The organism is Devosia sp. Leaf64, assembly GCF_001421945.1.
Classification (GTDB): domain Bacteria; phylum Pseudomonadota; class Alphaproteobacteria; order Rhizobiales; family Devosiaceae; genus Devosia.
This window is the reverse complement of record NZ_LMLO01000021.1, coordinates 117,450-232,792: the sequence shown is the minus strand read 5'-3', so window position 1 is coordinate 232,792 and position 115,343 is coordinate 117,450. Positions and strand designations below refer to the sequence as shown.

98 protein-coding genes, 1 pseudogene, 1 riboswitch and 1 other annotated feature (1 of these 101 only partly in view) are annotated in these 115,343 nt (G+C 60.7%); of the genes and pseudogenes, 39 read left to right on the top strand and 60 right to left on the bottom strand.

The window, feature by feature from the left end; genetic code table 11:
* The 21 genes from ASE94_RS14025 to ASE94_RS13925 form a co-directional block, all read right to left on the bottom strand.
* Positions 1–236: the start of an ABC transporter permease gene (locus ASE94_RS14025; RefSeq protein WP_244484046.1), read on the bottom strand. 727 nt of this gene lie to the left of the window's left edge; only the first 236 of its 963 coding nucleotides appear in the window; it begins with the start codon at positions 234–236; its stop codon lies off the left edge, out of view.
* A 75-nt stretch (positions 237–311) separates the two neighbouring features.
* A complete protein-coding gene (locus tag ASE94_RS14020) occupies positions 312–1,244 on the bottom strand; it encodes an isocitrate lyase/PEP mutase family protein (RefSeq protein ID WP_062630920.1) in 933 nt (310 codons plus the stop codon).
* A 125-nt stretch (positions 1,245–1,369) separates the two neighbouring features.
* Positions 1,370–2,989, bottom strand: a complete 1,620-nt coding sequence (locus ASE94_RS14015; protein WP_156352161.1) for an ABC transporter substrate-binding protein — start codon at positions 2,987–2,989, stop codon at positions 1,370–1,372.
* Between the two features lie 91 nt (positions 2,990–3,080).
* Positions 3,081–3,662 (bottom strand): UbiX family flavin prenyltransferase, encoded by a 582-nt coding sequence (locus ASE94_RS14010; RefSeq protein WP_062630919.1) that lies wholly within the window; start codon positions 3,660–3,662, stop codon positions 3,081–3,083.
* Positions 3,663–3,665: 3 nt separating this feature from the next.
* Positions 3,666–5,075: a UbiD family decarboxylase gene (locus ASE94_RS14005; RefSeq protein ID WP_062630918.1), complete on the bottom strand. Its 1,410-nt coding sequence runs from the start codon at positions 5,073–5,075 to the stop codon at positions 3,666–3,668.
* A gap of 297 nt (positions 5,076–5,372) precedes the next feature.
* Positions 5,373–6,374, bottom strand: a complete 1,002-nt coding sequence (locus tag ASE94_RS14000; RefSeq protein WP_062630917.1) for a bile acid:sodium symporter family protein — start codon at positions 6,372–6,374, stop codon at positions 5,373–5,375.
* Positions 6,375–6,483: 109 nt separating this feature from the next.
* Positions 6,484–6,984 (bottom strand): flavin reductase, encoded by a 501-nt coding sequence (locus tag ASE94_RS13995; RefSeq protein ID WP_062630916.1) that lies wholly within the window; start codon positions 6,982–6,984, stop codon positions 6,484–6,486.
* 117 nt (positions 6,985–7,101) lie between these two features.
* On the bottom strand, positions 7,102–8,130 hold the full coding sequence (locus ASE94_RS13990) for a methionine synthase (protein ID WP_062630915.1): 1,029 nt from the start codon (positions 8,128–8,130) through the stop codon (positions 7,102–7,104).
* 24 nt (positions 8,131–8,154) lie between these two features.
* On the bottom strand, positions 8,155–9,138 hold the full coding sequence (locus ASE94_RS13985; RefSeq protein ID WP_062630914.1) for a DUF1852 domain-containing protein: 984 nt from the start codon (positions 9,136–9,138) through the stop codon (positions 8,155–8,157).
* A gap of 254 nt (positions 9,139–9,392) precedes the next feature.
* A riboswitch (cobalamin riboswitch) is annotated at positions 9,393–9,607 on the bottom strand.
* A 212-nt stretch (positions 9,608–9,819) separates the two neighbouring features.
* Positions 9,820–11,496, bottom strand: a complete 1,677-nt coding sequence (locus ASE94_RS13980; RefSeq protein ID WP_062630913.1) for a gamma-glutamyltransferase — start codon at positions 11,494–11,496, stop codon at positions 9,820–9,822.
* Positions 11,497–11,526: 30 nt separating this feature from the next.
* Positions 11,527–12,408 (bottom strand): ABC transporter permease, encoded by an 882-nt coding sequence (locus tag ASE94_RS13975; RefSeq protein WP_082461221.1) that lies wholly within the window; start codon positions 12,406–12,408, stop codon positions 11,527–11,529.
* Positions 12,401–13,354 carry an ABC transporter permease gene (locus ASE94_RS13970; RefSeq protein WP_061907217.1) on the bottom strand — a complete coding sequence of 318 codons (954 nt, stop codon included), beginning with the start codon at positions 13,352–13,354 and terminating at the stop codon, positions 12,401–12,403. Before ASE94_RS13970 ends, ASE94_RS13975 begins: the two co-directional genes overlap by 8 nt.
* 71 nt (positions 13,355–13,425) lie before the next feature.
* Positions 13,426–15,036, bottom strand: coding sequence for a peptide ABC transporter substrate-binding protein (locus tag ASE94_RS13965; RefSeq protein WP_082461220.1), 1,611 nt, complete (start codon positions 15,034–15,036; stop codon positions 13,426–13,428).
* A gap of 67 nt (positions 15,037–15,103) precedes the next feature.
* Complete coding sequence (locus ASE94_RS13960; protein ID WP_162236095.1) at positions 15,104–16,033, bottom strand: glyoxylate/hydroxypyruvate reductase A; 930 nt, start codon at positions 16,031–16,033, stop codon at positions 15,104–15,106.
* Between the two features lie 191 nt (positions 16,034–16,224).
* The gene (locus ASE94_RS13955) at positions 16,225–17,208 is read right to left on the bottom strand and encodes an oligopeptide/dipeptide ABC transporter ATP-binding protein (protein ID WP_062630911.1); all 984 of its coding nucleotides are present in this window, start codon (positions 17,206–17,208) and stop codon (positions 16,225–16,227) included.
* Positions 17,201–18,223, bottom strand: coding sequence for an ABC transporter ATP-binding protein (locus ASE94_RS13950; RefSeq protein ID WP_062630910.1), 1,023 nt, complete (start codon positions 18,221–18,223; stop codon positions 17,201–17,203). Before ASE94_RS13950 ends, ASE94_RS13955 begins: the two co-directional genes overlap by 8 nt.
* Positions 18,220–19,839 (bottom strand): DUF885 family protein, encoded by a 1,620-nt coding sequence (locus ASE94_RS13945; protein ID WP_062630909.1) that lies wholly within the window; start codon positions 19,837–19,839, stop codon positions 18,220–18,222. Before ASE94_RS13945 ends, ASE94_RS13950 begins: the two co-directional genes overlap by 4 nt.
* Positions 19,836–20,951: a Gfo/Idh/MocA family oxidoreductase gene (locus ASE94_RS13940; RefSeq protein ID WP_062630908.1), complete on the bottom strand. Its 1,116-nt coding sequence runs from the start codon at positions 20,949–20,951 to the stop codon at positions 19,836–19,838. Before ASE94_RS13940 ends, ASE94_RS13945 begins: the two co-directional genes overlap by 4 nt.
* On the bottom strand, positions 20,948–22,030 hold the full coding sequence (locus ASE94_RS13935; protein WP_062630907.1) for a 2-dehydropantoate 2-reductase N-terminal domain-containing protein: 1,083 nt from the start codon (positions 22,028–22,030) through the stop codon (positions 20,948–20,950). Before ASE94_RS13935 ends, ASE94_RS13940 begins: the two co-directional genes overlap by 4 nt.
* Complete coding sequence (locus tag ASE94_RS13930) at positions 22,027–23,226, bottom strand: hypothetical protein (RefSeq protein WP_062630906.1); 1,200 nt, start codon at positions 23,224–23,226, stop codon at positions 22,027–22,029. Before ASE94_RS13930 ends, ASE94_RS13935 begins: the two co-directional genes overlap by 4 nt.
* Positions 23,227–23,258: 32 nt before the next feature.
* Positions 23,259–23,669: a VOC family protein gene (locus ASE94_RS13925; RefSeq protein ID WP_062630905.1), complete on the bottom strand. Its 411-nt coding sequence runs from the start codon at positions 23,667–23,669 to the stop codon at positions 23,259–23,261.
* Positions 23,670–23,806: 137 nt separating this feature from the next.
* On the opposite strand from ASE94_RS13925, the gene gcvA reads away from it, so the two are divergent.
* A complete protein-coding gene (gcvA, locus tag ASE94_RS13920) occupies positions 23,807–24,697 on the top strand; it encodes a transcriptional regulator GcvA (protein ID WP_061907296.1) in 891 nt (296 codons plus the stop codon).
* Between the two features lie 6 nt (positions 24,698–24,703).
* Here the strand turns inward: gcvA and ASE94_RS13915 are convergent, their stop codons facing one another.
* From ASE94_RS13915 to ASE94_RS13895, 5 genes are all read right to left on the bottom strand, one after another.
* Positions 24,704–25,195 (bottom strand): hypothetical protein, encoded by a 492-nt coding sequence (locus tag ASE94_RS13915; protein WP_062630904.1) that lies wholly within the window; start codon positions 25,193–25,195, stop codon positions 24,704–24,706.
* A gap of 174 nt (positions 25,196–25,369) precedes the next feature.
* Positions 25,370–27,454, bottom strand: coding sequence for a glycogen debranching protein GlgX (gene glgX / locus ASE94_RS13910; protein ID WP_062630903.1), 2,085 nt, complete (start codon positions 27,452–27,454; stop codon positions 25,370–25,372).
* Between the two features lie 179 nt (positions 27,455–27,633).
* On the bottom strand, positions 27,634–28,047 hold the full coding sequence (locus ASE94_RS13905) for a response regulator (RefSeq protein ID WP_061907228.1): 414 nt from the start codon (positions 28,045–28,047) through the stop codon (positions 27,634–27,636).
* 146 nt (positions 28,048–28,193) lie between these two features.
* Positions 28,194–28,922, bottom strand: a complete 729-nt coding sequence (locus ASE94_RS13900) for a PspA/IM30 family protein (RefSeq protein ID WP_062630902.1) — start codon at positions 28,920–28,922, stop codon at positions 28,194–28,196.
* Positions 28,919–29,365 (bottom strand): DUF2170 family protein, encoded by a 447-nt coding sequence (locus ASE94_RS13895; protein ID WP_062630901.1) that lies wholly within the window; start codon positions 29,363–29,365, stop codon positions 28,919–28,921. The genes ASE94_RS13900 and ASE94_RS13895 overlap by 4 nt, the downstream gene beginning before the upstream one ends.
* Positions 29,366–29,573: 208 nt before the next feature.
* Here ASE94_RS13895 and ASE94_RS13890 point away from each other — a divergent pair, with 208 nt between their 5' ends.
* The 5 genes from ASE94_RS13890 (at position 29,574) to ASE94_RS13870 (ending at position 33,381) form a co-directional block, all read left to right on the top strand.
* Positions 29,574–30,233, top strand: coding sequence for a DUF2491 family protein (locus ASE94_RS13890; RefSeq protein ID WP_062630900.1), 660 nt, complete (start codon positions 29,574–29,576; stop codon positions 30,231–30,233).
* A 32-nt stretch (positions 30,234–30,265) separates the two neighbouring features.
* A complete protein-coding gene (locus ASE94_RS13885; protein WP_061907232.1) occupies positions 30,266–30,667 on the top strand; it encodes a DUF350 domain-containing protein in 402 nt (133 codons plus the stop codon).
* A gap of 11 nt (positions 30,668–30,678) precedes the next feature.
* Positions 30,679–31,263 (top strand): DUF1190 domain-containing protein, encoded by a 585-nt coding sequence (locus tag ASE94_RS13880; RefSeq protein WP_062631347.1) that lies wholly within the window; start codon positions 30,679–30,681, stop codon positions 31,261–31,263.
* 3 nt (positions 31,264–31,266) lie between these two features.
* Positions 31,267–32,424 carry a glutathionylspermidine synthase family protein gene (locus tag ASE94_RS13875; RefSeq protein ID WP_062630899.1) on the top strand — a complete coding sequence of 386 codons (1,158 nt, stop codon included), beginning with the start codon at positions 31,267–31,269 and terminating at the stop codon, positions 32,422–32,424.
* A gap of 66 nt (positions 32,425–32,490) precedes the next feature.
* On the top strand, positions 32,491–33,381 hold the full coding sequence (locus ASE94_RS13870; RefSeq protein WP_062630898.1) for a lipid kinase: 891 nt from the start codon (positions 32,491–32,493) through the stop codon (positions 33,379–33,381).
* 3 nt (positions 33,382–33,384) lie between these two features.
* On the opposite strand, the gene ASE94_RS13865 is transcribed toward ASE94_RS13870, so the two are convergent.
* The 7 genes from ASE94_RS13865 to ASE94_RS13835 form a co-directional block, all read right to left on the bottom strand.
* A complete protein-coding gene (locus tag ASE94_RS13865) occupies positions 33,385–35,583 on the bottom strand; it encodes an AI-2E family transporter (RefSeq protein ID WP_062630897.1) in 2,199 nt (732 codons plus the stop codon).
* Between the two features lie 216 nt (positions 35,584–35,799).
* Positions 35,800–36,861 carry a sn-glycerol-3-phosphate ABC transporter ATP-binding protein UgpC gene (gene ugpC / locus ASE94_RS13860; protein WP_061907236.1) on the bottom strand — a complete coding sequence of 354 codons (1,062 nt, stop codon included), beginning with the start codon at positions 36,859–36,861 and terminating at the stop codon, positions 35,800–35,802.
* A gap of 11 nt (positions 36,862–36,872) precedes the next feature.
* The gene (locus ASE94_RS13855; RefSeq protein ID WP_062630896.1) at positions 36,873–39,074 is read right to left on the bottom strand and encodes a glycoside hydrolase family 2 TIM barrel-domain containing protein; all 2,202 of its coding nucleotides are present in this window, start codon (positions 39,072–39,074) and stop codon (positions 36,873–36,875) included.
* Positions 39,075–39,083: 9 nt separating this feature from the next.
* On the bottom strand, positions 39,084–39,896 hold the full coding sequence (locus tag ASE94_RS13850; protein WP_061907238.1) for a carbohydrate ABC transporter permease: 813 nt from the start codon (positions 39,894–39,896) through the stop codon (positions 39,084–39,086).
* Complete coding sequence (locus tag ASE94_RS13845; RefSeq protein ID WP_061907298.1) at positions 39,893–40,738, bottom strand: sugar ABC transporter permease; 846 nt, start codon at positions 40,736–40,738, stop codon at positions 39,893–39,895. Before ASE94_RS13845 ends, ASE94_RS13850 begins: the two co-directional genes overlap by 4 nt.
* A gap of 222 nt (positions 40,739–40,960) precedes the next feature.
* Positions 40,961–42,241 carry an extracellular solute-binding protein gene (locus ASE94_RS13840; protein ID WP_200913657.1) on the bottom strand — a complete coding sequence of 427 codons (1,281 nt, stop codon included), beginning with the start codon at positions 42,239–42,241 and terminating at the stop codon, positions 40,961–40,963.
* A 95-nt stretch (positions 42,242–42,336) separates the two neighbouring features.
* The gene (locus ASE94_RS13835; RefSeq protein WP_062630894.1) at positions 42,337–43,323 is read right to left on the bottom strand and encodes a LacI family DNA-binding transcriptional regulator; all 987 of its coding nucleotides are present in this window, start codon (positions 43,321–43,323) and stop codon (positions 42,337–42,339) included.
* Between the two features lie 144 nt (positions 43,324–43,467).
* On the opposite strand from ASE94_RS13835, the gene ASE94_RS13830 reads away from it, so the two are divergent.
* The 5 genes and pseudogenes from ASE94_RS13830 to cobA form a co-directional block, all read left to right on the top strand.
* Entirely contained in the window at positions 43,468–44,058 is a 591-nt protein-coding gene (locus ASE94_RS13830) for an ANTAR domain-containing response regulator (RefSeq protein ID WP_061907240.1), read from the top strand.
* A 6-nt stretch (positions 44,059–44,064) separates the two neighbouring features.
* Positions 44,065–45,231: a CmpA/NrtA family ABC transporter substrate-binding protein gene (locus ASE94_RS13825; RefSeq protein WP_062630893.1), complete on the top strand. Its 1,167-nt coding sequence runs from the start codon at positions 44,065–44,067 to the stop codon at positions 45,229–45,231.
* A gap of 557 nt (positions 45,232–45,788) precedes the next feature.
* Entirely contained in the window at positions 45,789–48,278 is a 2,490-nt protein-coding gene (gene nirB, locus ASE94_RS13820; protein WP_062630892.1) for a nitrite reductase large subunit NirB, read from the top strand.
* 5 nt (positions 48,279–48,283) lie between these two features.
* Complete coding sequence (gene nirD / locus ASE94_RS13815) at positions 48,284–48,619, top strand: nitrite reductase small subunit NirD (protein WP_156352160.1); 336 nt, start codon at positions 48,284–48,286, stop codon at positions 48,617–48,619.
* A gap of 81 nt (positions 48,620–48,700) precedes the next feature.
* Positions 48,701–49,471 (top strand): annotated as a pseudogene (gene cobA, locus ASE94_RS13810) (uroporphyrinogen-III C-methyltransferase); the annotation flags it as partial.
* 3 nt (positions 49,472–49,474) lie between these two features.
* On the opposite strand, the gene ASE94_RS13805 reads toward cobA, so the two are convergent.
* Positions 49,475–50,467, bottom strand: coding sequence for an MDR family oxidoreductase (locus ASE94_RS13805; protein ID WP_062630891.1), 993 nt, complete (start codon positions 50,465–50,467; stop codon positions 49,475–49,477).
* 207 nt (positions 50,468–50,674) lie between these two features.
* On the opposite strand from ASE94_RS13805, the gene ASE94_RS13800 reads away from it, so the two are divergent.
* From ASE94_RS13800 to ASE94_RS13760, 9 genes are all read left to right on the top strand, one after another.
* Entirely contained in the window at positions 50,675–51,604 is a 930-nt protein-coding gene (locus ASE94_RS13800) for a metalloregulator ArsR/SmtB family transcription factor (protein WP_062630890.1), read from the top strand.
* A gap of 267 nt (positions 51,605–51,871) precedes the next feature.
* On the top strand, positions 51,872–53,383 hold the full coding sequence (locus ASE94_RS13795) for an alpha-N-arabinofuranosidase (RefSeq protein ID WP_062630889.1): 1,512 nt from the start codon (positions 51,872–51,874) through the stop codon (positions 53,381–53,383).
* Between the two features lie 529 nt (positions 53,384–53,912).
* The gene (locus tag ASE94_RS13790) at positions 53,913–55,844 is read left to right on the top strand and encodes an ABC transporter substrate-binding protein (protein WP_200913655.1); all 1,932 of its coding nucleotides are present in this window, start codon (positions 53,913–53,915) and stop codon (positions 55,842–55,844) included.
* A 268-nt stretch (positions 55,845–56,112) separates the two neighbouring features.
* Positions 56,113–57,117 carry an ABC transporter permease gene (locus tag ASE94_RS13785; protein ID WP_061908054.1) on the top strand — a complete coding sequence of 335 codons (1,005 nt, stop codon included), beginning with the start codon at positions 56,113–56,115 and terminating at the stop codon, positions 57,115–57,117.
* A gap of 4 nt (positions 57,118–57,121) precedes the next feature.
* Positions 57,122–57,979, top strand: a complete 858-nt coding sequence (locus tag ASE94_RS13780) for an ABC transporter permease (RefSeq protein ID WP_062630887.1) — start codon at positions 57,122–57,124, stop codon at positions 57,977–57,979.
* A gap of 2 nt (positions 57,980–57,981) precedes the next feature.
* Positions 57,982–59,022 carry an ABC transporter ATP-binding protein gene (locus ASE94_RS13775; protein ID WP_061908052.1) on the top strand — a complete coding sequence of 347 codons (1,041 nt, stop codon included), beginning with the start codon at positions 57,982–57,984 and terminating at the stop codon, positions 59,020–59,022.
* The gene (locus tag ASE94_RS13770; protein WP_062630886.1) at positions 59,019–59,933 is read left to right on the top strand and encodes an ABC transporter ATP-binding protein; all 915 of its coding nucleotides are present in this window, start codon (positions 59,019–59,021) and stop codon (positions 59,931–59,933) included. Before ASE94_RS13775 ends, ASE94_RS13770 begins: the two co-directional genes overlap by 4 nt.
* Positions 59,934–60,171: 238 nt before the next feature.
* Positions 60,172–61,113: a family 43 glycosylhydrolase gene (locus ASE94_RS13765; protein ID WP_062630885.1), complete on the top strand. Its 942-nt coding sequence runs from the start codon at positions 60,172–60,174 to the stop codon at positions 61,111–61,113.
* 227 nt (positions 61,114–61,340) lie between these two features.
* Positions 61,341–62,147: an alpha/beta hydrolase gene (locus ASE94_RS13760; protein WP_062630884.1), complete on the top strand. Its 807-nt coding sequence runs from the start codon at positions 61,341–61,343 to the stop codon at positions 62,145–62,147.
* A 27-nt stretch (positions 62,148–62,174) separates the two neighbouring features.
* On the opposite strand, the gene ASE94_RS13755 is transcribed toward ASE94_RS13760, so the two are convergent.
* On the bottom strand, positions 62,175–63,101 hold the full coding sequence (locus tag ASE94_RS13755; protein ID WP_200913654.1) for an NAD(P)H-binding protein: 927 nt from the start codon (positions 63,099–63,101) through the stop codon (positions 62,175–62,177).
* A gap of 16 nt (positions 63,102–63,117) precedes the next feature.
* On the opposite strand from ASE94_RS13755, the gene ASE94_RS13750 reads away from it, so the two are divergent.
* From ASE94_RS13750 to ASE94_RS13735, 4 genes are all read left to right on the top strand, one after another.
* Positions 63,118–64,023, top strand: coding sequence for a LysR family transcriptional regulator (locus ASE94_RS13750; RefSeq protein ID WP_061908048.1), 906 nt, complete (start codon positions 63,118–63,120; stop codon positions 64,021–64,023).
* Positions 64,024–64,085: 62 nt separating this feature from the next.
* Positions 64,086–64,141, top strand: a sequence feature (sul1 is cis-regulatory element that is thought to sense ions involved in sulfur or methionine metabolism; They are found in Alphaproteobacteria).
* Between the two features lie 61 nt (positions 64,142–64,202).
* Complete coding sequence (locus ASE94_RS13745; protein ID WP_062630883.1) at positions 64,203–65,684, top strand: SulP family inorganic anion transporter; 1,482 nt, start codon at positions 64,203–64,205, stop codon at positions 65,682–65,684.
* A 157-nt stretch (positions 65,685–65,841) separates the two neighbouring features.
* A complete protein-coding gene (locus ASE94_RS13740) occupies positions 65,842–67,443 on the top strand; it encodes an FAD/NAD(P)-binding protein (protein WP_062630882.1) in 1,602 nt (533 codons plus the stop codon).
* Between the two features lie 88 nt (positions 67,444–67,531).
* Entirely contained in the window at positions 67,532–68,410 is an 879-nt protein-coding gene (locus tag ASE94_RS13735) for a Ku protein (RefSeq protein WP_061908045.1), read from the top strand.
* Here ASE94_RS13735 and ASE94_RS13730 read toward each other — a convergent pair.
* From ASE94_RS13730 to ASE94_RS13715, 4 genes are all read right to left on the bottom strand, one after another.
* Positions 68,407–69,240: a Ku protein gene (locus ASE94_RS13730; RefSeq protein ID WP_062630881.1), complete on the bottom strand. Its 834-nt coding sequence runs from the start codon at positions 69,238–69,240 to the stop codon at positions 68,407–68,409. The two genes, ASE94_RS13735 and ASE94_RS13730, sit on opposite strands and share 4 nt — an antisense overlap.
* A 97-nt stretch (positions 69,241–69,337) precedes the next feature.
* Positions 69,338–70,270, bottom strand: a complete 933-nt coding sequence (locus ASE94_RS13725) for a manganese catalase family protein (protein WP_061908043.1) — start codon at positions 70,268–70,270, stop codon at positions 69,338–69,340.
* Positions 70,271–70,416: 146 nt separating this feature from the next.
* Complete coding sequence (locus ASE94_RS13720; protein WP_062630880.1) at positions 70,417–70,905, bottom strand: group III truncated hemoglobin; 489 nt, start codon at positions 70,903–70,905, stop codon at positions 70,417–70,419.
* Positions 70,902–71,507, bottom strand: coding sequence for a metalloregulator ArsR/SmtB family transcription factor (locus ASE94_RS13715; protein ID WP_244484045.1), 606 nt, complete (start codon positions 71,505–71,507; stop codon positions 70,902–70,904). Before ASE94_RS13715 ends, ASE94_RS13720 begins: the two co-directional genes overlap by 4 nt.
* A 195-nt stretch (positions 71,508–71,702) precedes the next feature.
* Between ASE94_RS13715 and ASE94_RS13710 the strand changes: the two genes are divergently transcribed.
* The 11 genes from ASE94_RS13710 (at position 71,703) to ASE94_RS13660 (ending at position 88,205) form a co-directional block, all read left to right on the top strand.
* Positions 71,703–72,305: a superoxide dismutase gene (locus ASE94_RS13710; RefSeq protein ID WP_062630879.1), complete on the top strand. Its 603-nt coding sequence runs from the start codon at positions 71,703–71,705 to the stop codon at positions 72,303–72,305.
* A gap of 126 nt (positions 72,306–72,431) precedes the next feature.
* Positions 72,432–72,971 carry a flavin reductase family protein gene (locus ASE94_RS13705; protein ID WP_244484044.1) on the top strand — a complete coding sequence of 180 codons (540 nt, stop codon included), beginning with the start codon at positions 72,432–72,434 and terminating at the stop codon, positions 72,969–72,971.
* Positions 72,972–73,035: 64 nt separating this feature from the next.
* Complete coding sequence (locus ASE94_RS13700; protein ID WP_062630878.1) at positions 73,036–73,347, top strand: hypothetical protein; 312 nt, start codon at positions 73,036–73,038, stop codon at positions 73,345–73,347.
* Between the two features lie 374 nt (positions 73,348–73,721).
* On the top strand, positions 73,722–78,401 hold the full coding sequence (locus ASE94_RS13695) for an NAD-glutamate dehydrogenase (RefSeq protein WP_062630877.1): 4,680 nt from the start codon (positions 73,722–73,724) through the stop codon (positions 78,399–78,401).
* A 135-nt stretch (positions 78,402–78,536) separates the two neighbouring features.
* Positions 78,537–79,484, top strand: a complete 948-nt coding sequence (locus ASE94_RS13690) for a class 1 fructose-bisphosphatase (protein WP_062630876.1) — start codon at positions 78,537–78,539, stop codon at positions 79,482–79,484.
* A gap of 215 nt (positions 79,485–79,699) precedes the next feature.
* The gene (locus ASE94_RS13685; protein WP_062631343.1) at positions 79,700–80,974 is read left to right on the top strand and encodes an AGE family epimerase/isomerase; all 1,275 of its coding nucleotides are present in this window, start codon (positions 79,700–79,702) and stop codon (positions 80,972–80,974) included.
* A gap of 170 nt (positions 80,975–81,144) precedes the next feature.
* Positions 81,145–81,930 carry an SDR family NAD(P)-dependent oxidoreductase gene (locus ASE94_RS13680; RefSeq protein ID WP_062630875.1) on the top strand — a complete coding sequence of 262 codons (786 nt, stop codon included), beginning with the start codon at positions 81,145–81,147 and terminating at the stop codon, positions 81,928–81,930.
* 151 nt (positions 81,931–82,081) lie between these two features.
* The gene (cysQ, locus tag ASE94_RS13675; RefSeq protein WP_062630874.1) at positions 82,082–82,909 is read left to right on the top strand and encodes a 3'(2'),5'-bisphosphate nucleotidase CysQ; all 828 of its coding nucleotides are present in this window, start codon (positions 82,082–82,084) and stop codon (positions 82,907–82,909) included.
* Between the two features lie 175 nt (positions 82,910–83,084).
* A complete protein-coding gene (locus ASE94_RS13670) occupies positions 83,085–83,633 on the top strand; it encodes a PadR family transcriptional regulator (protein WP_062630873.1) in 549 nt (182 codons plus the stop codon).
* Positions 83,634–83,649: 16 nt separating this feature from the next.
* Positions 83,650–84,918, top strand: a complete 1,269-nt coding sequence (locus ASE94_RS13665) for an efflux RND transporter periplasmic adaptor subunit (protein ID WP_062630872.1) — start codon at positions 83,650–83,652, stop codon at positions 84,916–84,918.
* An 11-nt stretch (positions 84,919–84,929) separates the two neighbouring features.
* Positions 84,930–88,205, top strand: a complete 3,276-nt coding sequence (locus ASE94_RS13660; protein ID WP_062630871.1) for an efflux RND transporter permease subunit — start codon at positions 84,930–84,932, stop codon at positions 88,203–88,205.
* Positions 88,206–88,257: 52 nt separating this feature from the next.
* On the opposite strand, the gene ASE94_RS13655 is transcribed toward ASE94_RS13660, so the two are convergent.
* The 11 genes from ASE94_RS13655 to ASE94_RS13600 all read right to left on the bottom strand — a co-directional run bounded on the left by ASE94_RS13655 (position 88,258) and on the right by ASE94_RS13600 (position 100,170).
* On the bottom strand, positions 88,258–88,737 hold the full coding sequence (locus ASE94_RS13655; protein WP_062630870.1) for a GNAT family N-acetyltransferase: 480 nt from the start codon (positions 88,735–88,737) through the stop codon (positions 88,258–88,260).
* A gap of 270 nt (positions 88,738–89,007) precedes the next feature.
* A complete protein-coding gene (locus tag ASE94_RS13650; protein ID WP_062630869.1) occupies positions 89,008–90,903 on the bottom strand; it encodes an ABC transporter ATP-binding protein/permease in 1,896 nt (631 codons plus the stop codon).
* 110 nt (positions 90,904–91,013) lie between these two features.
* On the bottom strand, positions 91,014–91,328 hold the full coding sequence (locus ASE94_RS13645) for a metalloregulator ArsR/SmtB family transcription factor (protein ID WP_244484043.1): 315 nt from the start codon (positions 91,326–91,328) through the stop codon (positions 91,014–91,016).
* 278 nt (positions 91,329–91,606) lie between these two features.
* On the bottom strand, positions 91,607–93,403 hold the full coding sequence (locus ASE94_RS13640) for a LysM peptidoglycan-binding domain-containing protein (RefSeq protein ID WP_062630867.1): 1,797 nt from the start codon (positions 93,401–93,403) through the stop codon (positions 91,607–91,609).
* 146 nt (positions 93,404–93,549) lie between these two features.
* On the bottom strand, positions 93,550–95,193 hold the full coding sequence (gene cimA / locus ASE94_RS13635) for a citramalate synthase (RefSeq protein ID WP_062630866.1): 1,644 nt from the start codon (positions 95,191–95,193) through the stop codon (positions 93,550–93,552).
* Between the two features lie 17 nt (positions 95,194–95,210).
* Positions 95,211–95,711, bottom strand: a complete 501-nt coding sequence (locus ASE94_RS13630; protein WP_062630865.1) for a GFA family protein — start codon at positions 95,709–95,711, stop codon at positions 95,211–95,213.
* Positions 95,711–96,184, bottom strand: a complete 474-nt coding sequence (locus ASE94_RS13625; protein WP_062630864.1) for a GFA family protein — start codon at positions 96,182–96,184, stop codon at positions 95,711–95,713. The genes ASE94_RS13630 and ASE94_RS13625 overlap by 1 nt, the downstream gene beginning before the upstream one ends.
* Positions 96,171–96,554, bottom strand: coding sequence for a VOC family protein (locus tag ASE94_RS13620; RefSeq protein WP_062630863.1), 384 nt, complete (start codon positions 96,552–96,554; stop codon positions 96,171–96,173). Before ASE94_RS13620 ends, ASE94_RS13625 begins: the two co-directional genes overlap by 14 nt.
* Positions 96,555–96,869: 315 nt before the next feature.
* Positions 96,870–98,288 carry a cysteine--tRNA ligase gene (gene cysS, locus ASE94_RS13610; protein WP_062631342.1) on the bottom strand — a complete coding sequence of 473 codons (1,419 nt, stop codon included), beginning with the start codon at positions 98,286–98,288 and terminating at the stop codon, positions 96,870–96,872.
* Positions 98,289–98,568: 280 nt separating this feature from the next.
* The gene (locus tag ASE94_RS13605) at positions 98,569–99,018 is read right to left on the bottom strand and encodes a cytochrome c (RefSeq protein WP_062630861.1); all 450 of its coding nucleotides are present in this window, start codon (positions 99,016–99,018) and stop codon (positions 98,569–98,571) included.
* 138 nt (positions 99,019–99,156) lie between these two features.
* Complete coding sequence (locus ASE94_RS13600) at positions 99,157–100,170, bottom strand: fumarylacetoacetate hydrolase family protein (RefSeq protein WP_062630860.1); 1,014 nt, start codon at positions 100,168–100,170, stop codon at positions 99,157–99,159.
* Positions 100,171–100,310: 140 nt separating this feature from the next.
* Between ASE94_RS13600 and ASE94_RS13595 the strand changes: the two genes are divergently transcribed.
* Entirely contained in the window at positions 100,311–101,471 is a 1,161-nt protein-coding gene (locus tag ASE94_RS13595) for a DUF2865 domain-containing protein (RefSeq protein ID WP_062630859.1), read from the top strand.
* Here ASE94_RS13595 and gltX read toward each other — a convergent pair.
* The 3 genes from gltX to ASE94_RS13580 form a co-directional block, all read right to left on the bottom strand.
* Positions 101,416–102,741 carry a glutamate--tRNA ligase gene (gene gltX / locus ASE94_RS13590; RefSeq protein WP_061908019.1) on the bottom strand — a complete coding sequence of 442 codons (1,326 nt, stop codon included), beginning with the start codon at positions 102,739–102,741 and terminating at the stop codon, positions 101,416–101,418. The genes ASE94_RS13595 and gltX overlap by 56 nt on opposite strands.
* Entirely contained in the window at positions 102,738–104,405 is a 1,668-nt protein-coding gene (locus ASE94_RS13585) for an NAD+ synthase (RefSeq protein WP_062630858.1), read from the bottom strand. The genes gltX and ASE94_RS13585 overlap by 4 nt, the downstream gene beginning before the upstream one ends.
* Before the next feature lie 93 nt (positions 104,406–104,498).
* Positions 104,499–105,485, bottom strand: coding sequence for a hypothetical protein (locus ASE94_RS13580; RefSeq protein WP_062630857.1), 987 nt, complete (start codon positions 105,483–105,485; stop codon positions 104,499–104,501).
* A gap of 216 nt (positions 105,486–105,701) precedes the next feature.
* On the opposite strand from ASE94_RS13580, the gene ASE94_RS13575 reads away from it, so the two are divergent.
* Entirely contained in the window at positions 105,702–106,130 is a 429-nt protein-coding gene (locus ASE94_RS13575; protein ID WP_061908016.1) for a response regulator, read from the top strand.
* Positions 106,131–106,169: 39 nt separating this feature from the next.
* Here ASE94_RS13575 and ASE94_RS13570 read toward each other — a convergent pair whose 3' ends face one another.
* From ASE94_RS13570 to rpiA, 5 genes are all read right to left on the bottom strand, one after another.
* A complete protein-coding gene (locus ASE94_RS13570) occupies positions 106,170–108,092 on the bottom strand; it encodes a PAS domain-containing protein (protein WP_062630855.1) in 1,923 nt (640 codons plus the stop codon).
* Between the two features lie 111 nt (positions 108,093–108,203).
* Positions 108,204–109,580 carry a 3-deoxy-7-phosphoheptulonate synthase class II gene (locus tag ASE94_RS13565; RefSeq protein ID WP_061908108.1) on the bottom strand — a complete coding sequence of 459 codons (1,377 nt, stop codon included), beginning with the start codon at positions 109,578–109,580 and terminating at the stop codon, positions 108,204–108,206.
* 89 nt (positions 109,581–109,669) lie between these two features.
* A complete protein-coding gene (gene gor, locus ASE94_RS13560; protein ID WP_062631341.1) occupies positions 109,670–111,046 on the bottom strand; it encodes a glutathione-disulfide reductase in 1,377 nt (458 codons plus the stop codon).
* A 104-nt stretch (positions 111,047–111,150) separates the two neighbouring features.
* Positions 111,151–111,666, bottom strand: a complete 516-nt coding sequence (locus tag ASE94_RS13555; protein ID WP_061908014.1) for a DUF2059 domain-containing protein — start codon at positions 111,664–111,666, stop codon at positions 111,151–111,153.
* A gap of 34 nt (positions 111,667–111,700) precedes the next feature.
* The gene (gene rpiA, locus ASE94_RS13550) at positions 111,701–112,399 is read right to left on the bottom strand and encodes a ribose-5-phosphate isomerase RpiA (RefSeq protein ID WP_062630854.1); all 699 of its coding nucleotides are present in this window, start codon (positions 112,397–112,399) and stop codon (positions 111,701–111,703) included.
* Positions 112,400–112,647: 248 nt separating this feature from the next.
* Between rpiA and ASE94_RS13545 the strand changes: the two genes are divergently transcribed.
* Positions 112,648–113,238, top strand: coding sequence for a L,D-transpeptidase (locus ASE94_RS13545; protein ID WP_244484042.1), 591 nt, complete (start codon positions 112,648–112,650; stop codon positions 113,236–113,238).
* A gap of 116 nt (positions 113,239–113,354) precedes the next feature.
* On the top strand, positions 113,355–114,368 hold the full coding sequence (moaA, locus tag ASE94_RS13540) for a GTP 3',8-cyclase MoaA (protein ID WP_062631340.1): 1,014 nt from the start codon (positions 113,355–113,357) through the stop codon (positions 114,366–114,368).
* Between the two features lies 1 nt (position 114,369).
* Here the strand turns inward: moaA and ASE94_RS13535 are convergent, their stop codons facing one another.
* The gene (locus tag ASE94_RS13535) at positions 114,370–114,774 is read right to left on the bottom strand and encodes a VOC family protein (protein ID WP_062630853.1); all 405 of its coding nucleotides are present in this window, start codon (positions 114,772–114,774) and stop codon (positions 114,370–114,372) included.
* A 3-nt stretch (positions 114,775–114,777) separates the two neighbouring features.
* Positions 114,778–115,257: an Lrp/AsnC family transcriptional regulator gene (locus tag ASE94_RS13530; RefSeq protein WP_061908104.1), complete on the bottom strand. Its 480-nt coding sequence runs from the start codon at positions 115,255–115,257 to the stop codon at positions 114,778–114,780.
* Positions 115,258–115,343: the final 86 nt, after the last annotated feature.

Below are 115,343 nucleotides of genomic sequence, written 5' to 3'. Positions count from 1 at the left end.
AGATCGCCGAGCCAGCTGAGATAGCGCTGCCAGAGCGGCAGGTCATAGCCATATTGGGCATTGAGCGCCGCGATCTGCTCTGGCGTTGCGTAATCGCCAAGGATCAGCTGCGCAGCCGAGCCGGGCGCCAGGCTTGAAAGGGCAGTGGCGCTAAAAGTCACCAGCAGGAAGACGAGAACCCCGGTGATCAATCGCGTCGATATGGCCCGAAAATAGGGCATTGCGCTATTCAGCACGTCAGTTCCCTTTCCTGTTCCGGCGGCGAGTTTTGACACCCACCGCCACCTTTGCGTTCACCTTCAATGGCGCGCTCAGATGCGCTTCCACTCTTCTTCCGCGTCCATCCAGCCGATGTCGCGTTCGAGCAGGTTCCGCTGCTCTTCCTTGGTGTAGCCACCCATGTCGTGCTCATCGGAATAGCGGGTGCTCTGCTCGGCAAAGACGCGCTTGCCGAAATCCATCATTCCGTACATCGAGCCTTTTTCGAGGTAGTGCATGGTCACGAGGTTGAAGCCGAGGGCGCCGATATCTTCGAGTTCGACGAAGGGCTTGCCATTGACCCAGGCGATGTCGCCAAACATCTTCCAGCCCGGCAGCGCCGCGTTGACCTTCTTGCACTCTTCGAGGGTGCGCAGACCATGGACATAGGTCATTTCAGCGCCGAGATCCTCGGCCTTGACGCAGCGCTCGATGGCGTCGTCGAGGCCCTTTTCGAGCTTGGACTCGGTGCGGGCGATGACGACACAATCGGTGTCGGCGCAGGCGTCGAGTGCGGCCTTGATCTTGGCCAGCCAGAGTTCCTGGGAAATCACCGGATGCTCGATATTGCCATCGAGCTTGCCTTCGAGCGTCGCCTTTTCCATGGCGCGGCCGAAGCGGGCATAGCCGCGTTCGTTGGGCGTATCTTCGAGGAGAATCGCGGCAGCGCCGGCCTTGGCGAGGCGGCGGCAGGTGCGATAGGCCTGGGCCACGTCACCGAAGCAATCGTCGGCGTCGATGATCAGCGGCAGCGGGGAGTAATCGGAAATGCGGTCGGTGGCCCAGACCAGTTCTTCCTGATTATGCAGGCCCATATCCGGCACGCCCGACATCGAAAAGCCGAGCGAGGCGCCCGAGAGCAGAATGGCTTCGAAACCAGCCAACTCCGCTGCCTTGGCCGAGTAGCAATCCCACACGCAAGGGGTGAAGACCTGCTTCTCGCCAAAGAGCTGGCGGAAGGTTTTTCTGGGGCGTTTGTCGAACATGAGATGACCTTCAGGTGTCATTGGGGTGGACGCCGTCGGCATCCGTTTTGTGGGACGGTGCCGCGGGGAGGCGCGGCACCGTTTGCTCCGTCACGAGGGAAGAACGGAGCGGTGTGTGCTAGAGCTTATTTTGCAGCGCAGGCGTCTTCGCAGACGTAGAGATACTGCTTCTGCAAGATGCCGCCATTGGAGGGCACGATGCCGCCGGTATTGTCGCGGAGCAGCAGGTAGCGCGTTTCCGAACCAAAGATGTAGAGCGGCAGGTCTTCCGCGACGACCTTCTGCACGTCGAGATAGGCAACCTTGACCTGGGCCTGATCCATGGTCGCGTTGGCGGCATTGAGATAGCCGTCCATCGCTTCGCTGGAATACTGGCCCCAGTTGTCCACGCCACCGGTCTTGAGAAGGTTCGAGATGATCGGCTCGGCACCGTTAGCCACGAGCACGCCACCATCGACGCAGAGGTCGAAATTGACCTGGGTCTGGCACTGCGGCTTAAGCATGGCCTGGTCGACGAGTTCGAGCTCGACTTCGACGTTTTCGTAGGCCGACAGCACCTGCTGCAAGTACGAAGCGAGACGCTTGAGGTCCGAGTTCGAATAGGTGACGAGCTTCATCTTGAACGGCTTGCCGTCGGCAGCCAGTTCGTTGAAGAGCTCCTGCGCCTTATCCGGGTCGTAGGTCGGCAGAGTGTATTCGGTCTGATAGTAAGGCGAGGCTTCGGTGAAATAGTTGGTCGGGGTCACATAGCCATCGACCTGGGTATAGGCCTGCATCAGGCGGGCCGGATCGACCGCGTGGTAGAAGGCTTCACGCGCGCGGTGATCGGTGAAGCTGCCGGCGACCTGATTGAAATAGGCGCGATAAAGGCCCGGGATCGGGATTTCATGCGTCGTCACACCGGGTGCTTCGGCATTGGCGCCGAACTGGTAGGGATAGCCCGCCATCATCTGCGCGCCGCCCTGAACCACAGTCGAGATACGGCTGTTGGTTTCCGGGATGATCGCGAATTTCAGCGTGTCGAGATAGGGGCGCGGCTGGTCCCAATAGTCCGGATTGCGCTTGAACGAGAGCGAAATGCCCTGATCCCAGCTTTCAAGGAGGAAGGGGCCAGCGCCGACCGGCTTGATCGCGGCCTTATCCGAGCCGGCAGCTTCGAGCGCCGCGGGCGACGCAACGAAAGGCGCGGACTGGGCGACGGTCGAACCGAAATTGCGGTTCGGAGTCGGCAGGGTGATTTCGATGGTCAGGGGGTCGATGATCTTGACGCCGTCGATCCAGGACGAAACGAAGGGCTGGGCCGGTGCGAGCGTGTCGGGATTGGCGGCGCGCTTCCAGTTGTAGACCACGGCTTCGGCATCATAGGGATTGCCGTCGGTGAATTTCACGTTCGGACGCAGCTTGAGGGTCCAGACCTTGGCGTCGTCACTGGTCAGGCTCTCGGCCATGCCGCCCTGAACCTTGCCTTCGAGGTCGACATAGACCAGGAAGCCATAGACGGAATCGAGCTGATCCATTGGGCCGCCCGGGAAGGTGCCCGAGGTGATGGCCGGATCCCAGCTCTTGATATCGGAGCCGGCGATGATGGTCATTTCACCGCCGCTCACGGCCTGCTCGTCGGCCTGAGCAAAGGCGTTGCTGGTCATGCCGGTCAAAACCGAGGTGCCGAGCAGAGCGAGTGCAAGCGCAGCGGCTCGGCCCATGCGGGCGGCGCGCGACTTGCTGGTAGTCGTCAGATTGTTCATGTGTTTCTCCATTTTTTGCGGCCTCCTTTCTCCAGAGGAAGCCCGTTCCCTTATTCATGCTGGCTGAGGCGGCCAGCGGACGCGTCCCTGACTAGCTCAGACCTCCTTCTTTCCATCGGCGCACACTGGGGTGGTCGAGATCGAACAGGTCCAGAGCGCGACCCACTGTCTGGCTCACCAGATCGTCGAGCGTCTTCGGACGGGTATAGAAGCTGGGCACGGGCGGCATGATAATCGCCCCGCTGCGCGTTGCCGTGTCCATCAACGCGATGTGACCGGCGTGAAGCGGGGTCTCGCGCACCATCAGGACCAGTTTACGACGCTCCTTGAGGCAAACGTCGGCGGCCCGCGAAATGAGATCGTCGGAATAGCAATGGGCCACCGCGCTCAGCGTCTTGATCGAGCACGGCGCGACCAGCATGCCTTCGCATTTGAACGAGCCTGATGCGACGGCCGCACCGATATCCTTATGCGGATAGGTGACATCGGCCAGGGCGCGGATTTCCTCGGCAGAGCCAACGACGCCCTCTTCCATGGCCGTGCGCACACCGGCGCTCGACATGATGAGATGGGTCTCGATGCCTTCGATTTCGCGCAGCATCTTGAGCGCCTGCACGCCGTAGCAAGCGCCGGATGCTCCGGTAATCGCAACGATCATACGGCGCTTTTGCATGGTTCAGCGCCCCTTGGCCTGGGCGCGGGCCAGAACGGCGCGCATGCGGTCATAGGAGGCTTCCGGCGGGAGGGCTTTGTCGAAGCCTTCCTTGCGGTCCGACTGTCGGATGGTCGCGTCATAGCCGATCTTTGCGACCATGCCGCCCGCTTCCTGCGGCTCGGACCGATCGGCAGGCAGATCGGTGACGATCAGTACGTCGCGCTCGGCGCGCATACGGGTGGATTTGGCCAGTTCCACCGCCTCAGTGTCCCAGGGGTCGACATCGCCATCGACGATGGTGATGTTCTTGATGATGCTGACGGCACCCCAGCAGATTGCCATGGCGCGGCGGGCCTGGCCGGGACGCGGATTGTGGATTTGCACCACGACATTGTTGCGGCCCGAACCGGACGCCGTGACGGCGACTTCCCCGACATTGTGGATCGAGCGCGACAGCTGGGCCTTGAGGCTCGCGGCAATCGGGATAGCGCCGAGATAGATGTGCTCGGCATGGTAGCCGGGTTCGATGACCTGGAACATGGCATCTTCCCGCCGCGTCATGCGGTGGAAGCTGGCGAGGACACCAACGCCATAATCCTCGTACATGCCATGATATTCCGAGACATAGCCCTCTTCGATGGGCTTATCGGCATGAATAAAGCCCTCGAGCACGATCTCGGCATCGGCCGGCACGAGGATGTCATTGGTGAGGCATTTGGTGACGCGCACGGGTGCGCCGAGCAGTGCACCAGCACAATGCAGTTCATCGTCGCCAAGGCCAAGATAGAGGCAGGCGGCCAGCTGAATGGCGGGATGTGCACCGAGAACCACGGCGAAGGGCAAGGGCTTACCCATCGCCGCGGCCTTGCGCGCCATGATCGCGAGGTGATGGTTCGGCGCAATGCCGATCAACGCCTCGGTGGGGCTAAGGATCTTGAGGCGCGCATAGGAGGCATTGCCAAGGCCGGTTTCGGGATCAACCGCAACCATCATGCCGGCGCTGATATAGGGGCCAGTTTCCTTGGCAAAGAATGTTGGAACAGGGAGGCGGGCAAGAACGCCATCGTCAAAATCGACCTGCTGCACCGGAGCCTTTTCGACGGTAACTGGCGCAACCGGCTTCTTGACCGACGCAAGCAGCGTTTCCTGGATTTCATGAGGCTCGACACCCAGTGCCAGGGCAATGCGCTTGCGATCGGAGAGGAGATTGCCGAAAGCGGAGAGGTCCGAACCCCTAAGGTTGCTGGCAATGACAGCCTTGGTATCGTGGGTCAGCGACAGCAGTGCGGAGAGATCGAAATGCGGATCGACTTCTTCACTGACAACCAGCAGTTCGCCTTGGGCCTCGAGCTGGCGCAGGATCGGCCGGCAGGACTGGTCCTGCACATCGAGGCCGAACAGGCTCTCGGTTTGAGGCGAAAGATCTGCCACTGCTGAAACACTAGCCAAAACCACTACCCTCACCGCCCTCTGTCTATTTGATGAGCATGGAGCGATCGGAGGGACGTGAGTAGTCAGAGTTCCCTTAATTTAGATATCGGAAGTTTTTAATCGTTTTGCCCTCGGCCTCACAATCCCGGGGGCTGCAGATGCCAGTGACGCTCAAGCGTCTAATATCTCTGTGCCATGTGAGCAGTGCCGCTCAGCAATATCTCCCGACCCCAGAACATTCGGGAAGCAGGCCCTGATCACAGCCTTTCGGAAGGCCAAACGCGGCCTCGCCCCTAACTAAGTCGCCGCCGCTTCCAGTTCTTTTTCGCTGGCGAGGTAGCCTGCGCGTTGCGCGATGATGGCGCAGACGAAGAGTTGGATTTGATGGAAGAGCATGAGCGGCAAGATGATCATGCTGACGGCTTGGCCAGCGAACAGAATGTTGGCCATGGGGAGGCCGCTGGCGAGGCTTTTTTTGGAGCCGCAGAAGAGCAAGGTGATCCGATCGGCTGGAGTGAGCCCTGCTGCCCGTCCAGCCCACACCGTGGTTACCATGATGACCGCGAGCAGAATGACATCGGCCGCGATGATGATCGAAAGGCTCGCCAGACTCACTTCCTGCCAGATCCCGGCGATGACGCCGGCGCTGAAGGCTGAGTAGACGATGATAAGAATGGAGCCACGATCAACGACCTGCGTCAGAACGGAATGACGGCTGATGAAACCGCCGACCAAGGGGCGGAGTAGTTGGCCGAGGATAAAAGGCGCGAGGATTTGGAGACCGATATCGAGGATGGATTTGAGCGATATGCCATCGCCCGAAGAATGCAGCAGCACAGCCACGAGCGCTGGGGTGAGGAACACGCCGAGCACATTCGACATCGATGCCGCGCAAACAGCCGCAGGGACGTTGCCGCGTGCGATCGACGTGAACGCGATCGACGACTGTACCGTCGACGGCAGGATGGAAAGATAGATGATGCCGATTGCCAGCTCTTCCTCGATCCATGGCGACAGGACAGCCGCCAAGGCCAATCCGCAAAGCGGAAACAGCACATAGGTGAAGCCGAAGACTAGGCCTTGCAGGCGCCAGTTGGCGATGCCCGCCACGATGGCGCTGGTGTTGAGCTTGGCGCCATAGAGAAAAAACAGGAGCGCGACGGCGAAATAGGCGATCTGATCGACGATATCTGCCCCGACGCCCGACGCGGGAAAAATGGTCGCGAGCGCTACAGTCCCGATCAGAAGGAAGAGATAATAATCGAGGCCGAAGCGTTTCAGGCGGTTAGCAAGGGACATTGGGACGTGCCAGATCGAGGAGATGGGGTTTGGTATAATGGATCGGCGCAATGATCCACAGCGCTCGGGCAGTTTTAGTCACGGGCAACCTTAGCGCGCTTCAAGCAGCCTAGCCGCTGATGTAGCGCCGCATGCAGTACATGAGCGTCGCTTTCTCGTCATTCTCACGAACGCTGACGACACGTCCGAAGAGAACGCGGTGGGTTGCTTCGTCGACAAAACTGGTGAGTTCGCAGTCAAAGCTCACTGATGCGGTGGCGAGCACGGGGACTCCGGCAAAACCCTCGTGCCATTCGCCAAGGGCAAAGCGCTCCAAGCCCGGCATTCTGCCTCCAAAAAGTTCCGAGAGGTCTTCCTGGCCCGGCCTCAACGTGTTGACGCAGAAGTGGCGGGCATTCTCGAAGGCATGAAAACATGAGCTGGTACGGTTGATGCAAACGAGCAGTGTCGGGGGTGTATCGCTGACGCTGCAAACGGCCGAGGCTGTAAAGCCGTAACGTTTCTCAGCCAACGTCGTTGTGACGACATTGACGGACGTACCGAGGCGCGACATGCCGTTGCGATAGGTGGCTTTGTCCACAGAGTTGGGGCGATGGTCCAAGACGTCCATATCGGCCTCTCAAGCATATTTTAGGGCGGAAGAACCGGAGCGGCGTTTGTCGCTCCTTTTGATCGATTTAGCGGTGGCGAACCCAGCCGGCCACACGGGGTGACGACAGGTCGGCGCTTAAGCCGATAGCTCCTGACGGACGATTGCAGCACCGGCACTCAGGGCCTGCAATTTTTCTTTAGCGATCTTTCGGGAAAGGGGCGCCATGCCGCAATTGGTGCTGGGATAGAGCTTGTCAGCGTCAACGAACTGCAAGGCCTTCCGCAGGGTCGCGGCGACTTCTTCCGGAGTTTCGATGGTGTTGGATGCGACGTCGATCGCCCCAACCATGACCTTCTTGCCGCGAATAAGTTCGATCAGGTCCATGGGAACATGGGAATTATGGCACTCGAGCGAAATCAGATCGATGCTCGATTTCTGCAGCGTTGGCAGCGTCTTTTCATATTGCCGCCATTCGTCGCCGAGCGTTTTCTTCCAATCCGTGTTGGCCTTGATGCCATAGCCATAACAAATATGGACGGCGGTCTCGCACTTGAGGCCCTCGATCGCGCGCTCAAGCGTTGCTACGCCCCATTCGTTTACCTCGGCAAAGAAGACGTTGAAGGCCGGCTCGTCGAACTGGATGATATCGACGCCCGCAGCTTCAAGCTCCCTGGCTTCCTCGTTGAGGATTTTGGCGAACTCCCACGCGAGCTTTTCGCGGCTTTTGTAATGCGCATCGTAGAGCGTATCGATCATAGTCATTGGCCCCGGCAGGGCCCATTTGATCGGCTGCGTAGTCTGGCGACGCAGAAACTTGGCGTCTTCGACGAAAACCGGCTTCTGCCGCGAAACGGCGCCCACGACGGTGGGCACGCTCGCATCATAGCGATCGCGAATGCGCACGGTTTCGCGCTTTTCGAAATCGACGCCATCGAGATGCTCGATGAATGTCGTGACGAAATGCTGGCGCGTTTGTTCGCCGTCGCTGACGATATCGATGCCTGCCTGTTGTTGATCGGCGAGGGATAGGCGCAGCGCGTCCTGCTTACCCTCGATGAGTTCTTCGCCTTCCAGTTTCCAGGGCGACCAGAGCTTTTCAGGCTGGGCCAGCCAGGAGGGTTTGGGAAGGCTACCAGCCGTCGAGGTGGGGAGGAGTTTGTTCATGATGCTCGATCTTCTTTTTACTGTTCAGGACACGTAGCTGGCGGACCATTGGTCGAGCACGCTTTTATAGGGCTTGATGAAATGCTCTTCGGCGAACTTGCCCTGCTCGACGGCAAGCCGGCTGCGTTCGTCGCGGTCATAGACCACCCGCGTCACGGAATAGTCCTGATGCTTCAGGTCGGGCTGATAGAGAGCTCCGGCGGCCGAATTGGCGTTATAGATCTCGGGCCGGTAGATTTTCTGGAACGTCTCCATCGTGCTGATGGTGCTGATCAATTCCAGATTGGTGTAGTCACCCAAGAGATCGCCCACATGGTAGAACGCGAGCGGCGCCACGCTATCGGGCGGCATGAAGTAGCGAACCTTGAGCCCCATTTTGGCGAAGTACTGATCAGTCGACGAGAATTCGTCCTGGCAGTACTCGACGCCCATAACCGGGTGCTGATTTTCGGTGCGGTGATAGACTTTGCTGCTTGAGGCACTGATGCAGATGACCGGCGGCTTGCCGAAATTTGCGCGGTAGGTGTCCGAGTTCAGAAATGCCTTGAACAGCTTGCCATGCAGATCGCCAAAGCTCTCCGGAATGTTGAATTTGGCTTGCCCCTTATTGTGCTCGGGCAACACGACGCTGAAATCGTAGTCGCGAACATAGGACGAGAAATTATTGCCGACGATTCCGTCGAGGCGCTCATTCGTCCTCTTGTCCAGAATGGTGGACTTGAGGATTTCGATGAGGGGGAACGAGGCGCTCTTTCCATCGGCACCGATCGTCAACTCGACAGTGACGATGTCGAGGTCGACGGCGTAGCGGTCGGCTTTGGGGTTATCCCAGCGCGCCAAGGCGTTGAAGCGATTGTCGATCATCCTCAGCGCATTGCGCAGATTTTCCTGCCGGCGCTCGCCGCGAGCGAGATTGGCGAAGTTGGTGGTGACGCGCGTGTTTTCAGCGGGCTGATAGTCCTCGTTGAAAGCAACGGTCTTGATTGCGAAAGTCAGGTCTTTGGTCATGGAGCGGTCGCCGTCTCTTATCGGTCTTGATGTCAGTCAGCAGGGTTGAAAGTGGCGCATGACGCATCGCCAGCGCGCATCATCGGGACGTCGAGCAGACCTGGCATTCGTGGGTGGCACGCCAAACATGCCGGCGGATTTTGCATTTGAGACATGACAAGCCCCATTCTGTTGGGGGCAAGGCCAAGGCAAGCACATAGCGAAGCGGGCCGCGCTCGCGACCATCACTACGGCACACCAGGACACCCCGCCCGTGGACGTTATTTCGCCGAGGCAGGTCTCCTGGCTCGCGGGTCATCGCCGTTATCCGTCTTCCCAGGTCTGACCCCAGTGACATGTTGGACTTCGGCTCGCCGCTTACAGTTGCGGGGGCAGCGCCGGCATTCCCGACCTTTCGGGGCACCGGCTTCCCTCTTAGCTCCGGCACATCGCAAGCGGCGACCGGAGAACCTTGGCCTCTGCACTTTCCGGCAGAAGCCATCACGAGTCAATATCGTATAAAGATATCTTTATATCTTTAATTCATCAGGTGAGTGGTTTCAGGTTTGCAGAGCGTGGAGCAGCATGATGCGAGCCCCTTGCTCGCGTCTGGAGCTAAAGCTATCGCGCTAAAGAGATTTTGGTTGTGAAGTTAACAGCGACGGTCGCGCCGCTCGGTGCGCGACCAAGGCTAGTCTTCCGCTAGATCAAAGACGCCGCGGTGCCGGTGCGCCTGAAATCGGCCGATGCCATGAGACCGGCATCGCTGCGCCAGCACATCTGGAAGGAGCCCATATTCCAGTCCCATGCCGGCATGGGAGTGAGATGGAGGCCGAGGGCCGTGACGCCAAGGACGGCTTCCGGTGCCAATCGACTTTCGATCGTGAGCGCATAATTATCCTCGAGCGGCAGCATGCGCGGGGCATCAGACGCCGCATCGGGCGTCATGCCGAAGTCGAGAATATTGACGAGCATTTGTGCCACTGTCGCATAGACATTGCCCGGCGTGCCAAGCGCCAGCCAAGGCGCGCCATCCTTCATGACGAAGGTATTGCCCAAGATGTTGCGCATGCGGGCGCCCGGTGTCCGCCAATTAGAGAAGTGCGCGTTCATCGACGTCTGCTCGTGCGATCCCATCATGGCAACGCCGCCGACAGCCATGCCGGGGATGCCACCCGACTGCACCGTGTTCATCATCTGCAGCCAATTGCCTTCAGCATCGACGATCGAAATTTCACAGCTGCCGACCGGCGCCTTGGACTTGGCGCTGTTCCAACCGGACGCGGCAAAGGCGGCGGCGCCGGTGGTCAGCCGGACATGGTCGGTCAGATCGACCTTGGGCCGGCTGGCCTTGATCAGTTGGGCCAGGGAGCGGTGATAGGCCGGGTCCATGATGGCGGTGGCACCCTCGCCGAAATATTGAGGGTCGTGGAGGAAGCCGCAGGCCTGTTCGGCCAGACGGAGCGCGTGGCTCATATAGAAGAGATAGTCGGCGCCAAATGGCTCCATCTGGGCAATGCCCGCTTCCTCGAGCACGCCCAGCACCAGCGAGCAGAACACCGCCTGACGTTCGGGCGGGGCCAGACTGACAATCTCATTGCCGCGATGACTAAAACTCAATGGCTCCTGCCAGCGCGGCGGGTTGGCGGTCATATGGTCGAGCCGCGCCGGCCAGCCGAGGGCGTTGCCGACCGCCACGAAATCACGCGCCCATTGGCCTTCCGTAAAGTAGGTTGGGCCCTCTTCCGCCAAATCCCGCAGTGTCTTGGCCAAAGAGGGATTGCGCGTGATGCTGCCGACGGGTGGCAGATAGCCATCGGGCATGAAGACGGCGCGGCCTTCTTCGAAATAGGTCGAAAAGGGAGCAGCGAAGACGTTGACGCCATATTCGAAAGAGGAGACAGGATGCCCTTCCTCCGCCCAGCGAATGGCATCCTGGCACAATTCAGACCATGGTCGCGTGCCAAAGCGATCGTGCATGGCGCCAAGTCCGGGCATAAAACCAGGAATGGCTGCTTGCGGTCCCGGCGCGCCCTCCCGCGCCCAACCGCCGACGCCGTTGATCGGCCGGAATGGTGCCAGATCGTGCGGCAAGGTGCCGAGTGAATTCAACTGATAGGCGCGCTTGGTCTTGGCGTCCCAATAGAGAAACGAGACCATGCCCGCATGGCTCGTCAGGTGGGGTTCAACTGCCGCTTGCACCAAGGCTCCGGCGATGGCGGCGTCTGCAGCATTGCCACCACCGGCCAGGACTTTCATCACGGTTTCGGTGACGATCGGATTGCCGGTGCTCGCCACTGCCTTGCCGCGCGCCAGAGGCTTGGGGCCTTGGTCGACTATATAGCGGCTTTGCAGGTCAATCAGGCGTGCTTGATCCAACTGATGTCACCGTTTTCTTCGAGATAGAGATTATTCCTTCGGCTCCATGGCGTCGCGGAGACCATCGCCAAGGAAATTCACGGCCAGCACCGTGCAAAGGATCAACAGCCCCGGGGGAATGGCTAGCCAAGGCGCGACGCTGAGATAGGAACTGGCGCTGTTGAGCAGGTTCCCCCAGGTCGGCACCGGCGGCTGGATACCGAAGCCCAAAAAGCTCAGCGCCGATTCCAGCATGATGGCGCTGCCTACGGCCAGGGTGGCCGATACGGTGATAGGGCCGATGGCATTGGGCAGGATATGGCGGAACATGAGGCGCGCGCCCCCTGCCCCCAAGGCGCGGGCCGCCTCGACGAATTCGCGCTCACGAAGCGCCAGAAACTGGCTCCGCACCAAACGCGCCGTACCCATCCAGATCAGCATGCCGACGATGGCGACAAGGAGAGGCGGACTGGGACGAAAGAGCCCGGACAGCAGCAGCACAAGCGGCAAAGTCGGGATCGACAACATCACGTCGGTCAGCCGCATCAAGAGCGCGTCGGTCCAGCCACGGTAAAAACCTGAGAGCGCGCCCACCAAAGTCCCGGCTATCGTCGCAATGATTGCGCCCGCAAGACCGACAGCGAGCGATACGCGACCGCCATAGATCAGCCGCGTCAGGGAATCGCGACCAAGTTCGTCAGTCCCCAGCCAATGCTGCGCTGAAATCGGTCCGGGTGAACCAATCAGCATGAAATCCTGCCCATCGAAGGAATAGGGCGAAAAATAGGGTCCGATGATGATCGCGACGGCGAGAAGCAACAAGAACGTCAGACCAGCTACTGCCGGCTTGTGCTTGAAGAAGCGCTTGATGACGCGACGGCCATAGCTTTGCGGCGGCTGGACCTTGGCCAGCGGAATGGCAGTGTCAACCATAGCGGATCCTTGGGTCGAGCGATGCATAGGCGAGATCGGCGATGATGTTGGCGATGATGATGCCGAGCGAGCCCATCATCATCAGGCCCATGAGCATCGGATAGTCGCGGCCATCCATGCTTTCCATGAAAAGACGTCCAATACCGGGCCAGGCAAAGACGGTTTCAGTGATGACAGCACCGGAAATCACGGTGGCAAAATCCACCGCGATGACGGTGACTGCCGGGATCATGGCGTTACGCAGGGCGTGGAGAATAACCACCCCCCGCTCCGAGCGACCCTTGGCATAAGCGGTACGGATATAGTCCTGATTGAGCACGTCGATCATGCCGGACCGGATAAATCGGCTCCAACTGGCGACAGTGGCGAGCGACAATACTGCGGCAGGCATGACGATATGGCGCAGACGATCGAGAAAATCGCCGCCGCCGATGGATTTATAGCCAGCCGATGGCAGCCAACCCAGTTGCACGGAAAACAGCAATTGCAGCAGCAAGGCCAGCCAAAAGACGGGGATCGAGATACCCGCGAACGAGGCCAGCGTCAGGCTGCTATCGAGCTTCGAGCCACGACGCGAAGCGCTGATGATCCCGAGAGGAATCGCGATGATGAGGGAAATGATCAGCGCAAGGCCGCCAAGTTCCAAAGTTGGCCCGAGGCGCAAGACGATTTCGGTCAGCACCGGGCGACCAGTGCGGATGGAATAACCCCAATCGCCGACCACCATGGATTTCAGCCAGAGGAGGTATTGAATCGGCACCGGTTGATCCAAGCCATACGCGGCAGAGATCTGCGCCAGCGCTTCCTTACTGACGGCAGGGTTCTCGGTATACATATCGAGCGGACCGCCCGGCGCCAGATGGATAATGGCGAAGAGGATGACCGAAATACCCAGCAGCAGCGGGATGGCGCTCAATAGACGGCGCAAGACGTAACCAAAACTCATGCCGCCTCCAGGCTCGCAAAAAGAAAATGCCCCCGGCCCGTTGCGGCCGGGGGCGTTTGGTCTAGTGGAGATTACTCCATGTACCAGGCAGAGGTATCGACGAAGTTGGTCATGTTGGTTGGGTTCGGCACGAAGTTCTTGAGCTTGGTGGTCTTGGCGATCAAGGCCACGTTGTTGACCAGCGAGATGGTCGGCAGGTCTTCGGCCAGGATGGCTTGGAACTTCGAGGCTGCAACCTTGCGCTCGGCCGGGTCGAGCGTGTTCTCGAATTCAGCCATGGCTGCATCGAGCTCAGGGTTGGAATAGGACTGCCCATTGTTGGCGCCGCCCGTGCCCCAGAAGTCGTGATAGACCGGGTTAGCCGAGGTGATCCAGCGACCATAGATCAGGTCATAGCCACCCTTGTAGCGGGCTTCGCGATAGGCAACGCCGGTTTGGTTGTTGGCGGTGGCTTCGATGCCGATGGCCTTGAGCTGGGCAATGATGACTTGCTGGGCGAGTTCGTCATCGGCGCGACCGGACTGCACCATGAACGCATAGGAGAGACGTTCGCCGTCCTTTTCACGGATGCCATCGCTGCCGGCGACATAACCGGATTCATCGAGGAGCGCGTTGGCGGCGGCAACGTCATAGGCGAGGACCGGCGTGCTGTCGTCGTAGAAGTCGAACACCGGCACGACAGGCGACTTGATAGCCTTGGGGAAACCACCCTGAGCGCGAATGATCACTTCGCGATCGATGCCCATGGCAATGGCCTTGCGCACGTTGAGATCGGCGAGCGAGGGGCGCTTGAAATTGAAATCGAGGTGCTGCCAGCTCAGCTGCGGCCCCTGGACGATTTCGATGCCCTCGATGCCCTGAACCTGGCTTGCCTGGCTGTAGGGTGTCGAGACGACCATGGTCACTTCGCCCGACTTGAGCTGGGTGATTAAGGTATTGGTGTCGGGGATCATCTTGAAGATGATGGAGTCGAGGTAGGGCAGCTTGTCGCCATTTTCGGCGGTGCGCCAGTAGTCGTCATTGCGCACGGTCTCCACATATTGGCCGCGCACGAATTCCTTGACCTTGAACGGTCCGGTGCCGACCGGGGTCTCATTGTAGGACGAGGTGTTGAGATCGGTGCCTTCGAGCAGGTGCTTTGGCATGATGCCGAAGGTGAACAGCGTCGCAGCAAAGGTCGGCGTGATCGTGTTGTAGTTGACGATGACCGTATAGTCGTCGGGGATGTCGATGCTCTCGACTTCGGACGAACCATCCTTGGATTCGGCGATGAACGCCGGGTCCTTGACTGCCTCCCAGGTGTATTTCACGTCGGCAGAGGTGAAGGGTTCGCCATCATGCCACTTGACGCCTTCGCGCAGCTTGTAGGTGATCTGCATGGTCTTGCCGTCTTCCGAGACGACGATGCCGCCATTTTCGAGCGATGGCACTTCGGTGGCGAGGACCGGCACATAGACCGCGTCCTTATCGGGTGCGATCAGGCCTTCGATAACGGCAGCCTGCGCATCGCCGAGGAAGCCGGTCGAATAGGGGTTCATCGTATCGATCTCATAGGTGAGACCGACGATCAGCGTGCCGCCGGGCGCCTGGGCCCAGGCTGGGAAAGCCCGCATGGTGGTGAGTACGGCGGTACCGGCAAGCATGCCCTGAAGCGCTGCACGGCGGGTCAGTTTGATTGTCATTGTCACGTCCTTCTACCTGATGCCCATGCGGGCGTTTGCCTTAGCCAGCTTCGGCCGGTCTTGTCGTCTAGTAGCCCAGCGTTCGATCCACGAGATGCGGCAGCTTCTCGCCGCGCTCGAACCGCCGGATATTTTCAGCCATTTCCGCCACGGCCGTATGCGCATGCGTCGGCGCTGCTACGTGCGGGGAAAGCAAGACTTTTGGGTGGCTCCACAGCGGATCTGCCGCCGGGAGAGGCTCCGTCCGGAAGACATCGAGGGCGGCGCCGCTCACCTGTCCACGATCGAGCGCATCGATCAGATCGGCATCGACCACATGGCCACCGCGTGCCCCGTTGATGAAGAACGCGCCCTTGGCCAAGGCGTTCAGCACGGTCGCATCGACGACATTGGCCGTTTCGCTGGTCATGGGCAGGAGGTTGACGAGAATGTCGGCTCCGCTCACTGCATCCATGAGGGCCGGGCGGCCCGCAAAGCTGGTTGCGCCATCGATCGGGCGGCCAGATCGGCTCCAGACGCGCGTCTTGAAACCAAAGCGGACGAAATGGCCGGCGACCTGCGAGCCAAGGGCCCCTGCCCCGAGCACGGCGACGGTGCGCTCGCGCGCCAGCTTTTCCTGCTGCGGCGCCCATTCGCGCTTGGCCTGAAGGTCGGCATAGGTGGCGAGGTTGCGGTGCCAAGCGAGCGCGTGAGCCAGCACCCAGTCCGACATACCGTCGGCCAATCCATCATCGACCAGACGAACGATCGGCAAATGGTCCGGCACTTCGCCACTTGCAAGCAGGTGCTCGATGCCGGCATTGAGACTTAGCACTAGCTCTAGCCCCGGAACGGCCGCGATAACACCCGGCGTCGGGCGGCCAACGACGATATAGGGCACCGGCGCATCCCCGGGCTGGGGCTGCTGGGTGAACACTTCATGCGCTGGCAACTCGCTGCGAAACAGCTCGGCCATGTGCTCTGGATTGCTTCGTGCGGCAATAAATATACGTTTCATGACAAGCAGCATGGTGCGGCAGGAAGGCGTCATGCAATGCCCGAAAAAATCCGCTTTATGCGCACTTCAACTCATGCACCGGGCAAATTATCAAAATGCACAAAAATTGCCCGCAATCGCCGTTTTATGAGCAATTGCGGGCATGAGAGGTCATTGTCAGGAGACTGCGTCGGAACCGCGAAATGCTTGATCTATTCGCTCAGGTTAAGTTCGGCTGCTCTAATGCACGCCACGCGGTGACCGTTTTCGAGCGTTTCAAGTGGCGGGACCACTTCAGCGCAGGGCTCGATCGCGTAGGGGCAGCGGGTGCGGAAAACGCAGCCGGAGGGTGGATTGACCGGGCTTGGGAGATCACCCTTGAGCGTGATGCGCTCGCGGCGGATCGTCGGGTCCGGCACGGGCGCGGCGTCGAGCAGAGCGCGGGTATAGGGGTGGCGCGGATTCGAATAGAGATCGGCGGCAGTGCCCATCTCCATGACCCTACCAAGATAGAGGACGATGACGCGGTCGCAGAGGAATTCGATGACCGAAAGATCGTGGCCGATGAAGAGGAGCGAGAGGCCAAGTTCGCGGCGGAGATCCTGCAGCAGGTTGATGATCTGGGCCTGGATCGAGACGTCGAGGGCAGAGACCGGCTCGTCGGCGACGATGAATTCGGGATTGACCGCAAGAGCTCGGGCGATGCCGATGCGCTGGCGTTGCCCACCGGAAAACTCATGCGGGAAACGGGCGGCGGCGCTGCGCGGCAGGCCGACCTGTTCGAGGAGATCGCCGATGCGCTGATCGCGATCCTTTCTCGTGCCGATCTTGTGCAGCATCAAAGCCTCGCCCAGCGTCTGGCCGACGCTCATGCGCGGATTGAGGCTGGCATAGGGGTCCTGAAAGATGATCTGCATCTTGCTGCGGAGAGCTTTAAGGTCCGCCGGCGCGAGGGCGGTAACGTCTTTATCACCCAGTTGCACCTTGCCCGACGTCGGCTCGACGAGACGGAGGACCGCACGGCCGAGCGTGGTCTTGCCCGAGCCCGATTCCCCAACGAGGCCGACGACTTCACCCTTGCCGACGGTGAAGGAGACGCCATCGACGGCGCGCAGCGTGACGCCTTCCTTGAAGAGCGTCTTGCCAATTGGGTAGTGGACTTTGAGGTCTTCGACGACGAGGAGCGGCTCAGCCATGGACTTCGTTCCAGCGGATGCAGCGGGCCCGATGTTCGGGAACGACCGGCAGGAGGGCGGGCACCGCGGCGCGGCATTCGGGGATGACCCAGGCACAGCGCGGATTGAAGTCGCACCCTTGCGGCGGATTGCGCGGATCGACCACGCTGCCCGGAATGGCACGGAGCCGAAGCTCCTGACCGGAGGCGCGGGCGACATGATCGACGACCGGCAGGCTGTCGAGCAGGCCGCGCGTATAGGGATGGCTTGGATGGGCGAACAATTCGCGCACCGGCGCTGTCTCGACGATGCGGCCGCCATACATGACGGCGACGCGATCGGCTACTTCGGCGACAACACCGAGATTGTGGGTGATGAACAGGATGCCCATGCCGATCTCGCGCTGCAGGCGCCGCATGAGTTCGAGGATCTGGAGTTGCACCGTGACGTCGAGAGCCGTGGTCGGCTCGTCTGCGATGAGCAGCGCGGGATTACAAGCCAGAGCCATGGCGATCATCACGCGTTGGCGCATGCCGCCCGACATCTGATGGGGATAGACATCGGCACGGCGAGCTGGATCGGGAATTTCGACCAGGGCCAGCATTTCGACGGCGCGAGCCCAGGCCTGCTTGCGGGTGAGATTCTGGTGGAGCCGAGCGGCTTCGGCGATCTGGGCGCCGACCTTCTGGGTCGGATTGAGCGAGGTCATTGGCTCCTGAAAGATCATGCCGATTTCATTGCCACGAATGTCGCGCATGGCGTTTTCGGGCTGCTTGACGAGATCGACGATCTGGCCCGCGCGCGTGCGGAACAGCATTTCGCCGCCGGTGATGGCGCCGACGCCTTTTTGGATGAGGCGCATGACTGAAAGGCTGGTGACGGATTTGCCCGAGCCGCTTTCACCGACGAGGGCAACGGTCTCGCCCTGCCCGATGGTGAGGTCGACGCCTTTGACAGCGCGGACGACGCCGGTTTCGGTCGAGAACTCTGTGACGAGGCCGCGGATATCGAGCAGTGGAGTGGTCTGATCCGTCATGGGTTGAGGTGCCCTGCCCTTTCCATTTCCTCTGATATCCAGGCGAGCGGCATGTGGCCGTAGCTCAGGAGATGATCGTGGAAGCCGAGCGTGTCGCCCTTCCAGCGCTGGCGCAAGCTTTTGATGCCTTCAACGCCGAGCCAATACATGAGGCGGGAGCCCGGCAGCATGGAATTGCGCACGACTTCACCCTCGACGCGGGCGGCGGCAAAGCCGGCTTCGCGGTAAAAGGCCATGGCTTCTTCGAGGGACCAGTCGCCCAAGTGCAGCTTGATGTCGACGAGGACGCTCGCGGCATTGCGGCGCTCGAACTGCTTGAGGAGGAGGATTTCCTCGGGCGTGTAGAAGCCCGGCGCTTCCATCAGCAAATCCTCGACATAGCAGGCCCAGCCTTCGATGAGCGTGCCGGAACCGAGGAAGGCCAAGCCCAGAGCGCAATCGGTGCCGGCAATGCGGGCGAGGCGCGACTTCGCGGCGCGGGCGCGGGTATTCTGGGTGTGATGGCCGACGCTGCCGTGGTGGACCGAATGGATGGTCTTGACCATGGCGGTGTTGTTGCCACGCAGGAACGCCGCTTCATCCTCGCCCGGCGGGGTGACCCAATAAACACTGCCGGCACCGGGATTAAGGCAGGGCGGCGAGCGATAGAATAGAAAATAGAGCGGCTGGCTGATCTTGCGGAAGCATGGGGCCATCCAGCGATAGTCGAGATCGTATTCCTGCGCCGGGGTGACGAGCGCGGCGCCCTGGGCGACGGCCTGTACGTCCCAATCCATATAGCTGTCAAAGACGGCTTCGGGATCGGCAGGATGGATGTCAGCGAGACTGGCCAGGATCTGATCGGCACTGCGGCTCGGGTCGATGGCGTGGGCCATTTCGGCCATCTCGTCGCCCATGCGCTTGTAGGCGGCTTCGGCCATGTCGACGGCTTCGCGCGGCGACATGGGAAGGCCGTGGATCTCGACCATGAGCAGGCTGAGATAGTCTTCGCCACAGGCCGGATCAGCATCGGGCTGGGTATCGAGCGCGGCGGCGAAGGTTTCGAAGGCGTCGGCGGCCTGGCGGGCGGGTTCAGCCCAATCGTCGGCGAATTCTTCGTGGAGCTTTATGTCACTGCGGAGGAAACCGGCCATGGCCGTGGCTTCCTTTTGCGCGCGCTTGACCCAGCCCTGCGGAGCCGGGACGCCATCAAGGCGCTCGGCGGCTGAACGCAGAAAACCAGCGAGACCATTGAGCCGCGCGATCAGCGCCGCGTGCCGGATCGGTTGGGACTGTGGCAGCAAAAGCGAAATAATCGAAAACGCCGCCTCGCCCGAATACCAAGCCGGATTGTGGAGCCGTGGCCGCGTTTCAGCCGACAGACGCTGCATACGCAGTTCGGCCAACATCATGCGCCGATCAAGCCGATCGCCAAGATTTTCAGGCAGTTCGCTGGCTTCAAGGCGCGTGAGAAGATCGTCGATTTCGGCGATCTCTTCGCTCAGCGTCTCCGGTCCGGCCGGCGGCAGCACGGCATCATGGGCCTTATCGCCCATGAAGGTCGCGTCGACTGGACGGAAGCGCCAGTGATGGGCGAGGAAGTCGTCGACAACCGCCGGATTGTAAGAAACCTTCATGCGCTCTTGCCCGGCAGTTCGACCCAGCGGCGCTCGACATTTGCCTTGATGATCGCGTCGACAATTTCTTGGCTCTTGGCGCCATCGAAGAAGGTGCATTCCTGCGGCCGGTCTTCGAGGATTTCGTCGACGAAGTGGCGGACGAGATTGCGATAATAGAGCTCAGGCCAGGGCGTATTGAGCGTTGTGCCCGGCGGGAGGGCCTCTGCGCCGACATCATATGGGATGAATTCGACGGCTTCAGCCTTGGCGATTTTCAAAGTTTCGGCGGTGCCGAATTCCGAAATCAGCCGGGCAACCGCTGCGCCCTTCGAGCAATAGACGCGGATCTCGACGCCGGGATAATTGCCGACGGCGACATAGGAAGTCTGGAGCAGACCCTGTGCGCCATTGGCATATTCGACGAGCGCCACGGCGCCATCTTCGACCTTGATCTTTTGAAGGCCGACTTCGCCGCGCACGATGCGCTCGGGGATGAAATTCTTCATCGTCGAGGCGACCGAGCCGAACTCGCCGCCGAGCCAGCGCATCAGGTCGATGAGGTGAGAGCCGTAGCCGACGATAGAGGCAGGGATCAGCGCATTGCGATCGACGCCCGGCGTGATCTGGCGCAGCGGCTCCTGCGGATCAAGCCACTGGGAATTCTGCTCGAAACCGTGGATGTGGAAGACTTCGCCGAGCGTGCCGTCATCGATCCACTTCTTGATCTGACGGATGGCAGGCGAATAGCGGAAAGTGAAACCGAGCTTTGTGCGGACACCCTTGGCGTCGGCCTTGGCCGCTGCATCGAAGGCCGGGGCGGCTTCGGTGTGGAGCGGCTTTTCCGAGAGGACGTGCTTGCCACCTGCGATGGCGAGCAGGCTAAGCGGCAGGTGGGTATGCGTCGGGGTGCAGACGTCGACCATCTGCACGTCCGGATCGGCGATGAGCTTTTCAGGGTCGGTATAGACCTTTTTGGCCCCGTATTTTTCGCCCATGGCCTTGGCGCGATCGGGATCGACATCGCAGACGGCGATGAGGTCGACGCGTTCATGCGCCTTGTAGCCGGGAAGGTGTGCCTTGTCGGCCCAGGTATGCGCGCCAATGAGGCCAACGCCGAGTTTGCTGGTCATGGCAGGGTCTTTCCAATTTCGGCAGCATAGGCGGCCAGCTCATCAAAATTGTGGAAGCCGAGTTCGCGCTTGCCGTCTTCGATTTCATAAATCATCGAGGTCAGCTTTTCGTTGAGACGCGTATCGGCTCCCGCCTTCTTGCCGAATTCGATGAGCTTGCCGGCAAAGGCGCGGGTTTCGGAGGGGCGCTTGCGATAGACGATGTCCCACCAGATGCCCGAACCCTTTTTCTTGAAATTGTGGGTCGGCTTGTTGTCCTGGTCCTTCTTGAGAAGCCAGATGGCGTGGTCGATATTGGCGAGGAGCTTCTTGGTGTCCTCGGCGGTTTTCACGCGGTAATTGGCGGGATCGAAAAAGTCGAAAGCCTGGATCTCAATATTGTTGGCATCGGCAATTTCGAGGGCTTCCTTGACCACGGCACCAGCCGTGCGGGCATACTTTTCAACGCCCAATGTGTCGCGGATCTTGGCATCGGCGAGGGCCGAAAAGACCACCTGGGCGGAATAGACTTCCTTGGCCCAGATCTGGCCCCAAATGCGATCGGAATATTGCACTTCCGTGAGGGCCGAAAGCGCGTCGCCAAGCTCCTTGAGCCGCGGGGTCATCTCCCCGCTCATTTCGCCGAGCTGGATCGGGCCTTCATGCACAAATTCGATATAGCCCGGATCGACCAGCGCGCCACCGTAATTGGGAATGGAGCCCATGATAATCTTGTCGCCAGGCAGACCGGCTTCGTTCAGCGCCTCGATCATGCCCGGCTCGTTGAAGCCGTTCTGGTAGGAGACGACGAGACTGTCGGCGTTGAGCAGCGGAATGATCTGCTTGAGGGCTTCGATGGTGTGCTGGCTCTTGGTCGCAATCAGCACGACGCCGAGATTACCTTCAAGCTGATCCGGCGTCTTGGCCTTGACCTTGATGTTCATATCGCCACGAACACCATCGATGGTCATGCCCTTTTCGTTGAGCGCCGCGACATGTTCCGCCCAGCGGTCTACCAGCGTCACATCGTGGCCGGCTTTGGTCATATAGGCACCGGCAAGACCGCCAATAGCGCCTGATCCGATAATGGTGATCTTCATGCCGAGGCCTTTTCGATGACGGTCTGGGGAAACATTTCTAGGCTCTGCGGGCTATTGGCATTGCTATAGAGCGCGTCGAGGAAAGTGGGCCATTGATCCTTGGTGACCCGTTCACGCACCCGCCGAACGGCTTCATTGCCGGCCCAGTAGGATGAGATGAACGGCCCGCGGAATGGGTGGGCGGCCATGCGCAGGCGACCCTGAACCCAGGCCTCCTGCCCCATTGCCGTGTCGCGCAGATAATTGGCGACGTCCTCGCGCGGCACCCCTTCCACCATCAACATCCAGGCGGCGCTGGTTTGGGCCGCCGAGCGCACGCGGCGCAATTCAACGTGGATTTCATCGTCATCATCTTCGATGAAATCGATCAGGTGCGCGCCCTGATCGCCGATGCCTTCCTGCACGCAGCCAGTGATGGCATCGGTGGTGATCAGCAATGCGTCAGCTGGCGCACGGCCCTCATCGACAGCCTTTTTGGTTGAGAGCAACTGCGTCGAATGGCCGGGATAAACTTCGTGGCAGACCAGATGCTTAAGCGCAGCACGGGTGAAGCTCAGATCGTAGTTGAGGTCCATCTTGCCCTGATCAAACGAGCAGCGCGCCGTATAAAACATTCCGCGAACAGGGTTGAGCACCATGTCATAGTCGCCGGTGTCAAAGATCAGTTTGTCAGTGCGCGCCTTGGCATCGGCCATGAGTTCGCGGAATACCGTTTCGATCTTTTCGGTCGGGATGGCACGGGCGTCTTCCCAGGCCGAAACACGTTCACCAAGCGAGCCGTTGACGAAGCCGGACTTCGTCAAGAGCGCATCGACCTTTGCACGCGCGTCTTCGATCAGCGCCGCATCTTCACGGCCCGCGGGGGCGCCGACCAGATCGGTGACCTTTTCCTCGAATGACGGACTTGCGCCGCTCAGCATTTTGACGGCGACGCGGAGGGACTTGAGCATGCCCTCAAGGAATACTTTGCGCGGTCCTGCAGGCAGTGCTGCCGTCGCAGTATCGAGCGAAACCAGATCGGCCTTGATGCTTTCGCGGTCGGAATAGCTGACCGGATCGACAATGCCCTTGCCAAGATAGATCGGCACGAGGCCTTCACCGCCGAGGAGGCTACCTTCTGCTGGCTGGCTGCGCTCGAAAGCGTCGATGCCCATGGTAACTGCGGTCAGTTTCTGGCCGATTTCAAACGAATTCATGCGGACCTCGGAAAGGGCGAGCGAAAATTAGATCAGTGGTCGAAGAGGCCGTCGGGATTCTTGAAGGACTTGAACTCCATGGCATTGCCGGCCGGGTCCTTTAGGAAGAACGTGCCCTGCTCGCCCGGCGCGCCCTCGAAGCGCACCTTGGGCTCCATGACAAAAGGCCAATTGGCGGCGCGGAGACGACCGATCAGATCATTCCATTGGTCCCATGGCAGCACGGCACCGAAGTGATGTAGCGGCACCATGTCATTGCCCACCTTGGAGGTGGCAGTGGACTTTGGGTCCTTATTGAGATGGGCCGAAATCTGGTGACCAAAGAAATCGAAGTCGATCCAGTTGTCGGACTCTCGCCCTACCTTGCAGCCGATGACATCGCCGTAAAAATGGCGGGCCGCCTCCTTGTCGTCGATTGCGAATGCCATGTGGAAGGGGATCATGCCGTGCGCCTCTTGGGGTGCCTTATGGAAAATGATGCCGCGACGTCGCGGGTGTGCTGGCCAAAAAGCTATCCTCTTGGCGAATGCTCGCAAGCCGCATAAAGATTGCGCTTCCATGACTTGAAAGAATGCTCGCCATGCGCGGACGCCTCCTGCCCTCGCTCAATGCTATTCGCACCTTCGAAGCGGTTGCGCGCTACAACAGCTTCACCCGCGCCGCCGAAGAGCTGAACGTTACGCAAAGCGCGGCCAGTCGATTGGTCCGAAGCCTTGAAGAATATTTGCAGGTGCCGCTCTTCACTCGGCAAAGCCGTCGTATCGAACTGACGGACCAAGGGCGGTTTTACAACGAACTCGTGCGCGACTCGCTCGATCTGATCGAAGCTGGCACTGTTGAGTTGATCTCATCGAAAGAGGGCAAAGGGACCCTTTCGATCGGCATGTTGCCGACTTTTGGCACGCGTTGGCTGGTGCCGCGCCTACCCTCGTTTCAGGAAGCGCACCCAGAAATTTCGCTCAACATCATCTCGAGTGATGGCCAGCTCGACTTCACCAAGGAGCGCATTGACGTGGCCATCCGCTTCGGCCACGGCGAATGGAGCGATGCCATTGTCGATCCGCTGATGAGCGAGGAAATCATGGTTGTTTGCAGTCCGCGGCTGATGGAAGGCAAGTACCCGATCACCAGCTATGACTCGCTCCGCCATCACCGGCTTATCCGTCACTCCACCCGCCCCAATAGCTGGGAGCACTGGTTCCGTTCGGTCGGCGCTCACCGCGAGGATCAGCAATGGGGCCCAACGCTCGAGCACTTTTTCATGGTCATCCAGGCGGCCATCGCCGGCCTCGGTGTCGCCCTCCTGCCGAGTTTCCTCGTGGAAGACGACATTCGTTCGGGCAATCTTGTAACCCCGTTCACCGATCGCATTTCGGGACCCGGCGCCTATTATCTCGTCACCTCTGCAGCCAAAAGCGAACTGCCCCGCGTCAAGATATTTCGGCAATGGCTACTGGCGCAATTGGCTTGAGCAGCGTCATTGACCGGACATGATGACGTTGGATGTCTGCCCGTTGGAAACGGTTACGCGTTCCATTAGCCAGCCGCCCTGCTGCGCATATTGCACCATCCAGGTAACGCTCGTCGTGAGATAGTACGACCCCGCGGCCAAATCGGTGAAGACGAAGCGACCTTCGCCATCAGCGATCAGCTTGCGCGTGTAATTGTAATATTCGGCGCTGTCGTTCTTAAACGTGCTGCCGAAATAGCTGATCTTGCTGCCCTTATAGATGCTTGCAAAGCGTTCGTCGCTATAGGGGGTCTTCGGCACCAGATAGACCTCGCTACCTGCTGCATAAACAACCATGCCGTCATTGCGGCGCAGAAAGGCCTGGCCGGTGATGGTCCCCGTCCCTTTCCGGTTGATGAAGGCAGCATCCGTAGCGTTGAAAGTCGATTTGAGCGTCGTCGGCGAGCAGGCGGTGAGGCATAGCGCGAGTGCCAATGCCGCATATTTTACGATGTTCATGATAGCCCTCCAAATATGTCGATAGCGAACGACTTGCGTCTGCGAGACGTCAATTGGGAGTTTCGGAAGATTTCATCAGTTTTAAAAATGCCGCGCAACAAAAAGGGCCGCCACTTTTAAGGGCGACCCTCACTTTATTTACAGATCAAGCCAGCGTTGCGGGAAAAAAATGCACTATCGCAGCAGGATCAGTGATCGCGGCGCCATTTTGATGGCCTCGCCGCCCTTGACGTGACGGTCGGTATTAGTGGGTTCTGCCGTATCGATTTCGGCAGTCCAATCACCGCCGCTGCTGCGGGTTGGCACCACGAAATCTACATCGCCATCGTGCGGATTGAAGAGCACGACAAGCTCCCACCAAATGCCTTCCTGGTTCTGCAGGTCATCCCGCGAGAGCCTGATACCAAGCGTTGTCGCGCCGCCATCGAGCCAATGCGCTGCCTGCTGCTCGCCGCCACCTGGATTGTACCAGGTCACGCTCATCATATCGCGCCAACTGGAGCGATGGATCAGAGGTTGGGTCTTGCGGATCGTCGTCAGCTTCTGGACGAACTGGTGCAGCGCCTTGGCATTGTCGTTGAGATCCCAATTGATCCAACTGATCTCGCTGTCCTGCGCATATCCATTGTTGTTGCCGCCCTGGGTGCGGCTGAATTCATCGCCTGCCAGCAGCATGGGCGTGCCATGCGAAAGGAAGAGCGTCGCAAGAAAATTGCGCTTCTGGCGTTCGCGGGTTGCGACGATGCCTTCGTCATCAGTTTCGCCTTCCGCACCATAGTTATAGCTGCGGTTGTCGTTGTGACCGTCGTTATTGCCCTCGCCGTTGGCCTCATTGTGCTTGGAATTGTAGGACACAACGTCGTGGAGCGTGAAACCGTCATGGGCTGTGATGAAGTTCACGCCAGCCCATGGACGACGCCCACGATGGTCGTAGACATCGCCTGAGCCCGTGAAGCGCGCAGCGAAATCGGTCGAGGTGTGGTCGGTGTTCTTCCAATAATCGCGGACGGTGTCGCGATATTTGTCGTTCCACTCGGCCCAGCCGGGTGGGAAGCCACCGACCTGATAGCCACCGGGGCCGATATCCCAAGGCTCGCCAATCAACTTGACCTTGGCGAGCGCGGGATCCTGTCCCACCGCATCAAAGAAGCCGCCGCGCTGATCGAAGCCTTCTGGCTCGCGACCGAGAATGGTACCGAGATCGAAGCGGAAGCCGTCGATGTGCATTTCTTCGGACCAATAGCGGAGACTATCGGTCACCATCTGCAATACGCGCGGATGGCTGGTATTGACGGTGTTCCCGGTGCCTGTGTCGTTGATGTAGTAGCGCGCGTCGCCCGGCATGGTGCGATAGTACGAGAAGTTGTCGATGCCCTTCCAGGAGAGCGTCGGCCCCATCTCATTGCCTTCGGCGGTGTGGTTGTAGACGACGTCCATGATCACTTCGAGGCCCGCGTCGTGGAAAGCGCGAATGGTGTTGCGCAGGCCATTGATCCCGTTGGGGCCATAATAGCGCGCGGCCGGAGCGAAGAACCCGAGCGTGTTATAGCCCCAATAGTTGCGCAGCCCCTTTTGCAGCAGGAAATCGTCATCGGGGAAAGCGTGGATCGGCAGAAGTTCTACCGAGGTCACGCCGGTAGACTTGATATAGTCGATGATCTCGCGCTGCCCGAGGCCTTCGAAATTGCCGCGGAGGTTTTCCGGAATTGCCTGATGGAGTTGGGTGAAACCTTTGACGTGGGTTTCATAGAATATGGTCTTGGCCCAATCGATATTGGGCTTGGTGTCATTGCCCCAATCGTAAGCGCGCGGATCGACGACCCTGCCCTTGGGCATGACCGAGGCGCTGTCCTGATCGTTGAATGAAAGGTCTTTTTCCTCCGCATCGGCAAGATAGCCGAAGTGGGCAGGCGACCATTGAACATCGCCGACCAGTTCCTTGGCGTAGGGGTCGAGCAAAAGCTTGTTCGGATTAAACCGGTGGCCGTGCGAAGGCTCATATGGGCCATGGACGCGATAGCCATAAAGGGTGCCGGGGCCAAGATCGGGAATGTAACCGTGCCAGACCTCGTTGGTGTTCTCAGGCAGCGTTATGCGCTCAATCTCCGCACCGCTCGCTTCATCGAACAGGCAGAGTTCGACGCGCGAGGCATGAGCCGAAAACAGGGCGAAATTGGTGCCCTCTCCATCCCAATTGGCGCCGAGGCGAGTGTAATCACCAGGCAAGGCACGGCGTGAGGACGAAGGCGTATCGTTCATTTGCTGCTCCGGGTTAGGCTGCCCTACAACACCCGCCAATCCCTCCCGGTTGCAGCGTAAATATGCATAACAGCACAGACGGAACTTAATGTGGGCGCATGGCGAGCGAAGAGCTCAGGTTTCCGGGCTGAAAGCTGTCTAGAGACTGGCAATCGGCAGGCTTACGGTTGTGTCAAAATCTACTTGGCGCGTTTTTTCAGCGGCTCAGGCTTGGCGCCGTCGGGCAGGATATCCTGCAGGTGATCGTAGACCACCTCGTCGCTAAATGGCTTCTTCACAAAGACCGCACCTTTTGGCAAGTCATCGCCCTGGGGCTCGATCATGCCTGAAGCGACGAGAATGCTGATATGCGGCCATGTCCTCGCGCAGACCTGGGCCAGATGAAAGCCGTTCAGTTCGCCGGGAGGCATCTGCACGTCGGTGAACAAGAGCTGGATGCTCTCGCCTTCACTCTCGAGGATCGCAAGGGCCTGATCGACGCCTGATGCTTCATGCACACGAAAGCCGGCGTGTTGGAGGATATCCGAGGCATCCATACGGATCAGCGCATCGTCGTCGGCGACTAAGGCGTATGGCGTAAAGTCGTCGGACATCTCGTTCTCCCTGGCGTTGGCTCACCAGAACGTACGAGATGGCGGAACGATCCGCCAAAAACCAGACGCCCCAAGCATATGCAGGACGAGAGAAAGTAGGGAGGCATGGTTCTCCGCATACCGGCGAAGAACCATGCAGATTAGGCTTAGCTGTCCTTCTTGCCGCCCGGCAGGGCAAGCGGATCGGACGATGCGGGCGAAATCAATTGCGCAAGGATGTCATCAGCAGATTGGCTGGAGCCGCCAATGCCGGCTTCGAGCAGCTGCCGGTCGAGGTCGTTACCGTTTTCGAGCGCGGCAAGTTCAGCGCCGGCGGCGATCCGGCCGGCGGTGGCTTCCTGGCGCTTCTTGATGCGTTCGAGACTATCGACTGCACTGCCAAGGCGGGTATTGATGCCGGACTGGCTATGGGCCAGTGCTGACTGCGCCTTAAGCAAAGCCTCGTTGGCTTTCACATTGTCGACTTCGCGTTTCATCTGCGTGATGCGCGCTTCGGTGTCCTGAATGGCGCGCAGCATTTGCTGCTGGCGCGGCAGGAGCTGGTCGAGCTCGGTCTGGTCGCGCTGCAGTTCGGTGCGGATCGTCGCGATACGCTGGGCTAGACCCTGGGCCAAATCGGTGCGGCCGGCTGCGATAGCGGCGCGAGCGCTATCCGTGTCTTTTGCTTCCTTGGTCCGGTTCTCTTCGATCCGGCGCATCACGCTCTTGTTCGAGGCCATAATGCCGGCAAGGTCAGACCGCGCCTGGCGCAGAGACTGCTCGGCATCGCGGATTTCCTGATCGAGAATGCGCATCGACTGGCTATCGGCGACCGCCTCGGCCGCTTCATTGGCGCCGCCGCGGATGGCGGTGAAAATCTTACCCCAGGCGCTCATGCTGCGAAGTCCCCATTCTTCCATTCGTTGATCATGTCGGCGGCGTCGACGGCATTGGCTGCCAGCACGGCGACTTCTTCGACCACTGCTTCCGCGCTTGAGCGCGCCGAAAGCGAGCCAAACAGTTCATACCATTCTTCGCCCTGGATTTGGGTAATGCCAAAGCTCGAGAGCGGCACGAGCTTGTGGGTGCGCAGCACCATGCGCTCGAAGGCTTCGCGGTTGGGAATGTCCTTGCACGGCGCGAGTACGACGCTCGCCAGAATGTCGCGATCCCCGCTCACCGTCACGAAGACGTCCAGATCGCCCTTTTCCTTGAGCGTCACATAGAGCACGCTGCCCTCCGGCGGCACATGCACATCCACGTCGCCAAGCGCCTCGGGATCGGACGCGAAAAGCTGCGTCAAGGTCGTGAGGTTCCAGGTGTCCAAAAGGTCCTCCATAGGATCTGTCGATATCGACCGGCATGTGCGGGCCATTGCGGGCATATGGTAGTATCGTCCGGCGGCTGCAATGACTTTCTGACTGTGGCGACTTGTCGCCACCAATTGCAACGCTTTGCCTTCCTAGCATCTTGTTGCATGGCTACCATATAATCATGCGACGTTGCGCCGGGGCCCGGCTGAAACGTAGAGCGTCGGGGAGGCAGAGATGGTCGGCTGGTTTGGTCGAAAGAGTGAAGCAAAGCCCCTTCCGGTGGAGCGTGGGCCGCTTGCCGTCGGCATCGGCGGCGCTCTGGATCTCGACCTGCTCTCGCTCGAAGCCAATGCCCTCGGCGGCGATCCCGCCATGCCCCTGCCCCTCAGCGGACCCTTTATCGTCGCCGCTTATGGAGAGGCTAAGCTCGACGCGAGCACCGTGCTGTCGCGCTATTATGATGAAGAGCATCGCCTGATCCAGGCAATGTCCGGCGGCGGAAAGCCGGGCAATGCGGTTGAGGACATCAGTTTCTATCATTCCTGGGACAGCGTGGTGCCATCCGGCGCAAGCGAATGGGCCCGCTGGACTGGACCCCAAGGGCTGATCGGCCTGCCGGAATATGACGCCGACGGTATTCTCTTCCGCCGCTTCTGGGGCGAAGGTCCCGACCGTGCTCCGCTCGTCGAATTTGTTGAACAGGTCGATGATGGCGAAACGGTTCGCTCGATCCACCAGACCTGCATGCTTTACTATCGCCCGCTCGGGCAATCGCGCGAAATGCTGCTGATCAATGTCGAGCGCGATCTCGGCGAACGCGAGCGCCAAACCGGCAGCTCCGTGGAATTTATGATCGGCTATGGGCTGACCCCCGCCGATGTCCGACGCGTCTGATCATTTGACCTTTTATCCAACGGAGTTTCGACATGCTTGACTATGTGGCGGGCCTGCCGGCCTTCCTCGGCTACTTCGCGATCGGCCTTGGCGCCTATGGCGTTTTCGCGCTCGTCTACACGGCGATTACGCCCCATCGCGAAGTCGAATTGATCCGCGCCGGCAACATGGCAGCCGTCACGGCGTTTCTCGGCGCCATCCTCGGCTTCAGCTTGCCGCTCGCCTCGGCGGCCGCCAATTCAGTCAGCATTATCGACTACATCATCTGGGCAGCGATCGGCATCCTCGCTCAAATCCTCGCCTATTACGTTGCCAACTTCACCCTCAAAAATCTGCACGAGAAGATCACCAATGGTGATGTGACGGCGGGTATCTGGGGCGGTGGCATCGCGCTTGCGGTCGGCATTCTCAACGCCGCCTGCATGACCTATTGATGGAGACCGCCATGCGCAGACGTCTCAGCGGGCGCAAGCCGCCGCTTCTTTCCTTGGGGACCATAGCCCTCTCGTCCATGGCCCTTTCCGCCTGTGCCGGTGATCCGCCGGGCGAAGTACTGTTCTCGTCGGTCGATCAGTGCATCACTGCAGGCATGGATGCCCAGGTGTGCCAGGCTGGATACCAGGACGCGATGCAATCACATCTGGCCAACGCCCCGCGCTTTGATGGCCTTGCCGCCTGTGAGGCCGAGTATGGCGCCGGGCAGTGCACCGAGGAGTCGACCAGCGCAACCAATACCGGCGGTGGCGGCAGCTTTTTCACGCCGTTCCTCGCGGGCTATCTCCTCTCCTCGACCATCAACAACCTGACCGACTATAACAATTATCGACGCACTCAGCTTAACAACGGCTATGCCTATGGCTCGACGCCCATCTACCGCAATCGCAGCGGCCAGACGCTGACACCGGGCTCGCGTCCCGGCGGCGATGTCGTCGCCCCGGGCCGCCAGACCATGCAGCCGGTCAACGTCAACACCCGCACCGTCGTTCGCCAGGGCTTTGGTGGTGGCGGCAATTACAGTTTGGGCGGCTGAACCATGAAACGCCTTACCTATCCTGAGCGTCCCGGCTGGCGCGAAAAAGCGCGCGCTGCCGGCTTCGGTTTCCATGAAATGTATGGCGAGCCCTATTGGCTCGACGATGCCGCCTATGCCTTCACGCTGGAGGAAATCGAAGAGCGCATCGAAGCCCCGAGCGAGGAACTGCACGAAATGTGCATGGACCTCGTCGGCGATATCGTGGCGAGCGAAGAGAGCCTTGATCGCCTCGCCGTGCCGGAGGACCTGCGCGATCTCGTCCGCTCATCATGGCAGCGCGGCGATCGGCATCTCTATGGACGGTTCGACCTTGCCTATGACGGTATCGGCCCGGCCAAACTCCTCGAATTTAATGCCGATACGCCCACTTCGATCTTCGAGACGGCCTACTTCCAATACAACTGGCTGACCGACCAGATCGAGGCCGGCGTGTTGCCCGAAGCTGCTGACCAGTTCAATTCGGTGCAGGAAAGCCTGATCGACGCCTTTTCCAGCTTTTCGACCGATCCGATCTTTCATTTTGCAGCGATGACCGACAATGAGGAGGATCGCGGCACGACTGTCTATCTGATGGATTGCGCCAGTCAGGCCGGGCACCGCGTCGAATTGCTCGACATCAAGGATATCGGCGTCGATGCGCAAGGTCGGTTCACTGACCTTCAGGACCGGGTTATCGACCGTTGCTTCAAGCTCTATCCTTGGGAATTCATGTTGCGCGAAAAATTCGCCGAGCATCTCCCGCAGTCTGGTCACGTCTTCGTCGAGCCCGCTTGGAAAGCCGTGCTCTCCAATAAGGGCCTCCTCCCGCTTTTGTGGAAGCGCTATCCCAACCATCCCAACCTGCTCCCCGCCTTCTTTGAGGACGATCACGACGCCCAAAGCCTCACGAGTTTCGTGCGCAAGCCGCTCCTGTCGCGCGAGGGTGAAAACGTCACCATCACAACGGATGGCAAAGAGCTGGCATCGGCTCCGGGCGATTATGGCGACGAGGGTTTCATCATCCAGCAATACGCGCCTCTCTTCGAGAGCGAAGGCGGATTTGCCGTGTTGGGGAGCTGGATGATCGGTGACCGCGCAGCGGGGCTTGGGATGCGCGAAGACCGGTCTCGGATCACGGCAAATCTCTCGCGCTTCGTGCCGCACGTCATCCTCGACTGAAGTCGGCCTTGTCGCCGCCCTCTTTCAACGCCATTTGAGGCAGTCTTCCCGTTCAAGGTGCCTTCAATGAGCGTATCTCCGCCCGCCCGCCGCCGCGCTCTGATGCTGGTCAACCCCAATGCACGGCGCGGGGCCGAAGCTCTCGATCCAATAATAGAGCGTTTCGCCAATGGCGGGGTCGATGCTGTCGTCGAACGGTTCGAAACGCCTGATGAGGTGTCCGCCGATATTGCAAGGCGCCGGCACGAGGCTGACCTGGTCATCGTCTGCGGCGGCGACGGCACCATCAACTCAGCCGCCAAGGGCATTCTGGAAACTGGTCTGCCCATGGGCATCATGCCGATGGGCACGGCAAATGATTTGGCCCGTACCCTCGGCATTCCGAACAATCTTCTGCAGGCCGCGGACGTTATCATCAATGGCTCAATCCGGCGCGTCGACTTAGGCGAAGTGAACGGCCACCCATTCTTCAACGTTGCAAGCATGGGACTGAGCGTCGATCTCGCGCGTGGCCTGACGCCCGAGGCGAAACGGCGATGGGGCAAACTTGGCTATGCGCTGGCTGCGATCAAAGTCGCGACCCGCGCTGAGCGCTTCCGCGCCGAAATCATCAGCGATACCGGCAACGCAAAAGTCAAAACGCTACAGATCGCGGTGGGGAATGGCGTGCACTATGGCGGGGGCACGATGATCCATGCCGATGCGACCATCGAAGATGGTCATCTCGATCTCTACAGTCTTGAGCTCAAGAATGTCTGGAAGTTCGGATTGATGCTGGGCGCCTTCCGCCAGGGTCGCCATGGCGCCTGGGATGAAGTGCGCACGGCCAAGAGCACCGAGTTTGATATCCGCACGGAAGTGCCGATGGCCGTCAACACCGATGGCGACCTCGTCACCGAGACCCCGGCCCATTTCGTCATCCGGCCAAGCGCCATTGCGGTTTTTGCGCCGCAGTGAGCGCTATCCCGCTAGCACTGGCTGTGGCAAGTCTAGGTTGATCTGCTCCGCGAGCATCAGATCGACCAATTCTGCGGCGCTGCGCTCGAGCCTTTCGAGGTCGGCGTCGCTTAAAGTCACGGCCTGATAATCCAGCAGGGCCAACACGCCGACACGGTCGCCGTTTGGCATTTTTAGCGGAGTGCCGGCATAGAGAAGTATGCCGTTCGATTGCAGAAATGCGTCGTGAGCCAGAAGCGCGGCATTCATCTCTTGCGTAACGAACAGAGGCTTATTGCCGTGCGCGGCAAGTCGCGTGAGTTCGTCCGAAGGGGCTTCATTGCCAGCAGTGACCTGTCCCAACAGGTCGACACGCGCGACGGCTACGCCGAAGTCAGCAGCAATTTTCTGGAGCCGCGCCTGAACCAGCGTCTTGGTGGGATCAAGGCGCGGCGAAAGTGGCACGCGCTCGACGGGACCCAGGTCGCTCTCCCATTGCCTGTGCAGAGATTTCGTGGCGTCGACGTGATTGCGGTAGATCGCGTCCAGATGCAGCCGCTCCACAGTTTCGCCGTCTGTCGGCTCGCCAAAGGCACAGGCAACAAGCTTGATATCCCCGCTCCGCCGGCGCAGCCGGCGCGATACATAGCGCGCTTGCGAACGTATATCTGCGCCGAGAAAGACCATGGCGACGATACCGACATCGTCGAGATCAAGCCGTTCTATGGCCTGTGGCTTGATCGCGAGCGGGGGTAGCACCCGGGTCGGAATGCCTCTTTCGGAGAGTTGGATGGCGAGAAGTCTGGCGGCGGCCTCGTCGACCTCGGTGCGACCGCCGATCAGCAAGATGATTGGACCGTCCTCGACGTCAGAGGTCTCGAACTCTTCGAGCATCATGTTGAAAGATTCGACCATCTGGCGCCTTTGATCGAAAGCTGCCGGGCGGTCGGTCAATTCCTCGCTCGCCATGATCAGCGCCGGCAAAGCGACCTCATCTATGAAGTCGGCTTGGCTATGTTCGGTCGTATATTCTTCGAGAATCTCGGTCGCCGCGATCGGGTCGCCTTTGAGGAGGCGCTGATAGAGTTGTTCCGGTGGGGTCAGCACGGGCTCGCTGCCCAGCAGGGTATCGAGGAACCGCAACTCGGGAATATGACGGCCAATGACGACGAGGCAGACGGTCATCGGGGTTGCAAGAATTAGCCCGATCGGTCCCCAGAGCGTGGCCCAGAACATGGCCGAGATCAGGATTGCTATGGGCGAAACGCCGGTGCTCGAACCGTAGAGCCGGGGCTCTACGACATTGGCCGTGGTGAGGTCGAGAACGAGGAAAAGACCGAGGGTCAGCAGCAACATGTTCCAAGTTGGATCGACCGCAAAGGCGAGCGCGAATGGAACGGTTGCGATGATCAGGGCGCCGACAAATGGGATGTAGCGGAAGACGACGATGAGGACGCCCCATAAGAGGGCGCTCGGCACGCCGATCAGCCAAAGACCGAGCCCGAAAAGCACGCCGTAAGTTGAGTTTACAGCCAATTGGACCAGCAGGTATCGGCCCACTCGGCGGCTGGCGTCGGCCATGGCGAGATTGGTCTTGGCGTAGTCGCCGGAGCCGACGAGGCGGATAAATCTTTCAAGCATGTCGGCGCGGCCAAGGAGCAGAAAGATGAGGAAAATCACGACGATGGCGAGGGTAGCAACAGGTCCGACGATGGAGCCGAGCACCGAAGAGAGCAGTCCAAGCGGTCCGACATTGTTGGTGATCGCAACCGGAACCGGGCGGCCCTCGGCGGGCGCCTCGACTTGGGTGACGTCGGAAACCTGAGCGGAAAGACTACTTATCGTGCCGTTGATCCGCTCCATCAACTCGCCACCAAACTGCTCCTGAAGCCCGGTCAGCTTGGTGGAAACGGTCTGCTGATAGCCCGGCAAATCCTCGGCTAGTCGGGCAAGTTGTAAACCTGCCAAAGTGGCGAGACTGAGCAAAAGGCAGAGGGCACCAACGACAGCGAGGATGACAGCGACCGCATCGGGGAGGTGGAGGCGGCGGTTGAGCCAGGTGACGAGGGGGGTCAGCGCAAAGGCGAGGAGGATGGCGAGAACCAGCGGCACGATAATGCCGGCGCCGAAGTAGAGAAGCGCAGCAACCAGAGCAAAAGTTGCAATGGATTCAAAGGGCGTATGGCGGCGCACGATAGACGGTTCGATACGGCGTTCAACCATCACAACCCTCTTGGCCACAGTATGTGGGGACAGTTGCTAAAGCGCCGCGGCGCCCTTTTGGTTCAGGCTCGAAATTAATTCTGTTTTGGAGGGCCGCTGACTGTCACCGATCAATGGGTGAACTGGTCATCGTTTGGGTAGCATTCCGTTATCATCGACGAGGATTTAGCGGATTATTGCGGTGCCGGCGGTTTCCGGCCGGCACCGTGCGGGAAATTAGGCGCGGATGCGCTTGCCGTCTTGGCCGAAGACGAGAAGGTTCTTCGGGTCAAAATGGGCATTGTAGGTTTCGCCCGTCTTGAGGTGGCGATCATTGCCGGTCGCGATGGTGAGGAGCGTGTTGCCCTCGCCGCGCGCATAGGCATAGGTCTCGCCGCCAAGATGCTCGATGATCTCGACGCGGGTTTGAAGGGCGGCGCTGCCTTCGGGATCGAAGTGCTCGGGGCGGATGCCGACTGTGACGGATGCACCGGGAGAAACCGGGACGGGCGACGGCAGAATCTGACCGGGAAAATCGGTGAGGCGGATGCCGCCCGCTTCGGCGATGCCGGGAAGGAGATTCATCTTGGGTGAGCCGATGAAACCAGCGACAAAGAGATTGTCCGGATTGTCATAGAGATCGAGCGGCGAGCCGGCCTGTTCGATGATGCCATCGCGCAGCACGACGATCTTGTTGGCGAGGGTCATGGCCTCGACCTGATCGTGGGTCACGTAGATGATGGTGGTCTGCAGTTCCTTGTGGAGCCGCGCGATCTCGATGCGCATGTGAACGCGGAGTTCGGCATCGAGGTTGGAGAGCGGTTCGTCGAAGAGGAACACGTCGGGGTGACGGACGATGGCGCGGCCGATGGCGACGCGCTGGCGCTGGCCACCCGAGAGCTGCTTGGGGAACCGGTCGAGCAAAGCGCCGAGTTCGAGGATGCGCGCGGCTTCCCCGACCTGCTTGGCAATCTCTTCCTTGGAGCGGCCGGCGAATTTGAGGGCAAAGCCCATGTTTTCGCGGACCGTCATATGCGGATAGAGCGCATAGGACTGGAACACCATGGCGATGCCGCGATTGGACGGATCGACATCGTTCATGCGCTTGTCGCCGATGAAAAGATCACCCGAGGTGATCTGTTCAAGGCCGGCGATCATGCGCAGGAGCGTCGACTTACCGCAGCCCGAGGGGCCGACAAAGACGACGAATTCCTTGTCTTCGATGTCGAGATCGACACCCTTGATGACCTCGACCGAGCCGAAGGTCTTGCGGACATTGCTAAGTTTCAACCCGGACATGGTAGCACTCCTCAGACAGCGGTGAGCGTTGCGATGGTGCGGCCAAGCCGCTCATTGGTGACAGTGACGGTGATCGGACCCTTGCCGGTCGAGCGGAGCCAGAAGCCGGTCGATCCCGCGCGAAGCGGGACGAGGCCCGGTCCTATGCGTTCGGCAGCGCCCGACACTTCGATCGAGACAGGCTCGGGGAAGAAGGGGAGCTTTTTGCCCGACTGATCGAGCGCACGGACGAGAACGCGAACGGTGTCGCCTTCGGCGCCGATTTCGGTCGCATCGGGTGCAACTTCAATCTCATGGGCGATCGGGTCGGAGATGAAGGTGACCGTCTTGACGGCCTTGCCATCGATATAGCCGGTGATCGTTGCGTCTTCCCAGGACATGCCCCAGAGACCCAGTTCTTCTTCGCTGAGATCTTCGCGCTTGATGACGACAGGCGCATGGGGAAGATGCGGGAACGCCGCGCGATCGGGACCAAGGCGCTTGGGCGCGTTATTGCCGTAAGCGAGTTCGACTTCGTCGCAATTTGTCAGGATCATCAGCGGCAGAACGCCACCGATATTGCGCTCGCCACGGGCCCAGAAGGTTACCGGCTTCAAGATGATCTCATCTTCCGGCTCGCACTGGCTGGCATAGGCGAAGGCGGCGAACTTTGGCTCGCGGAACATGTCCATGACGCCATGGTGGCAGAGGCGGTCGCCGGAGCCAAAGTCCTTGTGCGTATTGTAGTCGAACGCGCACCAGCCGATGCAGCCGGCGATCTGCGGATCGCCATAGGCAGCATTCATGACTTCCAGGTGCCGGCGCACATGCTCGGCCTGGCGCTGCTCCTGATCGTAGGACTTGGTCGGATACATGTGACCACCATATTCGGTGATCATGTAAGGCACGACGCGATCAAGGCCGGTGACTTCCTGCTGCGGACGCAGCGGGGTGCGCGGACGGTTGCCACCCCATTCCTCGTTGCCGAGGATGAAATCGTTCATGGTGTAGACGTCTTCGAGCAGTTCGCTATCGGTGATGTAGCGGACGCCGCCGGTCTGGCGGGTCGGATCGAGTTCGCGCGCCAGTTTGTTGGTGCGAACGTAGAAATCGTGATCGTCCTGCGATTCATTGATGCGAACGCCCCAGATGACAATCGATGGGTGGTTCCAATCGCGCGTGATCATGCGGCGGACGTTTTCGACCGACTCGTCCTTCCACGCGGCGGGGCCGATATGCTGCCAGCCGGGGATTTCTTCGAACACGAGAAGACCAAGTTCGTCGCAACGATCGAGGAAGTAGTGGCTCTGCGGATAGTGCGAGGTGCGCACCATGTTGAGCTTGAGCTCGTGCTTGAGGATTTCGGCGTCCTTGACCTGTGCCGACTTGCCCATGGCGTAGCCGATATAGGGGAAGGACTGGTGGCGGTTGAGGCCACGCAGTTTGAGCAGCTTGCCGTTGAGCTTGAAGCCGTCGGTGGTGAATTCGGCGCTACGGAAACCGAAGCGGATATTTGCCACATCCTGGCCAGCCGCGGTGTCGAGGGTGATTTCGAGGCTATAAAGGGTGGGGGTCTTGAGATCCCACAGCGTAATGCCCGAGAGGTCGTTGAAGGCAACTTCGACCGTGTCACCGGTGATGGCGGCATCGGTCGTGGCAATGGTATTGCCCGAGGCGTCCTTGATCGCTGCGACAAGCGTGCCCGAAAGCGCATGATGCTGGGGATTGGCCAGCTCGACGCGGGCGCGAACCGACTTCTTCTCGGCGAGCACGTTTGGCGTTTCGATCTTGGCATTGCCGACGAAAACCGGCGCCGTGACGCGCAGCCAGGCTTCGCGGTAGAGGCCGGCATAGGTCAGGTAATCGATCTGGCCGCCGAATGGTGGGATCTCGGGGTTCTCGCTGCCGTCGATGATGACGGTGAGGACGTTTTCGCCATCGTTGAGCTTGCCGGTCAGGCGGCCTTCGAAGGGAGTATAGCCATCCTTGTGCGCTGCGATCTCGGCGCCATTGAGAAGGACGCGGGCATTGGCCATGGCGCCGTCGAAGACGACGGACACGTCCTTGCCCTGCCAGGCCGCATCGGCCGTAAAGCGCTTTTCGTAAGTGAAGACGCGCTGATAGGCCTTCTCGTCGAAATAGGAATAGGGAAGCTCGACCGCGTTGTGTGGCAGGCGAACGGTTTGACTGCCTTCAAAGAGCCAGCCGGTATTAAAATCGATCAAAGGACGCATATTCAGGTTCTACTTAACGGCGCCCAGCATGCCTTCGACGAAGCGGCGCTGGAGGACAAAGAAAATGATCAGGGTGGGAAGCGTGGCCAAGACGGTCCCGAACAGCAGCATGCCGTAATCGGGGGTATAGGCCGAAGTGAGAGCCGAGAGGATCAGCGTGATCGTCTTGTTATCTGCGGTTTGCAGCACGATCAGCGGCCAGAGGTAGTTATTCCAATTGGCCATGAAGACGATGATGGTGGCCGCCGCATAGGTCGAGCGCATCACCGGCATATAGACATAAAAGAAGATCTGCCACTCGTTGAGGCCATCGATCTTGGCGGCGTCACGCAGCTCGCTCGGGAACGCCTTGGTGGCCTGGCGGAAGTAAAAGATGATGAAGATCGACGCCACGGTCGGCAGGATCGCCGCCGCAAACGTGTTCACGAGCTTTGCCTGGGAGAACATGACAAAGAGCGGGACCATCATGGCGGCGAAGGGGATCGAGAGCAGCAAAAGCAGCAGCGCGAAGACCTTTTCGCGCACCCGCGAGCGGAACATCTCGAAGCCATAACCGGCCAGCGATGAAATGATCAGCGTCAATACCGTGCCGACAATGGCGATGATGGCCGAGTTCATGAAGATGCGCGGCGCATCGACCTGAGCAAAGAAGGTGGCGGCATTGGTAAGGAAGGCGCCGCCGGGCGTCGTCTTGCCGCGAATGATATCGGCAGACGCATTGGTGGCGCCGATGATCATCCAATAGAACGGGAAGACCGAAATGAAAGCAGCAAGGCTCAGGAGCGCATAGACCAGGCCGCGACGGAGAATTGCGGGGTTCATGATGACTTCACCTTGCGATCACGCGCCACGAGGAACTGCAGGAAGCTGAGAATTGCGACCAACACCACGATGACCCAGGAGACAGTGGCCGAATAGCCGAAGCTGGGCATGAACTTGAAGGTCAGGTTGTAAATGTAAAGCGACAGGGTGACGGTGGAATCCGAGGGGCCGCCGGTGCCGCCGGTAAGGTTGAAGACCTCATCGAAGAGCTGCAGCGTACCGATGGTCGACACAACGGTGGTGAAGAGGATCACCGGCTTCAGCATCGGAATGGTGAGGTAGCGGAAGCGAGCCCAGGCGGGGACGCCATCGATACGCGCCGCTTCATAGATCGAGCGATCGATGTTCTGGAGCGCTGCAAGATAGAAGATCATGTTGTAGCCGGTCCACCGCCAGGTGATGGCCATGATGATGGTGACCTTGGCCCAGAAGGGGTCGCCGAGCCAGGAGATGGGGCCGCCAATGATGTGCAGCGCCATCAGCGTCTGATTGACGACGCCATCGACGGCGAACATCGACTTGAAGATGGTCGAGTAAGCAATCAGCGAGGTAACGCAGGGGAGGAAGATCGCGGTGCGGAACAGGCCGCGGAAGCGAAGGGTCGAGTCATTGAGCGCGACGGCGAAGAGCAGCGCCAGCGTGATCATGATCGGCACCTGCACGATGAAGAACGTGAAGGTATTGATCAGGGCGCGGATAAAGACCGGGTCCTTTGTCAGGCGCTGGATATTGGCGAGACCGCCAAAGCTGAGATTCATCCCCTTGCCGACCTGGAAGCTCATCCAGAGCGACCAGACGATGGGATAGATCATGAACAGCCCAAGCAGGACCAATGCCGGCATGACGAAAAGCCAGCCATTTATCCGCTCACTGCGCGCGAGACCCGATTGCGCCACGACAGACTCCTTGTCGGTGGATTGCTGTTTCACTCATCTCGATACGAGATGAAGACATCAGACCGCCCTGCCGACTGCCCATGAAAGGATACAGCCGAGGGCCCCGCGATCGCTCGCGAAGCCCCTGGGAGGACAGAATTGGGGGCGACGTTGCCGCCCCCTTGCAGATTACTGCATCTGCTGCTGGGCCTGATCGTTGATGGCCTGGAGGGCCGCATCGATATCGCCGCCCTGGATGATCGTGGGCAACTGAGCCGCGACAGCGGAGTCAACTTCGGCCGTGAAGGTGCCATAGCTGACGCTTGGGATCTGACCGAGCCAGGTCGAGAAGTTCTGCCAAACGGGTGCGCCGCCGAAGAAATCGTCGGAGGCCTTATAGGCTTCGCCTTCACGCGCCGAGAGGAGCGAACCGACAGCGCCGCGCTTGATCAGGATGTCCTGGTAGAAATCCTGGTCGCCGGCCCAGACGGTCTTGAAGAAGTCGATGGCTTCTTCCTTGTTGTCCGAAGAGGACAAGAGGAACCAGCTCGAGCCGCCCTGGTTGGACGCATTGACCGAACCTTCGAGATCGAGGCGCGGGATCGGGGCAACAGCCCACTTGCCGGACTGATCGGCATTGGCCTTGATCGTCGCAGTGATCCAGACACCGACGGGAACCACGGCAACTTCGCCACCAGTGAAGGCACCGGTATATTCGGCCCAGCCGGAAACCGGCTTGACGAGGTCAGCCTGGTAGAACTTGGCGTAGGTTTCGAGCGACTTCTTGAGCGCGGCATTGTCCGTGATGTGGAGCGAGCCGTCTTCGTTGAAGTACCATTCGCCAGCCGACTGCATCATCATGCGGATGACGCCGGTGTCATTCATGTCGAGGTCGAGCAGCTGCTTGCCGGTCTTTTCCTTGACGGTCTTGCCGATTTCGACAAGCTGGTCCCAGGTGATGTTCTCGAGATCAGCAGCGGTGAAGCCAGCTTCTTCGAGGTAGTCCGAGCGGTAAAAGAGACCGGTCACGCCGGAGTCAAACGGCACCGAGTAGGACTTGCCATCGAGGGTCGCGGCCGCAACCTTGTAGGGCGCGAAAACCGACATATCGATCGAGTCCGACAGCGGCTCGAAAGCGCCGGGGAACGACTGCAGATACTTCTGGGCAATGTCGTCCTGGATCAAAACGATATCGGGGAGTCCATCGGTGCTGCCAGCGAGAAGCTGAGTCTGCAGCTTGGCACGGATGTCGTCCTGGCTCGCGGTATCGTCGACGTTGAACGTCGTTTCCGGATGAGCCTTGGTGTAGATTTCACCAGCTTCGCGCATGGTGTCGCCATTGAAGGCCTTATCCCAAACCCAAACCGAGATTTCGCCGGCAGAGGCAGAAGCCGCAGCGACGGTCACGATGCTGATACCAGCCAGGGCAACACAAAGGGTGCGCTTCCAGCGCATGGACATATCTGTCATAGTTTCCTCCCATAGAGGTGGTCCTCACCACCTTGAGGGAGACTGTAGCCGCTAAAATTCCAGCGCGCAAATAATTTCAGTAAATTTTTACTGCGTTATTTTTCAACGGGTTGGCGGGTGCTTGCGCGCCAAACCAGCTTGGATGCCAAGGTAATTTGCTTGGCAAGATCACGCCCCCCGACCCGCTCGAGCAAGAGCTCGATGGCCGCCTCGCCGATCTCTTCGGCAGGCAGGTGAACCGTCGTCAGGGGCGGATTGAGGAATTGCGCGACGGAGATGTCATTGAAACTCGCCACCCCGATATCGCCGGGAATGGTGAGGCCGCGCTCGTGAATGGCGCGATAGGCGCCGATGGCCATGGAATCGTTGAAGGTAACGATGGCATCGAACGGGCGGCGATCGGCGAGGAGATCGCGCGTCAGGCGATAGCCGCCCTCCTCCGTATTGTCGCCCGAGCGGAAGAGACGGTCATCGAACCAGCCGGCGGCGGTCATCCAGTGAACGAAGGCCTGGGCGCGGCGATCGCCCCAGCCGATATAGGCGATGCGCCGGTAGCCGCGCTGAGAGAGTGCAGCGAGCAGCTTTTCCATGGCGGACCAGAGATCGGCGGACACGGAATCGATGTCGTCATCGGGCGGCACGTGATCGGCAAAGACGATCTGGCGGCAGTGGTGGCGGAGCCAATCGATCTCGTCTTCGTCGTGGCGGCCGATGACGATGGTGCCAGACGCGTCCTGCAGGAGGTTCGCATCGGGGCGCGCGTCGGTGTGGTAAACTTTTACCGTTTCGATCTTGAGCGCGGCGCAGCGGCGCTCGATGCCGAGGCGCATGGCGACGTAATAGGGATCGACGAGTTCGCGCTCGGGGGCGAGAAAATGCACCAGCGCGACCTTGATCAGGCCCTGCTGCTGATTGGCGCGGTTGCGATTGCGCGGGGTAGAATAGTTGAGCGCTTCGGCCGTTTCGATGATCGCCTGGCGCTTGCGGGTCGAGATCGACAGCGTCATATCGTAGTTGAGCACGCGCGAAACCGTGGCGCTTGAAACGCCCACTGCGGCTGCGATTTCCCGGAGGGTGACCATGGGCGCGAAGCTATAGTCAGGCCATGCGCGCGGTCAACAACACGTATCAAGTCGCGCGGTTTTTCCAAAGGCCATGCAAATGGATTTGCCGGAGCCGCGCCAATATGACAGGAATATTGCCACACTTAAACGGACCAGTGAGACATGGCCCGAACCGAGCTTTCGATCCTGATCATTGACGAGAATCGCATCCGCGCCTCGATCATCGAGGAAGGTTTGCGTGAGGCCGGGCACACGGAAGTCGCAGTGATCCACGACGTCAACGAAGTGGCGCGGACGATCGAGCGCGTGGCGCCGGATGTGATCGTCATCGATCTCGAAAACCCCAAGCGCGATACGCTCGAGCATTTCTTCTCGCTATCGCGCGCGGTGCAGCGGCCGATCGCCATGTTCGTCGACCGCTCCGATGTGGGAATGATCGAAAAAGCGGTCGAGGCCGGGGTTTCGGCCTATGTGGTGGATGGGCTCAAGAAAGAGCGCGTCAAATCGATCCTCGACATGGCGGTCTCGCGGTTCAATGCCTTTGCCCGGCTGACGCGGGAGCTGGAAGAAGCGCGGTCGGCGCTTGAAGAGCGGAAAATCATCGATCAGGCAAAATCGATCCTGATCGAGACGCGGGGGCTTTCCGAGCCAGAGGCCTACAATCTCCTGCGCAAGACAGCGATGAACCAGAATCGGCGGATCATCGATATCGCCCAAAGCCTGATCACCGCCGCAAAACTCCTGGGGCCATAGAAGATCATGTCGACCACCCTGCTCCATGCCGGATTTTTGCCGCTGCTCGACAGCGTGCTGCTGGTGCTCGCCAAGGAACTGGGCTTTGCCGAGACCGAGGGCCTGGCGCTGCAACTGACGCGCGAGACATCGTGGGCGAATATCCGCGACCGCTCGGCGCTTGGACATTTCGATGTGGCGCAGATGCTGGCGCCCATGCCGATTGCCGCAAGCCTTGGACTGACGCCGATCGCGACCAAGATGATTGCGCCGGTGGTACTGGGCTTGGGAAACAATGCGATCACCGTAAGCGCTGCGCTCTGGGAGCAGATGCAGCGCGAGGGTGCGGTTACCGATCTCGAGGCGGGCCCCGCTGGTGCGGCCCTGGCGAAAGTGGTGGCGCGGGGCGGCAAAAAGCTGCGCTTTGGCGTCGTGCACCAGACCTCGTCACACAATTATGAGCTGCGGTATTGGCTGGCCGCGAGCGGCATCGTGCCGGATCGTCATGTCGAGATCGTCGTGCTGCCACCGCCCCTTTTGCCGGAGGCGTTGGGCGCCGGTGGGCTCGATGGCTATTGCGTGGGCGAACCCTGGAACAGCGTCGGGGTGGCGCAGCACGGCGCACATATCGTCACGACGAAATCGAAGATCTGGGAATGGAGCCCCGACAAAGTCATGGGCATGCGCGCCGATTGGGCCGAGCGCAATCCCGAGACGGTGGCCGGGCTGATCCGCGCGATCTATCGGGCGGGCGAATGGTGCCAGCAGCGGGAAAACCGGCTGGCAGCGGCGGAGATCATGGCGCGACCGGCCTATCTCGATCTGCCGGTAGATATTGTGGCGCGGGCGCTGACCGGGGAGATCGATGCGGGCGACGCGGTGTTTACGCTGCCGGACTTTTATATTCCGCACGATGGCGCCGCGAATTTCCCATGGAAGAGCCAGGCGCTTTGGTATTTCGAGCAGATGGCGCGCTGGGGCGAGGTTGCCGTGAGCGCGGATAGCGCGCATTTGGCGGCGGAGAGTTTTCGGCCGGACCTCTACCGGGCGGCGCTGGCGCCGATGGGGATCGCGCTGCCAGAGGTAGATTACAAGCGCGAGGGCGATCGGGCGGAAGGGTATGCGCTCGATGGAGTCGCCATGGGTCCGAACCGGTTTTTCGATGGTGGGGTGTTTGAGGCGCGGGTTGGGTAGGGTTAGCTCTCCCAGCTCCGCTTGATGTTTGCCATCATAAGAAGAGGCTAGATGGCCCCGGCGTTTGCCGGAATTTTGTCAGAAAATATCTCGCCTAACTATCGGACTTCCCTCGGGCTTGACCCGAGGGTCTCTTACCCATTCGACAAAGCTTGTGGGTTCCACAATGGCCCTCGGGTCAAGCCCGGGGGAAGGACAGTTGGTGGGGTGATAACGGCGCCTTCGGTGGACGTCTGAAATTTCATCACGCCAATCTCATGCACACAAAATGATCAAGCTGGCGATGATGTGAGCGACTAGGCCTTATCGGCCAGCACGGCGACCTCCAATCGAACACGCTTAAAGCATTGTGATCACTTGACGATCCGCCTTGCCCTTTGATTGGCATGGTTCGTGCAATGTCTTGGGCAAGAGCTCCTCCCAAGACGCTCTCGATGATCGATGTCCAATGCTGGGCGTCAAAGGCAAGGCTGCCAACAGGTGCGAACCGGATTTTCCGGCGACGCATCAGTTGGCGGCCTTTTTGTTTTTCGCTGGAACACACGGAGCCCCACCCGATGGACCTATTGGCTGAATTTTCAGCGCCCGCGCAGGCGACCCGCACCGAGAAGCTGGTGGTGATCGGGGCCGGCATGGCCTCGGGCCGGGCGCTGGAGCATATTTTTGAAGAAACACCTGGCCGGTTTGAGGTGACGCTGTTCGGCTCGGAGCCGCGCGGCAATTATAACCGGCTAATGCTCTCGCCGGTTTTGGGCGGCGAAAAAGAATATGAGCAGATCATCACCCACGACACCGCCTGGTATGAGCGGCATGGGGTTTCGACCCGATTTGGCGAAACGATCACGGGAATTGATCGCCAGCGCAAGGTCGTCATCAGCAAAGCGGGCGAGACGCCTTATGACAGGCTGATCATCGCGACGGGCTCGGCGCCATTCATCATCCCGCTCCCCGGCAAGGACCTACCGGGCGTGATGGTGTTTCGCGATCTTGATGACGTCAATGCCATGGTGGAAGCGGCACAGCGGCCCAACCCGAAGGCAGTCGTCATTGGAGGCGGCTTGCTTGGGCTCGAAGCGGCGGCGGCGCTGCGGTTGCGCGGCATGGAAGTGGTGGTGCTGCACATTATGGGCCATGTGATGGACCGGCAGCTCGATCCCGCAGCAGGGTATCTGTTGCAGCGGGATCTCGAAAAGCGCGGCATCAAGGTGCATTGCACGGCACAGACCAAGGCGATCCTTGGCGAGAACTGCGTAGAGGCTGTGGCGCTCGACGATGGCACGACCTATGGCGCCGATATCGTGGTGATGGCGGCCGGCATTCGGCCCGAAACGCGCCTTGCCGTCGATGCTGGCCTCCATGTCGAGCGCGGCATTGTCGTCAACGACCAGATGGTGACCTCGGACCCCGACATTCTGGCGCTTGGGGAATGCGTCGAGCATGAGCGGGTGGTCTATGGGCTCGTGGCGCCGCTTTATGACCAGGCTAAGGTTTTGGCCAAGACGCTGGCCAAGCAGGACGCCGCTTTCCGCCCCGTGCAGACGGCGACGCAACTGAAGGTGACGGGTGTTTCCGTTTATTCGGCCGGCGACTTTGCCGATGCCGAGGACCGGGAAGAGATCGTGCTGCGCGACGCGGCATCGGGCATCTATAAGCGCGTGGTGCTCAAGGACAACAAGATCCTTGGCGCGGTGCTTTATGGCGAGACCGGCGATGGGCCGTGGTTCTACGACATGCTGCGCAAGGGCACGGACACGACAGAGCTGCGCGATACGCTGATCTTCGGACAGGCCTATCAGGGTGGTGCGGCCCTCGACCCGATGGCGGCCGTGGCGGCGCTGCCGGACGATGCTGAAATCTGCGGCTGCAATGGCGTTTGCAAGGGCAAGATCACTGGCGCGATCACGGGGATGGGCCTGACCGATCTCGATGGGGTGCGCGCCCATACCAAGGCTTCGGCCTCGTGCGGATCGTGCACGCATCTCGTTGAAAAGCTGATGGCGATTACGCTGGGCGATGCTTACAACCCCGCCGCCGTGAAGCCGATGTGTCCCTGCACCGACTATGATCATGGCGCGGTGCGCCGATTGATCGTCGCCAAGGGACTCAAATCCATTCCCGAGGTGATGCAGGAGCTCGAATGGAAGACCTCCTGCGGCTGCGCCAAGTGCCGGCCAGCGCTCAATTACTATCTCGTGGCCGAATGGCCGGGCGAATATGAGGATGACGGGCAGAGCCGATTCATCAACGAACGTGTGCACGCCAATATCCAGAAGGACGGGACCTATTCAGTGGTGCCGCGCATGTGGGGCGGGATGACCAACCCCAAGGAACTGCGCGCCATTGCCGATGTCGCCGACAAGTTCAACATCCCGGCCGTCAAGGTGACGGGTGGGCAGCGCATCGATCTGCTGGGCGTCAGGAAGGAAGACCTGCCCGGCGTCTGGGCCGATCTCAATGCGGCCGGGATGATGTCGGGCGCGGCTTATGCGAAGGGACTGCGGACGGTGAAGACCTGTGTCGGATCGGACTGGTGCCGGTTTGGGACGCAGGATTCGACCGGCTTCGGCATTCGGCTCGAAAAGTATCTCTGGGGCGCGTGGACGCCGGCGAAGCTGAAACTCGCGGTGTCGGGGTGTCCGCGCAATTGCGCCGAGGCGACCTGCAAGGATATCGGCGTGATCTGCATCGATAGTGGATATGACATCCATTTTGCCGGCGCCGCCGGGCTCGATATCAAGGGCACGGAACTGCTCGGCCACGCCGACAGCGAGGACGAGGCGCTCGAAATCATCGCGGCACTGACCCAGCTCTATCGCGAGCAGGGCTATTATCTCGAACGCATCTACAAATGGGCCAAGCGCGTCGGGATCGACACGATCAAGGCGGCGGTCATCGAAGATGGCGCCAAGCGCAAGCAGCTCTTTGATCGCTTTGCCTATTCCCAGCAATTTGCCCAGGTCGACCCTTGGGAAGAGCGCGTCAACGGCAAGGACGCCCACGAATTCGCCGCCATGGCCGAATTCGGATTTCCAGTGGCAGCGGAGTAATGGCCATGACCGAATGGATTGAACTCGGACCCGTTGCTGCCGTGCCGCGCCGGGGCGCCCGCTGCGTGACGACGCCGGGCGGCAAGATCGCGGTGTTTCGGACGGCAGAGGACCAGATTTACGCGATCGAAAATCGCTGCCCGCACAAGGGCGGGCCGTTGGCCGAGGGCATTGTGCATGGGCGGCACGTGACCTGCCCTCTGCACAACTGGGTTTTCGATCTCTCGACCGGCGAGGCGCAGGGCGCCGACGAGGGGCGGGTCCGGACGTTTCCCGTGCGAGTCGAGAACGGGCTGATTTCAATTGCGCCCGACGTGCTCATGCAAATCGCTGCCGAGTGATCGGCAGCGGGCGCCCGGATGTCTCCCCCCGGGCGCCTCCCTCATTCATTTTCCAAAGGTGTCATGATGTCGAGTTTGCCAGGGACTGCTGCGGGCCGCGTGACGCTGGTTGGTGCGGGGCCCGGGGATGCGGAGCTGCTTACGCTGAAGGCTGTGAAGGCGCTGCAATCGGCCGATGTCATCCTCTTCGATGATCTTGTTTCCGACGAGGTGCTGGAGCTGGCACGGCGGGAGGCCAAGCGCATGCTGGTGGGCAAGCGCGCGGGACGCGATAGCTGCCGGCAGGAAGATATCAACGTCATGATGCTGACGCTGGCCAAGCAGGGCAAGCATGTGGTGCGGCTCAAATCGGGCGACCCGATGATCTTTGGCCGCGCGGGCGAGGAGATCGCGAGCCTCGAGGCCGAGGGCATTCCGGTGTCGGTGGTGCCGGGGATTACGGCGGGGCTGGCACTGGCGAGCCGGCTCGGCGTGTCGCTGACACATCGGGACCACGCGCAATCGGTGCGGTTCGTGACGGGGCATTCGCGCAAGGGCGATCTGCCGGAGGGGCTCGATTGGCAGGGCCTCGCGAATAGCCGGACGACGACGGTGTTTTATATGGCGCGGCGGATGCTGCCGAAAATCGTCGAGAAGCTCGGGGCTTTTGGGATGAGTGCGGCAACGCCGGCGACGGTGGCGATCAATCTCGGGCGCGGCGACGAGGCGATCTGGCGCGGGCCGCTGGCGGAACTGGTGGCGGCGGCGGAGACGATGGATATCGATGCGCCGACGTTGGTGGCTGTGGGCGACGCGTTGGGGGTTGGCATGATGGTGGCGGCGGCCGAAGACGAGTGGCGCCGGGCGGGGTGAGGGCTAGCGATCGGGTCGGACGAGGACGCGGCCGCGGATCTGGCCACTGAGAATGCGGGTGGCCGCGGCGGGGAGGTCTTCGAGGCCGACCTCTTCGACCAGGGCGGCATAGGCCGAAACGTCGAAGAGTTCGGCGATGCGGGACCAGGCCGCGATGCGGCGCTCATAGGGCTGCATGACGCTGTCGATGCCGAGAAGGTTCACGCCGCGGAGGAGGAAGGGCAGCACATTGGTGCTGAGAGCGACGCCGGCGGTGTTGCCGAGTGCGGCGACGGAGCCGCCGTATTTGACCTGCTTGAGCCCTTTGCCCAGGATATTGCCGCCGACACAATCGACGACGCCGGCCCAGCGGGCGGGTTCGAGCGGCTTGTCGGGTTCGGCGAGGAAATCATCGCGGCCAAGCAAGGACTTGGCGCCGAGGGCGGTGAGGCTGTCGCTGTTTTCTGGGCGGCCGGTGAGCGCGGTGACGGAATAGCCCAGGCGTGCGAGGAGCGCGATGGCGATGGTGCCGACGCCGCCGGAGGCGCCGGTGACGAGGACATCGCCTTGCGCGGGGGTGAGGCGTTCGGATTCCAGGCGATCGACGGCGAGCATGGCGGTGAGGCCCGCGGTGCCAACGATCATGGTATCGCGGGTGGTGAGGCCTTTGGGCAGCGGGACGAGCCAATCGCCGTTGACGCGGGCGCGGGTAGAATAGCCGCCCCAATGGGTCTCGCCGACGCGCCAGCCGGTTAAAACTACAGCATCGCCAGGGGCATAGCGCGGGTCGGAACTGTCGCCGACGGTGCCCGAGAAGTCTATGCCAGCGATATGGGGGAAGGTGCGGACGAGACCGCCCTGCCCTGTCAGGCAGAGGCCATCCTTATAGTTGAGGCCGGCCCATTCGATGTCGACGGTGACATTGCCTTCAGGGAGCGCGGCGTCTTCCAAGGTCTCGACGGAATTGGTGACGGTGCCGTTTTCATCCCTTTGCGACACCAGGGCGCGGAAGCTCATGCCGTTTCTCCTCCCAAGAATTGGGTGAAAGGTAGAGTCTTGGGCGGGAAAGTCAAAAGCGGACAGGGGTAATTTGATTCAGGGAATGTGATTTGCTTGGGAACACTGGAAAATCCAGGCTTTTGTGACGAATTTGTTGCGCGCGACTTGATTGGTTCAGACTTTTGGATAGACATTTGCTCTCTATCATCCGAAAGACGTTGTCCCATGAGCCGCAATTTTCTGGTCGTCGATCCCGAGGAGGATATCGAGGTCTTGAAGGGTCTCGCGTCTCCGATCCGGGTGCGGATTTTGAAATTGCTCCATGTCGAGGGGCCGCTGAATGGCAATGACATTGCCGAGCGCCTGACGCTGCCGCAATCGACGGTTTCCACCAATCTGCAGATCCTGGAAAATGCCGGTCTGATCCGGACCGAGACGCAGAAGGCGCGCAAGGGCAACCAGAAGATTTGCCACTCGACGTTCGACGAAGTGCTGGTGATGTTCAAGGAAGACATCTCGCCGCTGCGCTCGAATGCAGTCGAGGTGGCGATGCCGTTGGGGCTCTATACGAGCTTTGACGTGTCGGCGCCGTGCGGGCTCTGTTCGACCGAAGGGATCATCGGTCTCCTCGATGTGCCGGACACTTTCCTTGATCCCGAGCGCATGAAGGCGGGGCTGATCTGGTTCACGCAGGGCTTTTTGGAATATCAGTTTCCGAACAATGCAAAGCTTGCACAGAATACGATTGAAGTGCTTGAATTTGCGCTGGAATTAAGCTCGGAAGTGCCAGGGACGTCGGCGGATTGGCCAAGCGATATCACGCTTTCGGTCAATGGGACCGAGATCGGTACCTGGACGTCGCCGGGGGACTTTGGCGACAAGCGCGGCGTCTACACACCGGACTGGTGGAAGCTCAAGGGCAGCCAATATGGCAAGCTCAAGAGCTGGCGCGTGACCAATGAAGGCACCTATGTCGACGGGGTGAAGATTTCGCCGGTGTCGCTGGTGGATCTGGATTTGGCGAACCACCACTCGATCCGCTTGCGCATTGCGGTGAAACCCGATGCCAAGCATCCGGGCGGGATCAATGTGTTTGGTCGCGGTTTTGGGAACTATGACCAGGATATCATTATGCGGTTGCAGACGGCTCGCTAGACCATACGCCCAGTCGGCCATAGCGGCCTGCAAATGCCGGTTTTCTCCGCTTCCGGTGCTCACGTACGGATGTACGCTCCGCTCCGGTTCTCGAAAACCACCATTTTCGCCTCGCTCTGACTCAACTGGTCGCACGGTCTAGTGCAAAACTACGCCTCTCCAAAAATCATACAAAAGTGCGCGGGACCGCTTGCGTAGAAGCGTTTAACTCCTGTACAACCGATTAACTGATCCAAATCAGAAAAACGGATTGAATGGGAGGACGGGGTGAAGGCTTCTGTCGTTGCGAATAAGGACTACACGATCTCTAAAATTGACGATCGTGTCTATGGGGCATTTTTGGAGCACCTCGGCCGCGCAATCTATGAAGGCATTTATGAGCCTGACCATCCGACGGCCGACAAGGACGGGATGCGTGGCGACGTCGCCAAGCTCGTAAAGGACCTCAATGTACCCGTGGTGCGCTATCCCGGGGGTAACTTCGTTTCCGCCTATAATTGGGAAGACGGCATCGGCCCGCGTGAGGAGCGCCCGACCCGTCTCGACCTCGCCTGGCACACGTCGGAAAGCAATGCCGTGGGTGTCCACGAATTTGCCGACTGGTGCGCGACCGTCGGCACCGAGATGATGCTGGCCGTGAACCTTGGTTCGCGCGGCGTCGATGAGGCCCGCAATTTCCTTGAATATGTGAACCATCCCGGCGGCACCTACTGGTCGGACCTCCGCATCAAGAACGGCCGCAAGGACCCGTGGAACGTCAAGATGTGGTGCCTCGGCAACGAGATGGACGGCCCCTGGCAGGTCGGCCACAAGGATGCCGACGAATATGGCAAGCTCGCTGCCAACACCGCCCGCGCCATGCGCATGTTCGACAAGGACCTCGAACTGATCGTCTGCGGTTCCTCGCATATGGACATGCCGAGCTTCCCCGATTGGGAACGCATCGTGCTCGAGCATACCTATGACCATGTGGACCACATCTCGCTCCATATGTACTTCGCCAATCGCGATGACAACACGCCTAACTATCTGGGCCTGAGCGAAAAGCTCGACCGCTATATCGAGACCGTCGCTGCGACGATCAAGCAGGTCAAGGCCAAGAAGAAGAGCAAGAAGGACATCTACATCTCCTTCGACGAATGGAACGTCTGGTACCATTCGAACAAGAAGGATCGCGAGATCCTCGACGGCAACAGCGGCTGGCCGCACGCGCCGGGCTTGCTCGAAGACATCTACAATTTCGAAGACGTCCTGATGGTCGGCCTGATCCTCAACACCTTCATCCGCCGCTCGGATGTGGTGAAGATCGCCTGTATCGCCCAGCTCGTGAACGTGATCGCGCCGATCATGACCGAAAAGGGTGGCCCAGCCTGGGCCCAGACCATCTACTACCCCTACTACTTCGCTTCCGTCTTCGGCCGCGGCACCGCGCTGCAACTGCTGACGACCTCGCCGGGCTACGAAACGACCCACGCCAAGGACACGGCATTTGTCGACGTTTCCGGCGTGCACAATGAAGAAGAAGGCACGCTGAGCTTCTTCCTCGTCAATCGCCACACGACGGACAGCATCGAAACCGAAGTGAGCCTGCAGGGCTTTGCGGGTGGTTCGGTGATCGACCATCAGGTGATGACGCATCCGGATCTGAAGGCCGTCAACACGGCCGGCAAGCAGGATGAAGTCAAGCCAAAGAAGGGCGAAGGCGCCAAGATCGCCGATGGCAAGCTGACGGTGACCCTGCCGCCTTATTCGTATCAGATGGTGCGGGTGAAGATTTAGTCTCTGGCATAGCGCGTGGGGCCTCACCCCCTCCCAGCCTCATCACCTCAGATCGCTCCACTGGAGCGATCTGCCCTCCGGTACGGCTCGGATCCCATCAAGGGGGAAGTGTCGCGGCAGTGTGTTGGGCGCCGATTGCGTCTCAAACGCGATCTGCACCTCCCCTAGATAGGGAGGCAAGGAGGGGTGCGTGTGCCAAAATGCCGAGTACTTGGGCACCCCTCCCCGGCCCTCCCCGTCAAGGGGACGATGGGCATCGTGGCAGTGGCGAGAGCTGGCCCAACAGATTTATCAACACGCGTCTTTGAGATGCGGGTTGGGTAGCATTACGGTAACATTCACCGCCTCCCAACGGTGAAACAGGGGACACATCGGCCACGGTGTGTCCCTTTGCTTTTTGTATCATGTTTCCCGATTTATATCACTTCGGCGATTGACAAGAATTAAGCCCTCGTTAGTATGACTTTTGATGGCACTGGAGGGTGCCAAAGGAAGTGCGGAGGCATTTCCGCTCTAGGGAGGATACAGAATGGATAGACGTAGTTTCCTTATCGGGACGACGGCAGTCGGCGCGCTGATGGTTGCAGGCAAGGGCCTGGCCTTCGCGCAGGAAGCCGAAGGCACGGCGCCTGACCTGGCCCAATTTCCACGCAACGAGACGGTGATCGTCCACAATCCGGAAGGCATCATTCGCAATCCGGCCTGGTTCAACCTGTGGGCTGTGGGCGCCGGCAACGGCACGTCCAACGGCCTGCACCAGCTGACGACCGACACGCTCTGGTTCATCGATCCAGATGCAGGCCTCGAAGGCGCCAGCGAGAACGCCGTCTACAATTCGCTGGCCGACGACCTCTGGCAATATAACGAAGACTTCACGGAAATGACCGTGAAGCTCAAGCAGGGCATCTTCTGGAGCGACGACGTCGAATTCACCGCTGATGACGTGGTGTTCACCGTCCAGAAGCAGGCTTCGACACCCGGCACGCCGTACAATGGTGCGTTCTCGGTTCAGGTCGCCGAAGTTACGGCGCCGGACAAATATACCGTCCACTTCAAACTCAACAAACCGAACTCGCGCTTCCATACCCTGTTCGCCGTGCGCTGGACCGCCGCATGGATCATGCCAAAGCATGTCTATGAAGGCGTCGAAGACATCCTCAGCTACGATGCGAACCCGCCGGTTTCCATCGGGCCCTACACGCTCCACTCGTTCGATCCGAACGGCACCTGGTATATCTGGCAGCGCCGCGAAGACTGGCAGCGCACGGCCATGGGCATGATTTCGGAACCGAACCCGAAATATGTCATCTACCGGAACAATATTTCGACCGACAATCGCTTGATCGAGATCCGCAACGGCAATCTCGACATGGTGCACGATCTGACGCCGGAAGGCACATTCTCGGTGGTGCAGCAGGATCCGCAGATCCAGGGTTGGTTCCCGGGCTTCCCCTATGCCCACCCCGATCCCACGCTCGTCATGGCGATCCCGAACCATCAAAATCCAAAATTCCAGGACAAGCGCGTCCGCTGGGCTCTGGCACTCATGCTCGATGCGCGGACCATGTCCATGGCCTCATATCGCGGCGCGGCAACGCTCTCGGCCATCTCCGTGCCACCGACCGGTACGCATCCGCGCGATTACCATGCGCCGCTGCAGGATTTCCTCATCAATTACGAAGTGGAAGCCGGCGGCAACAAGGTGAAGCCATACGACCCGAACATCGGCATGCAGATCGCCGACATGGTTCGCGGCCAGTTTGGCGACGCGGTGCCGAGCGAAGAAGAAGCCGTGCGCAATGCCTTCGGCTATGGATGGTGGAAGCAGGACATTCCGACCGCTGAAGCCCTCCTCACCGATGCCGGTTTCACCAAGAACGGCAATCAGTGGATGATGCCCGACGGCCAGCCGTTCACCTTCTCGGTGATGGTGCCGCAGGAAGGCGTGGTCAACCGTCTCGGCGTGATCATCGCCCAGACCTGGGCCCAGAACGGCATCGGCGCCACCGCCGAAGTCGACGCCGATCCATGGGGCCGCCAACGCGTCGGCAATTTCGAAGTCAATATTGCCTGGGCCGTGGAAACCTGGGGCGGTCACCCCGACCTCTCGTTCTTCCTCGACAGCTACCACTCGGCCTATGTCGCCGAGCCGGGCGCCTCGCAGCCTGACCGCAACTGGATGCGCTGGAAGGATCCGCGTCTCGACGCGATCATCGAAGAGATCCGCGGTACCGACTTCAACGACCCCAAGGGCACCGAACTCGGCCACGACTTCGTCAAGCTCCACCTCGAAGAAATGCCGAATATCCCGATCATGGCCTACAACGTGTTCTCCATTCAGTCGAACCGGTTCTGGACCGGCTGGCCGAACGCGGAAAACAACTATGCCAACCCGGTGACCAACTGGTCGAACGGCCGCTACATCTTCACCCAGATCACTCCGGTCGACGGCGCGGCGTAACAGTCCTCCCTGGTGGCCCGGTCTTTCAGGCTGGGCTGCCCCCGGGATGCGCGGGCCACTGCGCATCCCGTGGATTTTTGCTCGCAGCTCGCGCGTCGGAAGAGCCCCACGCCCATTCCATTGGGATCGAGCGCCAGCTGTCGGGTGTAGAGATATAGACCAGGCTTCGGTGCATGCCATTCGAGCGCAGCTCTCATGGCCTTCTCACCAAAATTGGCTCCACTGGAGCAAATTTGCCTGCGGCACGGTTCGAAGTTGAGGAGACCGTATGCACGGTTATTTGTTGTTTGTCGGGAAGCGGGCGCTGCTGATGTTTGCAGTGATCTTCTTTGGCATATCGGCCATGTTTCTGGTCACTTATCTCTCTCCCATCGATCCGGTTGAACAGGTCCTGGGCCGGCTTTCGGCGCGGTCGAACCTTTCCCCTGAAGCCATTGCCTCGACGCGCGAGGCGCTGACGGCGATGTTCGGCACCGGGCAGCCGATGCATGTGCAATATTGGAATTTCTGGACCCGGCTGATCCAGGGCGATCTCGGCGCTTCGCTGATGGCGTTTCCGACGCCGGCCATGGAATTGGTAATGCGCGGCATGCCCTGGACGCTGGGCCTCCTGCTCACCTCGACCGTCATCACCTTTATCGTCGGCAATCTGATGGGCGGGCTTGCCGGCTATTTTCAGAACAACCGGTTCTTCAAGGCCTTTGGCATCGTGACCATGGGCCTCCAGCCGATCCCCTACTATATCGTCGCGTTCATCATTCTGGTCATCTTCGGTTTCCTCTGGCCGGTGCTGCCGATTTCGGGCGGGTTCAGCATGGACGTGCGGCCGAGCTGGACCATGCCGTTCATTCTATCGGTGTTACAGCACTCGCTGCTGCCGGCCTTTTCGCTGGTGCTCGTGGGCCTCGGTGGCTGGTTCATCGGCATGCGGGCGCTGGTCTCCAATATCGTGACGGAAGACTATGTGACTTATGCCGAGCTCGCCGGCGTCAAGCGTGAGACCATCGTCAGCGGCTATGTGATGCGCAATGCGCTGGTGCCGCAGGTGACGGCGCTCGCCATGGTGATCGGCGGGGTGTTTTCGGGCACGATCATCACCGAGCAGGTCTTCAACTATCCCGGCATGGGCTCGCTGCTCGTCGATGCGGTGAATGCGGGCGATTATTCGACCGTGCTCGCGGTCTGCACTGTGTCGATCACCGCCGTCGCCTTTGCCATCTTCATCGTGGACTTGCTGCATCCGCTGCTCGATCCACGCGTGCGTACGGAGTAGGGCCATGTTCGCCGTTTTCCGCGACCTTATCCGCTACAATCTCGAATTCGCCATCGGCCTCGTTCTCGTCGGCATCATGGTGATCTTTGCGGCGCTGTCGTTTTTCTCGCCGGTCGATCCGACGCTCATCTATATGGCGATCCCCGACCAGCCGCCTTCGGCGCAATACTGGTTCGGAACCAATTCGCGCGGCCAGGATCTGTTCTGGCACCTTTCGGCTGCTTTCCGAAACAGCCTGATGTTCGGCGTCACCGTGGCCGTGCTCTCGCGCATCATCTCGATTTCGGTCGGGCTCGCTGCGGGCTATCTCGGCGGCTGGGTCGATCGCGTGTTGATGTTCATTAACGACATCTTCGTTGCCGTGCCGATCTTCCCGATCCTCGTGCTGTTCTACTTTGTGCTGCGCAACAACATGGACAGCTTCACCATGGCGCTGATCCTCGCCTGTTTCGGCTGGCCGTTCGACGCGCGCCTGATCCGCTCGGTGGCGCTGGGCTTAAAACACCGCGAGTTTACAAGGCACGCGGTCTTTGCGGGTATGTCGACGCGAAAAGTGCTGCTCGAAGAGCACCTGCCCTATGTGATGCCCATCGTTTTTTCGACCTTCATGAACAACATGCTCTGGTCGATCGGCATGGAGGTGACCCTCGCCGTTCTCGGCTTCACCAATATCAACAATCCGACGATCGGCACGGTGCTCTATTGGGCCAATAGCCACTCGGCGATGGTGGTGGGGACATGGTGGTGGATCGTCATTCCGGTGATCCTGATCGTCATGACCTTCCTTGGCCTGTTCCTCCTCGCCGTGAGCATGAACGAATATATCGACCCGCGCAGCCGCCTGCGCCGCATGGGGGCCTGACTATGACCCGCGACAGCAAACCCGATCTTCTGAAAGTCGAAGGGCTCAAGGCCTATTACCAGATGAACTACTACGGCGTGGAACGCGAGGTGCGCGCCGTGGATGGGATCTCGATGAACATCAAGCGCGGGGAGGTCTACGGCATTGCCGGGGAAAGCTCTTCGGGCAAGACGAGCTTCATCAAGGTCTTGGCCGCCGCCATTCGTCCCCCCCTCAAGGTGGTTGAAGGCACGGTCAAATACGAGTTCAAGAACGGCCCCATCGAGGTGACGACAGCGAGCAAGGCGCAGGTCGAGGATGTGCGCTGGAAGCACCTCTCCTACATCATGCAGGGCTCGATGAGCGTGCTCAATCCGGTGCGCCGGATCGGGCGGACGTTCAAGGATTTTGCGCAGCGGCCGTTGGGGCTGACCGGCGCGGCATTCGAAGCGCGGGTGGTGTCGCATCTGGCGCGGCTCAAGCTACCGCCGGAAGTGTTGAAAGCCTATCCGCACGAGCTTTCGGGCGGCATGCGGCAGCGCGTGACCATTGGGCTCGCGACGGTGTGCCACCCCGAATTCATCATTGCCGACGAGCCGACGACGGCCCTCGACGTGGTGGTGCAAAAGGAAGTGCTGAGCCTCATCCGCGACATCCAGAAGGAGATGGATTCTTCCGTCGTCTTCGTGACGCATGACATGAGCGTCCATGCTAATATCGCTGATCGGGTTGGGATCATCTATGCCGGGCGCCTCGTCGAGGAAGGCCCGACGCGGCAGATGTTCTTTACGCCGCGCCATCCTTATACGGCGCATCTGGTGGCGAGCCTGCCGCGCATTGGCGACACGACGCAGCGCCCGGCGCTGGAAGGACGGCCGCCGAACCTTGCCGATCCACCGCAGGGGTGCCGCTTCCACCCGCGCTGTCCGCTCGCCGTCGACAAATGCCGGCAGGAAGTGCCGCCGCTTGAAACGGTAGATGTCGATCATCGCACGGCATGCTGGCGTTGGCAGGATGTCAAGCCGCTGGTTGGTTCGGCGCATCCGGCAGGAGTTATGGCATGACGACGCTTCTTGATGTGCGCAATGTCTCCAAGCACTTTACCATGGGCGGGATTTTCGGGCGCAAGACCGTTGATGCCGTGATGGATGCGAGCTTCTCGCTTTCGGCGGAAAAGCCCGAGATTTTTACGATTATCGGCGAGTCCGGCTCGGGGAAGACGACGCTGGCCCGCATGGTTTTGGGGCTCGAGGATCCGAGCGAGGGGGAAATCCTCTTCCAGGGGCAGAAGGTGAGCCGGCATGCGAGCAAGGCCGAGCGCCTGGCTTTCATGTCCAAGGTGCAGCCGGTATTCCAGAACCCTTTTGAAGCGTTCAATCCGCTCAAGAAGATCGAGCGCTATCTCGAATCCACCGCGCGGCAGTTTCTCCATACCAAGGACCGGGCGGCGATCGACCGGGCGATGGACGAGGCGCTGCAGAAGGTGGGCTTGAGCCTCAAGGAAGTGCGCGGGCGGTTTCCGCATGAAATGAGCGGCGGGCAATTGCAGCGCTGCGCCATTGCGCGGGCGCTGATCCCCAATCCGCCGCTGCTGATCACCGACGAGCCCGTTTCGATGGTCGATGCGTCGCTGCGGATGAGCATCGTCAACCTGCTCAAGAGCCTGCGCGATGATCTGAAGGTGTCGGTGATCTACATCACGCATGACCTTGCGACGGCCTACTACATTTCCAACCGGCTGATCATCATGCAGCGCGGGCGGATCGTCGAAATGGGCGATGCGCGGACGGTTCTCGATAATCCGCAGCATCCTTATTCCAAGCTCTTGAAGGCTTCGGTGCTGTCGACGGATGATGCGGGGGCTGGGAAGCTCGCGACCGATCCGGGCATGGTGCAGGCGGCCAATGGGCTGGTTGGCGAGGCCGGGAAGCTGGTGATGCGGCCAGATGGGCGGGAAGTTCGGGTTTATGGGTAGGGGGTAGAACCCCCACCTAGCCTCCCCCTGGTAGGGGGAGGGACGCATCGAGTTTGCCCTTGCGGCTGCGGGCCACCGGCAGATTGCTCCCCCTTCAGGGGGAGGTTAGGTGGAGATCTTTCCTTTGCTCTCGACCGTGCCAAAGGCCCCCCTCACCCGCCGGCTACGCCGTCGACCTCTCCCGCAAGGGAGAGGTGGGGGCTCCACTACATCTCCAAACCTAAGGACCCAGAAAAAAATGAGTGCGCCGATATTTCGGGATCCGGTTCAGGATGGGGCGGCGGATCCGGTGGTGGTTCGCAAGGAGGGGACCGACGAGTGGTGGATGTTTTATACCAATCGGCGCGCGGCGGCGGGGGGCGAGGGACATACCTGGATCCATGGGTCGCCGATCGGGGTGGCGGTTTCGACCGATGATGGGGCAAGTTGGGACTATCGGGGGACCGTGAAGGGGCTCGATGCGCCGGGGGACGATGGGCTCAATACGCATTGGGCGCCGGAGGTGATTTTTGCCGCGGGGCAATATCACATGTATCTGACCTATATTACCGGAGCGCCGTCGCATTGGCAGGTGCCGCGGACGATTACGCATTTTGTCAGCGATGATCTGGAAAATTGGCGGCGGGTGGGGCCGCTAAAGCTGTCGAGCGATCGGGTGATCGATGCGGCAGTTTATCACTGCCCCGATGGGCTTTGGCGGCTTTGGTACAAGGACGAGGACCATGGCTCGGCGACGTGGTGCGCGACGAGCCCGGACCTGTTCGACTGGACGGTCGAGGGCGAGGTGATCCCCGGTTCGCCGAGCGCGGCGCCGCATGAGGGGCCCAATGTCTTTGCGCTTGGCGGGTTTATCTGGATGATCGTCGACGAGTGGCATGGGCAAGGAGTCTATCGCTCAAGCGATGCAAAAAACTGGGTGCGGCAGGGGGTGATCGGCGGTGAGGCTGGCACGGACAAAGGCGACATTCGCTTCGTGCGGCACGCCGATGTGGTGGCCTTTGCCGATCATGCAGCGCTGTATTATTTCACCCATCCCGATTGGGACGAGCATAGCCAGACCGAAGGGCCGCGGAATGCGGCGGAGCGGGCGACGGTCATTCACCATGCGCGCTTGACGGTCGAGGATGGTGTGCTGGTGCTGGAGCGGAATGTTCCGGCGGATGCGGCGCTGCTAAGGTAGGGTGCCAGTTCTCTTTCCCTGCGCCTTAAATCCAAAGACACCTGCGTCATTCCCGCGAAAGCGGGAAGCCAAAACTGCGATGTAGGGATTCCCGCTTTCGCGGAAATGACGCCAGGGATGGCTAGGGGGCCAAGTGGCTGGGATACTAGACGGCTGGGATGACGCTGAAGGGTGTCGAAGCCTGGTCTGTTCGTTCGTCGCACTGGTGTCACAGATGGAGGAACAGAATGGATCGCACTTTCCGGGATGATGGGCTTGAGGCCTTTGCCGAGGACGGTCCCCCTGCCCTGCCGGCGGGGGGCGCCGTTTTGGATCGGGATCGCGTCGATGTCTGGTATGCGAGCTATGGCGCGGGTCCGGTGGTGATGCTGCTGCATGGCGGCATGGGGAACTCAACCAATTTTGGGCATCAAGTGCCGGCGCTGCTGGCGGCGGGTTTTCGGGTAGTCGTCATGGACAGTCGCGGCCAAGGGCGGAGCGGCTGGGACGGGACGCCGTTTTCGTATGCGCAATTTGCCGGGGATGCGTTGGCGATCCTCGACGGACTGGGCATTTCCCGCGCGGCCGTGGTCGGCTGGAGCGATGGGGCCTGTACCGGGCTCGCCATGGCCAAGGCGGCGCCCGAGCGAGTGGCGGGCGTCTTTTATTTTGCGTGCAATGTGGACGCGACCGGCAGCTTGCCTTTCGTGATGACCGACACGATCGGTAATTGCCTCACACGGCATCAAAAGGACTACGCAGCGCTGTCGCCGCGACCGGAACGCTTCGAGGAGATGAGCGTGGCACTGCAGGTGATGCAGGGCAGCCAGCCGAATTATTCGGCCGAGGATTTGCAGACGATTGCTGTGCCGGTGACGGTGGCGCAAGCGGAGCGGGATGAATTCATCCGCGTTGAGCATGCGCGCTACATCGCCGACACGGTGCCGGGCGCTGAGTTCGTCCTTCTGGAGGATGTCAGCCACTTTGCGCCAGTGCAGCGCCCGGAGGTGTTCAATGGAGCGGTGCTGGATTTCTTGAAGGGTTTGACGCTTTAGGCAAGCGTCAAACGCGCGTTGGATTGCTCAGCGGAGCCGGTCGGCCATGAAGGCGCTCATGCTTTGGGGCCGGTGGCCGATGAGTTTTTCGAGGAGCGGGTGGGTGGCGGCGAACTCGCCGGATCGGGCGGCGCGATAATAGCCCATCATGATGGCGATGCGTTCGGGGGATGCGCCGGCGGCGGTGGCATTTGCCAGCATCATATCGTCGTCTAGGATTTCTCGGGTGATGGGTCTGCCGAGGATCTTTTCCGCGCATTGGGCGAGATCGGAGAGGTCAAGGGACTCGGCGCCTGTGAGGGGTGGCGTTGGGCCATCGATGGTTTCGGCGCCGGCCAGCAGCGCGGCGTCGGCGGCCGCGAGATCGTCGTGGGTTGTCCACGACACTTTGCCATCGGCCGGGGCGGCGAGCGTGCCGCTTGCAAAGCCGCGGGCGTTCATGGCCAGGGCGCTATCGGCGTAAAAGCCATGGCGGAGGGCGGTCCAGGCCAGGCCGGACTTAGCGAGCATGGCTTCGGTGGCCGCATGGGTCAGGGCGGGCGGGAAGTGTGAGGTCGAAGAGCTCGCGATCTGGCTCGTGTAGAAGACGCGCTTTACCGACAGCTCTCGGGCGACGGCGATGGCCGTGGCGTGCTGGGCCAGCGGATCGCCGCCACTTGCCGCGGCATTGGAGGATACCAGTAGCAGACGCTTGGCGCCTTGCCAGGCGTGACGGAGGCTGTCGGCATCGTCGTAATTGCCCTGACGCACGCGGATGCCGGCCGCGGCGAGGTCGGCGACCTGTTCTGGGTCGCGCACGCTGGCGGCGATGCGGTTGGCAGGGACAAGGGCGAGGAGGTTTTGAGCAATCTTTCGACCGAGTTGGCCGGATGCGCCGGTGATGACGAGCATGATGATCTCCGTGTTGGCGCCAATCTGGCTGTTCTCGTGCGCGTTGATAATCGGCTTAGCCAAGAATAGGCTGTTCTCTATGAAGAACAGTGTTTCGCCGGATCGATTGAAGATTTTCCTCGCGGTATTGGATGCAGGCGGCTTTCGGGCGGCGGCGCTCAGGCTTGGCACGGTGCCATCGCGGGTCAGCACCACGGTGGCGCGGCTCGAAGCTGATATTGGCGTGCCGCTGTTGCTGCGCTCGACCCGCAGCGTCAGGGCGACCGAACAGGGACGCCGGCTGGCCGATACCATCCGGCCGCTGTTTCATGAGGTCGAGGAAGCGGTGAGCGAGGCCGCCAATTCGATGGGGACGGTCCGCGGGAGGCTGGCGCTCAATGTGCCGGGCGCCGTCGTGCCCGACATCCTGCCGCCGTTGATCGCAGAATTCCAGCGGCTGCACCCTGAGGTCGAGATCGAGATCGTTGTCGAGAATGATCGCGTTGATATCATCGCGGCTGGGTGCGATGCGGGGATCCGCTATGGCGCGCATCTGGCCAAGGATATGGTTTCGATCCCGATCGGGCCGCGGACCCAGCAGATGGCTTTTGCGGCGTCGCCGGACTATTTGAATGCTCATCCGAAGCCGGAGTTGCCTGAGGACCTGACCGGCCACGCGGCGATCCGCTACAGGCTGCCTGGGGGGACCTTGCTGCCATGGCGGTTGCGGAACGCGGCGGGGGAAACGGTGATGGTTGAGCCGCCGCGCTCGCTCGTCATCAGCGTCAATGCGTTTGATAGCGGGTTGAGCTATGCGCGCGCCGGGATGGGGATCATTGCCGTCTTCCGAAACTGGTGCGAGGCAGATTTTCGTGCGGGGACGCTGGTGCCTCTGCTCGAAAAGCATTGGCCGGTGCTGGATGGGCCGCGGCTTTATTATCCCAGCCGGTTCGCAGGGGCGCCGCTGCGGGCCTTCATCGCGGTTTGCCAACGCCAGGCGGGGTGATCGATCACCGGCGCAGGAGCCTTGCCGGGTGGGGCGCGATCTGGCATGAGAGGGTCATTCATCCTGGACCCGGTGCAATTCCGGGTGGCTCTTCCGGCCGCCGATCCGCCGGACAATCAAGCAAAGCCGATTTTCGTGCCGGGTTCCATTGAGGACCGCGCTGGCTTCTTGGTGTTTTCATGTCTCTCTCGCAAACCATCCACCGCAACTGGTTTTCCAATATTCGCGCCGATATCCTTGCCGGTATCGTCGTCGCCCTGGCGCTCATTCCCGAGGCCATCGGCTTTTCCATTATCGCTGGGGTCGACCCCAAGGTTGGGCTCTATGCCTCGGTGGTCATCGCCATCGTCATTTCGTTTGCAGGCGGACGACCGGCCATGATCTCGGCCGCAACCGCCGCGACGGCCGTGTTGTTCGGGACGCTCGTGCGCGAACATGGGCTGCAATATCTGCTGGCGGCGACGATCCTTGCCGGCGTGATCCAGATCGGGCTCGGATGGTTGCGGATCGGTTCGGTCATGCGCTTCGTGTCGCGCTCGGTGATGACCGGGTTCGTCAATGCGCTCGCAATCCTGATCTTCATGGCGCAGCTTCCCGAACTGATCGGGGTGACGTGGCAATCCTATGTGATGATCGCGCTCGGCCTTGCCATCATCTATCTCTTTCCGCGACTGACGCGCGCTGTGCCCTCGCCGCTGATCTGCATTCTCGTGCTGACAGGGATTGCGCTGGCCTTCGGGGTGGATACGCGGACGGTCGCCGATCTCGGCGCGCTGCCCAATGCCTTGCCGGTCTTGCTGTTCCCCAATGTGCCGCTGACGCTAGAAACCCTGCAGATCATCCTGCCGACCTCGATCGCGGTGGCGGCAGTGGGGCTGCTCGAAAGTCTGCTGACGGCCTCGATCGTCGATGGCATGACCGATACCAAGAGCGACAAGAACCGGGAAAGCATCGGCCAAGGCATAGCCAATATCGCCAGTGGCTTTTTCGGCGGCATGGGCGGCTGCGCCATGATCGGTCAATCCACCATCAATGTCAGATCGGGCGGCCGGACGCGGCTCTCGACCTTTACGGCCGGGGCATTCCTGCTGTTTTTGTTGATGGTGCTGGGCGAATGGGTCGGGCTCATTCCCATGCCGGCGCTCGTTGCCATCATGATCATGGTGTCGATCGGGACATTTTCCTGGTCGTCGCTGCGGGATCTTGCGCATCACCCGCGGCGGTCGAGCCTTGTGATGCTTGCGACCGTGATCACCGTTGTGGGCACGCATAATCTGGCGCTTGGGGTTGGGGTCGGCGTGTTGCTGTCAGGGCTCTTCTTTGCGTGGAAAGTGTCGCAGGTTTTCCGGGTGTCGTCCGATCTGGCCGGTCCCGGCGAGCGGCACTATGCGGTCGAGGGGCAATTGTTCTTCGCTTCGGCAGAAGAATTCCTCGAGGCGTTCGACTTCGCCGAACCATTGCAGCGCGTCCGGATCGACCTGACACGGGCCCATATCTGGGATCTGACGGGGGTGAATGCCGTCGACCAGGCCGTATTGAAATTCCGGCGCGTCAATGTCGTGGTCGAGGTGATCGGCATGAATGCGGCGAGTGCGACGATCATGGACAAGTTCGCCCAGCATGATCGGCCAGATGCCATCACCAAGGTTTTGGGACACTAAACCTAAAGCATAGCGGACGCCAGGGATTTTGCCCTGGCGTTCGCGGGCATGACCGCTTTGCACGACTTCCGGACGTTTCTTGCAGAAAAACTTTGGTCGGCCGGGTCTGAAACGATCTCCCCAGCGTTAGTCAGGGTCGCTAATCGAGAGAACCCGGATGCACCAGACGCTGACAAAGAGCGTGACCAAAGTCGCCATTGTCGGCGGCGGGCCAACTGCCGTCTACACGCTCAAGAACCTGCTGCAGAAATCGGGGCGCTATTCGGTCACCATCTTCGAGGCCGGCAAGGTCGCCGGCTGCGGCATTCCTTATTCGGAAGAGCATAATACGCCCGAGATGATGGCGAACATCACCTCGATCGAAATTCCGCCCGTATTGGTCTCGCTTGCCGATTGGGTGCGGGCCCGTGACGCAAAGTTTCTCAAGCGCTTCGGGATTGATCGGGAGGCGGTTGGCGATCGGGATTTTTATCCGCGGATCTTGCTCGGGGCCTATTACGTCGATCAACTGCGCCAACTGATGGAAGCGGGATCGGCGGCGGGACATGCGATTACCGTCGAAACGGATACGCATGTCGTCGATATCGAGCCGTTAAAGGACGGGACCTCGGTCTTGACGCGGTCGGGCGAAAAGACGGCGCATCGTCGGTTCGATCGCGTTATTCTGGCGACGGGTCATCTAACGGATTTCGGAAAGCTGAAACGGCCGACACGGCTTTATCGTTCGCCCTATCCGACGCAGAACCTAACGCTGGACAAAGACCGTGCGGCGCTGATCCTCGGATCATCGTTGAGCGGGATCGATGCTGTGGTGGCACTTGCCTCCCAACACGGCACGTTCATCGCGGAGGGGACGGCGTTTCGATATGAGCCGAAAGGCCCCTCGCCTATCCGTCTCGTCATGACGTCGCGCAAGGGGATTATCCCTGATGCCGACTTTTTCTATCCCATCCCCGAAGAGCCGCTGCTGATCTTCACGCCGGCGCGTCTCGAAGCCTTGCAAGCTGAAGGGAAGACGGGATTTCTCGGTCGCGCTATGAAGCTCTTCAAGCAGCAATTGGCGACGGACGATCCCGAATTTCTTGCGCGATTGGGGCTGAAGCGGTTTACGCCGGAGGCTTTTGCCAAAGCCTATTTCGAGATGCGGCGCGATCGCCAGGGGTTCAAGGCGATTGCTCAGAACCTGCGCGAATCCGAGCGGAACTATCGCGAGCGACGCACGGTGATGTGGCGCTATACGCTGATGCGGGCCCATGAAGTGTTCAGCGAGATCGTGCCGTACTTCGATAGCAAGGATCTCAAGACGTTCAGAACCCACCTGACGCCGGTCTTTGCCGATGCCTATGGCTGCATTCCGCATAAATCCATTGAGCGGCTTTTAGCTTTGCATCAGGCCGGGTGCCTCGACGTGATTGCCTTAGGTGACAGCGGCAAGATCATCTATCGCGCCGGCGCGTTCGAGCTGGTTGGCGTCGAGAAAGAGCAGAGTTTCAGGACGCTGATCGATGCACGTGGACAGGTGATGGTGTCGCTGGCGGATCTCGGGTTTGAGCGGCTGGATCAGGCCGTCGATGTCGAGGATTTTCTCAAGCGCAGCGAGGGGGAAGCCGCGGAGCACCAATTCCGCGTGCCGCTCAGAGGTCAGCCGAAGTCGGATATTTTCTGCCTCTCCATTCCGATCATGATGAAGCGCTATCCGTTTGCCCAGGGCTTGGTGGCCTGCGCCGATGCGGCAAAGCTCGTTGCGGATGCGATTTGACGGCTGAAACGCTGGTGAACGCTCCTGCGCATCATGTGGAACGGGTTTCCGCAGATCTCGTTTTTCCAGGTGACATGGAGGTTTGCTGATGGCTGCGAGGGCAATCTGGAGCGGGGCGATCAAGATCGCGGAGATCGCGTGCCCGGTCAAAATGTATACGGCAGCCACGACCTCCGAGCGTATTTCGCTCAACCTACTCAATCGCAAGACGGGCAATCGGCTCAAACGGCTCTATGTCGACGAAAAGACCGACAAACCAGTCGAGCGCGAAGATCAGGTCAAGGGCTATGAGACGAGTGCGGGCCACTACGTGGTGCTCGAGCCCGAAGAGATCACCGCTGCGGTGCCCGACAGCGACAAGGTGCTCAAGGTCGATAATTTCATCACCTGCGGGCAGATCGAGACGACCTATTTCGACAAGCCTTATTATCTTCTGCCAGCCTCCGATGCGGCCGAAGAGGCTTTCGTGCTGATCCGGGAAGCGTTGCGCAACCAGAAGGCGGCGGCAATTGCCCATACCGTGCTGTTCCGCAGATTACGGCCCGTGCTGATCAGGGCGCATCGCAAGGGGCTGATCGCGACGACACTCAACTTCGATTACGAAGTCCGCTCGGCAAAAGAGGCTTTCAAGGATATCGGCAAACGCAAGATCGATGCGGAAATGCTCCAACTTGCCGAGCATATCCTGGAGACAAAAGCCGGCAGCTTTGACCCCAGCGCGTTCGAAGACCGCTACGAGGATGCACTGGCCGAATTGGTGAAGGCCAAGATCGATGGGCGCAAGGTGATTCCGCTCAAGCGCCCCGAACCGACCAAAAAGAACGATCTGCTGGAAGCGCTGCGGATGAGTGCCGGCGGCAAAGAAGAGGACAAGGCGCCCGAGAAGAAAGGCACACCTAAGAAAACGACGAGCCGCAAAAAGGCCGAGGGCGAAACGAAGCCCGCCCCGCGCCGCAAAGCCAGTTAGCTGCGGCGCTTTCGCTTCGGGGTATCGTCCGGCTTGCCCTCGAGGCTTTTCTTGAGGGCAGCCATGAGATCGATGACATTGCTCGGCGCGCTGTCTTCGTCCTCGGCTTCGATCTTCTTTGCTGACTTGGCCGCCGGCTTCTGGGTTTTCTTGGATTTGATGATGTCGAGGAGACGATCCTGCACGGGGTCCTCGACCATGGTTTCGGACCATTTGGTCGTGCGCTTTTTGATGAGCTCTTCGACCATGCCCATCATTTTCTTATCGACTTTGTGGTCGTCGACCTTTTCCCAATATTCATCTTCATCGCGCACTTCGTCGCCGAAACGCAGCGTCCAGAGGACGATGCCGTCTTCCCAGGGCTGGAGCATGACCGCGCGTTCGCGGCCGCCGATGACGAGACGGGAAATACCGACCACGCCTTTATTGGCCATGGCCTGGCGTATGACGCTGAAGGCTTCCTCGCTGATTTCGGCATCGGGCACGAGAAAATAGGGCGTATCGAAATAGGTCCATTCGATCGTGTCCTCAGGCGCGAATTCCTGGATATCGATCGTCTTGGTGCTATCGAGTTGCACCGCATCGAGATCGTCTTCTTCGAGAACGACGTAGTCGTCCTCGCCTTTTTCAAAACCACGCACCTGATCATCGCGCTCGACCGTTTTGCCCGAAACAGCATCGACATAGCGCGTGTAAATGCGGGAATTGGTCTTGCGATTGAGAGTGTGGAACCGAACCTTTTCGCCCTCGGTGGTCGCGGGGGTCAGGGTGATCGGACAGGTGACGAGAGAGAGTTTCAAAAAGCCCTTCCAATAGGGACGACCTGCCATTTGCGACCTCCTGAGAACAGGCGGAAAACGCGGGGCCCTGCGGGATGTTCCGCGCGGTTAGAAAGGCCCTGCGCTGGTGAGCAGGGCCCAAAGCGAATTAGCGCGAGGCTTTGTAAAGCTTGGATGCGATTTCGAAGAACTCTTCGGGCGCATAATCTGGCGTGAAGGCGGAGGGGACGCCGACAAGCTGCTGCATCTTGCCGCCTTCCGGCATGCCTTCGACCACTTCCAGCGGCCCCGGCGGATCGGTCGGCAGCGCGACTTCATCGTTGGACCAGATGCCCGAGATTTCCTTATAGTCGTCCTGGCTCCAGGTGTAGAGCCGGCGGTGCGAGCCCTCGTCGAGGTATTTCTGGCATTCCGGAATTTTGGAGAGCGGAATGTTGGGCGTGGGCAGCATTTTCTCGATTTCGACGCCGGTCAGTTTCTTCAGGGCCAGCGCATAGGAATGGGCGTGGACTGAGCCACGGACCAGGAGATAGCCACAGACTTCGCGGCCGGTGGCATCGTCGGCGCTCAGCGTCTCATAAACGCGCAGCTTGTGAAGACGCGCGCCGCATTCGAGATGGAAATTGTGGAGGAGATCGAAGATGACATTGCCGGTCGTCGTGATGAAGTCGTTGTTCCACGAGACGCCATTGGCGTTGACCGGGGTTGCACCGCCGCCATTGGACAGAAACGCCGAGGCGAGGCGGATGTCCTGCATAGCTTCGAAGGGCGACTTGCTGATATCGCCACCATCGCCCTTATCGCCACCGCGCTTGTCGGGGCCATTGTTGAGCATGGCAACGCCATTGCTGACGAGTTCGACATGGGCGAGTTCTTCGGCAGTGATCGAGGCAACGAGGCTGTAAAACGGCCTCAGCTTGTCCTTGCTGCGGAAATTGAAGCTTTGGAACATGTAGTTCCCAAGCGTCGACATCTCCCCATATTTGCCGCCGAGCAATTCCTGAAGCGCTGCGGCAGCATTGGGGTCCTGTTTCTTCGGCGGAGGCAATTCGGTGATCAGACGGTCGACACGCATAAACATGGACAAGTCTCCTGATTGGCTGCAGGGCCAACGGAGCGCACATGGCGATGTTCCTGAAACCATCCTCGGTTTCATTTGCGGGTTGTCAGTCTGCTGCCGCGGGAAAATCTCGCGAGATCAGGGCGGGTTCACGACGGTGGATAGACCTATTCAGGCTTCCAGACGGCCGTGTCGGCTTCGCGTTTGAGCGGGCCCATATGGGTGATGTCTTCGCCGCGGCGCATGGCGATGTTCATGCGGAAGGAGTTGCCGATGCGTTCGGAGCGCTCGGTGAAAAGGGCGGCGATGTCGGGCGGGCAGAGGGCGTCGACGGTTTCGCGGAAAAGGCGGAGCCAGCGCATGAAATGGGCATCGCTGAGTTCGGGGATGGCCATGTGCTTGGGCATGGGCCGGCCGCCATATTTGCCGGTGCCGAGGAGCATGGAGCTCCAGAAATCGGTGATGGTGGCGATATGGGCTGGCCAGTGGGCTTCGGGGATGACGCGGTTGAAGACCGGGCCGATGACGGGATCGCGGCGGGCAGCGGCGTAGAAGGCATCTACCACGCGGGAAATCATGGCTTCGTCTAGCCCCTCGGGCGTATCCCAGCCGATGCGGTGAAGGCGCGTGCCGGCGGGGGGGCGGGGATCGGTCATGAGGCGGTCTCGGACGTGATGCGATAAGAACAGCGGCGGCCACCGCTGACGATATGGTCCTCGCGCTCGATCTGGGCTCCTGGGCCGAGAATCGAGCGGAATACATCGAGCTCAGCGCGGCAAAAGCCCTGGCAGGCAGTGGCGGCGGCGCAGATCGGGCAATGGTTTTCGATGAGGAGGAGCGAGCCATCGGGCTCTTCGCGCCACTCGGCCATATAGCCTTCGCGTGTGCGGAGATCGACGAGCGCGGCGGTGCGGGATTTGAGGTCGGTTTTATCGGCGACGGCGGCTTCGTAGGCCTCGCGGGTGAGGGTTTCGCGGGCGGTGATGACGGCATCGAGCGCGTTGGGGCCGAGGGTGGTTTCGACGAGTTCGAGAAGCTGGACGGTGAGCGCCGCGTGGGTATCGGGGAAACGCGACTGGGCGGCTGGGGTCAGGGACCAGAGCTGGGTCGGGCGTCCGACGCCGGTCGAGGAAGCCATGGCTTCGACGAGGCCTTCCTGGGCGAGGCGCAGCAATTGCTGGCGCGCGGCCTCACCGGTGATCCCCAATTCCTGGCCGATGGCGCCGGACGACAGGCCCGAGCGCATTTTTAGCGCCATCAGCACACGCTCGCGCGGGCTGCGGGGGGACCAGGCCGGATTTTCCAAGTCTGAACTTGACATATTGGGCGGAAGGGTTTTCAAAGTCATTGCTTGGAAAATAGCCCGGTTAGCCGCAGATGGCAAGCCGGCTCGGAAGGAACCTCAAGCGAGGTGCTTCGATTTTCCCGATGCACAATGCAAAAGGAGCCCCAAATGGCCTTCGAACTGCCCACCCTGCCCTATTCGACCAACGCCCTTGCCAATGCCGGCATGAGCCAGGAAACGCTGGAACTGCACCACGGCAAGCACCATCAGGCCTATGTGACCGCGCTCAACGGCTTTGTGGAAAAAAAACCGGATCTGCAGGGCAAGAGCCTCGAAGAAATCGTGCTCTTTGCCAAGGACAAGGCAGACCTCGCGCCTGTTTTCAATAATGCCGGCCAGCACTGGAACCACATCCACTTCTGGAACGCGCTTTCCCCGACGGGCGGCAAGCTGCCGGGCAAGCTCGAAGCCAAGATCACCGAAGACTTCGGGTCAGTCGATGCGTTCAAGGACGCGTTCAAGACCGCGGCCACGACGCAGTTCGGTTCAGGCTGGGCCTGGCTGGTGCTCGGCAATGACGGCAAGCTCAAAGCAACCAAGACCGCGAATGGTTCGAACCCGCTGGCGACTGGCGAAGGCAAGCCGCTCTTGGGCCTCGATGTGTGGGAGCACTCCCACTATGTCGACTTCCGCAATCGTCGCCCGGATTATGTGACCAACTTCCTCGACAAGCTCGCGAACTATGAGTTTGCGGAAGCGAATTTGGGCTGACACCCGTACGCAGCGTCATCCCCGCGAAAGCGGGGATCTCGCTTACCAAAAGGGATTCCCGCTTTCGCGGGAATGACGCGGTGAAATCGAGTGACCCCGCAACCATCGACACTTCCGAGTAGCGTGATGCCTGATTTTGAATTGCCTGAGAGCATGACGCTGCGGCCGACGCGACGGCCGGTGGTGGGTTCGGCCGAGTTCCGGAGCGCCATGGCGTCGATGGCGGCCAGTGTCTCGGTGGTAACGGCGCGGCGAGGCGAGGAGCGGGTTGGGCGGACAGTTACTGCTGTGATGTCGCTTTCGGCGACGCCGCCGGCGATCCTGATTTCGATCGATATCATGAGCCGGCTGGCAGACTTGATCGCCAAAACCGGTGGCTTTTCGCTCTCGATGCTGGCAGCGGGGCAGGACGAGATTGCCAATGCCTTTGCCGGCAAGGTGGCGCAGGCGGAGCGGTTTACGCTTGGGGCCTGGCACCAATGGCCATCGGGACATCCGCAGCTCGATGGGGCGATGACGGTGCTCGATTGCGAAGTGATCGGCTCGATCGCGACAGGGACGCATGTGCTGTTTGCCGGGGCGATCGTCGATGTCGAGACGCATGAGGACCGGCAGCCGCTGCTCTGGCAGCGGCACGATTATCATGCGTTGACGGAATTGGACTGAAGCGGTCCAAAGTGCCACACTGACAGCGTTTTCCCGATTCAGGTTGAACCGCGCTGGAGGCGAGATGTTTTCCTCCAGTGCCGGCGCTGAGGAGGCGGTCTTGCCACGTTACTTTTTCCACTATCGCACCGATGAGGAACTGATCCGCGACGAAGCGGGCAGCGAACTCGCCGATCTCGACGCCGCGGAAACGCAGGCGGCGGAAATGGGTAAGGCGATCATCGAGCGACTGGCGGGGCAAGGGGGCGAAACCAAGCTGCCACGGACCATCGAAATCACCGATGCGGGCGGCGAGGAGCTGCTTTATGTGGTGTTTTGGGAGGGGCCGAAGATCGGGAGCGAGGGCAGCCCGGTGACGCCGGCGAGCGTGCACTGATTTTTGCAATGGCTTCCCGCTTTCGCGGGATGACGCCGTAAATGGCAAAGTTCTAATTACAAGAAGAGCGGGCCGCCGTGGGCGGTGACGACGAAGCCAAGGATAAGGGCGGCGGCGAGAGCGGCGTAGGAGACATAGAGCTGGACGTTGGTCATGGCGGCCTCACGAGCTATGACCCAAAGACTACCAGACTAATCGAGATTAACAAGCTGTAAACCGTATGCCGGAAGGCCTGCGGTGGAAACGCTTTGCCTCGTTGTGACGGTTTGATGAAAAGAGTCTACCGTCACGCTCCTGTCCGATGCGTGACGCAGGAAGGCAGACAGACTCACTTTGGCTGATAGAGTGGGCGCGAATAACGGTAGGAGCGGCGTATGACGGACGAGCGGATCTGGAGCTTTATCGAGGCTGCAAAGGCACTGGCAGCGGGCGATGCGAGCCTTGCCCGGTTCCTGGTGGCGGCGATCAAGGCGACCGATCCCGACGACCTGGCGCGGCAAACGCCGGAAACGTTCCTGGCCGGATTGAAGCGGAGCCATGCGGCGGCGATTTTCGGGCCGCTACAGGAAACGCGTATCCAGATGACGCCGCCGACGGCGCCGGGCGAATTGCTCGCGATCGATGTGATCTCGCCCGATATGCCGTTTATCGTCGATTCCACCTTGGCCGCCTTGCGGGCGATGGGCGGGACGATCCGGCTTTTTGCCCACCCCGTGGTACATGTGAACCAGGCGCAGGTGGTCGAGACCGGGGGCGCGGCGATCAGCGTGCTCCATATCCTTAGCGAACCGGTGGCGGACCTTGCGGCGCTTAAGGAGGAAATCCGTGCGACGCTCACCGATGTATCGCGGGCGGTCGTCGATTGGCGGGCAATGCTCGACCGGGTGCGGCAGGCCATGACTGGGCTCAATGGCGTCAAGCCGGCGCTGCGCGACGAACCGGCGCGGTTTCTCGAATGGCTGACCGAGCATAACTTTACGTTTTTGGGCGTGCAGGAATACCGGCTCGAGGGCGCGGAACTGGTGCCCATGGCCGGGACCGGGCTGGGGCTGTGGCGCGATGAGAGCCTCAAGGTGCTGCGCAATGGGCAGGTCTATGTGGATTCAACGCCCGAACTCGTGGCGTTTTTGCAGACCGCCGAGCCGCTGCTGGTGACCAAGGCCAATGTGCGCTCGCGCGTGCATCGGCGGCAGCACATGGACTATGTGGGGGTTAAGATTTACGGCGCCGACGGCGCGGTGCGCGGGGAATTGCGCATTGTCGGGCTCTTCACGGCGCAGGCGCTGGCGACGCCGCATACCGAGGTGCCGATCATCAGGCGCAAGATCGCCGAGGTGATGCGCAAGAGCGGGCTCGATCCGCTGGGCCATGCCGGACGGGCGCTGCTCAGCGCGCTCGATTCTTACCCGCGCGATGAGATGTTTCAGATCGAAATCGGCCAGCTGGCCGAATTTGCCGAGGCGATTGCGGGGCTTTACGACCGGCCGCGGGTGCGCGTCTTGCCGCGTATAGACCGGTTCGACAACTTCGTCTCGATCCTGGTTTTCGTGCCGCGCGATCGCTATGACGGGGACGTGCGGGCGCGGATCACGCGCTATCTCGCCGAGGTCTATGACGGGCGCGTTTCGGCCTATTATCCGCATTTTCCCGAGGGCGAGCTTGTCCGGCTGCATGTGATCATCGGGCGGTTGAGCGGGCCGACGCCGAAGCCGACGCGCACGGTGCTCGAAGCGCGGGTCGAGGCGCTGACGCAGGATTTTTCTGACCTATTGCAGGCGCAGGCGACAGAGCCGGCCGAGATCAGCGACTATCGTTCGGCCTTTTCGCAGGCCTATCAATCGCGCAATACGGCCGAGGATGCGCTGGCCGATATCGCCGCCTTGCGGGCGCTGGCCGAGGGGCAGATTGGCTTGAAGCTCAGGACGCGCGAAGGCGCGGAAGGGGCGCTGGGCCTCAAATTCTATTCCAAGGGCGGGGCGATTGCGCTGAGCGATCGCGTGCCCATGCTCGAGCACTTTGGGTTCAAGGTGATCGACGAGCGGACCTATACCGTGGTGCCGCGTGATGGGGTCGAACGCTTCATCCACGACATGGTTTTGGCGCCGGCTTCGGGCGGTGAGCTCAATGTCGCCTTGCGGGGCGAGGCGATCGAGGACGGACTGCTTGCGGTCTGGGCGGGGCTGGCGGAAAGCGATCAGATCAATGCGCTCGTGACGCAGGCGGGTCTCGACTGGACCGAGGCGGCGCTGTTGCGCGCGCTGTCGCGCTATCTGCGGCAGATCGGGATCTCCTATTCGCAGCGCTATATCGCGCAGGTGCTGGTGACACAGGCGGAGGCGGCCAAGGCGCTAGTGACGCTCTTTGCGGCGCTGCACGATCCGAAGCTTGAAAGCCGCGGCATGGCGGAAGCGGCGGCGCGCGACACAATCGCGGCGCAGCTCGAGGCGACGAGTTCGCTCGACGAGGACACGATCATCCGGCGGTTTTTGAACTTGATGGATGCTTCGCTGCGGACCAATGCGTTTCAGCGCGACGAAAGCGGTGCGCGGCGACCGGCGCTGGCGATCAAGTTTGATTCCGCCGCCGTCGCCGGCATGGTGGCGCCGCGACCCTACCGCGAAATTTCGGTCTATTCGCCGCGCGTCGAGGGCGTGCATCTGCGCTTTGGCGCCATCGCGCGTGGCGGCATTCGCTGGTCGGACCGGCCGGAGGATTTCCGCACGGAAGTGCTGGGACTGGTCAAGGCGCAGCAGGTCAAGAATGCAGTGATCGTGCCAGTCGGCGCCAAGGGCGGGTTCGTGCCCAAGCGGCTCGTGACCGGCATGGCGCGCGAGGCCTTCATGGCCGAGGGGACCGAGAGCTACAAGATTTTCATCGGCGCGCTGCTCGATGTCACCGACAATCTGATCGAGGGCGCTGTCGTGCCGCCGGCCGAAACCATGCGGCGGGATGGGGACGATCCGTATCTCGTCGTGGCGGCGGACAAGGGCACGGCGAGCTTTTCGGACACGGCCAATGCCATCGCCTTGGGGCGCGGCTTCTGGCTCGGCGATGCCTTCGCCTCGGGCGGGTCTGTCGGGTACGACCACAAGAAGATGGGCATTACCGCGCGGGGCGGCTGGGAGGCGGTGAAGCGGCACTTCCGCGAGATGAACCGCGATATCCAGCGCGAGGCGTTCAGCGTCGTTGGCGTTGGCGATATGAGCGGGGACGTCTTTGGCAATGGCATGTTGCTGTCGCCGGAAATCCGTCTGCGGGCGGCGTTCGACCATCGGGATATTTTCATCGATCCAGAGCCCGATGCGGCAAAGAGTTTTGCCGAGCGGCAGCGGCTATTCGCGCTGCCCCGGTCGAGCTGGCAGGATTATGACAAGGGCCTTATTTCGGCTGGAGGCGGGGTTTTCTCGCGCAGCCTCAAGGTGATTGCGCTGACCGAGGAAATGCAGGCGCTGCTAGGGCTGAAAAAAGCGACGGCGACGCCGACCGAGGTGATGCGCGCGATCTTGACGGCGCAGGTTGACCTGGTCTGGTTTGGCGGCATCGGCACATATATCCGTGCGGCTGAAGAAGACGATGCTGCGGTGGGCGATCGCGCCAATGACGCGATCCGCGTAACGGCGGGCGAAGTGCGCGCCAAGGTGATCGGCGAAGGGGCTAATCTCGGCGTCACGCAACGTGGGCGCATTGCTTTCGCGCTTAATGGCGGGCGGATCAATACCGATGCCATCGACAATTCGGCTGGCGTGAATTCGTCTGACCTTGAGGTCAATATCAAGATTGCGCTGGCGCCGGTTGTCGCTTCTGGCGCGCTGGCTGAAGAGGCGCGGAATGCATTTCTGGCGACCATGACCGATGAGGTGGCGGCGCTGTGTTTGCGGAACAATTATCTGCAGACCCTGGCGCTGTCGCTGGCTGAGCGCGCAGGGACGGCCGAACTGCCGGATCATCGCGGGCTGATCGAGACGCTGGAGGAACGTGGTCGGCTCGATCGGGCGGTGGAATTCCTACCCAGCGACGCGGTGCTCGATGCGCGGGCAGCGCAAGGCAAGGCGCTGACGCGGCCGGAACTGGCGGTGATCCTTGCCTATGCCAAGCTGTCACTTTTTGACGACCTGATGGCCGGTACGGCGGTCGATGCGCCTTATCTTGCCAATGAACTCTTCCGCTATTTCCCGCAGACGCTGCACGAGGCCTATCCAGAGGCCGTTGAAGGTCACCGGTTGAAGCGCGAGGTGATCGCAACAGTGCTGGCCAATGCGATGATCAATCGCGGGGGTCCGGCTTATGTGTCGGAGCTGACGGCGGGGACGAGCGCGAGTGCCGGCGATGTGGCGCTGGCCTATGCGGCGGTGCGCGATATTTATCGGCTGACCGAGCTCAATGCCGCGATTGACGCGCTCGACACCGTGGTGCCGGGCAGTGTGCAACTGGCCCTTTATGCGCAGGTCGAGGCGCTGCTGCGGCGCGAAACGCTGTGGTTCCTGCGCAATGGCAATGTGGCGGGGAGCGACATCGCCGATCTCGTGCGGCGGCATCAGGCCGGGGTCGAGACGCTGCGGAGCGAAGTCGACACGCTGCTGCCGGCCAAGGAGCGCGAGGCGCTTTCGGCGCGGGTCAATGGGCTGATCAGCCATGGGGTCGCCGAGGACCTGGCGCGGCGGATCGGGCAGATGCCGGTGCTCAGTTTTGCAAGCGACGTGGTGCTGGTCGCCGAGCGCGCCGGGGTCGAACATGACGAGGCGGCACGGGCCTTCTTCGGGGTGGCGGGGCTATTCGATTTCTTCCGTATCGTCGAGGAAGGACGCGCGATTGCGCTCAGCGATCGGTTCGACCGCATGGCCCTTGATCGGGCACTAGCGAACCTGATGCGCGCGGTGCGGGATTTGACAGCGGACGTGTTGGCGGCGGGGGATATCGATGCGTGGCGGGCCAAGCACGATGCGGGGATCGCGCGGACAGTGAAGGCGGTGACGGAGCTGACGGGCGGCGCGGCGACGGTGTCGCGGCTGAGCGTAGCGGCGGGGCTGCTGGGGGATTTGGCGCGGGAGGGGTAAGGGCCCCTCACCCGACGCTTCGCGTCGACCTCTCCCCCAAAGGGAGAGGTGGTGGCTCCCTGCCTCATAAGCACAAAGTCGGTCTTGTTCGTTTGGTCCTAATGACCAGATTGATGGCCAAACATGGAGTTGCCTATGACCACGCTTGCCCAATGGCTTGAGACTGAGACGGAAGATGCGGCGCTGGCTTCGGTGGTTTTGAGCATGGCGGCGGCGAGTGCGGAGCTTTCGGGGGTTTTGCGGGAGGCGCCGATTGCCGGGCAGACGGGGCTTGCGGGGCATACCAATGTGCAGGGCGAAGCGCAGAAGGCGCTCGATGTCATTTCCAATGATGTTGTGCTCAAGCATCTGACGGGCAATGCAGCGGTGGCTGTGTTGATTTCGGAGGAACTGGATGAGGCGGTGCACCTGACGGAAGGGGGCGCTTACCTGGTGGCGACCGATCCGCTCGATGGGTCGTCCAATCTCGATGTGAATGTGACCGTGGGCACGATCTTCTCCGTGTTGCCGAGCGCGGGCGGACTGTTGCAGCAGGGCAAGGCGCAGGCGGCGGCGGGGTATGTGGCTTATGGGCCGGCGACGAGCTTGGTCATCCGGATCAAGGGCGATGTCTCCGTGTTTACACTGAGCGCTTCGGGCGAATGGGTGCAGACGGTCGTGGCGGCGAAGGTGCCAGAGGCCTCGAGCGAGTTCGCGATCAATACGGCACGCGAGCGGTTTTGGGATGCGGCGACGACGGGCTATGTGAAGGACAGCGTGGCGGGGGAAACGGGGCCGGCCGGCAAGCGCTATAATATGCGCTGGGTGGGATCGATGGTGGCCGATATCCATCGCATTCTGATGCGCGGCGGGATTTTTCTTTATCCGCTCGATAGCGAGACCGTGAGCAAGGGCGGGCGCTTGCGGCTGCTTTATGAGGCGAACCCGATGGCTTGGCTGGTCGAGGGGGCCGGTGGGCTTTCGACGACTGGGACGCAAGGGATTTTGGATATTGTGCCGACGGGGATTCATCAGCGGGTGCCGGTGATCTTGGGGTCGGCGGAGGAAGTGAAGCGGGTTGAGGGGTGGTATGCCAAGGGGTGAGCTGAGCACCGCTCTCTAGCTTGTCGTCATGCCGGGCTTGTCCCGGTAATCCACTTTCGCTGAAGCTTGGACCACCGGGACAAGCCCGACGGTGTGAATAGATCGCGCTCTCTAAGCGAGAGATAGTCGATTGCACACTGAAAAATTGCAACGTTGCGATGATGTCGGTAGAAGCGTGGCAAACGTCCGGCAGTGATGGCCGGAGGGGAGATATGATGAGCGAGCCGACCCTTTCCCTGCCCCGCACCAATGCCAGCCCCTGGCAGAAGCGGCCTTTTCACCGTCAGTACCTGATGCGGCAGGCCAATGACCTGTTCGACTTTTTCGAAGCAGCGTCGATCAATCCCAAGGGTGGGTTTTTCGAGCTCGACGATGAAGGCTTTCCGCTTGGCGAAGAGAATGGCCTACGGCAAATCCATGTGACGACGCGCATGATCCATTGCGCCGTCGTCGGAAGCCTGATCGGGCGGCCGGGGTCGGACGAGATCATCGACCACGGGATGACTTATCTCTGGAAAAAGCACCGCGATGCGGAGCGTGGGGGCTATTTCTGGTCGCTTGACGACAATGGTGTCAAGGATAGCGTCAAGCAGGCCTATGGGCATGCGTTCGTGCTGCTGGCCGGGTCGAGCGCCAAGCTCGTTGGGCATCCGCTGGCCGATAAGGTGATTGCTGATGTCACCGAGGTGATCGAGCGGCGTTTCTGGGACGACAAGGCCGGGGCGGTGCGCGAGGAGTTTAGCGCGGACTGGGTCGAAGTGCCGGGCTATCGCGGGCAGAATTCGAACATGCACCTGACCGAAGCGCTGATGGCGGCCTATGAGGCGACGGGCAACAAAGATTATCTGAGGAAAGCCGAGCGGATTGCGCAGCGGATCATCCGCGACAATGCCGTGCCGCTGGGGCATCGCGTGGCCGAGCATTTCGACGAGAACTGGGGCGTCGACAAGAACTATAAGCACGAGAACGAGATGTTCCGCCCGTCTGGCACCACGCCGGGGCATTGGCTCGAATGGTCGCGGCTGCTTTATCAGCTCTGGGTGCTGGGGGAGAAGCAGCATAGCTGGATGACCGATGCGGCACGCAATCTGTTCACGAGGTCGATCGACCTTGGCTGGGATAAGGTGCATGGCGGGTTTTTCTACACGCTCGACTGGGACGACAAGCCGGCGATCCGCGAAAAGCTGTGGTGGCCGGTGGCTGAAGCCATTGGCGCGGCGGCTTACATTTCTGCGCATGACAATGAGGACTATTTCCAGATCTGGTATCGCAAGCTCTGGGACTATGCCGAGAACCATGTGATCGACCATGCGCGCGGCGGGTGGCTGAGCGAATTGTCGGAGGACCTGACGCCAGCCTCGAACCTCTTTGTCGGCAAGCCCGACATTTATCACGCGCTGCAGGCCTGCCTTATTCCGCTTTATCCGGCGACGGGTAGCTTAACCCACGGCATTATCGAGCAGGATCATACGACGCGCGGCAGCCACTAAGGCTGCCTGGCGATGGACCACCCGGCCAAGCCGGGTGGTGACGGGCGTTGGGAGTTCGAACGGTTTAGGTCGTTTCAGAGCCACTAAGCCTGTTGGGTCACGAGAGTTTGGGGCGTCGGGGTCAACCCTGGCGCCCTTTTTGCGTTCTGGCTTTCGAACAGGAGAAAACTATGAACGATCTGAGCAACAAGGCGGCGCTGGTGACGGGAGCCGGTTCGGGGCTGGGCAAGGCAACGGCGCTGCGCCTGGCAAAGGCGGGCGCGAAGGTGGCCGTGTTGAGCCGGACCAAAGAAGAGATCGATAAGGTCGCCGCAGAAATCGAGGCGGCCGGCGGCACGGCGATCAGTATTCCAGGCGACACCTCGAGCGACGGCGACATGAAGAAGGCCATCGAGACTGTAGTCGAAAAATTCGGCAGCCTCGACATCGTGGTGGCCAATGCCGGGATGAATGGCGTGTGGGCGCCGATCGAGGATATTACGCCCGATGAGTGGGACAAGACGATAACGGTCAATCTGCGCGGGACCTATCTGACGATCCATCATGCAGTCCCGAAGCTCGAAGCGGCGGGTGGCGGGGCGATCGTGATCATTTCGTCGATCAACGGGACGCGAACGTTCACGACGCCGGGCGCTTCTGCCTATTCGGCGACGAAGGCCGCGCAGGTGGCAATGGCGCAGCAATTGGCGCTGGAACTGGGACCGCGGAAAATCCGGGTGAATGCCATCTGTCCAGGGGCGATCGAAAGCGAGATCGACGACAATACCGAGCAGCGTGGGACGGAAAAGACGGAGATTCCAGTAAAATTTCCGAAGGGGGATATTCCGATTACCGATGGCAAGCCGGGCAAGGCCGAGGATGTGGCCGAGGCGGTGTTGTTTTTGGTTTCGGATGCGTCGCGGCACATTACCGGGTCGCCGCTGTGGATCGATGGCGGGCAGAGTTTGCTGCGGTAGGGGGTTAAGGCCCCCTCACCCGCCGCTGCGCGTCGACCTCTCCCCCAGAGGGAGAGGTGATGGCTCATGGGGCGTGGGAGAAAGAGGCGAGATTGTCAGCGGGACGGGAGAGGCGTAGAGAACGGCGAATTTCTTTGCGCAAGTGTCACCTATGTCCGATCCCCTGCCCGCTTCGTCTCAGAGCCTGACCGATCTTGCCGTTACGGCGTCGATTGCGGCGGCAGAGGTTATTCTCGAGGTTTATGCGCGGCCGATCCATGCGGTCAAAAAATCCGACGGGTCGCCGGTGACCGAGGCGGATGCGGCGGCCGAGAGGATCATCATTGCGCATTTGGCCGGGACCGGGGTGCCGGTGCTCGGGGAAGAAAGCGTTGCGGCAGGGATTATTCCCGAACTGGGTGACCGGTATTTCGTGGTCGATCCGCTCGATGGAACCAAGGAGTTCATCAAGCGGAACGGGGAATTCACCGTCAATATTGCGCTCGTCGAAGACGGTAAGCCGACAATGGGCGTGGTGCTGGCGCCTGTGACGGGCGAGATTTTCGTTGGCGATGCCAATGGGGCTTGGGCCGGGAAGATCGTCGATGGCGTCGTGACCGGGCGCGCGCCGATCAGCATTGGCTTTATGCCGCGTTTGCGGATCGTCGCCAGCCGCTCACATGGTCATGCGGCGCTGGAACAGCTCTGCGAGAGTTTCGACGTCGAGAGCGATGTGTCCGTGGGATCGTCGCTCAAATTCTGTTTGCTGGCGCGTGGCGATGCGCAGCTTTACCCGCGCTTTACCCCAACTTGCGAATGGGACACCGCAGCTGGCCAAGCGGTACTGGAAGCGGCGGGGGGCGCCGTGGTAACACTTGACGGCGCGCCGATGCGCTATGGCAAGCACGCACTGGGATTTCTCAATCCATACTTCGTTGCTGCGGCAAGCCTAGAGCTTGCTCAGCGCGCGGCGGATAAAATGCGAACGCTGCTTGCGTAATACTGCGGCAATGTCCCGTCCCTATAGACTTTGTCAGGGGAACATTGGGGGACATGCAACACACGCTTAACTGATCTGCGCGATGCCTCCCCTCGTAAATCTTGCCGTGAGGGGGTTGGACAATATATAGCCCGAGCATATATCGAACCGGAATAGGCCGGAGGATGGGTGCTTGATGAACGTGCGGACGCTTTGCCTGTCGGTTCTCTATGAGGGCGAAGCCACGGGCTACGATATCCGCCGCATGGCCTCGGAAGGCGAGTTCGCCTATTTCGTCGAGGCCAGTTTTGGGTCGATCTATCCGGCACTGGCCAAGCTCGAAGAGGATGGGCTCGTGACGAGCCGGATCGTGCCGCAAGACGGCAAGCCGGCGCGCAAGGTCTATTCCATCACCGATACCGGGCGGGAGGCTTTTGCCGAAGAACTGTCCGGCCCGATCGGGGAAGACGTTTTTCGCAGTCCGTTTCTCCTACTGGCACGGTTTGTCAGCATCTTGCCGCAGAACTTGGTGGCGCAACGCGCTGAAGAGCATCTGGAGCGAATTGCGAAGGACCGCCAGCGGCTCGAACAGGGCGAAGCGAACGGAAACTGCAGCCCGGCTGATTGCTGGGTCATCAATTACGGTCGTGCAGTATTGGATGTTGCGGAACGCTATTTGCGCACCCATATGCACGAACTGATCACTTTATCGCGAGCCGAGCAACGCAAGGACGCGGCGGAATAAAAGGGGCGACTATTCTATGCGTGCATTGTTTTCCTACGGGCTCGCGCTGCTGATCCTTCTGGGTGCAGGCGCGTGGCTTTCGACCGGAACGCTCGTGATGGGCGGCAACGGACCGGGCAATGGCGAAAAGCCGATCGTCTCGGTGATCGAAGGCAAGGAACATGGTCCCGTGGCGACGGCGCTCGGCAATGCCGGGCTGCTGGCCGAACACCATGAGCCGGAAGTCGACCCGGCCCTGACCATTGCCCAGCGCAATGAAGAGACAACCGGCGCCAATGCCCCGATGCCGGATGTTCGGGTCCAGACCTTTACCGCCCAACCCATGCCGATCGAAGTGCCGCTACGCGGCCGCACGATCGCCAAATCCAGTATCACCGCCGTTGCCGAAACCGCCGGCACCGTTGATACGGTGCATGTGACCAAGGGCCAGCGCGTCAATGTGGGCGATGCGCTCTGCACGCTCGACCAGGGCACGCGCGCCGCCGCAGTTGCCCAGGCCCAGGCCGGCGTCGATCAGGCCAATGCAGCGCTTGCCCAGGCGCAGCTCAACTTCGACACCAATGCCGACCTTCGCCAGCGAGGCCTTGCTGCTGCAAACACCGCTAACGCTGCCGATGTTGCACTTGCTCAGGCGAAGGCCGGCGTGAGCCAGGCCGCTGCCGGGCTCGACAATGCGCAGGCCGAACTCGACCGCACGAAAATCACGGCCAAGGTCGCCGGCCTCGTGCAGGACCCGGTCGCGACGGCTGGTGCGATGCTGAATGCCGGCGGTGCTTGCGCAACGATCGTCCAGCTCGATCCGATGGTGTTTGCCGGCATGGTTCCGGAAAAGCATATCGGCCTCGCCAAAGTCGGGCTTGAAGCGACGATCACGACCGTGACGGGCCAGAGTGTCGAGGGCAAGGTGACCTATATCGCCTCGCAGGCCGACAATGCGACCCGATCCTTCCCGGTCGAAATTGAAATCCCAAATGCCGACTTTGCCATCAAGGACGGGGTGACGGCGGAAGCCAAGGTCAATCTCGGCGCTGCGCCCGGACACCTGCTGCCGCAATCGGTGCTGACGCTCGACGACGAAGGTACGCTTGGCGTGCGCACGGTGGAAAATGGCGTCGTCGCCTTCCATCCCGTGACGATCGTGAGCGACACACGCCAGGGCGTCTGGGTAACAGGCCTGCCTGTAACGGCCGAGGTGATTACCGTGGGCCAGGAAAGTGTGACTGCCGGACAGGCCGTGAAGGCCAGCCCGGCGGCGACTACGCCGACTGAACCCGTAGCCAGCTAAGGACGAGTTTCATGCTCGACTTCATCGAAAAGATTTTGAGGATGCCCAGAGTCGTCCTCACCGTCATGGCGATCGTCCTGACGGCTGGTACGGCGGCCTATCTTTCCATGCCCAAGGAAAGCTTCCCGGCCATCGACGTGCCCTATCTCTACGTCTCGATCAGCCAGACCGGCGTTTCACCGCGCGACGCGGAAAACCTTCTGGCAAAGCCTGCCGAAGAGGAACTGGCCAATCTGCCGGGCCTCCAGAACATCTCGTCGACCTCGAACACCGGCCATGCCTCGGTGATCCTCGAATTCGACATCAACACCAACAAGGACCAGGCGCTGCAGGATACGCGCGCCAAGATGGACGCGATCAAGGCCAAGCTCCCCGCCGACGCCGACGATCCGACCGTGAGCGAGGTCGATTTCATCGGCCCTGTCATGTCGGTGGCCATCTATGGCACGGCGCCTGAAAAGGAACTCAACCGTCGCGCCGAGCAATTGCAGGATGCGCTCGAAGCGCTGGGCGACGTCCGCGAAGTCAAGCTTTCGGGCGCGCGCAAGGAACAGCTCGAAGTCCGCATCGACCTGCTCCGGCTCGAGGCCTATGGCCTGACGGCCAACCAGCTCTTCGACGCGCTTTCGCGCAACAACATGGTCGTGCCTGGCGGTACGCTCAACACCGGACAGGGCTCGTTCAATATCGAAGTGCCCGGCCTCATCAGCAATGCCGAGGACGTCTACAATCTGCCGATCAAGACCGACGGCAACACCGTCGTCACCTTCGGCGATGTGGCGACCATTACGCGCACGCTGGCAGACGCCACGGAATATACCCAGGTGAACGGATCGCCGGCGCAGATTCTGGGCGTGTCGAAGAAAGCCGGCACGAACATTATCGACGTTTCGAACCAGATCCGCGCGACGACGGCTGAACTGGCGAAGAGCTGGGGCAATGGGGTTGGCTACAGCTTCTTCCTCGATCAGGCGGAGACAACCACCAATCTCTTCCGCTCGCTCGAGGCCGCTGTTTTGACCGCCGTGGCGCTGGTGCTGATCACCTGTATCGCAACGCTTGGCCTGCGCCCTGCGCTGATGATCGGGCTTTCAATCCCGCTGTCGTTCATGATGGCATTCCTCGTCGCCGAAATGCTGGGCATGACCATCAATATGATGGTGATGTTCGGGCTCGTGATCGCGGTGGGCGTGCTCGTCGACGACCCTGTCGTGGTGGTCGAATATGCCGAGCGAAAACTGATGGAGGGCGTTCCGAAGAAGGAAGCCTTCATCATGGCCATGCGCAAGATGTTCGTGCCCGTGGTTGGCGCGACGGCGACGACGCTTGGTGCTTTCATCCCGCTCCTCTTCTGGCCTGGAATCATCGGCAAATTCATGAGCTATCTGCCGATGATCGTGATCATCGTCATGATCGCCTCGTTCATTTCGGCGCTGATCTTCATGCCGGTCATCGGCTCCGTCATCGCTTCGACCCATGTCGATCCGGTGGCAAAGGCCAAGGCCGATATCGTCATGTATCCCGACAAGTTCGACACCAAGAAGGTGTCGGGCCTGACCGGGCTCTATGTGCGGTTGATGGACAAGCTGATTTCCTGGCCAGTGCCGACACTGGCCGTCGGATTCGGTATCATCGTCGCGATCTTCGTGACCTATGCCACGCATCCGACGGGCTCCGAAGCCTTCCCGGCTTCCGAGCCGGAATATGCGACCGTGGCCGTCGTCGGACAGGGAAATTATTCGCCCGAAGAAGTGCGCGACATGCTGATCGAGGTCGAGGACCAGCTTTTGCAGGTCAATGGCATCCAGGATGTGATCATGCAATTTGGCACGACCGGCGCCGCCGGCACCATGCCGCCTGACACGATCGGCAATTTCCAGCTCCAGCTCACCAACTGGAACCAGCGCATCAAGGCGGAACAGATTTTCGCCGATATCCGCAACCGCGTTGCCGGCATTGCCGGGCTCGATGTTCAGGTTCTGGCGGTCGAGAACGGACCTCCGGCCGGCAAGGATATCAACCTGCGGGTGGAGAGCACCAATTACGACGACCTCGTGCCGGTGGTGACTGCGATCCGCAATCACCTCTCCACTTGGCCTGAAGTGGTTGATGCCGAAGACGGCCGCCCCTCCCCCGGCATCGATTGGCAGATCACTGTCGATCGGGCAGAGGCAGGCAAATATGGTCTCGGCGTGCGTGAACTCGTGCCCTATGTGCAGCTCATCACCAATGGCGTGAAGCTCGGCACCTATCGCGACGAGGAAGGCGACGAGCTCGATATTCGCGTTCGCCTGCCCAAGGACGAACGCACGTTTGATGCGCTCGATTCCATGCGCATCGCAACCGCGGGCGGCATGATCCCGGTCTCGAACTTCATCGACCGCAAGGCTGTGCCCAAGGTCGCCAATATCGAGCGCCGCAACCAGGTCTATGTGATGAACGTGGCGGCTGGGCTCGTGAACCTGCCCGAAGGCGTCTATGCCGCCGATAAGGTTGCAGAGCTGCAGAAGTGGATCGGCGAGCAGAACTTCCCTGAAAGCGTCAATGTCGCTTTTGGCGGTGCCGAAGAGCAGATGGGCGATGCCAATGCCTTCATCGTTACGGCGATGGGCATGGCTATGGCGCTGATCTTCTTCATCCTGCTGCTTGAATATAACAGCTTCTTCCAGGTGATGGTCACGCTCTCGACGGTGGTGATGTCGGTTGCTGGTGTGCTTCTAGGCATGCTGGCGACGGGGATGACCTTCTCGGCCATCATGACCGGTCTTGGCATCGTGGCGCTGGCGGGCATTGTGGTGAAGAACGGCATCGTGCTGATCGACACTTACAATGACTATAACCGCCACCAGCATGTCGAGCCGGTGAAGGCCATGTTGTTGACGGTCGCGCAGCGTGTGCGTCCGGTGTTGCTGACTGCGTTCCTCACGGCGCTAGGCGTTATCCCGATGTGGGCGAACGTCGAGTTCGACTTCATCCGCCGCGAAATCGTGGTGGGTGGTCTGGCGGGTTCGTGGTTCATCCACCTCTCGGCAGCGCTCGTGTCTGGTCTCTTCTTCTCGACGCTCCTAACGCTGATCATGGTTCCGGTGATGATCACTGCGCCAAGCGTTCTCTGGCGCCAGATCAAGGGCACGGGCGAATGGATCCGCAGCATGCGCCGCCGGCCGGCCATGGCTACTCCGGCAGGCTTTGACGGCATGGCCGTCGAAGAAAACGCCGATGGCACCCAGCGCTTTGTCGTCAGCAAAGATGCCGGGCTGGACGATCGCCGGGATGCGGCGGAATAGAGGTTTGGAATTGAAACGAATGAAAAAGGCCCGCAGCGCTGCGGGCCTTTTTTTATTGGCTTAGCACCATGAACTCGTTGAGCCGCCAATCCTCGCCGTCGAAGTGAATGTCGCGGGTGGTTGGGGCTTGGGCTGCGAGAACTTTGGGCCAGAAAAGCTGAGCGGCCATGTTGGCGTGAGGAATGGCGATGTGCCACTGGCCGGGGTGGGCGGCGATAGCTTGGGTGACCGCAGAGCGGCCGGTGCCGGTGTGGCGATAGGCTCTGAGAACGAAGAATTCGGCCATGAACCAGCAGGGAGCGCGGCCTGTTAAGGGGCATTCATCAACAATAAGAGCGAAGCCCGCGATCTCTTCATCGGACATGATGAGGTAGGGGAAGCGCCAGAAGCGGTCGAGGAAATCGTATTGGTAGCGGCCATCCGCGCCGACCGGAAACGGCATGAAGGCGGTCATGTCGTGGAGATAGAGCTGGATCAGATTGGTTATGATCGGCTTCTGGTCAGGGCGCGCGGGGGTGAGGTGGATGGCCATTGCGGGACGTTAGGCGGAGCGAGCGGAGGGGGCAAGGTTTGACGGCTTGATTGCGCTCTCTAAGCACTCAGCCCCGGGCGCTTTGACTTCACTCTCCGTCATCCCCACGCGGTCGGCGAGCCATCTTGAAATATCAGGATGGGCCCCGGCCTTTGCCGGGGTGACACTCCGTGGGGATGCTGGTCCTCTTTAATCGTAGTCCAAAAAGAGATCCCCGCTTTCGCGGGGATGACGCAGGATGGAGAGGTACGGTTTGGTTCAAGTCGTAAACTATTCCGCCGCGGGCGTGCCTCGTTTGACGAAACCGTCGGGGTCCTCGCGGGTGCGGGCTAGGGCTTCTTCGGCTTCGGTGGCTTCGCGTTGGCGGCTCCACATTTGGGCGTAGAGGCCGTTTTGGGCGAGGAGCTGGCTGTGGTTGCCGCGCTCCGCAACTAGGCCTTCGCGGAGGACCAGGATTTCGTCGGCATTGATCACGGTCGAGAGACGGTGGGCGATGACGACGCTGGTACGATTGCGCGAAACTTCGTCGAGAGCTGCCTGGATATCGCGCTCGGTTTTGGTATCGAGGGCGGAGGTGGCTTCGTCGAGGATGAGGATCGACGGGGCTTTGAGGATGGTGCGGGCGATGGCAACACGCTGCTTTTCGCCGCCGGACAGTTTTAGGCCACGTTCGCCAACTGGCGTTTCATAACCCTTGGGCAAGCTTTCGATGAAGGGGCCGACCTGGGCCATGCGGGCGGCAGAGCGGATGTCTTCCTCGGATGCACCGGGGCGGCCATATTCGATATTGTAGCCGATGGTGTCGTTGAAGAGTACCGTGTCCTGGGGGACCATGCCGATGGTCGAGCGCAGGCTTACCTGCGTGACATCGCGGAGGTCCTGACCATCGATGGTGATGCGGCCGCCGGTGACGTCGTAAAAACGATAGAGCAGACGCGAAATGGTCGACTTGCCGGCGCCAGTGGGGCCGACGATGGCGACAGTCTTGCCGGCCGGCACTTCGAAGCTGACGCCCTTTAGGATCGGGCGATCGGGATCGTAGTGGAAGGTGACGTCTTCGAAACGGATGACAGGACCAGTGACCTTGAGCGGGGTCGCATTGGGCTTGTCGACGATTTCTGGATCCTGATCGAGGAGCTTGAACATCTCTTCGATATCAGTGAGGCCCTGGCGGAGCTCGCGATAAACGAAGCCAATGAAATTGAGCGGACGATAGATCTGCATCAGGAAGGTGTTGAGCAACACGAAATCGCCCAGCGTCAGGCGGCCGGCCATGACGCCATTGATGGCCATAATCGAGATGATCAGGAAGCCGCCATAGAAGATGACGGCCTGGCCGAAGTTCAGCCAGCCGAGCGAGGTCCAGATGCGGATCGCGGACTTTTCGTAACTCGCCATGGCGCCGTCATAGCGCTCGGCTTCCATCTTCTCATTGGCGAAGTATTTGACCGTCTCATAATTGAGCAGGCTATCGATAGCCTTCCCATTGGCGTCTGTGTCGGAATTGTTCATGTCCCGACGGATGGAAATGCGCCAATTCGAGGCCTTGATAGTGAAATAGAGATAGGCCCAGATCATCACCACCAGGACGCCAAGATAGCTCACGCCGAAGAGCCAGACGAAGATGATGGCGACGACGATGAACTCGACGATGGTGGGCGCGATATTGAGCATGGCGAAACGGACGACCGTTTCGATGCCTTTTACGCCGCGCTCGATGACGCGGGAGAGGCCGCCAGTGCGCCGCGCGAGATGGAAGCGGAGCGAGAGGCGGTGCATATGGTGGAAGGTCTGAAGGGCAAGTTTGCGCACGGCATGCTGGCCGACGCCGGCAAAGAGAACGTCGCGCAACTGCTGGAAGCCAGCATCGAGCACATTGCCCAGCACATAGGCGATGACGAGCACCACGGGAATCGCCAGGCCCATCATCAACTGGCTATCGACATCAGTGCCATCGAGATTGTCGATGATGCCCTTATAGGCAAAGGGCACGAGGGTGGTCGCGACCTTGCTGAGGAGGAGAGCGCCGATGGCGAGCACGACCTGCAGCTTGAGATCGGGCCGGCCATCGGGCCACATATAGGGCCAGAGATTGCGGACGGTAGAGAATACCGAGCCTTCGTCCGCGTTAACGGACGGCTTCTTTTCATTGGGTTTGTCAGCCATTAGGCCAGTTCCGCTTTCCTCAAAGCGCAGCGCGAGTTTTTCAGGCTCGCTTTGTGCGCCCTAATCATTGGTTTTGTGCAGATCGTAATTCCCGAAACCGAGAATCAGTTTCAGGAGACCTGCTGTAGTCGGGCTCGGAGATTGAGACCATCGATCAAACCGCCAAAGGCGGTTCCGAGTTCGGCCAGGCGATCCTGCCGGATCATGTAGCGGTTGCGCGTGCCGGTGGGCTTGCGTTCGATTAGCCCGGCATCGAGCAGCACCTTTATGTGCTGGGAGACAGTGGACTGGGCGAGCGGCAGGGATTCGGTGACATCGCCGCAGCAACATTCGCGCTGCTGCTGGCTCGCGAGGAACCGCAGAATGCTGAGCCGGACCGGATGGCCCAAAGCTCTCATGATGTTGGCAATGTCGTCGTCTTGCATGGGGCTGGCCGAATTCAATCGGTGAATTGCGATGAACATGGTGAGGATTGGGGGGAAGGTCAATCCCTGGGGTGCGCTGGGGCGGAGATAAAGGTGGTTTTGGGTGGCAAAGGTCACCCCCTCCCGGCCTCCCCCCTCTAGGGGAGGTGTCAGGCTGGCGGGTGTGGCAATACCCAGCCCCACACGCGATGCCTCACCTCCCCCTTGATGGGGGAGGTCGGGAGGGGGTGATGTGAATGTCCGCGTCAAACGAAAATGGCGCCCGGGGGCGCCATTTCTTATTGGGGGAGGCTGAAAACCTGGCCGGGGTAGATGCGGTCGGGGTCGCGGATCTGGCCGGTATTGGCGTCGTAGATGGTGGTATATTTGATGCCCTCGCCATAGACGCGGCGGGCGATGGTCCAAAGATTGTCGCCGCGGCGGATGATGGCTTTGCCGGAGGCGAAGCGCTGGGCATCAGGGCCGCCGACGGAGACGGCGACCATGGTGGGGACGGCAGGCTCGGCGGCGGGTTGCGCGGGAGCAGGCGTTGGGGTTTCTGCGGTTCCGACGGAGGTGGCAGGCGCAGGCGCCTCGGGTTCAGTCGTCGTGGCGAGTGTGTCAGCATCGGCGGCGGATGTCGCGGGGGTCTCTGTGCTGGCGGCGGCAGCGGGAGCAGTTGGCTCTGCTGCTGGCGTAGGCGTTTCCGAGGTAGCGGGCTCGGTGGCCGCAGTGGTGGACGGCTCCACTGCAGGCGTTGGAGCCGGCTGCGATGTGGCGGTCGGAGCGGTGGTCGAGGTGTCGGCGCTGGCGACGGCAGTCTCGGTGCCCTGCCCTGCAGGTTCATCGACGACGAAATCGACTTCGGCGCGGGCGACGACGTCCGAGGAGTTGGCGCCGAGGAGGTCGGCGCGGACGCGCTGGCTGGGGGCGGAGAGGACGGGGCCAGCTTCGACCAGCCAGCGACCGCCTTCGACCTTGGAATCGGCGACGAAGGTAACATCCACATAAAGGCGGACGGTGCGCCCCTCGGGGCCGCTGCCGGCGAAGAAGGTGCGGGCGCCTTCGACTTCAATGGCGTCGATGGTGGGCGGGACGTCAGCGACTTGAGGGGCGGCGGGGGCGGCGGGTGGGGTTGCTGCAGGAGCAACGGGCGCGGGTGTGGTTGCCGAAGCAGCTGGCGTTGCCGGCGCGGGTTGCGTTTCTGCTGTCTGCGCGGCCGGGGGCGTGGTGCTTGGAGCGGCGGCCGGGGCCGTTGGTGCGGGAGTATTTGGCGCAGGGGCAGTCGCTGCTGGCTGAGCGGGTGCAGCAGGTGCGGCTTCAGGGGCAGCCGGTGAGGCTAGCTCTGCCGGCGGGGTGGCGGCTTCGGCCGGCACTGCTGGTGGGGCAGCGGGTGCCGGTGTTGCAACGGGAGCCGGGGACGCGGTGGGCTCTGGTGTGGTGGTAGCGGGTGCTGGAGGTGTCACGGCGGGCGCTTCGGCGACGTCCATTGGTGCGGGTTCGGTTTCCGGCGTTGCGGCTGCTGGCTGTGTCACTTCGGGCGCGGCGGCGACGGCGGTCGCTGCCGGGCGATCAAGGCCCTGGAGGATTTCGCTGGCCTGGCCCGGTGTGCTGGCGACGACGAGCGGCTGGGTGGTTTTGTCGTCATCGACGACGACGACGAAAGACTGATCGGCGCGCTCGGTCTTGCCGTGTTCGGCAAGGGTGATTTCAACGCCGCCTGTTGGCAGTGGGCTATCGGGCACGAGGACCCAATCGCCTGAGGATTCCACTTTTGCCGTGCCGATAAGCTTGTCGTCGGAAAAGACGTCCACTTCGCTGCCGGGCTGGCCGCTGCCGGCGATGACGACGGAGCCATCGGGCTCGGCGCGGAGAAGGCCGAAGGTGGCCGCAACGATGCCCTGCGGCACTTCGGGCGTGGTTTCGGCCGGCGGGGTGACGTCGAGCGCTGGCGCCGTCAACTCGCCTTCGGGTTCGGTAGGCGTGGCGGGCGTTTCAGCCGGGGTCGCCGGCGCAGTCGTTTCGGCGACTTCGGTGACGGGCGCGGGCGGGAATAGGCCGGCTTCGGTGAACTTGCCCCTGATGCACTGGCCCATGCCATCGGGACTATTGAAGCAGGTTGAAATGGTAGGCGCGGCGAAAATGCCGAGGATGACAAGTAATGTGACGGCGACTGCCCCAATGGTGAGAGCAAGGGGGCGTTTTGGAGCAGTTTCGGCCAGTTTGTCCTCCCGGACGGTTGTCAGCCGGTGGCTTTTTGCACCGGCCGAGAAGTCGCCATCACTGTGGTCGACTGCACCGCCTCAGTCTTCAACAGCTTGTATGTGATTGATTCATACAGAGCTTCAAAGGACGCATCAATGATGTTGGAAGAAACGCCGATCGTCGTCCAACGCTCGCCTGTGCTGTCCTTGCTCTCGACCAGTACACGGGTGACCGCGCCCGTGCCGCCGTCGAGGATACGGACCTTGAAATCGACCAGCTCAAGATCCTCGATCCGGGCGGAATAGATGCCGAGATCTTTTCGCAAGGCCTGATCGAGCGCGTTGACGGGGCCATTGCCTTCGGCGACTGACATCAGCAATTCGCCCACAACGCGGACTTTGACCACCGCCTCAGTGACGGTGATCTCTTCGCCCTGGGCATTGTGGCGGCGCTCGACCATGGCGCGATAATGTTCGACGTCGAAAAAGCTCGGCAGCGTGCCGAGAACGGAGCGGGCGAGGACGGCGAAGGAGGCATCGGCGCCGTCATAGGAATAGCCACGGGCTTCGCGTTGCTTGACCGTGGCGAGGAGCTTTTCGAGGCGGGGATCGTCTTTTTCGAGAGTGATGTTGTGGCGCGCGAGGGCTGTGAGCAGGTTGGATTTTCCGGCCTGCTGGGAGACCATGATGGCGCGCTCATTGCCCACAGTTTCGGGCGGCACGTGCTCGTAGGTCGAAAAATCCTTGAGAAGGGCTGAGGCGTGGATGCCGGCTTTCGTGGCGAAGGCGGCGGCGCCGACATAGGGCGCCTGGCGCGCTGGGGCACGGTTGAGGCGATCGTCGAAGGCGCGGGAGATATGGGTGAGGCGTTCGAGATGGGCGGGCGTGATGCCGGTTTCGAAGCGCTCGGCGTAATAGGGTTTTAAAACCAGCGTGGGGATCAGGGTAATCAAATTGGCATTGCCGCAGCGTTCGCCGAGGCCGTTGAGCGTGCCCTGAACTTGGCGCACACCGGCTTCGACGGCGGCCAGCGCATTGGCGACAGCCTGGCCGGTATCGTCGTGCGGGTGGATGCCGAGCTTGTCGCCCGGCGCGAATTTAAGAACCGTGCCGACGATGGTGCGGATTTCGGCCGGCATGGTGCCGCCGTTGGTGTCACAAAGGACGACCCAGCGGGCGCCGGCATCAAGCGCGGTCGTAACGCAGGAGAGCGCGTATTCGGGATTGGCTTTGAAACCGTCGAAGAAGTGCTCGAGGTCGATGAGCACTTCCTTGCCGGAAGCGGCGGCGGTGCGGACGGTGTCGGCCAGGCCTTCGAGGTGTTCGTCGGTGGTGGAGCCGAGGGCGAGCTGGACCTGATAGTCCCAGGCTTTTGCGACAAAGCAGGTGGCAGGGGCGGCCGAATTGACGAGGGCTTGGACGCCGGGGTCGTTAGACGCTGAGCGCCCTGCCCGCTTGGTCATGCCGAAGGCGGTGAACACGGCCTTTTTTGTGCGCTTCTCTTCAAAGAAGGCGGTGTCGACCGGGTTGGCACCGGGATAGCCGCCTTCGATGTAGTCGACGCCAAGCTCTTCCAGCAGATCAATAATGGCGATCTTGTCCTCGAGCGAGAATTCTACGCCGGCCGTCTGCGCGCCATCGCGCAGGGTCGTGTCGAAAAGGTAGAGGCGGTCTCGGGACATTTTGGTCTCTAGTCTTTTTAGGTTTTTGGCGGCCAGGTGGCCGTGTCGTGGTCGGGGTGCTGGTGATTGGAGGCCGCGATTGCAGCGGCCCACGAGGCGTTGTCGTCGTCCCTTGTGCCTGTTTCGCCGCCATGTGCGAGCGTGGGGAGCGTTTCGAACCAAGGCACGCGCGCTTCATTGCCGTCATTTATATGGGGCGGGAATAGCTCGGGGTGGTCGAGCGAGCCGATGGTGAAATTCACCCGGTTGCCGGTGACGTCCTCGTAAAACAGGGGCGTGCCGCACTGGCTGCAGAAGCCGCGATCGACGTGGTCGGAGGAGCGAAAACGCGCCGGGGTGCCGCGGGTCCAGGTGATGACTTCGCGGGGGGCGGCGACGAGCGCGGCAAAGATATTGCCCACCGCCTTTTGGCACATGCGACAGTGACAGATATGCGCGTTGTCGAACATTTCCGTTGCGTGATAGCGCACGGCGCCGCATTGGCAACCGCCACTGACGTCCATCTTGTAGCGGTCCATCAGGGCTGCTCCTTTGGCGGCCAATCGGCGGTGTCGTGATCGGGGTGCTGATTGGAGTGTATGCCGGTCAGGAAATCGCGCCATTCGTCGCTGACTTCATGGCGGACGGGAATTTTGGTCAGATTATCGAAAAACGGCAGCTTGTCGTGCGGGTTGACCTGGATTTCGGGTGCGGCGACGGTCGGATCGTCGAAGGCGCCGATCGCAAGTTCTAGGCCGAAGCGGGTCTCATAGGCGAGCGGGGTGCCGCACTCGCCGCAAAAGGCGCGGCGGGCGGCGTTGGAGCTCTGGAACCACTTGGGTTCACCCCGGGTCCAGGCGGCATTGTGCGCGGTGACCAGGGGGCCAAAGAAGCCGCCGAATGCCTTTTGGCACATGCGGCAATGGCAGATCGAGGGCCGGCCGAGCCGGGTGACGCGGAAACGCACCGCGCCACACTGGCATCCGCCGGCGTGTTCTTCACTTGGGGGCATGACACACCGCTTCGACATTGTTGCCATCGGGATCGATGACGAAGGCACCGTAATAATGCTCATGATAATGCGGGCGCGGACCGGGGCCGCCATTATCTCGACCGCCATTGGCCATGGCGGCAGAATAGAAGGCGTCGACTGCGGCATGATCAGCGGCGGCGAAAGCATAGTGGCGGCCAGGACCGACGTCCTTGCTTTCGGTCAGCCAGAAATCGGGCTTTTGATTGCCATAGCCGCCGACCCTGACGCCGCCGGTATATTGCTCGGGGACTTCGGCGAGCATGGTGTAGCCGAGGGGAGCAAAGGCGGCGTCGTAGAAGGCGCGGGATTTGGTCCAGTCTGCGACGAGAATTCCGACGTGATCAAGCATGGGGGAGACTCCTTTGGTGAGGAGGCCATGAGGATTGGTGGGTGGTGACAGGAGGTGTCAGGAGAACGAAAAAATTCCACAGCAGCCCCGCCATTCGAGCGTAGCTCTCATGGCCTTCTCGCCTAAATTTGCTCCACCGGAGCAAATTTGCCTGCGGCACGACACGAAGCCCCTCATCCGCCCTTCGGGCACCTTCTCCCACGAGGGGAGAAGGGGGGCTGGTGGGTGGGATAGATCTATCGGCAAACACCAGACCTTCCTTCTCCCCTTGTGGGAGAAGGTGGCGCGCAGCGACGGATGAGGGGTGTTCTGTGCTCACCTCTTCACTTCCCACTTGGTCGCTCGCTGGCCATTCTCATCCTTGTAGTCGAGCAAGGCGACGCCCTGCTCTGCCAGTTCGTTGCGGATGGCGTCTGCCTTTGCGAAATCCTTGGCGTTGAGGGCTTCGAGGCGGGTGGCGATGGCGTTGGCGATGTGGGCGGGGGCTTCCCAGCCGTCGTTGGAGTCAAGGAGGCTGTCGAGGCTGAAGCCGAGGAATTTTAGGGTGGCGGCGAGGCAGTGTTTGGCATTGCCCTCTTCGCGGTTGGCCTTCTTGGCGATGAAATCGAGGGCGACGCTGGCGCGGTGGAAGTTGAGGTCGTCGGCGAGTTCGTTGACGACGGAGGCGTCGGGGTCGTCGCCCTCGGACACCGTTGCGCCGCGGGCGGCGCGTTGCCAGTCGCGGAGTTTGGTTTCGGCTTCTTCGAGACGTTTGACGGTGAAGTCAATGGGCTCGCGATAGTGCGTCATCAACATGGCGAGGCGCAGGACTTCACCGATCCAGGCGCGTCCGCCCATGGCGCCGGTTTCGAGGAGCTCGTTGATGGTGACGAAGTTCCCGAGGCTCTTGGACATTTTCTGTCCTTCGACCTGGAGGAAACCGTTGTGCATCCAGACATTGGCCATGGCGTGGGTGCCATGGGCGCAGCGGGACTGGGCGATTTCGTTTTCGTGGTGCGGGAAGATCAGGTCGAGCCCGCCGCCATGGATATCAAAGGTTTTGCCGAGGTAACGCTCGGACATGGCGGAGCATTCGATGTGCCAACCGGGGCGGCCGCGGCCCCAGGGGCTGTCCCAGCCGGGTTCGGTTTCCGAGGACAGTTTCCAGAGGACGAAATCTGCCGGGTCTTCCTTGTGGGCTTCGACCGCGATGCGGGCGCCGGCGAGATTGTCTTCGAGATTACGACCGGAGAGCTGGCCATAGTCTGCCATGGAGCGGGTGCGGAAGAGCACTTCGCCATTGGTGTTATAGGCGTGGTTGCGCTCGATAAGCGAGGAGATGAGGGTCTGCATCTCGGTGATATTTTCGGTGGCGCGCGGCTGATGGGTGGGCGCGAGGGTGCCCAGCGCCTTTACGTCGGCGAGGAACTGGTTCTCGGTCTTTTCTGTGACCTTGCGGATGGCTTCGTTAAGCGGCAGATCGGGGAAATCGCGCAGGGCGCGGGCGTTGATCTTGTCGTCAACGTCAGTGATGTTGCGCACATAGGTGACGTGGCTCTCGCCATAGACGTGGCGCAGCATACGGAAGAGCACGTCGAAGACGATGACGGGGCGGGCATTGCCGATATGGGCGAAGTCATAGACCGTCGGGCCGCAGACATACATGCGCACATTGTTCGCATCCATGGGCGCGAAGGGCGCCTTGGTGCGGGTGAGCGTGTTGTAGAGGCTGATCTGCGGCTTTGCCGTGGTCATCGAGAGGTCCTTGTGGGCCAGACACATTGGGGCTCTGGCGGGAGGCCTCTATCTTCAGAGAATTTTGGATGAAGAAGACTGCTCCGCCAACGCTTGGGTTAGCAGGTAATAATGCAGGCGATAATGGTGCACTTGGTCTTCATGAGCTGAGATTGGCCGGGCGGACCAAATAAATCAAGAGCCAAAAGAAAAGAGGGCGACCCGAAGGCCGCCCATTTCGCTTTGGAGGCGAACATCATCCCAAGGGACGATCTCTGCGGAGTTAACTAACCCGTACGGGTTAGCTCCGGAATTGCTGGTGGCACTGGCCACAGGTGGCGCCGATGGCCTTGACAGCTTCGGCATAGGCTGCGGCATCGCCAGCTTCGGCGGCTGCGATACCCTGTTCTGCAGCGGTCACGCCGGCATCGGCGATGGCGGTGAAAGCTTCCCAATTTTCCCAGATGGCGGGAAGGGCTTCGGACTCGCCGACATTGGAGCCTTCAGGGAAGAGCGCCGGAATGTGGCTATAGTTATCGCGCAGGGTCGTCATGGCGGCGACGGCGTCGGCACCGGTGAGGTTGCCGGCTTGGCGCAGGATGCCGCCATTTTCCTTCATCATCGCCTCGCGAACGGTGACAGCCTCTTCAGGCGTCGCCGGAGGCGTAAAAGCGTCCTGGGCCATAACCGCGACCGTGCCTGCAGCGAGCAGGGCGGCTATGGCGATACCGGAGAACTTCGAAAGGACCATCAAAACTGCACCCTCAACGTGATTGACATGAACCAGCCGCTCCAACGGCCAGTGAGTTCGCCAAGCTCCCCCACTCGACAATGCGACAGTGGCACGCGGAGTTGACGCTCCCAACGTCAACACGGGAATGTTACCGAATTAGGGGCGCGGCGAAAGAGCCACGACGGTCTGCCGGATATCGCCGAAAACCGAGCGATTGCCCGTGCCGATGGCGGCGATGCGGACACTGTCGCCGGGCTTGAGGAAGGGCGTGCGGGCTTTGCCGAATTTCACCTTTTCGGCGGTGCGCGCTTCGGCGATGCAGCCAAAGCCGATGCCATCTTCTTTGATCGGGAGCGTAGAGTCGTGGTGGTTGGCGATCGTGCCCGAGCCGATAATGGTGCCGGCGGTCAACTGTCGGGTACGCGCGGCTTCGATGATGAGATCGACGAAATCGAAGTGGACATCGACGCCGGCATTGGGTTGACCGTAGAGCGTGCCGTTGACCTCGACGCGAATGGGGAGATGGAGCTTGTTGTCGCGCCAGCGATCGCCGAGCGCATCGGGTGTGACAACGACGGGAGCGAATGAGGTCGAAGGCTTTGAGTGGAAGAACCCGAAGCCGTTTTGCAGATCGTCGGCGACGAGACGGCGGAGGGAAACGTCGTTGCAGACGGTGATGAGGCGAATGGCAGCGGCGGCCTGTTCGCGGCTCGGACGCATGGGCACGGGGCCGATGATGGCGGCGAGCTCGACTTCGAAATCAAGCGCGAGATCATCTTCGGGGATGACGATGGGATCGGTGGCGGCGGAAAGCGAATCGGAGCCGCCCTGGTAGATCAGGGGGCGAACCGATTGTAGCTCCGCATCGCGACTTCCCTTGAGGGAGCGGACGCGTTCGAGGTGGCTCATATAGCCAGCGCCGTCGATCCACTGATAGGCGCGCGGGAGGGGGGCAAGCGCGGTGGTGGGTTCGAAGGGTTGGCCGGCGATTTCGCCTTTGTCCAACTGGGTAGCGAGCGCTGAAAGCTCGGGCGACAGGCGCTGCCAATCATCGAGCGCGGCCTGCAGCGTTGGGGCAATTCGGCCCGCGGAGACGCAGCGGGTGAGATCGTTAGAGACCACGACCAATTGGCCATCCGGACGGTTGGCGCGCAGGGTAGCGAGTTTCATGAGCGAACGATCTCCCTTTATGTGTTGCCCGGCAGCGCTACCGGCGCGGTCAGGCATTGTTATAGTGTTGCAACTTGCCCTAGCGATGTCTTAAGGGCGAGACATGGCCACAGGTTGCGGCCGCCGAACAGGACCATTTCGTGCGCATATCTTTTTCCGGCCTTCGCGTGCCTCTGCTGCTGGCTTTTGCAGCGCTGATGTTTACGCTTGATGTGCAAACCGTCTATGCCCAATCGGCACAGTGCAACCAGCTCAATGGCGCGCTGCGCCAGTTCGACCGCAATGGCGATTTCCGGCAGCGCGGGGGCAATTCGTCGGCGGCGCAGCAATTGCAGCGCGACGTGCAAAATGCGGAAAGCCAATATATTCGCGAAGGCTGCAATGATGCGGCGCGGGCCGGCCAGGTTTTGACCCGGCAATGCCAGCAGATCGGGCGAACGGTTTTGCGGCTGCGCGAGGATTATGCGCAGGTTTCGCAATCTGTCGACACGGCCAATGCCGTCGCCCAGCAGCGCGAGGCCATTTTGCAGGAAATGGCGCGCTTTGGTTGCAATGGCGGCTCGAGCGCTACCTTTAGCCAGGATCGCCAATCGATTTTCGATCGCGTTTTCGGTTCGACCACCGAGGGCGATTTCACCAATGGCGATTTCATCGACGGCGGGGACTATTGGGGCAATCAGGGCTACAACACGGTCCGCACGGTCTGCGTGCGCCTCTCGGACGGCTATTTCTGGCCCATCAGCTATTCGACCCTGACCGAATATGTCGGGAATGACGCCCAGCAATGCCAGGCGATGTGTCCCAACACCCAGGTTGATCTCTACTACTATGACAATCCCGGGCAAGAGCCGGAGCAGATGCGGAATATGTCGGGTTCGGCCTATACGAGCCTGCCGACAGCCTTCGCCTATCGCACCAATTTCGACATCAAGGCGACTTGCAAAGTCGCGCCGCAATCGGCCGGCACGGTGAGTGTCGCGACTGACGATGGCGGCAGCGGCCGGACGATGCTCGACATCAATGGGCTGAAATTTCCGATGCCGCTGCGCGATCCGCGCGGCAGCGTGCCGACGCAGCAGGCTGTGGCGCCAGCGCCGGTCGAGGCCGTTGCCTCAGTGGCGCTGATCGACGTCCCCCTGCCCCGCCCGAGGCCGTCAGGCCCCGGCGAAGTGGCTGTGCGGCCCAATGCCAATCAGACCGCGGAAGAAGCGGAACTGCGGATCGTTCACTTCGATGGCAAGGCTGTCAGGGTAGTCGGTCCAGACACGCCGTACGCCCAAGCAGGACAAGCAGGGACTTAAGCTCGGGGCCATCGTGGCGGCCTGTCAGGGCGAGGCGAAGGGGCAGGAACAAAGCCTTGCCCTTTCGGCCGGTCGCACCCTTGAGCGCAGTGGTCCAAGTGGACCAGGTGGTTTCGTCCCAAGGTTCAAGCGGCAGCATAGCCTTGGCGAGAGCCAGGAATTCCTGATCTTCATTGGCAATGACCGGCTCTATCGGGCCGGTGACGACCTTTGACCATTCGGCGATATCGGGGAAGCGCACGAGGTTTTCGCGCAGAAGAGTCCAGATCGCTTCGCCTTCGAGCCCGAGCGAAGAGAGGCGCGGAAACGCTTCTTCGTAGGGCATGGTGTGGAGAAGGCGGGCGTTGAGGCTGTCGAGTTCAGCGGGATCGAAGCGGGCCGAGCCATGCGAAATCATCGAGAAGTCGAGTTTTTCGGCGATGGCGTCTAGGCTCGGATAGGGCTCGATCGGCATGCTGGTGCCGGTCAGGGTCGCCATGATGGCGATGGCGAGCGGCTCGTAGCCTTCATCGCGGAAATCGGAAATCGACTGCGAGCCCAAGCGCTTGGAAAAGCCCTGGCCGGCTGCATCGGTGAGAAGATTGTGGTGGGCAAAGGTCGGGACAGCGCCACCCAGGGCTTCGATGATCTCGATCTGCGTGCCGGTGTTGGAGACGTGGTCCTCGCCACGGATCACATGGGTGATCGCGAGGTCGATATCGTCGACAACGGAGGGGAGCGTATAGAGATAGGAGCCGTCGGCGCGGATCAGCACCGGGTCAGACATGGAAGCGGTGTTGACCGTCTGCGGGCCCTTGATCAGATCGTTGAATTGAACCGGGCGACCATCGAGCTTGAAACGCCAATGGGGTTTGCGGCCTTCGGCTTCGTAGGCGGCTTTCTGTTCGTCCGTCAGACTGAGCGCGGCGCGATCATAGATCGGTGGTTTGCCGAGGAGGCGCGCGCGGGCGCGCTTGCGGTCAAGTTCGTCTTCGGTTTCGTAGGCGGGGTAGAGGCGGCCGGAGGCGATAAGCTGGTCGCGGGCGTTATCATAAAGCGCAGTGCGCTCAGACTGGCGGACGAGGAGATCGGGCGTGACGCCGAGCCAAGCGAGATCGACCTCGATGCCATCGGCGGATTCGCGCGTCGAGCGCGCGAGGTCCGTGTCGTCCATGCGGAGGATGTAACGTCCGCCATTGCGGCGGGCGAAAAACCAGTTGAGCAGCGCCGGACGGGCATTGCCGAGGTGAATGCGGCCCGTGGGGGACGGCGCCCAGCGTACGACTGTCATCCGACGGTCTGATCCTTGTAACCATTGGTGATGGGATATTTGCGGCCGAGGCCGAAGGCCCGGGCGGTCAGCTTCGGACCCGGCGCGGACTGGCGGCGCTTATATTCGGCGATATTGAGCAGGCGCTCGATACGCTTGACCAGAGCCGGCTCGTGGCCGCGGGCAACGACTTCTCCGAGGCTCATCTCTTCTTCAACGATGGAGCGGAGAATATCGTCGAGCACGGGATAGGGTGGCAGGCTGTCCTGATCGGTTTGATCGGGGCGGAGCTCGGCACTTGGGGCCTTGTCGATGATGGATTGCGGGATGACCTCACCGCTCGGGCCAAGGCTATCGCCGGGCGTGTGCTTATTGCGCCAATCGGCAAGGGCATAGACTTCCATCTTGAACATGTCCTTGAGCGGATTATAGCCGCCGTTCATGTCGCCATAGATGGTGGCATAGCCAACGCCCATTTCGCTCTTGTTGCCGGTGGTCAGGAGCATGGAGCCGAGCTTGTTGGACACGGCCATGAGGATCGTGCCGCGCATGCGCGACTGGATGTTTTCCTCGGCGGTATCGAGCGGGCGATCGCCGAATACAGGCGCAAGCTCGCGGAGCGCGTTGTCGACCGGATCACCGATGGCGACGACGTCGTAACGGACGCCGAGGCGGGTGGCGCAATCCTTGGCGTCGCGGAGGCTCTCTTCAGACGTGTAGCGATAGGGCAGCATGATGCAGTGGACTTTTTCAGGTCCGAAAGCATCGACGGCCATGGCGGCGACGACGGCACTATCGATGCCACCCGAAAGGCCGAGCACAACGCGATTGAAGCCGTTTTTATGGACGTAATCGCGGAGGCCGAGAACGGCAGCGCGCCATGGAGCTTCGTCGATCGACGGCAAATCTTCGAGGCGACCATTGGTCGAGGTCCAGCTCTCGCCTTCTCGATGCCAATCGGAGACAAGGAAGTCGGTTTCGAAGGACTTTGCCTGGAGGACGAGCTTGTCGCCGGGTGCGATGGCAAAGGAGGCGCCATCGAAAACCAGTTCGTCCTGACCACCGACCTGGTTGAGGTAGATCAGCGGGACGTCATGCTCGATAGCGTGCTTGCGCACCAGTTCCTTGCGGACGTGCTGCTTGTTCGTCCAATAGGGCGAGCCATTAGGGCAGAGCAGGATTTCGGCGCCTTCACGCACAAGATGTTCGCAGGCCCAAGGGTGCCAGATGTCCTCGCAGATCGGGATACCGACCGACACGCCCTTGATGGTCACGGGGTGCGGCAAGGGTCCGGCAGTAAAATAGCGCTTTTCGTAAAAGACGTCGTTGTTGGGCAGTTCACGCTTATACCGCTTGGCCGTGATCGCGCCATTTTCGGCGACGAGCACGGCGTTGTGGAGCGCGGAATTTTCCTGCCAGATGGTGGGCAGGATCAATGTGACATCGGTCCCGGCAGTATCGGCGATCAGGGCTTCGGCGGCGGCCTTGGCATCGGCGAGAAACTGAGGCTTGAAGAGCAGATCATCCGGGAAATAACCGGTGAGGAAAAGCTCGGACAGCATCAGGATATCGGCCTTGGCCGAAACGGCATCGGCCAGCGCCTTGCGCGCCAATGCGAGATTACCTGGAAGGTCGCCGACCTTGGGATTGAGCTGGGCGAGCGCAATTCTGAGCTGGTCGGTCACGGAAGCTGCCTAATGGATATGGACGGGCCGCTCGGCCCGCGGCCGAACGCGGGCAAGACTTAGCCTCTGGCCCTGCCAAGAGCAAGCACTGGACTAGAAGCTGCCAGCGACTTCGAGCAGCGCGCCATAGCGGAGCATCGAGAAGGGATTGTTGTTCGAGATGTAGTTCTGCTGCGAAACCGTTGGTGGGTCCCCCGCTGTAGCCGGCTGGGTCACCTGGTACGTATTGTATGTAACGTCATACTGACCGGTCAAATAGGTAGCACGTCCACCAAGCCGGATCGCCAGATTTTCTGTTGGTTTGAAGCCAACCATGAGTTTGCCCGTCGCGCCGTAGGCATGACCGTTTACGGCGGCAGCCGACCCCTGACCAAAGTATGGACCTAGCGGTGCGCCCTGATAGGCACCGTACGTGCCGGTAATCCAGGAATATGGAATGGCGGCCGCTTCGCCGAGGATGTCAAAGCTACCCGTGTCGAACTTGGTGGCGAGGCCCAGTTTGAGTTGATGAATCTCGAAATTGTTGATTTTGCTGTCGCCGCCCGAAAGCCTGTAAATATCGGGGGCAATCTCTGTCGTGCCACCCGTGTAGAAGTTCGCTCGGCCCGTATCGGGGCTATCGTTGGTGTACTGATAGCCTGTGATGAAGCCCAGGCCGACGCTATCCCCCCCGAAGGGGAGATAGGCAAAATCAGCGCCTGCATAGCCAAGGCGGTAAGCGGGTAGTGTCTGCGGGGTACCGCCATTGGTGGTGTATGTGCCCTCATGAGCGACGCCGTAGCCGCCGAAGGCTTCGAGGTAGGAGCGGGTCGAATGATCCTCGACGCGTGCGAAGACTTCACCAACATGGCTCTTGCTGTCGACCGACTGGCTATAGTTGCCGATCTGGTGGTCCTGCTTGCCGATCGAGTACCAATAGCGCACACCCAGTTCGATCCTGAGTGGATCGCTGGCTGGGGTTTCCCACTCTTGCGGATAAGCCGGACGCAATGGAGGGAGTGCGCCATAGTCAGCAGCGAATACCGTTGCAGAAGAGACAGTGGCAAGGCCTGCAAGAACGCCGACTGCATAGAGCTTCATCACCAACTCCCCTGGTACGCAAACATTGGATCGTGGAACGTTTATCGATCATTAGGGTTAATGTTCCGCTAAATCAGTCCGCCGGAAGTTTTCGCTTTGGTAACTTCCGAGGATCATCCTGACAGTCGACGTCGAGATTTCGTCGTTTCGGCATGCAACCACATTGCGCTTCAGGAGTTTGTGTCAAATGGGTATTAGTCAGAAGACTGTCGTTTGATGCCGTGTCGCGTTCTCATTGTTGAAGACGAGATATTCGTCGCTTCCGAGATCGAGCAGATCGTCGCGGAAATGGGCCATGAGCCTATCGGCATCGCTGCTGACAAGAAGAGCGCGTTGCGTCACGCCAGCGAAGCTGAAATCGCGCTTGTCGACCTCAACCTGCGCGATGGACCCACCGGCATCGAAATCGGCAAAATCCTGGCCCAGACTCATGGTGCAAGCGTCATATTCCTGACGGCCAACCCAGCGCAACTTGGCGCCGGCGTTCCGGGCACGATCGGGGTAGTCTCCAAGCCTATCGCCGAACGTGACCTGCGCGAAGTCGTGGATTATGCCATGGCAAAACGCGCTGAAGCTGACGCGAGACCGCCAAGACGCTTACGTCTTTTCGATTGGCCCGGTGGCGGAACGCAACAGGCCACTTGAGCCAGACAAACAAACATCTAACGACGATTTTGGGACGCCTCAGGCGTCCTCTGTTTTTTCTACCTGCAGGCGGCTTGAGCGCATAAGCGAAGCGAGCGGTAATGTCAGCTCGACCTTGAGACCATCATCTTCCCACAGACGCTCGATCTGACCGCGCATCTGGCCGGTGACGGACAGTTCGATCAAGCGCGATCCGAAGCCGAATAGCTGGGCTGGGGCCGAGGTGCTAGGGCCACCGCGCTCTTTCCAGGTGAGGTGGAAGTCGTCGCCTTCGCGCCGACCTGTGAGATCGACCCAACCATCGGGCCCCTGCAGCGCGCCATATTTCGCAGCATTGGTGGCAAGCTCGTGAAAGAGAAGCGCTAGGGGCGTAGCTGCGGCATCGTCAATGATGGTGTCGTCACCCGCATAGCGGATCCGGCTCGATCCATCTTCGCCCTCGTATGGACGGAGGAGGCGAGCGACCAGCGCGGACAAGGTCCCCTGCCCCTTCGAGCTTTCCGACAGGTAGGTCTGGGGGCGCACGAAGTCGTGGGCCTCGCCAAGCGCAAAGATACGCTGACGCAACTGATCGGCGAAGGGCTTGATATCCGGGCGGCCACGGGCCGACAGAGACACGATGCCGGTGAGCACCGCAAAGATGTTCTTGATGCGGTGGCTGAGTTCCTGAGCGACAAGCTCGCGCTCCTCGGCGGCCTTTCGCGACTCGTGGATATCGGTGCAGGTGCCGATCCAGCGCAGAATGCGTCCGTTGTTGTCGACGATCGGCAGGGCGCGACCAAGGGTCCAGCGATATTCGCCGCTGTGATGGCGGAGGCGATATTCGATCTGGTAGGGCTCACCGGTTTCGAGCGAGTGACGCCAGCGCTTCCAGGCTTCTTCCTGATCGTCAGGGTGGAACATGTCGTTCCAGCCTTCGCCGTCGGTGGTGCCCGGTTGCATGCCGGTGAACTCGTACCAGCGGGCGTTATAGTAGTCGTGGTAGCCATCCGGCTGGGTGGCCCAGATCATCTGCGGCATGGTGTCGGCGAGGGTGCGGAATTCAAGCTCGCTTTTGGCGAGCGCCTCGGCGGCACGGCGCTGCTCGGTGATGTCGATCGCAACACCTGGGAAACGATAGACCTGACCTTCGGCATTGAAGCGGGGACGGCCAGAAGCCACAACCCACCGGCGCGTGCCATCTGGGGCAACAACGCGGTATTCGCTGCGAAAGTCGGCGCCAGTGGAGAAAGAGCGCTGGAGGTCGTCGTTTACGCGCGGCAGGTCCTCATGTTCGACCGCCAGCAGATATTGCTCGATGGGCGCGCCGAGGCCGGCGATCTGGGAATCGACATTGTAGAGATTGGCGAACTGATCGTCGGCCGTGACGATATTGTTGATTGTGTCCCAATCCCAGGTGCCGACGAGGGCTGAGCTCGAGAGGGCAAGGGTCAGCCGCTCTTCGCTACGCGCGAGGGCCTTTTCGGCCAGGATACGGGCCGTGGTTTCATGGACAATACAAAGCGTACCCATGGAATAGCCATCGTCCCCCATGATGGGGCTGTAATGAAGGTCCATCCAGCTGGTTTCGGGCGCTCCGTGACGATTAAGCAGTAGTTCCTGGTCGTTCAGCGTCCATGACTCGCCGGTCAGGCCGCGCTCGACGTTTTGGCGATTGAAATCGGCGATCTCGGGCCAGGCTTCGAGGGCTGGCATGCCAAAGATCTCGGGGTGGCGCTGGCCGGCGAAGACGCCATAGGCATCGTTATAGATAAGGATGGCTTGCGGGCCGACCATCATGACCATGGGGGTCGAGGCGACCATCATCAAGCGCACAGCGCCTTTGAGGCTTTCCGGCCAATCGGGGATCGGACCGAGGGGATTGCTCGACCAATCATAATCATTGAGCAATTTGACAGTTGGATCGCGCTCAAGTTCAGCGCGGACCTCGGGTGCGGCCAGGGGAAACAGAGATCTCGGCATTACCTACTCACTCTTGCGCGGCACTGTCCTTGGCCTGGAAGCGGGCAAAGAAAAGACCGCGCGCCGATGATGAACGCGCGGCCGCCTCTCAAGTTCACTCTTGGCGCTGGTCTATTCGCCCGCAAGCCGCCGCTGGGCGGGGGGCTTCTGGGCGTGCACTTCCTCGGCAACCAGGAAAGCCAGCTCCAGCGCCTGGCTCGCATTGAGGCGAGGGTCGCAATAGGTGTTGTAGCGATCGGCCAGTGTTGTCTCTGTTACTGCCGACAGGCCGCCGACGCATTCAGTGACATCGTCGCCGGTCATTTCGATGTGGACGCCGCCGGCATAGGTGCCCATTTCGCGGTGCACTTCGAAGAAATTGCGTACTTCGGTGAGGACGCGGTCGAAGGGGCGGGTCTTGTAGCCGGTCGAGGCCTTGATCGTATTGCCGTGCATCGGGTCGCAGCACCAGACGACGGTGCGGCCAGCCTTTTGAACGGTCTCAACGAGACGCGGCAGATGTTCGTGAACTTTATCGGCACCGAAGCGCGAGATCAGCGTGATGCGGCCGGCTTCATCGGTCGGATTTAGGCGATCGAGGAGGCGCAGGAGATCGTCATTGGCAAGGCTTGGGCCGCACTTGATGCCGATGGGATTGTGAATGCCGGCGAAGTATTCGACGTGCGCGCCATCGGGCTGGCGGGTGCGGTCGCCGATCCAAAGCATATGGCCGGAGGTCGCGTAAAAATTGTTGGAGATGGAATCGCGACGGGTCAGCGACTCTTCATAACCAAGCAACAGGGCTTCGTGGCTGGTGTAAAAGCTCGTCTGCTTGAGCGCGGGCGTATTGTCCGGATTGAGACCGAGCGCCGACATGAAGGTGATGGCATCGTCGATCTTGCGGGCGACTTCCTCGAAGCGAACGTTCCAGTTGGACCCCTTCATGAAGCCCATGGTCCATTCGTGGATGCGCGTCAGTTCGGCATAGCCACCCATGGAGAAGGCGCGAAGCAGATTAAGCGTCGCGGCCGACTGGCGATAGGCCTGCAACATGCGATCGGGATCGGGCACGCGCGCGGCTTCGGTGAACTCGATGGCGTTGATGATGTCGCCGCGATAGCTCGGCAGCTCGACGCCTTCGATGGTTTCGGTATCGGCCGACCGGGGCTTGGCGAACTGGCCGGCGACGCGGCCGACCTTCACCACGGGCTTGGAGCCGCCATGGGTGAGGACCACCGCCATCTGCAGAAAGACGCGGAAGAAGTCGCGGATGTGGTCCGCGCCATGTTCGGCAAAGCTTTCGGCGCAATCGCCACCTTGAAGGAGGAAGGCTTCGCCGCGGGCGACGGCCGCGAGGCGAGACTTGAGTTCACGCGCCTCGCCGGCAAAAACCAGCGGCGGGAACGAAGCAAGTTGACGCTCGGCCTCAGCCAAGGCAGCGGCATCGGGATAGGCGGGAACCTGAAGAACAGGCTTTTCGCGCCAGCTGCTGGGGGTCCAAGTGGTCATGGTCATCTCGCTCACGCGGGGCATCTTGCGGGTTGGGGCGGTCTAGCAATACCTACACGGGCTGCCAAGTCCAAACCAGACTTTGCCGTCTACCCCACCTTCTTGCAGTCGCGATAAGTGTAGCTCGGGGACTTGAAGGTCACGAGTTCTTCTGCGGCCGTAGGGTGGAGCGCGATGGTGCGATCGAGGTCTTTTTTGGTCGCACCCATGCTCATGGCGACGCCGACAAGCTGGATCATTTCACCTGCGCCGGGACCAAAGATGTGGACGCCGAGGACCTTGCCTTCGTCCTTTTCGGTGATGAGCTTCATCACCATGCGCTCGGTGCGGGTCGAGAGCGTATTCTGCATGGGGCGAAAACGCGCGAGGTAGACGTCGACATCGCCATGGGTGGCGGCTTCTTCCTCGGTGAGGCCTACGACGCCAATCTCAGGTTCGCTGAAGACGGCCGTCGGGATCAGCGAATAATCGACCTTCTGCGGATTGTTGTTGTAGACGGTCTCGGCAAAGTACCAGCCTTCGCGGATCGCAACGGGAGTCAATTGCGCGCGGCCCGTGACGTCGCCGACGGCATAGATCGAGGGGGTCGAAGACTGCGAATAGGCGTCGACGGCGATGCTGCCATTGTCGTTGAGTTTGACGCCTGCGGTTTCAAGGCCAAGGCCAGTGGTGTTGGCGCGGCGCCCGGTGGCGAACATGACGGCATCGAATGGCGCAGTGATGCCGTCGCTCAGGGTCGCCTGGACCTTATCGCCAGCGTTGGCGAGCGAGGCGATCGTGGTTTGATAGATGGTCCGGACGCCACGGGTGGTGAGCGCGGCTTCAAGACCACGGCGCATGTCTTCGTCAAAGCCGCGCAGGATGCAATCGCCGCGATAGATCAGGGTCGTATCGACGCCGAGACCGGCAAAGATGGTCGCGAATTCAACAGCGATATAGCCACCGCCCTCGATGAGGATGGTTTTGGGAAGCGTTGGAAGATCGAAGGCCTCATTGGAGGTGATGCCGAATTCGGCGCCGGGCACTTCGGGGATGAAGGGATGAGACCCGGTTGCGATCAACAAACGTTCAGCCGTGAGCTCACGGCCTGAACCCGTGAGGCGCAGGCTATTGGGCCCGGTGACGACGGCGCGATCCCTGATGATTTCGACGCCCGGCTTTTCGAGATTGGCCGTATAGGCGGATTCGAGCCGGGAGATTTCCTTTTCCTTGGCGGCGACCAGGGTCGGCCAATCGAAGCTCGCCTCGACCTGCCAGCCGAAGCTGGGCGCGAGATCGAACTGATCGGAAAAGCGGGAGGCATAAACATATAGCTTTTTCGGCACGCAGCCCCGGATGACACAGGTGCCGCCGACGCGGAATTCCTCGATGATCGCGACCTTGGCGCCATAGGTGGCAGCCATACGGGCGGCGCGGACACCGCCAGAGCCAGCCCCGATTACCAAGAGATCATAATCATAAGCCATGCTCGCCCCACCCTTCATCGCAATCTAACGATATAGATAATCTATCTTGCCGACAAAAAAAGACCCCGCACAAGGGCGGGGCCGGTATTCAAACGTGCGATCGATCAGAGCTCGATATTCTGTGCGCGGAGTTCGGCACGAACCTTGGCGAAGAATTCACGCTGCAGGTTGCCCGAGAAAACCTGCATGACACGCTGCAGATCGGTGTTCAGTTCGGAATTGGCCTGAGCCAGCTTCGCGCCGGTCGGCGATTCATAGAAGGTCACGATCTGCTGAAGCTCTTCCATGGTGAAGCGCAGCGCATAGACACGCGCAAACTGATCGAGCAGTTCGCCCTTGCGGCCGCGATATTCCTCGATGACCTTGGTGATCGCGGCGTTCGTCTGATCGATGATTTCCGGATTCTGCTGCACGATCTGCTGCATGGTGCGCACGCCGGTTTCGACGACGGTCACTTCGTAAACAGCACCACGATCGGTCAGATCGATATATTTGCGGGCGAGCGCCAACTGCTCAGGCGCAACTTCCTGCGCGAAAGCAGGAGCGGCGAGACCGATCATGCCGGCAGTGACGACTGCGGCGAAGATCGCCTTGGCGCCGCGCATAAAATCCATGTTCATCCGGTTCCCCATGTCTTCAGTTGCGGGCTTGAGGTCAGTTGCCCTTGAGAAGTGTTTTTACGCCATCAGGCGCCGCCACATAAGCCTTGCTGCACATATTGAGGAAGAGCCCATGCTGGACCACTCCCGGAATATCGAGCAGATCGCGTGACAGCGCTTCTGGCTGCGAAATGCGGCCAAAAAAAGCATCGAGGATGAGGTGTCCACCATCGGTCACGAAGACTTCGCCTTTGTCTTCGCCACGCAGCTTGAGAGAGCCCTCGGCGCCATGCGCCTTGAGCGTTTCGGCAACAAGGCTGCGGGTGGCGCCAAGGCCGAAACGATTGACCTCGATGGGCAAGGGAAAGCGCCCCAGCGTGTCGACGACCTTCGAGCTATCCGCAATGACGATCATGGTGCTCGACGCGGCGGCGACGATCTTTTCGCGCAACAGCGCGCCGCCACCGCCCTTGATCAGATTGAGATTGTCATCGAGTTCATCGGCGCCGTCGACAGTGAGGTCGAGGCGGCCAAGACGATCTAAATCGGACAGCGGAATGCCGAGGCCGCGCGCTTGCTCTGCAGTGACTTCGGATGTCGGCACGCAGATGACATCGAGTCCCTGTGCGACGCGCTCGCCGATCAGGTCGACGAAGTGGCGGGAGGTCGAGCCTGTGCCAAGGCCAAGGCGCATGCCGGGGCGAACATCTTCAAGCGCACGGCGTGCGGCTTCGCGTTTGAGGTCTTCGGACATTTTTCCTCACTTTGGCCGAGGGTGATGCAAGCTCCCCTGCCCCGCTGTCAACCCTTGCACACCGCCGGTCTGGATCATTGGTGAACACGCACTGTCACCGCCGCGCAACAGAGTGTGGCGCACCCGCCATTTATGTGGCCAAAAGGTGACTGTTAAGACTTCTCGACTAGAATTCAGAAATGTAAATAGCGGCATTACTTACGGCACGCGAATCAACCGCCGCCGAACTTTCAGAGGCCTGGACGAGCATGAAGTTTTCGAGAGCGGCGATGGCCGTGTGTCTGTCGGTCTTGGTGGCGCTTTCGATGACTGCGCAGAGCCGGGCTGTAACCGTCTACAACACCGACACCAATACGTGGGAAGAAAAGGTCGTCACCACCCCGCGTCGTGGCGGCAGCCCGATCAAGAAAGAGCTCGTCGACTATGTGACGAACTATAAAGTCGGCACGATCGTTGTCGAGACCGGCGAACGCCGCCTCTATCTCGTGCTCGAAGACGGTAAGGCGCTGCGCTATGGCATCGGCGTCGGCCGCGATGGCTTCACCTGGTCCGGCACGCACCGGATCACCCGCAAGGCCGAATGGCCCGGCTGGACTCCGCCTGCCGCCATGCGCAAGCGCGTCCCTGACCTTCCGGCCTATATGCCTGGCGGCCCGGAAAATCCGCTCGGCGCCCGCGCACTTTACATCGGCTCGACGCTTTACCGTGTGCACGGCACGTCCGAGCCCTGGTCGATCGGCCAGGCCGTCTCGTCGGGCTGTATCCGCCTGACCAATGATGACGTCGCGGACCTCTATGAGCGCGTCAAGGTTGGCGCGACGATCGTCGTCAACCACTAAGGTTGATGGACTAAGGGATTGAAAGGGTCGCTTCGGCGGCCCTTTTGTTTTGTCCGGGGCAACAACATTGCTCGACCATGGTTTCCATCTCATGCGGCACCGCTTACATTGAAGCCATGAACGCGCCTTTCGCTCCCAAACGTCCGCTGGTCGACACTTTTGGCCGAACCATCAGCTATCTGCGCATTTCGGTGACGGATCGCTGCGATTTTCGCTGTGTCTATTGCATGGCGGAGGACATGGTTTTTCTACCCAAGAAGGATGTGCTGAGCTTTGAAGAGGTCGAGACGATCGCTTCGGCCTTTATAGCGCGGGGAACGACCAAGATCAGGCTGACGGGCGGCGAACCGTTGGTGCGGCGCGACATCATGGATTTGGTGGGGACGCTGGGTGAGCGGATCGGATCGGGGCTCGAAGAGCTGACGATCACGACCAATGGCAGCCAATTGGCAAAGCATGCTGAAGGCTTGTTCGCAGCGGGTGTCCGGCGGATCAATGTATCGCTCGATACGCTTAATGCGGAGCGTTTTGCGACCATTACACGGCGCGGGCGGCTGGCTGACGTGATGGCCGGAATTGATGCAGCACAGGCTGCGGGGCTGAGCCTCAAGATCAATATGGTGGCGATGCGCGGCGTCAATGATGACGAGATCGAGCCGATGATGGCCTGGGCGCATGGGCGCGGCATGGGCCTAACGCTAATCGAGGGCATGCCGCTCGGTGAAGTCGGGCTAGACCGTGTTGACACCTATCTGCCGCTGCGCGAGTTGCATGAGCGTCTCGCGAACCGGTACACCCTGACACGATTAGCCAAAAAGACCGGCGGACCGGCGCGCTATGACCATGTGGCGGAAACGGGCGGCGTGCTCGGCTTCATCACGCCAATGAGCCACAATTTCTGCGAAAGCTGCAATCGGGTGCGGCTGACGGCGACGGGCCAGCTTTTCCTCTGCCTTGGGCAGGATGATCAGGTGAACCTGCGCGACGCATTGCGCGATGGGGGTCGGACGGGGCTCGATGCGGCACTCGACCATGCGATGCTGATCAAGCCCAAGGGGCATGACTTCGTCATTGATCGCAACGCACCGGCGCCAGCGGTTGCGCGGCATATGAGCGTCACCGGCGGATAGCCTAGCGACCTTCGCCGCGCTCAATCAGTTCCACCATGATGCCGTCGGGATCGCGCACGAAAGCGAGCTGTTTGATCAGCGGCGTATTGCGGGCGTCACGTGGCCCTTCGATAACCTCGACGCCGGCAGCTTCAAGGCGCCCGAGCACCTCGGCCAGATCGGAATAGGCGAAGGTGAGGTGGCGGATGCCGGCTTCGTGGAGAGGCACGTCGCGGAAGCGGTCGACTGTGGGCGCCTCAGGGGCAAAGACTTCCAACATGCCAGCGCCGGTATCGAAAAAGCCGATCTCACCGCGATCGACCTCATTGCGTTGTGCGAGCGTGAGCCCGAGCAGGTCGCAATAGAATGCGACCGCCCGATCCATGTTCGACACGGTCATACCAACATGTTCAAAGGCAATGAGCATGGCTTACTTGTCGTCGTCCACGACTATGGCGAAGTCGAGCGGCAGGGCTGTCGTGTACTTGATCTGGCCCATGGCAAAAGCGGAGCTGACATCGGTCAGATTGATCTTGCTGATGAGGCGCTTGTAAAACGTATCATAGGCCTGAATGTCGGGCACGACGACGCGCATGAGATAATCGACATCGCCGCTCATGCGATAAAACTCGACCACTTCGGGGAATTCGTCGATGACGCCGGAGAATTTGCGCATCCAGGCTTCATTGTGTTCGTTGGTCTTGACCGAGACAAAAACCGTGACGCCGACATTGACCTTATTGGGGTCGAGCACCGCAACGCGACGCTGAATAACGCCGTCTTCTTCCATCTTCTGAATACGGCGCCAGCAAGGGGTGGTCGACAAGCCAACTTTGCGACCGATCTCGGCGACGGGCATCGTGGCGTCTTTTTGGAGCAGCGTCAGTATCTTGCGGTCGATCTTATCCAGTGCCATCCGGCCCTCTCGGCGAAATCAGATTTTTCTTGCAGCGATTTTATTGGGCATTCGCGCAGCGGAAACTGCCATAAGGACTT

What these genes read in the sequence shown, in the direction of transcription:
- ASE94_RS14020 (WP_062630920.1), bottom strand. Translation starts at nt 1,244, where the DNA reads ATGTTCGACAAACGCCCCAGAAAAACCTTCCGCCAGCTCTTTGGCGAG.
- ASE94_RS14015 (WP_156352161.1), bottom strand. Translation starts at nt 2,989, where the DNA reads ATGAACAATCTGACGACTACCAGCAAGTCGCGCGCCGCCCGCATGGGC.
- ASE94_RS14010 (WP_062630919.1), bottom strand. Translation starts at nt 3,662, where the DNA reads ATGCAAAAGCGCCGTATGATCGTTGCGATTACCGGAGCATCCGGCGCT.
- ASE94_RS14000 (WP_062630917.1), bottom strand. Translation starts at nt 6,374, where the DNA reads ATGTCCCTTGCTAACCGCCTGAAACGCTTCGGCCTCGATTATTATCTC.
- ASE94_RS13995 (WP_062630916.1), bottom strand. Translation starts at nt 6,984, where the DNA reads ATGGACGTCTTGGACCATCGCCCCAACTCTGTGGACAAAGCCACCTAT.
- ASE94_RS13990 (WP_062630915.1), bottom strand. Translation starts at nt 8,130, where the DNA reads ATGAACAAACTCCTCCCCACCTCGACGGCTGGTAGCCTTCCCAAACCC.
- ASE94_RS13985 (WP_062630914.1), bottom strand. Translation starts at nt 9,138, where the DNA reads ATGACCAAAGACCTGACTTTCGCAATCAAGACCGTTGCTTTCAACGAG.
- ASE94_RS13975 (WP_082461221.1), bottom strand. Translation starts at nt 12,408, where the DNA reads ATGGTTGACACTGCCATTCCGCTGGCCAAGGTCCAGCCGCCGCAAAGC.
- ASE94_RS13970 (WP_061907217.1), bottom strand. Translation starts at nt 13,354, where the DNA reads ATGAGTTTTGGTTACGTCTTGCGCCGTCTATTGAGCGCCATCCCGCTG.
- ASE94_RS13965 (WP_082461220.1), bottom strand. Translation starts at nt 15,036, where the DNA reads ATGACAATCAAACTGACCCGCCGTGCAGCGCTTCAGGGCATGCTTGCC.
- ASE94_RS13960 (WP_162236095.1), bottom strand. Translation starts at nt 16,033, where the DNA reads ATGAAACGTATATTTATTGCCGCACGAAGCAATCCAGAGCACATGGCC.
- ASE94_RS13955 (WP_062630911.1), bottom strand. Translation starts at nt 17,208, where the DNA reads ATGGCTGAGCCGCTCCTCGTCGTCGAAGACCTCAAAGTCCACTACCCA.
- ASE94_RS13950 (WP_062630910.1), bottom strand. Translation starts at nt 18,223, where the DNA reads ATGACGGATCAGACCACTCCACTGCTCGATATCCGCGGCCTCGTCACA.
- ASE94_RS13945 (WP_062630909.1), bottom strand. Translation starts at nt 19,839, where the DNA reads ATGAAGGTTTCTTACAATCCGGCGGTTGTCGACGACTTCCTCGCCCAT.
- ASE94_RS13940 (WP_062630908.1), bottom strand. Translation starts at nt 20,951, where the DNA reads ATGACCAGCAAACTCGGCGTTGGCCTCATTGGCGCGCATACCTGGGCC.
- ASE94_RS13935 (WP_062630907.1), bottom strand. Translation starts at nt 22,030, where the DNA reads ATGAAGATCACCATTATCGGATCAGGCGCTATTGGCGGTCTTGCCGGT.
- ASE94_RS13930 (WP_062630906.1), bottom strand. Translation starts at nt 23,226, where the DNA reads ATGAATTCGTTTGAAATCGGCCAGAAACTGACCGCAGTTACCATGGGC.
- ASE94_RS13925 (WP_062630905.1), bottom strand. Translation starts at nt 23,669, where the DNA reads ATGATCCCCTTCCACATGGCATTCGCAATCGACGACAAGGAGGCGGCC.
- gcvA (WP_061907296.1), top strand. Translation starts at nt 23,807, where the DNA reads ATGCGCGGACGCCTCCTGCCCTCGCTCAATGCTATTCGCACCTTCGAA.
- ASE94_RS13915 (WP_062630904.1), bottom strand. Translation starts at nt 25,195, where the DNA reads ATGAACATCGTAAAATATGCGGCATTGGCACTCGCGCTATGCCTCACC.
- glgX (WP_062630903.1), bottom strand. Translation starts at nt 27,454, where the DNA reads ATGAACGATACGCCTTCGTCCTCACGCCGTGCCTTGCCTGGTGATTAC.
- ASE94_RS13905 (WP_061907228.1), bottom strand. Translation starts at nt 28,047, where the DNA reads ATGTCCGACGACTTTACGCCATACGCCTTAGTCGCCGACGACGATGCG.
- ASE94_RS13900 (WP_062630902.1), bottom strand. Translation starts at nt 28,922, where the DNA reads ATGAGCGCCTGGGGTAAGATTTTCACCGCCATCCGCGGCGGCGCCAAT.
- ASE94_RS13895 (WP_062630901.1), bottom strand. Translation starts at nt 29,365, where the DNA reads ATGGAGGACCTTTTGGACACCTGGAACCTCACGACCTTGACGCAGCTT.
- ASE94_RS13890 (WP_062630900.1), top strand. Translation starts at nt 29,574, where the DNA reads ATGGTCGGCTGGTTTGGTCGAAAGAGTGAAGCAAAGCCCCTTCCGGTG.
- ASE94_RS13885 (WP_061907232.1), top strand. Translation starts at nt 30,266, where the DNA reads ATGCTTGACTATGTGGCGGGCCTGCCGGCCTTCCTCGGCTACTTCGCG.
- ASE94_RS13880 (WP_062631347.1), top strand. Translation starts at nt 30,679, where the DNA reads ATGCGCAGACGTCTCAGCGGGCGCAAGCCGCCGCTTCTTTCCTTGGGG.
- ASE94_RS13875 (WP_062630899.1), top strand. Translation starts at nt 31,267, where the DNA reads ATGAAACGCCTTACCTATCCTGAGCGTCCCGGCTGGCGCGAAAAAGCG.
- ASE94_RS13870 (WP_062630898.1), top strand. Translation starts at nt 32,491, where the DNA reads ATGAGCGTATCTCCGCCCGCCCGCCGCCGCGCTCTGATGCTGGTCAAC.
- ASE94_RS13865 (WP_062630897.1), bottom strand. Translation starts at nt 35,583, where the DNA reads ATGGTTGAACGCCGTATCGAACCGTCTATCGTGCGCCGCCATACGCCC.
- ugpC (WP_061907236.1), bottom strand. Translation starts at nt 36,861, where the DNA reads ATGTCCGGGTTGAAACTTAGCAATGTCCGCAAGACCTTCGGCTCGGTC.
- ASE94_RS13855 (WP_062630896.1), bottom strand. Translation starts at nt 39,074, where the DNA reads ATGCGTCCTTTGATCGATTTTAATACCGGCTGGCTCTTTGAAGGCAGT.
- ASE94_RS13850 (WP_061907238.1), bottom strand. Translation starts at nt 39,896, where the DNA reads ATGAACCCCGCAATTCTCCGTCGCGGCCTGGTCTATGCGCTCCTGAGC.
- ASE94_RS13845 (WP_061907298.1), bottom strand. Translation starts at nt 40,738, where the DNA reads ATGCCGGCATTGGTCCTGCTTGGGCTGTTCATGATCTATCCCATCGTC.
- ASE94_RS13840 (WP_200913657.1), bottom strand. Translation starts at nt 42,241, where the DNA reads ATGACAGATATGTCCATGCGCTGGAAGCGCACCCTTTGTGTTGCCCTG.
- ASE94_RS13835 (WP_062630894.1), bottom strand. Translation starts at nt 43,323, where the DNA reads ATGGTCACCCTCCGGGAAATCGCAGCCGCAGTGGGCGTTTCAAGCGCC.
- ASE94_RS13830 (WP_061907240.1), top strand. Translation starts at nt 43,468, where the DNA reads ATGGCCCGAACCGAGCTTTCGATCCTGATCATTGACGAGAATCGCATC.
- ASE94_RS13825 (WP_062630893.1), top strand. Translation starts at nt 44,065, where the DNA reads ATGTCGACCACCCTGCTCCATGCCGGATTTTTGCCGCTGCTCGACAGC.
- nirB (WP_062630892.1), top strand. Translation starts at nt 45,789, where the DNA reads ATGGACCTATTGGCTGAATTTTCAGCGCCCGCGCAGGCGACCCGCACC.
- nirD (WP_156352160.1), top strand. Translation starts at nt 48,284, where the DNA reads ATGACCGAATGGATTGAACTCGGACCCGTTGCTGCCGTGCCGCGCCGG.
- ASE94_RS13805 (WP_062630891.1), bottom strand. Translation starts at nt 50,467, where the DNA reads ATGAGCTTCCGCGCCCTGGTGTCGCAAAGGGATGAAAACGGCACCGTC.
- ASE94_RS13800 (WP_062630890.1), top strand. Translation starts at nt 50,675, where the DNA reads ATGAGCCGCAATTTTCTGGTCGTCGATCCCGAGGAGGATATCGAGGTC.
- ASE94_RS13790 (WP_200913655.1), top strand. Translation starts at nt 53,913, where the DNA reads ATGGATAGACGTAGTTTCCTTATCGGGACGACGGCAGTCGGCGCGCTG.
- ASE94_RS13785 (WP_061908054.1), top strand. Translation starts at nt 56,113, where the DNA reads ATGCACGGTTATTTGTTGTTTGTCGGGAAGCGGGCGCTGCTGATGTTT.
- ASE94_RS13780 (WP_062630887.1), top strand. Translation starts at nt 57,122, where the DNA reads ATGTTCGCCGTTTTCCGCGACCTTATCCGCTACAATCTCGAATTCGCC.
- ASE94_RS13775 (WP_061908052.1), top strand. Translation starts at nt 57,982, where the DNA reads ATGACCCGCGACAGCAAACCCGATCTTCTGAAAGTCGAAGGGCTCAAG.
- ASE94_RS13770 (WP_062630886.1), top strand. Translation starts at nt 59,019, where the DNA reads ATGACGACGCTTCTTGATGTGCGCAATGTCTCCAAGCACTTTACCATG.
- ASE94_RS13765 (WP_062630885.1), top strand. Translation starts at nt 60,172, where the DNA reads ATGAGTGCGCCGATATTTCGGGATCCGGTTCAGGATGGGGCGGCGGAT.
- ASE94_RS13760 (WP_062630884.1), top strand. Translation starts at nt 61,341, where the DNA reads ATGGATCGCACTTTCCGGGATGATGGGCTTGAGGCCTTTGCCGAGGAC.
- ASE94_RS13750 (WP_061908048.1), top strand. Translation starts at nt 63,118, where the DNA reads ATGAAGAACAGTGTTTCGCCGGATCGATTGAAGATTTTCCTCGCGGTA.
- ASE94_RS13745 (WP_062630883.1), top strand. Translation starts at nt 64,203, where the DNA reads ATGTCTCTCTCGCAAACCATCCACCGCAACTGGTTTTCCAATATTCGC.
- ASE94_RS13740 (WP_062630882.1), top strand. Translation starts at nt 65,842, where the DNA reads ATGCACCAGACGCTGACAAAGAGCGTGACCAAAGTCGCCATTGTCGGC.
- ASE94_RS13735 (WP_061908045.1), top strand. Translation starts at nt 67,532, where the DNA reads ATGGCTGCGAGGGCAATCTGGAGCGGGGCGATCAAGATCGCGGAGATC.
- ASE94_RS13730 (WP_062630881.1), bottom strand. Translation starts at nt 69,240, where the DNA reads ATGGCAGGTCGTCCCTATTGGAAGGGCTTTTTGAAACTCTCTCTCGTC.
- ASE94_RS13725 (WP_061908043.1), bottom strand. Translation starts at nt 70,270, where the DNA reads ATGTTTATGCGTGTCGACCGTCTGATCACCGAATTGCCTCCGCCGAAG.
- ASE94_RS13720 (WP_062630880.1), bottom strand. Translation starts at nt 70,905, where the DNA reads ATGACCGATCCCCGCCCCCCCGCCGGCACGCGCCTTCACCGCATCGGC.
- ASE94_RS13715 (WP_244484045.1), bottom strand. Translation starts at nt 71,507, where the DNA reads ATGGCGCTAAAAATGCGCTCGGGCCTGTCGTCCGGCGCCATCGGCCAG.
- ASE94_RS13710 (WP_062630879.1), top strand. Translation starts at nt 71,703, where the DNA reads ATGGCCTTCGAACTGCCCACCCTGCCCTATTCGACCAACGCCCTTGCC.
- ASE94_RS13705 (WP_244484044.1), top strand. Translation starts at nt 72,432, where the DNA reads ATGCCTGATTTTGAATTGCCTGAGAGCATGACGCTGCGGCCGACGCGA.
- ASE94_RS13700 (WP_062630878.1), top strand. Translation starts at nt 73,036, where the DNA reads ATGTTTTCCTCCAGTGCCGGCGCTGAGGAGGCGGTCTTGCCACGTTAC.
- ASE94_RS13695 (WP_062630877.1), top strand. Translation starts at nt 73,722, where the DNA reads ATGACGGACGAGCGGATCTGGAGCTTTATCGAGGCTGCAAAGGCACTG.
- ASE94_RS13690 (WP_062630876.1), top strand. Translation starts at nt 78,537, where the DNA reads ATGACCACGCTTGCCCAATGGCTTGAGACTGAGACGGAAGATGCGGCG.
- ASE94_RS13685 (WP_062631343.1), top strand. Translation starts at nt 79,700, where the DNA reads ATGAGCGAGCCGACCCTTTCCCTGCCCCGCACCAATGCCAGCCCCTGG.
- ASE94_RS13680 (WP_062630875.1), top strand. Translation starts at nt 81,145, where the DNA reads ATGAACGATCTGAGCAACAAGGCGGCGCTGGTGACGGGAGCCGGTTCG.
- cysQ (WP_062630874.1), top strand. Translation starts at nt 82,082, where the DNA reads ATGTCCGATCCCCTGCCCGCTTCGTCTCAGAGCCTGACCGATCTTGCC.
- ASE94_RS13670 (WP_062630873.1), top strand. Translation starts at nt 83,085, where the DNA reads ATGAACGTGCGGACGCTTTGCCTGTCGGTTCTCTATGAGGGCGAAGCC.
- ASE94_RS13665 (WP_062630872.1), top strand. Translation starts at nt 83,650, where the DNA reads ATGCGTGCATTGTTTTCCTACGGGCTCGCGCTGCTGATCCTTCTGGGT.
- ASE94_RS13660 (WP_062630871.1), top strand. Translation starts at nt 84,930, where the DNA reads ATGCTCGACTTCATCGAAAAGATTTTGAGGATGCCCAGAGTCGTCCTC.
- ASE94_RS13655 (WP_062630870.1), bottom strand. Translation starts at nt 88,737, where the DNA reads ATGGCCATCCACCTCACCCCCGCGCGCCCTGACCAGAAGCCGATCATA.
- ASE94_RS13650 (WP_062630869.1), bottom strand. Translation starts at nt 90,903, where the DNA reads ATGGCTGACAAACCCAATGAAAAGAAGCCGTCCGTTAACGCGGACGAA.
- ASE94_RS13645 (WP_244484043.1), bottom strand. Translation starts at nt 91,328, where the DNA reads ATGCAAGACGACGACATTGCCAACATCATGAGAGCTTTGGGCCATCCG.
- ASE94_RS13640 (WP_062630867.1), bottom strand. Translation starts at nt 93,403, where the DNA reads ATGGGCCAGTGCATCAGGGGCAAGTTCACCGAAGCCGGCCTATTCCCG.
- cimA (WP_062630866.1), bottom strand. Translation starts at nt 95,193, where the DNA reads ATGTCCCGAGACCGCCTCTACCTTTTCGACACGACCCTGCGCGATGGC.
- ASE94_RS13630 (WP_062630865.1), bottom strand. Translation starts at nt 95,711, where the DNA reads ATGGACCGCTACAAGATGGACGTCAGTGGCGGTTGCCAATGCGGCGCC.
- ASE94_RS13625 (WP_062630864.1), bottom strand. Translation starts at nt 96,184, where the DNA reads ATGCCCCCAAGTGAAGAACACGCCGGCGGATGCCAGTGTGGCGCGGTG.
- ASE94_RS13620 (WP_062630863.1), bottom strand. Translation starts at nt 96,554, where the DNA reads ATGCTTGATCACGTCGGAATTCTCGTCGCAGACTGGACCAAATCCCGC.
- cysS (WP_062631342.1), bottom strand. Translation starts at nt 98,288, where the DNA reads ATGACCACGGCAAAGCCGCAGATCAGCCTCTACAACACGCTCACCCGC.
- ASE94_RS13605 (WP_062630861.1), bottom strand. Translation starts at nt 99,018, where the DNA reads ATGGTCCTTTCGAAGTTCTCCGGTATCGCCATAGCCGCCCTGCTCGCT.
- ASE94_RS13600 (WP_062630860.1), bottom strand. Translation starts at nt 100,170, where the DNA reads ATGAAACTCGCTACCCTGCGCGCCAACCGTCCGGATGGCCAATTGGTC.
- gltX (WP_061908019.1), bottom strand. Translation starts at nt 102,741, where the DNA reads ATGACAGTCGTACGCTGGGCGCCGTCCCCCACGGGCCGCATTCACCTC.
- ASE94_RS13580 (WP_062630857.1), bottom strand. Translation starts at nt 105,485, where the DNA reads ATGAAGCTCTATGCAGTCGGCGTTCTTGCAGGCCTTGCCACTGTCTCT.
- ASE94_RS13575 (WP_061908016.1), top strand. Translation starts at nt 105,702, where the DNA reads ATGCCGTGTCGCGTTCTCATTGTTGAAGACGAGATATTCGTCGCTTCC.
- ASE94_RS13570 (WP_062630855.1), bottom strand. Translation starts at nt 108,092, where the DNA reads ATGCCGAGATCTCTGTTTCCCCTGGCCGCACCCGAGGTCCGCGCTGAA.
- ASE94_RS13565 (WP_061908108.1), bottom strand. Translation starts at nt 109,580, where the DNA reads ATGACCACTTGGACCCCCAGCAGCTGGCGCGAAAAGCCTGTTCTTCAG.
- gor (WP_062631341.1), bottom strand. Translation starts at nt 111,046, where the DNA reads ATGGCTTATGATTATGATCTCTTGGTAATCGGGGCTGGCTCTGGCGGT.
- ASE94_RS13555 (WP_061908014.1), bottom strand. Translation starts at nt 111,666, where the DNA reads ATGAACATGGATTTTATGCGCGGCGCCAAGGCGATCTTCGCCGCAGTC.
- rpiA (WP_062630854.1), bottom strand. Translation starts at nt 112,399, where the DNA reads ATGTCCGAAGACCTCAAACGCGAAGCCGCACGCCGTGCGCTTGAAGAT.
- ASE94_RS13545 (WP_244484042.1), top strand. Translation starts at nt 112,648, where the DNA reads ATGAAGTTTTCGAGAGCGGCGATGGCCGTGTGTCTGTCGGTCTTGGTG.
- moaA (WP_062631340.1), top strand. Translation starts at nt 113,355, where the DNA reads ATGAACGCGCCTTTCGCTCCCAAACGTCCGCTGGTCGACACTTTTGGC.
- ASE94_RS13535 (WP_062630853.1), bottom strand. Translation starts at nt 114,774, where the DNA reads ATGCTCATTGCCTTTGAACATGTTGGTATGACCGTGTCGAACATGGAT.